This is a genomic window from Larkinella punicea (assembly GCF_003334855.1).
Taxonomy (GTDB): Bacteria; Bacteroidota; Bacteroidia; order Cytophagales; family Spirosomataceae; genus Larkinella; species Larkinella punicea.
This window is the reverse complement of the sequence record NZ_QOWE01000011.1, coordinates 115,344-230,686: the sequence shown is the minus strand read 5'-3', so window position 1 is coordinate 230,686 and position 115,343 is coordinate 115,344. Positions and strand designations below refer to the sequence as shown.

93 protein-coding genes (2 of these 93 cut by a window edge) are annotated in these 115,343 nt (G+C 50.1%); 40 read left to right on the top strand and 53 right to left on the bottom strand.

Annotated elements, in window-relative coordinates; genetic code table 11:
- Positions 1–1,050, bottom strand: partial view of a putative sensor domain DACNV-containing protein gene (locus DUE52_RS15360; protein WP_114406906.1) — the 5' portion only. The gene continues 93 nt to the left of window position 1, outside the view; only the first 1,050 of its 1,143 coding nucleotides appear in the window; its start codon is at positions 1,048–1,050; the stop codon falls past the left edge of the window.
- A 216-nt stretch (positions 1,051–1,266) separates the two neighbouring features.
- Between DUE52_RS15360 and DUE52_RS15355 the strand changes: the two genes are divergently transcribed.
- The 3 genes from DUE52_RS15355 (at position 1,267) to DUE52_RS15345 (ending at position 7,122) form a co-directional block, all read left to right on the top strand.
- Positions 1,267–3,261 carry a PAS domain-containing sensor histidine kinase gene (locus tag DUE52_RS15355; protein WP_114406905.1) on the top strand — a complete coding sequence of 665 codons (1,995 nt, stop codon included), beginning with the start codon at positions 1,267–1,269 and terminating at the stop codon, positions 3,259–3,261.
- 559 nt (positions 3,262–3,820) lie between these two features.
- The gene (locus DUE52_RS15350; protein ID WP_114406904.1) at positions 3,821–5,542 is read left to right on the top strand and encodes a hypothetical protein; all 1,722 of its coding nucleotides are present in this window, start codon (positions 3,821–3,823) and stop codon (positions 5,540–5,542) included.
- Between the two features lie 245 nt (positions 5,543–5,787).
- Positions 5,788–7,122 (top strand): DUF2254 domain-containing protein, encoded by a 1,335-nt coding sequence (locus DUE52_RS15345; RefSeq protein WP_114406903.1) that lies wholly within the window; start codon positions 5,788–5,790, stop codon positions 7,120–7,122.
- A gap of 185 nt (positions 7,123–7,307) precedes the next feature.
- Here DUE52_RS15345 and DUE52_RS15340 read toward each other — a convergent pair whose 3' ends face one another.
- The 3 genes from DUE52_RS15340 to DUE52_RS15330 form a co-directional block, all read right to left on the bottom strand.
- Positions 7,308–7,709, bottom strand: a complete 402-nt coding sequence (locus tag DUE52_RS15340) for a response regulator (RefSeq protein WP_114406902.1) — start codon at positions 7,707–7,709, stop codon at positions 7,308–7,310.
- Positions 7,710–7,895: 186 nt separating this feature from the next.
- On the bottom strand, positions 7,896–8,774 hold the full coding sequence (locus DUE52_RS15335; RefSeq protein ID WP_114406901.1) for an alpha/beta hydrolase: 879 nt from the start codon (positions 8,772–8,774) through the stop codon (positions 7,896–7,898).
- Positions 8,775–8,813: 39 nt separating this feature from the next.
- Positions 8,814–9,968, bottom strand: a complete 1,155-nt coding sequence (locus DUE52_RS15330; protein WP_114406900.1) for an esterase — start codon at positions 9,966–9,968, stop codon at positions 8,814–8,816.
- A gap of 277 nt (positions 9,969–10,245) precedes the next feature.
- Between DUE52_RS15330 and DUE52_RS15325 the strand changes: the two genes are divergently transcribed.
- Positions 10,246–10,800, top strand: a complete 555-nt coding sequence (locus tag DUE52_RS15325) for a DUF4468 domain-containing protein (RefSeq protein ID WP_114406930.1) — start codon at positions 10,246–10,248, stop codon at positions 10,798–10,800.
- Positions 10,801–10,803: 3 nt separating this feature from the next.
- The gene (locus DUE52_RS15320; protein WP_114406899.1) at positions 10,804–11,304 is read left to right on the top strand and encodes a hypothetical protein; all 501 of its coding nucleotides are present in this window, start codon (positions 10,804–10,806) and stop codon (positions 11,302–11,304) included.
- 133 nt (positions 11,305–11,437) lie between these two features.
- Here the strand turns inward: DUE52_RS15320 and panD are convergent, their stop codons facing one another.
- From panD to DUE52_RS15215, 21 genes are all read right to left on the bottom strand, one after another.
- On the bottom strand, positions 11,438–11,791 hold the full coding sequence (gene panD, locus DUE52_RS15315) for an aspartate 1-decarboxylase (RefSeq protein ID WP_114406898.1): 354 nt from the start codon (positions 11,789–11,791) through the stop codon (positions 11,438–11,440).
- A 99-nt stretch (positions 11,792–11,890) separates the two neighbouring features.
- Positions 11,891–17,137 (bottom strand): non-ribosomal peptide synthetase, encoded by a 5,247-nt coding sequence (locus DUE52_RS15310; protein ID WP_114406897.1) that lies wholly within the window; start codon positions 17,135–17,137, stop codon positions 11,891–11,893.
- Between the two features lie 23 nt (positions 17,138–17,160).
- A complete protein-coding gene (locus DUE52_RS15305) occupies positions 17,161–23,820 on the bottom strand; it encodes a polyketide synthase (protein WP_222930284.1) in 6,660 nt (2,219 codons plus the stop codon).
- Between the two features lie 80 nt (positions 23,821–23,900).
- Positions 23,901–25,241 (bottom strand): WcaI family glycosyltransferase, encoded by a 1,341-nt coding sequence (locus tag DUE52_RS15300; protein WP_114406896.1) that lies wholly within the window; start codon positions 25,239–25,241, stop codon positions 23,901–23,903.
- 33 nt (positions 25,242–25,274) lie between these two features.
- Entirely contained in the window at positions 25,275–26,096 is an 822-nt protein-coding gene (locus tag DUE52_RS15295; protein ID WP_114406895.1) for a glycosyltransferase family 2 protein, read from the bottom strand.
- Positions 26,097–26,124: 28 nt separating this feature from the next.
- On the bottom strand, positions 26,125–26,697 hold the full coding sequence (locus DUE52_RS15290; protein ID WP_114406894.1) for a DapH/DapD/GlmU-related protein: 573 nt from the start codon (positions 26,695–26,697) through the stop codon (positions 26,125–26,127).
- Positions 26,663–27,817 carry a glycosyltransferase family 4 protein gene (locus DUE52_RS15285; protein ID WP_114406893.1) on the bottom strand — a complete coding sequence of 385 codons (1,155 nt, stop codon included), beginning with the start codon at positions 27,815–27,817 and terminating at the stop codon, positions 26,663–26,665. The genes DUE52_RS15290 and DUE52_RS15285 overlap by 35 nt, the downstream gene beginning before the upstream one ends.
- A gap of 7 nt (positions 27,818–27,824) precedes the next feature.
- Positions 27,825–28,985 (bottom strand): glycosyltransferase, encoded by a 1,161-nt coding sequence (locus tag DUE52_RS15280; protein WP_114406892.1) that lies wholly within the window; start codon positions 28,983–28,985, stop codon positions 27,825–27,827.
- Positions 28,986–28,999: 14 nt separating this feature from the next.
- Positions 29,000–30,196 (bottom strand): glycosyltransferase family 4 protein, encoded by a 1,197-nt coding sequence (locus DUE52_RS15275; RefSeq protein ID WP_114406891.1) that lies wholly within the window; start codon positions 30,194–30,196, stop codon positions 29,000–29,002.
- Position 30,197: 1 nt separating this feature from the next.
- Positions 30,198–31,247: a CgeB family protein gene (locus DUE52_RS15270; protein WP_114406890.1), complete on the bottom strand. Its 1,050-nt coding sequence runs from the start codon at positions 31,245–31,247 to the stop codon at positions 30,198–30,200.
- A gap of 6 nt (positions 31,248–31,253) precedes the next feature.
- A complete protein-coding gene (locus DUE52_RS15265; protein WP_114406889.1) occupies positions 31,254–32,900 on the bottom strand; it encodes a hypothetical protein in 1,647 nt (548 codons plus the stop codon).
- Positions 32,897–33,988 (bottom strand): glycosyltransferase family 4 protein, encoded by a 1,092-nt coding sequence (locus DUE52_RS15260; RefSeq protein ID WP_114406888.1) that lies wholly within the window; start codon positions 33,986–33,988, stop codon positions 32,897–32,899. The genes DUE52_RS15265 and DUE52_RS15260 overlap by 4 nt, the downstream gene beginning before the upstream one ends.
- A gap of 79 nt (positions 33,989–34,067) precedes the next feature.
- Complete coding sequence (locus DUE52_RS33170; protein ID WP_114406887.1) at positions 34,068–35,612, bottom strand: lipopolysaccharide biosynthesis protein; 1,545 nt, start codon at positions 35,610–35,612, stop codon at positions 34,068–34,070.
- 55 nt (positions 35,613–35,667) lie between these two features.
- Complete coding sequence (locus tag DUE52_RS15250) at positions 35,668–36,573, bottom strand: hypothetical protein (protein WP_114406886.1); 906 nt, start codon at positions 36,571–36,573, stop codon at positions 35,668–35,670.
- 180 nt (positions 36,574–36,753) lie between these two features.
- The gene (locus DUE52_RS15245) at positions 36,754–37,236 is read right to left on the bottom strand and encodes a UpxY family transcription antiterminator (protein WP_114406885.1); all 483 of its coding nucleotides are present in this window, start codon (positions 37,234–37,236) and stop codon (positions 36,754–36,756) included.
- A 22-nt stretch (positions 37,237–37,258) separates the two neighbouring features.
- Positions 37,259–37,927, bottom strand: coding sequence for a sugar transferase (locus DUE52_RS15240; RefSeq protein WP_114406884.1), 669 nt, complete (start codon positions 37,925–37,927; stop codon positions 37,259–37,261).
- Positions 37,928–38,052: 125 nt separating this feature from the next.
- Positions 38,053–40,395 (bottom strand): GumC family protein, encoded by a 2,343-nt coding sequence (locus tag DUE52_RS15235; RefSeq protein WP_114406883.1) that lies wholly within the window; start codon positions 40,393–40,395, stop codon positions 38,053–38,055.
- Between the two features lie 4 nt (positions 40,396–40,399).
- Positions 40,400–41,188, bottom strand: a complete 789-nt coding sequence (locus DUE52_RS15230) for a polysaccharide biosynthesis/export family protein (protein ID WP_114406882.1) — start codon at positions 41,186–41,188, stop codon at positions 40,400–40,402.
- An 871-nt stretch (positions 41,189–42,059) separates the two neighbouring features.
- Positions 42,060–45,320 carry a putative Ig domain-containing protein gene (locus tag DUE52_RS15225; RefSeq protein ID WP_222930283.1) on the bottom strand — a complete coding sequence of 1,087 codons (3,261 nt, stop codon included), beginning with the start codon at positions 45,318–45,320 and terminating at the stop codon, positions 42,060–42,062.
- Between the two features lie 274 nt (positions 45,321–45,594).
- The gene (locus DUE52_RS15220; RefSeq protein WP_114406881.1) at positions 45,595–46,263 is read right to left on the bottom strand and encodes a 4'-phosphopantetheinyl transferase family protein; all 669 of its coding nucleotides are present in this window, start codon (positions 46,261–46,263) and stop codon (positions 45,595–45,597) included.
- Between the two features lie 9 nt (positions 46,264–46,272).
- Positions 46,273–48,834 carry a T9SS type A sorting domain-containing protein gene (locus DUE52_RS15215; RefSeq protein ID WP_165840946.1) on the bottom strand — a complete coding sequence of 854 codons (2,562 nt, stop codon included), beginning with the start codon at positions 48,832–48,834 and terminating at the stop codon, positions 46,273–46,275.
- A 637-nt stretch (positions 48,835–49,471) separates the two neighbouring features.
- On the opposite strand from DUE52_RS15215, the gene DUE52_RS32100 reads away from it, so the two are divergent.
- Together DUE52_RS32100 and DUE52_RS15205 are read left to right on the top strand one after the other, a co-directional pair.
- A complete protein-coding gene (locus DUE52_RS32100) occupies positions 49,472–49,744 on the top strand; it encodes a hypothetical protein (RefSeq protein WP_133299846.1) in 273 nt (90 codons plus the stop codon).
- Positions 49,741–50,082 (top strand): LytTR family DNA-binding domain-containing protein, encoded by a 342-nt coding sequence (locus DUE52_RS15205; protein ID WP_114406878.1) that lies wholly within the window; start codon positions 49,741–49,743, stop codon positions 50,080–50,082. Before DUE52_RS32100 ends, DUE52_RS15205 begins: the two co-directional genes overlap by 4 nt.
- A gap of 64 nt (positions 50,083–50,146) precedes the next feature.
- On the opposite strand, the gene DUE52_RS15200 is transcribed toward DUE52_RS15205, so the two are convergent.
- Complete coding sequence (locus tag DUE52_RS15200; protein WP_114406877.1) at positions 50,147–51,418, bottom strand: N-acetyl sugar amidotransferase; 1,272 nt, start codon at positions 51,416–51,418, stop codon at positions 50,147–50,149.
- Positions 51,419–51,479: 61 nt separating this feature from the next.
- A complete protein-coding gene (locus tag DUE52_RS15195) occupies positions 51,480–53,816 on the bottom strand; it encodes a GumC family protein (protein WP_114406876.1) in 2,337 nt (778 codons plus the stop codon).
- A gap of 899 nt (positions 53,817–54,715) precedes the next feature.
- On the opposite strand from DUE52_RS15195, the gene DUE52_RS15190 reads away from it, so the two are divergent.
- Positions 54,716–55,531 (top strand): TerC family protein, encoded by an 816-nt coding sequence (locus tag DUE52_RS15190; protein ID WP_114406875.1) that lies wholly within the window; start codon positions 54,716–54,718, stop codon positions 55,529–55,531.
- A gap of 94 nt (positions 55,532–55,625) precedes the next feature.
- Here DUE52_RS15190 and DUE52_RS15185 read toward each other — a convergent pair whose 3' ends face one another.
- Positions 55,626–56,285, bottom strand: a complete 660-nt coding sequence (locus tag DUE52_RS15185) for a hypothetical protein (RefSeq protein WP_133299845.1) — start codon at positions 56,283–56,285, stop codon at positions 55,626–55,628.
- Positions 56,286–56,420: 135 nt separating this feature from the next.
- Here DUE52_RS15185 and DUE52_RS15180 point away from each other — a divergent pair, with 135 nt between their 5' ends.
- The gene (locus DUE52_RS15180) at positions 56,421–57,929 is read left to right on the top strand and encodes an NADH-quinone oxidoreductase subunit N (protein WP_114406873.1); all 1,509 of its coding nucleotides are present in this window, start codon (positions 56,421–56,423) and stop codon (positions 57,927–57,929) included.
- A gap of 46 nt (positions 57,930–57,975) precedes the next feature.
- Here the strand turns inward: DUE52_RS15180 and DUE52_RS32430 are convergent, their stop codons facing one another.
- Positions 57,976–58,146, bottom strand: a complete 171-nt coding sequence (locus tag DUE52_RS32430) for a hypothetical protein (RefSeq protein ID WP_165840945.1) — start codon at positions 58,144–58,146, stop codon at positions 57,976–57,978.
- Between the two features lie 100 nt (positions 58,147–58,246).
- Between DUE52_RS32430 and DUE52_RS15175 the strand changes: the two genes are divergently transcribed.
- The 4 genes from DUE52_RS15175 to DUE52_RS15160 all read left to right on the top strand — a co-directional run bounded on the left by DUE52_RS15175 (position 58,247) and on the right by DUE52_RS15160 (position 62,265).
- Positions 58,247–58,447 (top strand): hypothetical protein, encoded by a 201-nt coding sequence (locus DUE52_RS15175; protein ID WP_114406872.1) that lies wholly within the window; start codon positions 58,247–58,249, stop codon positions 58,445–58,447.
- On the top strand, positions 58,437–58,937 hold the full coding sequence (locus tag DUE52_RS15170) for a hypothetical protein (protein WP_114406871.1): 501 nt from the start codon (positions 58,437–58,439) through the stop codon (positions 58,935–58,937). The genes DUE52_RS15175 and DUE52_RS15170 overlap by 11 nt, the downstream gene beginning before the upstream one ends.
- A gap of 52 nt (positions 58,938–58,989) precedes the next feature.
- On the top strand, positions 58,990–60,102 hold the full coding sequence (locus tag DUE52_RS15165; RefSeq protein WP_114406870.1) for a family 20 glycosylhydrolase: 1,113 nt from the start codon (positions 58,990–58,992) through the stop codon (positions 60,100–60,102).
- Positions 60,103–60,372: 270 nt separating this feature from the next.
- Positions 60,373–62,265 carry an amidophosphoribosyltransferase gene (locus DUE52_RS15160; protein ID WP_114406869.1) on the top strand — a complete coding sequence of 631 codons (1,893 nt, stop codon included), beginning with the start codon at positions 60,373–60,375 and terminating at the stop codon, positions 62,263–62,265.
- A 108-nt stretch (positions 62,266–62,373) separates the two neighbouring features.
- Here DUE52_RS15160 and DUE52_RS15155 read toward each other — a convergent pair whose 3' ends face one another.
- Positions 62,374–63,687 (bottom strand): vanadium-dependent haloperoxidase, encoded by a 1,314-nt coding sequence (locus DUE52_RS15155; protein WP_229312175.1) that lies wholly within the window; start codon positions 63,685–63,687, stop codon positions 62,374–62,376.
- A 195-nt stretch (positions 63,688–63,882) separates the two neighbouring features.
- On the opposite strand from DUE52_RS15155, the gene dnaG reads away from it, so the two are divergent.
- Positions 63,883–65,868, top strand: coding sequence for a DNA primase (dnaG, locus tag DUE52_RS15150; RefSeq protein WP_114406867.1), 1,986 nt, complete (start codon positions 63,883–63,885; stop codon positions 65,866–65,868).
- A gap of 68 nt (positions 65,869–65,936) precedes the next feature.
- Here dnaG and DUE52_RS15145 read toward each other — a convergent pair whose 3' ends face one another.
- Positions 65,937–66,590, bottom strand: coding sequence for a helix-turn-helix domain-containing protein (locus DUE52_RS15145; RefSeq protein WP_114406866.1), 654 nt, complete (start codon positions 66,588–66,590; stop codon positions 65,937–65,939).
- A 92-nt stretch (positions 66,591–66,682) separates the two neighbouring features.
- On the opposite strand from DUE52_RS15145, the gene DUE52_RS15140 reads away from it, so the two are divergent.
- Positions 66,683–67,381, top strand: coding sequence for a helix-turn-helix transcriptional regulator (locus DUE52_RS15140; protein WP_114406865.1), 699 nt, complete (start codon positions 66,683–66,685; stop codon positions 67,379–67,381).
- Positions 67,382–67,442: 61 nt separating this feature from the next.
- Here DUE52_RS15140 and DUE52_RS15135 read toward each other — a convergent pair whose 3' ends face one another.
- On the bottom strand, positions 67,443–68,354 hold the full coding sequence (locus DUE52_RS15135) for a LytTR family DNA-binding domain-containing protein (RefSeq protein WP_165840944.1): 912 nt from the start codon (positions 68,352–68,354) through the stop codon (positions 67,443–67,445).
- Between the two features lie 293 nt (positions 68,355–68,647).
- Between DUE52_RS15135 and DUE52_RS15130 the strand changes: the two genes are divergently transcribed.
- Both DUE52_RS15130 and DUE52_RS15125 read left to right on the top strand, forming a co-directional pair.
- Positions 68,648–68,851, top strand: coding sequence for a hypothetical protein (locus tag DUE52_RS15130; protein ID WP_133299844.1), 204 nt, complete (start codon positions 68,648–68,650; stop codon positions 68,849–68,851).
- A 13-nt stretch (positions 68,852–68,864) separates the two neighbouring features.
- The gene (locus DUE52_RS15125) at positions 68,865–69,998 is read left to right on the top strand and encodes a lysophospholipid acyltransferase family protein (RefSeq protein WP_114406862.1); all 1,134 of its coding nucleotides are present in this window, start codon (positions 68,865–68,867) and stop codon (positions 69,996–69,998) included.
- A gap of 585 nt (positions 69,999–70,583) precedes the next feature.
- On the opposite strand, the gene DUE52_RS15120 is transcribed toward DUE52_RS15125, so the two are convergent.
- A complete protein-coding gene (locus DUE52_RS15120; RefSeq protein ID WP_114406861.1) occupies positions 70,584–70,907 on the bottom strand; it encodes a transposase in 324 nt (107 codons plus the stop codon).
- Positions 70,908–71,306: 399 nt separating this feature from the next.
- On the opposite strand from DUE52_RS15120, the gene DUE52_RS15115 reads away from it, so the two are divergent.
- The 14 genes from DUE52_RS15115 to DUE52_RS15050 all read left to right on the top strand — a co-directional run bounded on the left by DUE52_RS15115 (position 71,307) and on the right by DUE52_RS15050 (position 85,873).
- On the top strand, positions 71,307–72,092 hold the full coding sequence (locus tag DUE52_RS15115; protein ID WP_114406860.1) for a polysaccharide biosynthesis/export family protein: 786 nt from the start codon (positions 71,307–71,309) through the stop codon (positions 72,090–72,092).
- 78 nt (positions 72,093–72,170) lie between these two features.
- Positions 72,171–74,528, top strand: a complete 2,358-nt coding sequence (locus tag DUE52_RS15110) for a GumC family protein (protein ID WP_114406859.1) — start codon at positions 72,171–72,173, stop codon at positions 74,526–74,528.
- 101 nt (positions 74,529–74,629) lie between these two features.
- Positions 74,630–75,286 (top strand): sugar transferase, encoded by a 657-nt coding sequence (locus DUE52_RS15105; protein ID WP_114406858.1) that lies wholly within the window; start codon positions 74,630–74,632, stop codon positions 75,284–75,286.
- Between the two features lie 41 nt (positions 75,287–75,327).
- Positions 75,328–76,272, top strand: a complete 945-nt coding sequence (locus tag DUE52_RS15100) for a glycosyltransferase family 2 protein (protein WP_114406857.1) — start codon at positions 75,328–75,330, stop codon at positions 76,270–76,272.
- 35 nt (positions 76,273–76,307) lie between these two features.
- A complete protein-coding gene (locus DUE52_RS15095) occupies positions 76,308–76,991 on the top strand; it encodes an acylneuraminate cytidylyltransferase family protein (RefSeq protein ID WP_114406856.1) in 684 nt (227 codons plus the stop codon).
- Positions 76,992–77,014: 23 nt separating this feature from the next.
- Entirely contained in the window at positions 77,015–77,932 is a 918-nt protein-coding gene (locus DUE52_RS15090; RefSeq protein WP_222930282.1) for a phosphoglycerate dehydrogenase, read from the top strand.
- 4 nt (positions 77,933–77,936) lie between these two features.
- Positions 77,937–78,665, top strand: a complete 729-nt coding sequence (locus DUE52_RS15085; RefSeq protein ID WP_114406854.1) for an SDR family NAD(P)-dependent oxidoreductase — start codon at positions 77,937–77,939, stop codon at positions 78,663–78,665.
- 101 nt (positions 78,666–78,766) lie between these two features.
- Positions 78,767–80,203, top strand: a complete 1,437-nt coding sequence (locus DUE52_RS15080) for a lipopolysaccharide biosynthesis protein (RefSeq protein WP_114406853.1) — start codon at positions 78,767–78,769, stop codon at positions 80,201–80,203.
- 20 nt (positions 80,204–80,223) lie between these two features.
- The gene (locus DUE52_RS15075; RefSeq protein WP_114406852.1) at positions 80,224–81,099 is read left to right on the top strand and encodes a glycosyltransferase; all 876 of its coding nucleotides are present in this window, start codon (positions 80,224–80,226) and stop codon (positions 81,097–81,099) included.
- Complete coding sequence (locus tag DUE52_RS15070) at positions 81,100–81,909, top strand: 6-hydroxymethylpterin diphosphokinase MptE-like protein (protein ID WP_114406851.1); 810 nt, start codon at positions 81,100–81,102, stop codon at positions 81,907–81,909.
- A gap of 17 nt (positions 81,910–81,926) precedes the next feature.
- Positions 81,927–83,315, top strand: a complete 1,389-nt coding sequence (locus tag DUE52_RS15065) for an O-antigen ligase family protein (RefSeq protein WP_114406850.1) — start codon at positions 81,927–81,929, stop codon at positions 83,313–83,315.
- A complete protein-coding gene (locus DUE52_RS15060; RefSeq protein WP_114406849.1) occupies positions 83,200–83,988 on the top strand; it encodes a 6-hydroxymethylpterin diphosphokinase MptE-like protein in 789 nt (262 codons plus the stop codon). The genes DUE52_RS15065 and DUE52_RS15060 overlap by 116 nt, the downstream gene beginning before the upstream one ends.
- Positions 83,989–84,043: 55 nt before the next feature.
- Positions 84,044–84,796, top strand: coding sequence for a WecB/TagA/CpsF family glycosyltransferase (locus tag DUE52_RS15055; RefSeq protein WP_114406848.1), 753 nt, complete (start codon positions 84,044–84,046; stop codon positions 84,794–84,796).
- A 33-nt stretch (positions 84,797–84,829) separates the two neighbouring features.
- Positions 84,830–85,873: an endo-1,4-beta-xylanase gene (locus DUE52_RS15050; RefSeq protein ID WP_114406847.1), complete on the top strand. Its 1,044-nt coding sequence runs from the start codon at positions 84,830–84,832 to the stop codon at positions 85,871–85,873.
- Positions 85,874–85,897: 24 nt separating this feature from the next.
- On the opposite strand, the gene DUE52_RS15045 is transcribed toward DUE52_RS15050, so the two are convergent.
- From DUE52_RS15045 to DUE52_RS15025, 5 genes are all read right to left on the bottom strand, one after another.
- Entirely contained in the window at positions 85,898–87,268 is a 1,371-nt protein-coding gene (locus tag DUE52_RS15045; RefSeq protein WP_165840943.1) for a capsule assembly Wzi family protein, read from the bottom strand.
- Between the two features lie 153 nt (positions 87,269–87,421).
- Positions 87,422–88,195, bottom strand: coding sequence for a (d)CMP kinase (gene cmk, locus DUE52_RS15040; protein WP_229312174.1), 774 nt, complete (start codon positions 88,193–88,195; stop codon positions 87,422–87,424).
- 132 nt (positions 88,196–88,327) lie between these two features.
- Complete coding sequence (locus DUE52_RS15035; protein WP_114406845.1) at positions 88,328–89,659, bottom strand: UDP-glucose dehydrogenase family protein; 1,332 nt, start codon at positions 89,657–89,659, stop codon at positions 88,328–88,330.
- Between the two features lie 441 nt (positions 89,660–90,100).
- Positions 90,101–90,841, bottom strand: a complete 741-nt coding sequence (locus DUE52_RS15030; RefSeq protein ID WP_114406844.1) for a tyrosine-protein phosphatase — start codon at positions 90,839–90,841, stop codon at positions 90,101–90,103.
- Between the two features lie 32 nt (positions 90,842–90,873).
- The gene (locus DUE52_RS15025; protein WP_114406843.1) at positions 90,874–91,299 is read right to left on the bottom strand and encodes a helix-turn-helix transcriptional regulator; all 426 of its coding nucleotides are present in this window, start codon (positions 91,297–91,299) and stop codon (positions 90,874–90,876) included.
- 296 nt (positions 91,300–91,595) lie between these two features.
- Here DUE52_RS15025 and DUE52_RS15020 point away from each other — a divergent pair, with 296 nt between their 5' ends.
- From DUE52_RS15020 to DUE52_RS14995, 6 genes are all read left to right on the top strand, one after another.
- Positions 91,596–92,276 (top strand): hypothetical protein, encoded by a 681-nt coding sequence (locus DUE52_RS15020; protein WP_114406842.1) that lies wholly within the window; start codon positions 91,596–91,598, stop codon positions 92,274–92,276.
- Positions 92,277–92,291: 15 nt separating this feature from the next.
- The gene (locus DUE52_RS15015; protein ID WP_114406841.1) at positions 92,292–93,002 is read left to right on the top strand and encodes a PD-(D/E)XK nuclease-like domain-containing protein; all 711 of its coding nucleotides are present in this window, start codon (positions 92,292–92,294) and stop codon (positions 93,000–93,002) included.
- A gap of 156 nt (positions 93,003–93,158) precedes the next feature.
- A complete protein-coding gene (locus DUE52_RS15010; protein WP_114406840.1) occupies positions 93,159–93,521 on the top strand; it encodes a hypothetical protein in 363 nt (120 codons plus the stop codon).
- 178 nt (positions 93,522–93,699) lie between these two features.
- Positions 93,700–94,473 carry a pentapeptide repeat-containing protein gene (locus DUE52_RS15005; RefSeq protein WP_114406839.1) on the top strand — a complete coding sequence of 258 codons (774 nt, stop codon included), beginning with the start codon at positions 93,700–93,702 and terminating at the stop codon, positions 94,471–94,473.
- Between the two features lie 88 nt (positions 94,474–94,561).
- Positions 94,562–95,761 (top strand): DUF748 domain-containing protein, encoded by a 1,200-nt coding sequence (locus tag DUE52_RS15000; protein WP_114406838.1) that lies wholly within the window; start codon positions 94,562–94,564, stop codon positions 95,759–95,761.
- Positions 95,762–95,827: 66 nt separating this feature from the next.
- Positions 95,828–96,349 (top strand): acyl-CoA thioesterase, encoded by a 522-nt coding sequence (locus tag DUE52_RS14995; protein ID WP_114406837.1) that lies wholly within the window; start codon positions 95,828–95,830, stop codon positions 96,347–96,349.
- A gap of 91 nt (positions 96,350–96,440) precedes the next feature.
- Here DUE52_RS14995 and DUE52_RS14990 read toward each other — a convergent pair whose 3' ends face one another.
- The gene (locus DUE52_RS14990) at positions 96,441–100,016 is read right to left on the bottom strand and encodes a carboxypeptidase-like regulatory domain-containing protein (RefSeq protein WP_114406836.1); all 3,576 of its coding nucleotides are present in this window, start codon (positions 100,014–100,016) and stop codon (positions 96,441–96,443) included.
- Between the two features lie 91 nt (positions 100,017–100,107).
- Positions 100,108–100,407: a putative quinol monooxygenase gene (locus tag DUE52_RS14985; RefSeq protein WP_114406835.1), complete on the bottom strand. Its 300-nt coding sequence runs from the start codon at positions 100,405–100,407 to the stop codon at positions 100,108–100,110.
- Between the two features lie 118 nt (positions 100,408–100,525).
- Between DUE52_RS14985 and DUE52_RS14980 the strand changes: the two genes are divergently transcribed.
- The gene (locus tag DUE52_RS14980; RefSeq protein ID WP_114406834.1) at positions 100,526–101,497 is read left to right on the top strand and encodes an aldo/keto reductase; all 972 of its coding nucleotides are present in this window, start codon (positions 100,526–100,528) and stop codon (positions 101,495–101,497) included.
- A gap of 75 nt (positions 101,498–101,572) precedes the next feature.
- Here the strand turns inward: DUE52_RS14980 and DUE52_RS14975 are convergent, their stop codons facing one another.
- The 10 genes from DUE52_RS14975 to DUE52_RS14930 form a co-directional block, all read right to left on the bottom strand.
- Entirely contained in the window at positions 101,573–104,137 is a 2,565-nt protein-coding gene (locus tag DUE52_RS14975; protein WP_114406833.1) for a TonB-dependent receptor, read from the bottom strand.
- A gap of 371 nt (positions 104,138–104,508) precedes the next feature.
- A complete protein-coding gene (locus DUE52_RS14970) occupies positions 104,509–105,183 on the bottom strand; it encodes a hypothetical protein (protein ID WP_114406832.1) in 675 nt (224 codons plus the stop codon).
- Between the two features lie 137 nt (positions 105,184–105,320).
- The gene (gene gldD / locus DUE52_RS14965) at positions 105,321–105,911 is read right to left on the bottom strand and encodes a gliding motility lipoprotein GldD (protein ID WP_114406831.1); all 591 of its coding nucleotides are present in this window, start codon (positions 105,909–105,911) and stop codon (positions 105,321–105,323) included.
- A gap of 175 nt (positions 105,912–106,086) precedes the next feature.
- Complete coding sequence (locus DUE52_RS14960) at positions 106,087–106,377, bottom strand: hypothetical protein (protein WP_114406830.1); 291 nt, start codon at positions 106,375–106,377, stop codon at positions 106,087–106,089.
- 39 nt (positions 106,378–106,416) lie between these two features.
- Positions 106,417–106,710, bottom strand: a complete 294-nt coding sequence (locus tag DUE52_RS14955) for a hypothetical protein (protein ID WP_114406829.1) — start codon at positions 106,708–106,710, stop codon at positions 106,417–106,419.
- Positions 106,707–106,982, bottom strand: coding sequence for a DUF4160 domain-containing protein (locus tag DUE52_RS14950; protein ID WP_114406828.1), 276 nt, complete (start codon positions 106,980–106,982; stop codon positions 106,707–106,709). The genes DUE52_RS14955 and DUE52_RS14950 overlap by 4 nt, the downstream gene beginning before the upstream one ends.
- 2 nt (positions 106,983–106,984) lie before the next feature.
- Entirely contained in the window at positions 106,985–107,764 is a 780-nt protein-coding gene (locus tag DUE52_RS14945; RefSeq protein WP_114406827.1) for a TIGR00266 family protein, read from the bottom strand.
- A 58-nt stretch (positions 107,765–107,822) separates the two neighbouring features.
- The gene (locus tag DUE52_RS14940) at positions 107,823–108,065 is read right to left on the bottom strand and encodes a hypothetical protein (RefSeq protein ID WP_114406826.1); all 243 of its coding nucleotides are present in this window, start codon (positions 108,063–108,065) and stop codon (positions 107,823–107,825) included.
- Between the two features lie 71 nt (positions 108,066–108,136).
- Positions 108,137–109,663 carry a glutamate--tRNA ligase gene (gltX, locus tag DUE52_RS14935; RefSeq protein WP_114406825.1) on the bottom strand — a complete coding sequence of 509 codons (1,527 nt, stop codon included), beginning with the start codon at positions 109,661–109,663 and terminating at the stop codon, positions 108,137–108,139.
- A 108-nt stretch (positions 109,664–109,771) separates the two neighbouring features.
- Positions 109,772–110,143: a Rid family detoxifying hydrolase gene (locus tag DUE52_RS14930; protein WP_114406824.1), complete on the bottom strand. Its 372-nt coding sequence runs from the start codon at positions 110,141–110,143 to the stop codon at positions 109,772–109,774.
- A 241-nt stretch (positions 110,144–110,384) separates the two neighbouring features.
- Here DUE52_RS14930 and DUE52_RS14925 point away from each other — a divergent pair, with 241 nt between their 5' ends.
- Positions 110,385–110,885 (top strand): hypothetical protein, encoded by a 501-nt coding sequence (locus DUE52_RS14925; protein ID WP_114406823.1) that lies wholly within the window; start codon positions 110,385–110,387, stop codon positions 110,883–110,885.
- The gene (locus DUE52_RS14920; protein WP_114406822.1) at positions 110,857–111,702 is read left to right on the top strand and encodes a tetratricopeptide repeat protein; all 846 of its coding nucleotides are present in this window, start codon (positions 110,857–110,859) and stop codon (positions 111,700–111,702) included. Before DUE52_RS14925 ends, DUE52_RS14920 begins: the two co-directional genes overlap by 29 nt.
- Positions 111,703–111,791: 89 nt before the next feature.
- On the opposite strand, the gene glmS is transcribed toward DUE52_RS14920, so the two are convergent.
- The 3 genes from glmS to DUE52_RS14905 all read right to left on the bottom strand — a co-directional run.
- Complete coding sequence (glmS, locus tag DUE52_RS14915; protein WP_114406821.1) at positions 111,792–113,645, bottom strand: glutamine--fructose-6-phosphate transaminase (isomerizing); 1,854 nt, start codon at positions 113,643–113,645, stop codon at positions 111,792–111,794.
- 208 nt (positions 113,646–113,853) lie between these two features.
- On the bottom strand, positions 113,854–115,278 hold the full coding sequence (locus DUE52_RS14910) for a DUF4270 family protein (RefSeq protein ID WP_165840942.1): 1,425 nt from the start codon (positions 115,276–115,278) through the stop codon (positions 113,854–113,856).
- A protein-coding gene (locus tag DUE52_RS14905; RefSeq protein ID WP_114406819.1) for a glycogen/starch synthase crosses the window boundary here: on the bottom strand, positions 115,235–115,343 show its 3' end. It continues 701 nt past the right edge of the window; only the last 109 of its 810 coding nucleotides appear in the window; its start codon lies beyond the right edge, outside the window — the gene reads right to left on this strand; it ends in the stop codon at positions 115,235–115,237. Before DUE52_RS14905 ends, DUE52_RS14910 begins: the two co-directional genes overlap by 44 nt.

The window sequence follows — 115,343 nt, the reverse complement described above, 5'->3', positions numbered from 1 at the left end:
CAGGGCCACCGCATCCCGTTGGTCGAATACAAACTGAGCCGCCGACAGGTGCCGGGTCCCGCCCGTCTGGGTGGGTTGCACCCTGGCTGGTTTATTGCCAATAACCGGTTCGGTGATGATGATTTGCTCCACCCGGTCGGTGGTTTCAGAACGGCCTATTTTGGCACCAAACCCCAGCACTTCGTAGCGATCGTTGATGATGGTTGCGCCATCGACCGACGTCAGGCCGGCAATGGCCTCGACGGCCAGATTCACCGCTCCCCGCCATACGTTCTGGCTGGCCGCGTCTGATTCCTGCTGCAACAGATCCGCCAGCCGCGAAAACACCGGCACCACGGGGTATAAAATCGGCTGAAGAATGGAATCACGCCAGGACTGACTGACCGACGGAACCACCAGCAGCGAACCACCCCGGCCGTGTGCCCGCATGGACACCGCCAGTTGCACCAGAATGTTCATCGAATCGTTCCAGAACGACGGCAGTTTGAAACCGAGCATGGACGTGACGACATCCGGACAATCGGGCGCCCGGGCGGTGCCTTCGTCCACGATTTTAATCTGATCGCCCTTCAGAATGGCGACGTTGACAAACTTGCCAAAACCGTCCATCCGCCGGTGTTTAATAACGAGCAGACCGGGTTCGATCACTTCCAGCACGAGGCAGTTGCCCGGAATTTCACGGGTGGTTCCCCAGATGTACAATTCCTCGTTTTCGTGCCAGACACCCAGATGAATGCCGGGGCGCTCGACGGCGGGGGCCAGTTTGGTCAGCACGGCGGGAGTAAACCGCAGGCGATACCCAAAAATCAGGGGTTCACCCGCTTGTTCGGGGGGCAAAAAGGCCAGCGTCACTTTGGGCGAAACCCCTTCTTCGTGTCGCAGGCTGGCCCAGAAAGCCGTATCGATCATGGCTTCAATTTCGGGCGCATAAGGCTGATGCCCGGTGTCCTCCCCGCCATTGCGGGTTGCCGTCGCAAAGTGATGGGCAAAATAGGTTTCTATGGTTCCCGAAACCAGCCGGGCTGCCTGATAAGTTGATTCAGCGTACATCGTCTAAAGTAAGCAATATTGCACTGAAAAGATTCGAAAGCCGCTTTTTAGTTCCCGGTTTAAAAACACCCGGGCCGGAATATCATCCGGTTATTCCAAAGCCCTTTTCCAAAAGACTACTGAACGGACGACTGAAATGGTCGCAATCGCTGATAATTCAGCTACATTTGGTTATTTTTAAGGGTATATTACGTAGATGAGCGAAGAAATTTACCTGTGAATACGGATTTAGGAACGGGCGGGGACGCCCACGATAGCACGGCCGAAAGAATGGCACGGGTGGACGAGCATTTTGGAAACCTCATTGCCCAGGCTCCCGTGGCCATCAGCATTCTGAGTGGCCAAAATCTGGTGATTGAAACGGTCAACAACGCCATGCTGGAATTGTGGGGAAAAGATGCGTCCATTCTTAATCGTCCCCTGTCCGACGCCCTGCCCGAACTTAAGGATCAGGGATTCATCGAATTACTGAAAACCGTTTATGAAACGGGCGTTCCCCATTACGGGTTTGAAACGCTGGCGCAACTGCAGCGCAACGGTCAACGGGAAGACGCCTATTTCAATTTTGCCTATGCACCGATGCGGGAAAACGGGAAGCACATCACCAACGTCATGGTGCTGGCAACTGAAGTAACTCCTCAGGTTCAGGCAAAAATAGCGCTGAAAGAAAGCGAGCAGCGGTTTCGCAATCTGATCGAAGAAGCACCGGCGGCCATGAGTCTGTTTGTCGGCCCGGAGATGATCATCGAGTTGCCCAACGAAGCGATGCTGAAGTTTTGGGGGAAAGGAGACACTGTTACGGGGAAACCGCTCCGGGAAGCCCTCCCGGAACTGGTAGGGCAACCGTTTCTGACCATTCTGGATGAGGTTTACAGAACCGGCATTGAATTTTCGTCGCAGGAGTCCGAAGCAGTGCTGGTGGTGGACGGCAAACCCGGTATTTACTATTTCAATTTTACGTATAAACCGTTGCGCAATGCCGACGGCGAGGTGTATGCGATTCTGGACGTGGCCATTGACGTAACCGAACAGGTGCTGGCCCGCCGGAATGTGGAAGCGAGTGAAGTGCGGTTTCGCACGCTTCTGGAGGCCATTTCGCCCATGACCTGGACGAATACGCCCGAGGGAGAAGTCAATTTTTACAACCAGCAATGGTACACCTATACCGGGCTGGATTATGAGCAGACCAAGGCCTGGGGCTGGCAGGCCGTGGTGCATCCCGACGACCTGCCGTATACCCTGGAAACCTATTTGAAATCGCTGAAAACCGGGGAGGTGTTTGTGGTCGAAAACCGCTACCGGCGGGGCTCCGATGGCATGTACCGCTGGCATCTGAACCGGGCGCTGCCCATTCGGGACGAAACCGGGACCATTATGCTCTGGGTGGGAACGGCCACCGACATTCACGAACAGAAACGAATCGAAGCCGAACTGGAAAGTCAGGTTCAGGCGCGGACGCGGGAACTGAAAGAATCGAACCAGGATTTGCTCCGCTCGAACGAAAACCTGACGCGGTTTGCCTACGTGGCTTCCCATGATTTGCAGGAACCGCTGCGCAAAATTCAGTCGTTTGGCAGCCTGCTGCAAAGCCAGTATGCCTCGAACCTGGGCGACAATGGCCTGGATCTGATCAACCGGATGCAGTCGTCGGCGGGGCGTATGTCGGAGTTAATCAAGGACTTGCTGGCCTATTCCCGCATTTCAACCCGCCAACAGACTTTTGATCCGGTTTCCTTGACCCACATTCTGACGAAGGTATTGGAAACGCTGGAATGGCAGATTCAGCAGGCCGGGGCTGCGATCCAAAGCGACGATTTGCCAACGATCAACGGCGATGCGTCTCAGTTGGGGCAGCTCTTTCAGAACCTGTTGTCCAACGCCATCAAGTTCAGACGACCGGATTCCACACCCGCCATTCAGATCAGCTACGCGAAACGGTCCGCTTCCGATTTACCCTCCAGTGTTCGCACAACCCGGCAGACCAGCCACTACCATTTGATCAGCATCACCGACAACGGGATTGGTTTCGACGAAAAATACGCCGACCGGATTTTTGAAGTATTTCAACGCTTACACGGAAAATCGGCCTACAGCGGCACGGGCGTGGGTCTGGCGATCTGCCAGAAAGTAGTTGAGAACCACGGCGGAGCCATCACCGCCCACAGCCAGCCGGGGCAGGGCAGCACGTTCCGGGTTTATCTGCCGGTGTGAAGCTTATGGTTATATAGCTTGGGCTTATTGAGTAAGTGACGTATTCTACCCACCGGTAGTAACAAATCAATACCTAAGTTAAAAATAACTCCAAATCCTGAACCGGATTTGAATTAACTAAATTTATTGTCAAATTGCACTGGAAATCACTCTCCACGTTTCCAGTTACTATTATTTGCTTTTCGTAAAAAAACCCTTACCAAACAGGCTAAACTGAAAGATTTTACGCTGCGCTTAAGACGCAGGAACTATTCTTGTCACAGCACGCATTAAAACACATGCACTTAGAAAATAGTGCAGTGTTGCTGCATTTAGCCACAAAAAAGATAATCCGAGTAGCACAATTTCTGGCTTAAATGGGCTTATAAACTTATTTTCAATGTGGAAAAATTGTAAAAAATTTAATTAACTGAGGCTATACTCCTGCATAATAAACTTATCCTACCCAGGTTTAAGTTCCGGCAACGTATTGGCTATAGGCAGCTATCCTATTTATTATACTAATTTGACACACTTTAATTCCATAAAAGTATTCTCTCAATTCTACTTTTCATTCCCAATGAGAATTATATCCTTTAAGAACACACCTTTATTTCAATGGCTATCTGTACTTATATTATTATTTCCTGTATTATTCTACAGTTCGATCCTTATACCATCATTAGCCAACTTTCCATTCTATGACGATTTTTTCTGGTATAACAAGCTCATCCTTCAAGCCCACAACCAGCCGCTCCTGACCCAACTCGAACTAATCACCCGGCAGCACAGCGACCACCGGCTTATTTTCCTCAAAGGAAGTGCGTTACTGATGGCGTCATTGGGACCATTTGACTTTCGATGGCCCATCCTACTCACGAATGGGATCTTCTTTTTATTCTCAGCACACCTGGTTATTAGTATTTACCGCGTCACCCGGTTTTGGCTATTTGCCGTTCCTTGTGTGTTCATTCTTTACCAGTTTCTTCCCTACACAGTCGTTTTTTCCTACGGACTGCAAACACTCGGCGTTCTTTTATTTCTCTATTTTGCTTTTTTCTATGTCTGGAAAACTGATCGACTTGCTTATATCGTGACGGGCGTATCAGCTATTTTATGCGTCTTAACGAATACCAACGGATTGATTCTACTACCCATACTAGCGGTATTATATAGTCTCACTCACCGTTTCAGGGCCGCTCTTCTTTACGGTTTCTTTACACTGCTGGCCTTTGGTACGTATTTCCTGGGTAACTATAAGTGGAATGCCGGCACCATTAAGGTTGAGAATACAGAAAACGGACTTGCCCAGTATTTTCTTTTTTTGGTGGAATTGCTTGGCTCGGTTTCAAATACAAGCCTGGTTTTTGGCCATACACTGGCCATCGCACTCGGCTCACTGATGCTATTGTTTATTGGCTGGGCTATTGTGAAGCAAATCGATCAGGTTGACTGGAAGCACTGGTACATAAGCCCTGTATCTAAACCTGCCGATGCCCGGAGGCATCTAATCTTAACAGCCGTTTGTATGTTAGGCTTTCTTCTTTTCTCCTGTCTCCTGCTAACCTATAAACGTTTCGGCGGTACCACTTTATCAAATAATATTGTTCCCCATTACCGGCAGTATTCTTCGTTTACGCTCTGTTTTTGCTATTTGGCAGGCCTATTACTCATAGCAAGACCTCGCTTAGAGTGGATCTATGTACTTTCCTGCTCTTTGTTAGCCCTACTGATCAATGTGTTTTCTTATTTATACATTCATCAGGATCTTCGTTTTTACACGCTATCCTTACGTGCAGACACCTATAACTGGCAAGAAAATCGTTCCATCCTTTTTTTCCCTCCTGTTGAAGGCGATAAAGCCTGGCGGACAATTACAAACGAAATGGCGTTGTCCTATCAGAAGCACCTGATTGCAGCTCCTCCTGCGCCTATACGAGCCTCTACCGTTTCTGGAGTGCTGCCTGCCACCGTGAGTCAGGTATACGATGGCCTTGCTGTCACATTAACCGACTCAATGCAAAACATACCGTATTTAAGAAATGCCTTTATTGTTCTTCGCAATAACCAACATGCTTTCTACTTCCCATTCATCAATCAAGTCAATGCACCCGGAGCCATTTTGCGAAAGCAGGCTGTAGTTAATCAATCAGGATATGCCGTCATTAGCCGGTATATACCCAATTTCGTTTTACCACCCGGCACTTATCAGACCTTTTTGTTTGATGAGACGCAACAAACCATGCAGCGACTCGGCGCAAGAGTCGAAATCCCGCATCGGGAAAGCACTACGAATTACTAGTTACGTCAGCCCATTAGAAACAGAATACCGCAACCTTACTTTGATTGGGAAGCAAACAGGGGGCCACAAATCTGCTGTATCAATTCCGGCAAATTTAAGTTTCGGGATAGTTTCTGGTTTTTTCAATTTATGAAGATGGACTAACGCCAGAATCATTATGAAAACGTTCAATTTTTAAAACCAACATTTTCGCCAGTGAGGGAGTTGAAGCTTCAGTACTTATTTTCTTAGAGCACTCCCTTACAATGCAAATCCGACTTTATCAGTATTGGCAATCCCTACAGGAGTCGCTCTGGTTCGTTCCAACACTCATGGTGTTTGCCTCCTTTGGAATGGCCTACGGATTGATCACCTTCGACGCTGAAACGTCCTTTGATGGCGCCAAGCGATTTCCGCTCTTATTCGGTGCAGGGGCTGAAGGCTCCCGGAGCATGTTAACGGCCATTGCCGGATCCATGCTAACGGTCGCTGCCCTGGTTTTTTCGTTGACTCTCTCAACCATTACTCAGGTAAGTAGCCAATATTCGCCCAGAGTGCTGCGCAATTTCATGCGCGACCGCAGCAATCAGGTCGTTATGGGTTATTTTGTTGGCGTATTCGCTTACTGTCTCATCGTACTCGGAACCATTCGCGGCACCGAAGAACAAAAGTTTGTCCCGTCAACGGCGGTTTTGATGGGATTGCTCTTGGCGTTGGGGGGCGTGGCCGCCCTCATTTTTTTTATTCATCACATCGCCGAATCCCTGCAGACAGGTACGATTGTGGAACACATCAGCCGCGAAACGATCAAGGTAATTGATGAGCTATTTCCCCGTGAATCTGAAAAACCGGTTGAAATACCTCCCGGAGATGATGCTCGCTGGCGCCGTGTCGAGACCCGGTCCGGCTGGCAACCGGTTTTATCCACACAATCGGGCTACATTCAACACATCGACCTGGATGAGGTACTTCGCTGGGCGATCGACCACCGGGCCTTACTGCGTGTAGAGCAGACCATTGGCTCTTTTGTTGGCGAAAAAGCACTGCTTTTCAGTGTATGTTCCAACGACGAAAAGCCCGGCAGTTTTGATTCCAACCATCTTCATAAACTATTGGATCAAATAGCGATCGGCCGTCATCGAAACATCGAACAGGATGTCGCTTTCGGAATTCAACAATTGGTGGATATTGCCCTAAAAGCACTTTCTCCCGGCATTAACGATACGACGACCGCAATTATGGCGATAGACTACGCAGGTGCCATTATGGAGCGACTGGCATCCCGAAATTTTCCTGCGCCGTTTCGCACCGATAATGGGCAACTTCGCATCCTGGCCCAGTCTGCGGGCTTTGATCATTACCTCCGGCAAACCTTCGATCTGATCCGGATCAATGCCAAAGGAAATCACGCGGTAATCCGGCGTTTGATGCGTGCGCTGTCTTTAGTCGGTTGCCAGTGCCTGGACGATGATCGGAAGGCCCTCATTCGCGAACAGGCGCACCTTCTGTTGCAATATGCGGAGCAGACGTTAACCACCCCCTATGAAAAGCGGCAAGTGCAGACTTTGTATCATGAAATGGCAAGTTCCTGGTCAAACTGATCCAGCTTGCTCATGACGCAAATCAAAACTTGCCCTCTTTGATTCAGTTATCGATTCGAATTGAATTCGAAGGCTGCCCCAAGCTTTCGTTAAGTCTTTCGAAGTTCTCTCTGGTAACCGACCAAAAGGACTATTTTAAAGACATTGGCTGGCCGGCCAACCTGCTCTACCGCTGGCGCACGGACCTATTCTGATCGCGAAGCAAACAGGGGGCCACAAATCTGCTGGACAAATTCCTGCCAGGCGGTGTAGTCCGTCGGTTTGACCCAACACCAGGCAACATCCAGTTCCCGGCAGCGAACTTCCCAGTTTGGGTCGATTTCGGAGCTCATCCACGCAAATGGAACGGTCTTCAGCGCCGGTCTCGACCGGAGCAATTCCGTCAGTTCAAGCCCATCCATCCGGGGCAGGTGATAGTCGATTAAAATCAGGTTGGGAACCGTCACAGCAGTATCCAGGTAGGTCAACAAGCTGGCAGCATCGCTAAACGGATTGAGCTGGCAGGTGCCACCAATCTCTAACATGGCTTTTTGCATCAGCCACAAATCATCTTCATCGTCGTCAACTACCAATACAAGTGGCTTCATAAAAATCTGTTAACGGGCAGACGCCTGTACAACAGGAGCGTTGTCGCACTTTCCCAGGACCGAGAAAAACTCGTTTTTCTTAAAACTCGTTTCCGGCTGATTTGTTCGACATATTATGAAGACTGGTACTCCAGGCCGTATTTGAAAGGCCGGTTGGTTTCATCCGACCCTTCAAATACCTTCATGTTATTGCGCAACCGTCACGCCATTCGTTTTCAATACCTTGTGAAAAAACAAAAGGTGATAGGGCAGCGAGTTTTCCCAGTAGTCCCAGGTATGACCGCCGGGGTGTTCGGTGTAGTCGTGGGGAGTCTGGTTGTAGACCAGCCGCCGGTGTAACTCCCGGTTGGGCTCGATCAGAAAATCATCCACCCCGCAGTCGATGATCAGTTTCAGTCCGTTGGCTTTCATTTTATCGGCCATAAAAACCACCGAATGATCGGCATACGGATCGGGCGTTTTGCCCAACGGACCGAGAATCCGCTCAAACCGGGGCGAAATCTGTTTGGCAAATTCGGGCGTAATACGCCAGTGCGTCGGGTTCAGATCGAGTGCCCCGCTCATGCTCCCGGCGGCACAGTACAGGTCCGGGTGGCGCGTCGCCAGATACAAAGCCCCGTGTCCGCCCATGCTCAGGCCCGTGATGACACGCCCTTTCCGATCCCGAATCGTGCGGTAGGTTTGGTCGATCTTCGCCAGCACTTCTTTCGTGAGGTAGGTTTCAAACTGGCTGTCTTTCTGAAACGGACTGTCCAGGTATCCGCTCAGGTTTTCGCCCTCCGGGGTTACAATGATCAGGTTGTATTGATCAGCCAGATTGTGCAGCAGCATTTTGTCAGGCGTACTTGATAGCCAGTCGCTGAACCGCCCGCCCCCGCCGTGGAGCAGGTACAAAACCGGGTAAGCGGCTTTGCTTTTGGCATACGAGTTGGGTAGAACCACAGCCGCGCGCAGGTTCTTCTGCATTACGGCACTGGGAATGTCCAGCGAATCGACTTTGGCACCGAACGAAACGGCACCGGCCAGCAACAGGCTGAAAAAGAGAAGGTAACGAAATGGATTCATGGATGGTTTTGGTCAAAAGTTGAGCAAATCAGAAAGCCATCAGCGGAAAAGCAGCGGCACATATTCGTTGAGATACTGCCGCCAGTTGGTCCAGGTATGCCCCCCCGCCGTTTCCTTGTACTGGTACTTGATCTGGTGTTTGTCGAGCAGCGCCATCGTTTTTTTATTGGCATCCATCACAAAATCGTCTTTGCCAATTTCAATCCAGAACAGCTTCTTGTTTTTGTTAAAACCGGGATCATTCAGCGCACTGGCGTATTTGGTTTCGGCTTCGTCGATGGTCGCACCGAAAAAACCGGAGCTGAACACGCCCACGTAATTGAACAGTTCGGGCCGGGACAAGGCCACATCCAGCGTTTGAAAACCGCCCATCGACAGCCCGGCAATGGCCCGGTTTTCGCGATTGGTCTGCGTTCGGTAGGTTTTCTCCACATACGGCATGATTTCTTTCAGCAGTTCATCGGCAAACAACGCCCGCATCTGCTGCATCGCAGCCGGATTGGGCATTCCCGATGAGGGCGGAAGCGGCATGCTGCCGTTGGGCATCACCACAATCATGGGTTTGGCCTGCCCGGCCGCCAGCAGATTGTCGAGAATGAACCCCGCGCGACCGACCGTCGGCCAGCCGGAATCGTCGTCACCCCCGCCGTGGAGCAAATAAAAAACCGGGTATTTCGTCGTTCCTTTTTCGTACCCTGGTGGCGTATAAACGTGCATCCGGCGCGCCATGCCCAGCGTATTGGACTGATACCAGACCTGCCGCAATTCGCCGTGTGGCACCGGGCGGTTGTCCTGAAAAACCGTCTCCGCTCCCGGCAATGCCATCACGTTTTCCAGACTGCTCATCCCCTGCTTGATCACCGGATTTTTGGGGTCCATCGTCCGAACGCCATCGACCGTCAGCGTATAGGTATAATAATCAGGTTTCAGAGGCCCAACCGTCACCGACCAGACGCCATTCGCATCTTTGGTGAGGTTCAGCGGTTTCATTGCCGTCATAAAGTCGCCTACAACCGTCACCTCACTAGCTTTGGGGGCATAAAGCTGAATTGCAACCCGGTTGTCGGTCAGTACTTTGGGCGATTTGAGCGTATCGTTGGGCGTGGGTTGCCGCGGGGGCGTTTGCGCCAGGGTCTGATAACCCAAAAGCAGGGCCGCGATCAGCAACCCGCTGGAGGTAAGCATACGATTCATAAAAATTTCGGCTAAAGGTTGGTGTGCCAGTGGCGGCTTTCACCAAAAATAGGGAAAGGTTTCATATTGTAAAAAATACAGAAAGGTTTTTTTGAAGTATTAGGAGATCAAGTAGTACATTTTTTCCACCTGCGGTTCTTCTCCCTGCCCGCATCGGTCCGTCAATTATCCGCTTTTCGACCCTGCTTATTCACCCAATACCGCCCAGTATCGCTTCCGGCTGGACTTGGCGGTATTCGCAACCGTATTTTTGACCGGAAATAACAAATACACCACTATGAAATTGATCCTCTTTACCCTGTTGCTTGCCGGTATGATGAACGCAGAACCCGCCAAGGCCGATTGTCCACCCGTGGTTGCCGACGGCAAAATCCACGGCATTTTACCCGTTCTCAATCAAAAAGTCGCTTATAATGAGGTAGTCGACTGCGGCAGTGTGTCGCAGATCGACCTGTTCCGACGCGCCCGGTTGTGGGCGGCAAAATCGTTCCGGTCGGCCGGCGAAACCTTCAATGTGAGTGACAAGGAAACCGGTGATCTGGTCGGGAAAGCCGTTCAGGTCGTCACCCTGCCGCGTTCCGAAACCTCCGCCGGCGGTGTTTATTCCTTCCGCTACACCTTCGTCATCGAATGCGCCAACCGCAAATACCGGGCAACGATCACGCATATTGAACTCATCGAAGGTGGTATTGATTCAAAGTCCGTTCCGGTTGAAGTCTATTGCCAGAAGAATGACAAGGATTTACGGGCGATGTATACAGAACTCGACAAACACCTCAAAAATGTGCTGGCGTCGCTTCAGGACGAGGTGAAAAATTACAAAGCGTTTTAATTCATGAACCGCACCGTCTCCTATTTTGCCGGTCCCGAACTGGTCTGGGTTCTGATGCTGGCCGTTACCGCCTTGCTGGCGGCTCGCAACCCGGGTACGGATGCCGGCAATGAGCAGTTGCTGAGTTTTGGCTGGTTTTTGCCGCTCCTTGGCGTGTGGCTGTCGTTTGTTCCCCTGTTCTGGGCTCCCGGCAGCCCGTGGTGGTGGTTGCTCCGGATCGTTGTCGGCGGTTGTGTCGGCATTGTGATTTTGGTTACGATTCTTTGCGAAGCGGTCGATTACCACGACAGTCGCAATTCGGGCGTTGGCAGCGGCTATATCGTCTTCATCAGCCTGGGTTATCTGGCATTGTTCGCCAGTGCCGTTGTAGCCGCTTTGTTCTTTCTCACGAAGTGGAATTTTATGCCGGTGCTGAAATGGGGACTGATTGTCATTGGTGGTTTAACGGCTTTTTTCAGCCTGATTTTCTGGATTGCCTCCTTCGGAAAAAATGCGGCTTCCTGAGCAATCCCTTCCATTTTTCCCATAAAAAACGCCCGGAAGGCGAACCTTACCGGGCGTTTTCAAAAAAGGCAGGCGCGTCTAAAACCGTCAGCGTCCTGTGTTACGGTACGTTTTTCGAGTTGGGTTAATGCAATCAGGCCGTCACCAGACGGTTATTACCATCGGGAAAAACGACCACTGGCTTGTACGATTTCGCTTCATCGGCGGCCAGCATGGTGTAAGACAGAATGATGATGATGTCGCCAATCTGCGCCTTGCGGGCGGCTGCACCATTCAGGCAAATGATGCCCGTACCGCGTTCTCCTTTAATCACATACGTGATCAAACGTTCCCCGTTGTTGTTGTTCACAATGTGAACCTGCTCATGCTCAAGCATGCCTGCCGCATCCATCAGATCTTCGTCGATGGTAATGCTACCAACGTAGTTCAATTCGGCCTGCGTCACCCGGGCTCGGTGAATTTTGGATTTCATTAGAGTTAGAAACATAGCTATATGGTTAGATGGATAAGATGCAATTCAAAGACGCTGTTGGCTGCCGTATTTCCGGTTTGCAGAACTTGAGTCACACGGCAACCGTATGCCGGTTTAGCATTGATCCAGCACATTCTGCAGAATCCGGGCAAATTCCTTGTCGTTGGGTGGTGTAAATAAATTCATGTGATCGCCGGGGACGTCATGAATCCTGATGCCTTTGAGCGCAAACGGTTTCCAGCCCAGAAATTCGAAGTCTTTCTTGTAGGCAATTTGCTTGTTGGCCCGGAAAAGCGTGATCGTAACGTCCTGAGGAGCCAGGCGGTAGTTGCGGGCCGCAATCCGGTTTGTTTCATTGACTTTGTAATAATTGCCATGAAACACTTTCAGGTAATCTTCATTATACCGAATCCGGCGGTACCACTGATTGACTTTGCGTTTCAGCGATTCGGCTTTCTCTTTGATCGTTTCGCGGGGGTATTTTCGCAGCAGCGTAAAAATATACAGCCGCTCTTTCAGCAAGGTGGTCGAATCGGTCCACACCCGCTTTAACCACGGATCGTAGAAGTTCGATTGATCGGCATACGAATCGAACATCGCCAGCAACTTCACCTCTTTGCCCCGTTCTTTCAACTGCCTGCTCATTTCGTAGGCAATGATTCCGCCGAAGGAGTAACCCGCCAACGCATACGGCCCGTCCGGATTTTTGGCCATGATGGCGTCGATGTAATAGGCCGCAATGGCTTCGATGCTGTCCAGCGGCTCGTCGTCGCTGTTGATTCCTTTGGCCTGAAGTCCATAAACCGGCTGATCCGGGTGCATGTTGATGGCCAGGGTATTGAACAGCAAGACGTGCAAACCGGCCCCGTGGACGATGTACAGCGGAATTTTGGTCCCCTGCGGTTTGATGGGCACCAGCGAATCCCAGCTCACCGACCGGCCGTTCATGTGCAGGGTCGAAGCCAGTTTTTCGACGGTCGGGTATTCGAACAACAGCGAAAGCGGCAGTCGCTTGCCGGTTTTTTTCTCCAGCCGGGTCATCACCTGCACCGCAATCAGCGAGTGCCCGCCCAGTTCGAAGAAGTTGTCGAGTACGCTTATTTTCTCCAGCCGTAAACACTCCATCCAGATGTCGGCCACCAGCTTTTCGACGTCGGTTCGAGGGGCCATAAAATTGCTGCGGTTTTCGACCTCATCCAGCATCGGATCGGGTAACGCTTTCCGGTCTATTTTCCCGTTGGGCGTCAGGGGCATCCGGGCCAGCACCACAAAGTTGTTCGGAACCATGTAGTCGGGCAGGTGCTGCCGGATTTGCTCTTTCCACACCTGAAGCTGCTCCTGCGGAACCACCAGGTTGTGTTTGAAGGGGTTGCGGGAGACATCCATCAGCGACACGTTTTCGACCGGAATAGACGCAGGCCGGGCCGGAATCCGGTTCGGCTGGTCGTTCGGAATAAAAACAACGTCCACCAGGTTATCAGAACCGTCGCCCGCCCAGCGGACGTGCGTGGTAAACCGGTGTTTCTCACCCACCGCCCACAAGGTTGCCGGGTCGACGCTGACCGGCACGGGGGATAATTTTTGTTTGGCCTCCACCAGCAGGGTATCATCGCTCAGGGCGTCGATGTCCTGAATCAGCGTATAATCTTCAGCCGTGCGGCTGTTGAAAACATGGCGAAGTTGCAAAACCGCCCCGGAATGGGTCGAAAGACTCTGTTCGAGGTTCGTCAGGGTATAGTCGGGATTCCAGTCGATGACCGCATCGGCTTTGGCCACTTCGGGCGGATTGCCGACGTACAGCCAGATGTCGTAGTGGTGTTTCGTGGTTTCGTTCAGGAATTTCCCTTCGCGAAGCTGAATATCGACCGCCGAGATGGCGGGAATGACTTGCGGCAGAACGTAAAAATAAGCCGGGTCAGCCATGAGTTCATCTTCAATGAACAGCCGCCGGTCAATGATCTTTTTGAAGTCGGCGACGGTATTTTCGGCCGACGAACGGGGAAACTGATCGAAGGTGTGGTGCATCCGCAGGGTTCCTTTCCCCTGCATATCCCCAATAAAAATACAACCGCCCGGTGCCACTTTTTTAACGGCTTCTTCAATCACCCGCTGTAAATAAGTAGTATCCGGAAAATACTGGGCCACACTGTGAATCAACACCAGATCAAGCGAAGCGTCCGGAACGGCACTGAAATCGTCGGCATTGCCAACGGCGGTTTTCACATTCCGCCATTTGCCCGCATCCAGCGCCAGCTTCTCCCGCAGGTTTTCGATGGCCGTCGCCGAATAGTCCGTTCCGATGTAGAGCGTCGACGCGGGTGCCAGTTCAAAAAGCAACTGCCCGGCCCCGCAACCGACTTCCATGATCCGTTTAGGCCCCAACGCCCTGATGCGTCGGATCGATTGCTGCACCCAGTCGTCAATTTCTTCCTTGACGTCTTTTTTACCGCTCAACTGCTCGGCAATGGCCAGTTCAAGAACTTGCTCCGACGACTTCTGCTCCTTTTCGTGTTCGACCCCAACGTTGTAAATCATGTCCCAGCGTTCCTGCCAACTGGGGGCTTTATCGTTCGTGGGAACCGACTCCGGCACAACGTAGGCCACCAGCACCTGATCGCCCGAGCGGGTCTCGTGGGCAATCACCGCCGTTTCCTTCACCTCCGCGATGGTGCCGATGATGTTCTCGATTTCGCCGAGTTCAATCCGGTGTCCCCGGATTTTCACCTGATGGTCGATTCGGCCCAGACACTGGATTTCGCCATTTTCCAGAAATTTCCCCAAATCGCCGGTACGGTATAGGGTGCCGTCGGTCGATTTGTCAAACGGATTCTTCAAAAACCGTTCGGTGGTCAACTCCGGCCGGTTCATATAGCCCCGCCCTACGCCATCACCGCCGATGTAAATTTCACCCACTGTGCCAATCGCTACCGGTTTCAGAAATTCGTCCAGGATGTAGGCCTTCATGTTGCCGATGGGTCGGCCAATGGTGATGGTTTCGCCTTTCACAATCTGCTTGACGGTGGCCCAAACCGTGGTTTCTGTCGGGCCATACACGTTCCACAGTTCTGCACAGAGGGTCGTCAGTTTGTCGGCCAGGTCATTAGAGAGGGCTTCTCCGCCACAAAGTGCTTTCACGGGCAACGGACTGTTCCAACCGGCATCGAGCAGCATCCGGTAAGTCGAGGGCGTGGCCTGCACGATGCTAACCCGCTCGGAGCGAACCACATCCAGCAGCAACCGACCATCGCGGGCAACGGCCAGATCCACCAGCAGCACGGTGGCACCCACCACCAAAGGCAGAAACAATTCCAGTCCGGCAATGTCGAACGAGATGGTCGTAACCGCCAGCAACACATCGTCTTCGCCGATACCGGGGGCCGTCATCATGCCCCACATGAAGTTGACCAGGTTCCGGTGTTCGATCAGAACGCCCTTCGGTTTTCCCGTTGAACCGGAGGTGTAGAGTACATACGCCAGGTCTTGCCCCGCAGCCCGACCCACCGGTTCTACCTTCGACAGCGTTTTAGCATCCGCCAGGGCTTTTTCAATCACCAGTTCGGGCGACTCGCTTTTCAGCCGCCCCTGCTGACTGGCCGACGTCAAGAGGAGTTTGGCCGACGAGTCGGTCAGCATAAACGAAAGCCGTTCGTGCGGGTAAGCCATATCGAGCGGCAGATACGCGGCTCCGGCTTTCAAAACGGCCAGCAACGCGATCACCATTTCCGGCGAACGGTCGACGGCTACGCCGACAATATCTCCGGTCTGAATCCCGGTCTGAATCAGGTAGTGCGCCAACTGGTTGGCGGTTTCGTTTAACGTCCGGTAGCTGATTTCCTGCTGGTTAAACCGAATGGCGGTTTTAGTCGGGTATTTGGCTGCGGTTTGGGCAATGAGATCGTGCAGGGGCGTTTGTTTCGGATAATCCGCTTTCGTATCATTCCACTGATCCAGTTTCTCACTCAACCTGTTTTCCGAAGCAAATTGAATATCCCCGATCACCACGGACGGGTTTGCAACGACCGTTTTCAGGAGATTGGTAAAATCATCCATCAGCCGCCCAATCGTTTCCGCACTAAAAAGCTGCGTGTTGTAAGCACATTCCAGGGTCAGGGCTTTTTCGGAACCGGTGGCATTGAAAAACAGCTCGAAGTTTTCGTACGCTTTGGGATGGCTGATCAATTCGTGCGTCAGACCCTGAAAATGAACGCCATCATTCATTCCCATGTCGATGTTAAAAACGATGGGCACCAGCGGTATCCGCGACGCATCGCGGGGAATATTGAGCTTTCTGACCAGATCGCTGAAGGTGAGCCGCTGGTGTTCGTAGGCGTCAAAAACCGACCGGCGGCACGTCTTCAAAAAGTCGATAAAAGTGCTTTGCGGTTCCAGATGGCTGCGCAGCGGCAGGAGGTTGACACAGTTGCCCACCAGCCGGTTATTTCCGGTCACCGATTGCCCCGCAGCCGGTAGCCCCACGACAATATCTTCATGACCCGACAACCGGTGCAGCAACACTTCAAAAGCGGCCAGCAGGGTCGTCACAAAGCTGCACCCCGCTTTTAAACCCATTTTTTTGATGGCCAGCACCAGTTCACTGTCCATCGGATAATCCAGTCGGCCGCTTTCAAACGTGCGGGTTGCGGGGCGCGGAAAATCGGTGGGAAGGTCGAAAACCGGGACGTTCTCTTTGTATTGGTTAATCCAGAAATTCTCGATGCGCTGGTATTCAGCGCTCTGCGAAAAGTCGGCCTGTTCGATGGCGTATTGTGCAAACGAAGGTGCATCCGGCAGCGTAACAGGCATTCCCAGGACGTAGGCCGAGTAAAGGGCACTCAAGTCCAGCAGCATCGCTCCCATCGACCAGCCATCCCGCGCACTGTGGTGGGCGGTCAAAACCAGGCGGTGTTCGTCATCGGCCAGTTTGAATATCGCCGTTTTAAACAGCGGACCATTGAGCAGATCGAAGACGTGTAAGGTCTCTTTCTGGAGGTAATTGTCCACCAGAATCTGTTTTTTTTCGTCCGTTTTCGTCGAAATATCCAGATAGGGTACTGGTATCGCCAGTTCTTTGTAAATGCACAGATATTCCCCATCCCCGCTAAAAACCATTCGCAGTGCTTCGTGCCGATCGACCAGCATCTGGATCGCCCGCTCCATGGCAACCCGGTCGAAAACGCCTTTAAAGACGACCGACGTCAGCATGTTGTAAGCACGGGTGGCGTTGTCACCACCCAGCAGACAAGCCGTCCAGATTTCTTTCTGCGGTTCCGTACTGGGCGCTACGCGCGCAATTTCCGGTCCGGCAAACGGATTAAAGTCAACGGTTGTTGTCACGGTTGGGGTCGGTATATTTTCCGTCATCACACAAGCTGGTTTAGCGTACCTTATAATTTAATCTGTAAAAACGTTCCGGGTTTGTCGGGATTGGCGATAAACCAGGCGGGGTTTCCGTCCGTATCGCGACCCAAACGGGCTTCCGGAACGGGCGGTTCGTGGTAGTGGCCGGATGCCATCACTTTGTTTTCCTTCGGCTGACGAACCGGCGCAGTGGATTTGAAAATATCCGCATCGATCATTTCCTGAATGCATTCCCGGAACGCGGCCAGCACCTGATCAATTTCGGCATCGGTATGCGCTTCGGTAATGAAACACGGAAAACCGTCCCAGATGTGAATGCCTTTTTCGCGCATCAACACGAACAGCAGCTCGCCATACGGTATTTCTTCTTTAGGCTTGATTTTCCAGAGTGAGCCAAACTGGGCTACATACAGCGGAATCTGATGGCGGTCAAATTCGGCGTTTAACTCCCGCGCAATCCGTTCGGCCTTGTGGGTCAATCCTTTTTGCAAACCCGGCCCAACGTCCCGCAGGTGCAGCAACGAAGCCTTCGCCGTAGCCAGGGCGAGGGGATGCCGGACAAACGTACCGGCAAAATAGGTTACGCCTTTTTCGGGAAATGATGCGTCGCCGTATTGCCAGAAACCACCGTCGAGCACATCCATGTAGTCTTTATGACCCGCAATGATCCCGATCGGAATGCCACCGCCCACCACTTTTCCGTAGGAAGCCAGATCGGCTTTGATGCCAAACATCGCCTGTGTTCCACCGGGATGCATCCGAAAACCGGTGATGACCTCATCGAAAATGAGCGCGGTTCCCGACGATGCGGTGATGTTCCGAACTTCTTTCAGAAAGTCGATCGGCACGAATTCCGGCCGACGGCTCTGCACCGGCTCCACCAGCACAGCCGCCAGTTCGTGCGCCCGTTCCCGGATAATTCTCAGACTTTCGTCCGTGCCGTAGTCCAGTATCAGCATGTTCTGAACGGCCTCGGGCATGATGCCCGGTGCGGCCGGAAACGACTTCAGTTTTTTGGTCCCCCGAACAATCACTTCATCGACAATGCCGTGGTAGGAACCGGTGAAGGCCACCACCAGCGAGCGTCCCGTAACCGTCCGGGCCACGCGCATGGCACCCAGTACGGCTTCGGAACCCGTGCTGCACAGAGCCGCCCGGTCGAAACCGGTGAAGTCGCAAATTAACCGGCACACCTCGCCCGCCAGTTCGTGCTGTGGGCCGATTTCAAAGCCCTTTTCGATCTGCTCGTGCAACGCCTTCTTCACAAATTCGGGCTGGTAGCCGAACATGTTGGAGCCAAACCCGTTGAGCATATCGATGTATTCGTTGCCATCAACATCCCACAACCGACTGCCCTGGGATTTATTGATCACGATGGAATAGACCAGTTCTTTGGTCAGCGGTTTGAATCCCGAAACCACCCGCGGGTCGGCCATGTAGGCCCGGTGCGCCTGGTTGTAGTGTTTACTCCCGCCGGTTTTCTGGTTATACCGACTAATCAGTTGTTGCAGGAAATTCCTTTGTTTCGGGCTTAATTCCGTACTCTGACGCTCAATCCGGGCGCTGGCCCCAAACGGTTTTTTGATTTCAATTTCCTCTTCCGGCGTCAAATCCGGCGTTTTTGCCTCAACCGCTTCACCTTTCAATGTACTCCCGTTCAGGTTGGTTATGGCGGGCACAGCAGCCTGAGATGGCAGCGACGCGGGTTGACTCCCCTGCATTATGGCAATCTGTCTGGCCAGAATCTGCACTTGCTGGGCCATTAAATCCAGAACCGTATCATTCGTGCCGACGGCGACGGCTGCCGGAACGTGATGGGCCGGTGACGGAGCCAACGGCTGCGGAATGGGCTGCGAAACTGGTTTTGGCGCGTAGTGTTCCGCTGGTAACGTCTGATCCAGATACGCAACCAGACTGTCGATCGTGGCGTATTCTTCATTCAGTTGCCGGAACGTGATGGGCAGACCAAATTCTCTCTTTAAGGTGATGGAAACCTGGGTAAGCAGCAACGAATCGAGTCCCATTTCCAGAAAACTCAGGTCAGGCAGCACGCCTTCCATTTCAAGGCCGGAGGCTTCTTCCAGCATTTCTTTGACCTTATTGATCAACACGTCTTTTCTCATCACGATAGGGGGGGATATAGTAGTATTCGTAACCGGGCCGTCCATTGGCAAAATCGCAAAAGCCGACCCGTCCGGGGGATTGACAACTGGCAGCGGGGGTGCAATGGGGTCAACCCAGTAGCGTTTTTTATCAAAAGCGTAAGCCGGCAGACTGACTTTCACGCGGTTTTGGTTCGAATAAAAGGCTTTCCAATTGGGTCCCAGGCCACTGATCCAGAGTTGCCCCAGAGCTTTCAGGAGGGATTCATACTCCGACTGTGCGCCTTTTTTATCCAGACTGGTGATGATGGTGGACGGTCGGGAACCAGCCTGCTGACGGGCAAAGGTCGTCGTGGCATTGCCGGGGCCGACCTCGATCAGCAGCGGTTGATTGAGAATAATAACAGACTCCAGGGCATCCGAAAAGCGCACGGTCAGGCGTAAATGTTTCGCCCAGTAATCTGGGTCAGTCGCCTGCGCATCCGTCAACAATGTGCCGCTCACCGTAGAGACGATGCGCTTTTGGGGCGGGTTCAGCACCACCTCGTCAACGATTTTTCGGAACGAAGCCACCACGGGTTCCATCATCACCGAATGAAAGGCGTGGCTCGTCTGCAACACCCGGTTCGGAATTCCTTTTCCGTCCAGAACGCTGGCAAAAGCCGCAATGTCTTCGTCGTGACCAGCCACCACGCACAGTTTTTGGCTGTTGATGGCGGCAATCGACAACGGCTCAGGCATGAGGGTTCCGATTTGATCGGCTTCCATTCGAACCGATAACATGCTTCCCCGGGGCAGTTCGCTCACCAGCCGACCCCGAACGGCAACGAGTTTCAACGCATCGGCCAGCGAAAAAACGCCCGCCAGATGAGCCGCCACAAACTCGCCAATGCTATGTCCGCACAGCAGCGACGGTTCAATGCCCCAACTCATCCACAGTTTGGCCAACGCATATTCGGTTACAAACAGGGCAGGCTGGGTAAACCGCGTATTTTTTAGTTTCTCTTCGGCTTTGCCATTCACTTCTTCCGGGTAGAGGATCGTCCGAATGTCGACTTCCAAATACGTGTTCAACGCTTCGGCACATACGTCGACGGCCTGCCGGTAGACGGTTTCGTTTTCGTAGAGTTCGCGCCCCATGTTCAGGTATTGCGAACCCTGACCCGGAAACATAAAAACCACCTCACCCGGTATTTCTTTGAGCGATTTTACTTCGTGTGAAGACCCCGAACTGGTCCGCAGTTTTTCGGCCAGTTCGTCGGTGGTGGACGCTACCGCAAACCGCCGGTGCTGGAAAACCGCCCGGGTGGTTTGCAGCGAGAAGGCTACATCCGCCAGATTCAGGTGGCGGTTTTGCTGCAGATGGTTCGCCAGAATCGGCCCGTACAGATCCCGGCTGGCGATTGATTTGGCCGACCAGGTAATCAACTGCACCGGTTTCTTCGTTGCCGGTTCGGCTGCGGTTTCAACCGGTATTTCCGTGGGATATTCTTCCAGAACGACGTGGACATTCGTGCCACCGACGCCAAATGAGCTAACACCGGCCCGGCGGGGATCGGACGTTTGCGCCCATTCTGTCAAGGCCGTATTCACGAAAAACGGACTGTTGCCGAAATCGATCGCCGGGTTGGGGGCGCTATAGTGAATGGATGACGGAATTTGTTTGTGACGCAGCGCCAACACGGTTTTGATAAAACCGGCCACCCCGGCCGCCGTGGTCAAATGGCCCATGTTGCTTTTGATGGACCCGATGGCGCAGAACTGGGTGGCGGTTTGTGCGCCAAAAGCCATTTTCAATCCCTCGATTTCGATGGGATCACCAATTGGCGTGGCGGTTCCGTGGGCTTCGACATACCCGATGGTGGACGGATCGACGCGGGCATCCTGGAGCGCCATCGCAATGGCTCCCGCCTGTCCTTCGGCATTCGGAGCGGTGAAGCTGCCTTTGCCACCCCCGTCATTGTTGATGCCAACGCCTTTGATCACCGCCAGAATGGTGTCGCCATCCCGCCGGGCGTCTTCCAGCCCTTTCAGCAACACAATGCCTGCCCCATCGCTAAAAACCGTACCCCGTGCGTCGGCACTAAACGGGCGGCAGTGGCCGTCGTTGCTCAACATGGCCCCTTCCTGGTACAGATAACCGCTGTTGATCGGCTGGGCGATGGCCGCGCCCCCCGCCAGCGCCATATCGCACTGCCCGTTCCGGATGCTGTCGACAGCCTGGGCAATGGCCAGCAGCGAGGTCGAACAGGCCGACTGCACCGTAACGGCCGGGCCGCGTAGGTTCAGCGCATACGCCGTGCGGGTGGCGATGTAGTCTTTATCGTTGGCCGTCATCACCTGAAAACTGCCAACCCGTTCCACCAGCTCCGTATGCGGCAGCACGTTGGTGTAGTAATAGGTGTTGTTGCGACAGCCGCCGAAAACGCCGATCGAACCGTCATACTGTTGAGGGATATAACCCGCAATTTCCAGGGCTTCCCAGGCAATTTCCAGGAAGATGCGGTGTTGCGGGTCCATCAATTCTGCCAGGCGGGGGTTGATGCCGAAGAAGGCCGGATCGAATTCTTCGGGTTTGTTGATAACGCCCCGGGCTTTGACATAGTCCGCGTCGTTCCGTAATCGGGGGGAAATGGACGAATCCAGTTCTGCTTCGGTGAAGAAGTGAGTCGTTTCTTTTCCTTCTTTTAGAAGCGTCCAGAGGGCTTCGATGGAATCGGCACCGGGGAACCGCCCCGCCATGCCGATCACGGCAATGTCCTGCGTTGCTGCTTTTTCTTTGCGCTTCAGGGTCTTGCTTTGACTCACGTTCCCGGTTCCCAGAAAAACCGCAAGGGCCCTGATGGTCGGCTGCTGATAGAGTTTTGTGATGGGGACGGTGTAGCCAAATCGCCTTTTTAAACCCGCTACGGCCGAAATGGCCAGCAACGAATTACCGCCCAGTTCGAAGAAGTTATCATCCCTGCCCACCTTATCCAGTTGCAGGAGTTCGGCCCATACGGTTTCGATCTGGCGCTCCATTGTTGAAACCGGTGCCGTATAAACGTCGGGAAATGACGCCCGTTCGAATCGCGGTTTTACCAACGCTTTTTTATCCACTTTGCCATTGGCCGTCAATGGCAGGGAGGCCATTTGAACGAACAGGGACGGCAGCATATACTCGGGAAGTTTGCTGGCCAGATACTGGCGGATGGCCCCGTTCGTAATCTGGCCGTTAACCACTACGTAAGCGACTAATCGCCGTTCGGTCGTCCGGTCGTCCTGCACCATGACGGCGCACTGTTCAATCGCTTCATGCGCTCCGAGGACGGTTTCGATTTCACTCAACTCGATGCGATGCCCCCTGATTTTGACCTGATCGTCGATGCGACCGATGAACTCAATGGTTCCATCGGCCCGGTATTTGCCCGTATCGCCGGTTTTATAAATCCGTTCCCCCGGTCTGGTACTGAACGGATTGGCACTAAATTTCTCCGCTGTCAGCGTACGGTTATTGAGATACCCGCGCGCCACGCCCGCACCACCGATGTAGATTTCGCCCGGAATACCAACGGGAACCCGGTTTCCATCGGCTCCAACGATGTAGATTTCCGTATTGGCAATCGGTTTGCCGATGGGCACGACTTCCAATTCGGCCTCCGCCGGATACTGGTATTGAATCGAACTAATCGTTGCTTCAGTCGATCCGTATTTGTTATAGAACCGGACCAGCGAACTCCAGGATTGGGCCAGATCGGGCGGGCAAATTTCACCGGCGGCAACAACTCTTTTCAAACTGCCGTAGGTCGCAGCGGGAATGTATCGCAATAAACTCGGCGTTGAATGTAAGTGCGTGATGCGTTGCTCCCGAATCACGCGCACCACTTCATCGGGATTGAACAGCGATTCTTTGCGGATCAGCACCAGTTTCGCGCCATTGCAGAGCGCCAGAAAAATCTGTTCGACCGACGGATCGAAGGCATAGTTGCTGGTTTGCAGAATGGCGTCATCTTCCTGAATACCAAACTCCTGCGATTGATTCTGGATGAAGTTACTCAGGTTCCGGTGTTCGATCAAAACCCCTTTCGGCTGGCCCGTCGAGCCGGAGGTGTAGATCACATAAGCCAGATGATCGGGCGATGGGGCGGTTTTTATGGGTTCCGTCGGTTCATTCGCGATCGTTCCCCAGTCGGTGGTCAGACAGATCGATTCAACCTCCTGGTTGTGTTTGGGCAGCACCATACCCGAAGCCGAATCCGTCACAACCAGTTGGGCCGCTACATCGGACAACAGATACTGAATGCGTTCCGCCGGGTATTCGGGGTCGATGGGAACGTAGGCCCCACCCGCTTTCAGAATGCCCATGATCCCGATCACCATTTCCAGCGAACGGCTGACACAGATCGGCACCAGGGTTTCTGCTTTTACCCCTTTTTTTTGTAAAAAACCGGCTAACTGATTCGACTTTTCATCCAGTTCCCGGTAACTGAGCTGACGGTTCTCAAACTGCACGGCAACCCGATCAGGCGACTTTCTTACCTGCCCGGCAAACAAGGCGACCACGGTTTTGTGCAAATCGAAACTCATTTTTGAGAACTCGTCCATGTTAATCAAACCGGTTGAAAGTGTATGCTCAGGCTATTATTTGTCAATTACTTACCAGATTTCTGCGTATGGCTTCCGGCTTATCGGGCAATTCCCTCCTTTTCTATATCCGTTTCCTCGCTCGCAAAACGCGCCTTAAAAACGTCTTCCGCAAGTGCCGTTTCCGGGAAAACCGGTGATGCCTTGCAGGACGGATCGCCAATTTTGAGCAACTCCCGCATAAAATCACGCAATGTCTTTTCCTTGTTCAGGTACGTTTCCGCGTAGGTTCTTGCATTGCGCCGAAAAGCCGTCAAATCCGAAAGCAGGGCTTTGTCGATGGCGTCTTTCAGGGCTTCAGCCGATTCCGGTTCAATCAGAACGCCCATGCGGTGGTGCTGTACGACATCATGCAAAGTCGTTCCCGGAACGGCAGAAACCAGGGCGAAACCGCCGGCGGCCAGAATTCCGGTTAATTTTGACGGCAGAACTAAATCGGAAGCCGATTTTTTCTGCAATACGAGGTGAATATCAGCCGTCGCCAAAAGGGCTGACAACTTTTCATACGGCTGCAAGGGGTAAAATTTCACGTTCGTTAAGGCATACTCCCGCACGAGCGTTTCCAGTTTGCCCTGTCCCCCACCGGTTCCGAAAAACAAAAACTTCACATCGGGTTGGCTCACGAAGGCGCGGGCGGCCTGGATGATGATTTCCAGGCCCTGTTTTTCGCCGAGATTTCCGGAATAGAGCACGACTTTGTCCGAAGGCAGCAAGCCCAGTTCGGCCCGCAGCGATTGCGTTGGTGGCAAGGGTTTGATGTACGCCCCATCGACCCAGTTCGGAAACAAAACGCACTCGGATTGAATCCCTTTTTTCAGGGCTACTTTCCGCACCATTCCCTCGCTGATGGTCGACACAACCCGGCTCTGCTTCAGAATATGGGATTCGACCCGAAACATGGTTTGTAGAAAATGGCGGTTTTTGATCATGTCCAGTTCTTTGGCCATATCGATCTGCAAGTCCTGAATATGGCACCAGAGCGGGACGCGCCGGATCTGGCTGTAAATCGTTGGCACCAGGCCCAGATGAAACGGGGGAGCCACGCAGATCACCACATCGTAACGCTTCGTAAAGAAGATCCGCAGCCAGAAAAAAAGGCTGCTGAGTACGAATGAAAACTCGTGCAGAATGCGCTTCAAGGCCGTTACCTCACGCGGAACATACAAGGGGCAACGGTGTACGCGTACGCCCGCAATCCGCTCGGTATGCCATCCCTTGCGCTTGTGCGACGCCTGAACGGCCCATTCGGGATAGTAGGGCATGGCGGTAATGACGTCAACCTCCTGATTCTGCTGAGCCAGCCAGGCGCCCATTTCGCCCGTATATTTCCCAATTCCGATGAGTTCGGGTGAATAATTGATGCCGTAAATGAGTATTCTCATGAAAAGAGCGTATAAGCCGACAAAACCGGATCGTTACGACTGCGACGTTTGCAGTTCTTTGGTCTTTAAAATGATAAAGTATTCGTAGATCGCCTGCAACACGGCGTAGGTGACCCCCGCGTGACCATCCAGAAATCCGCGACGCCAGATCGCCAGATAAAACCATTTGATGAGCGGGCGACCGGGCAGTTTGTAGAAGATGCCTTTCTGGTGATACCGGCGCTCGCTGAAATCCTTGCTAAAAGCCGCCTTCTGAAGCGAAAACGACGTACCGGCGTTCATATCTACCATCCGCATGGCAGCTTCCATATCCGCATACCCCAAATGCCGCTGCCACCAGAACCGGAAGCCTTTGCTGAACGGAAAATGATCCAGAAATCCCCCGATCCGGGCAACTTTTCCGTCCGGAATCGAAACCGGATTCACCAGCCGTTTGTACTGCATTTTGTCGGGCCGAAACAGCCGCAGGTAGAAGGGCGACATTTGCGCGTGTTTCAGCCACCGGCCATTCCAGGCAAAATCGCGCCGTTGAATTTCGTAGGCAACCACCTCGTCGGCGCCGGGTACAAACGTCAAAAGTACCTCTTTCAGTTGTTCGGAAACCCGCTCATCCGCATCGATGTACAACACCCACTGGTGTTTGAAAGGAATATTGGCCAGCCCCCAGTTCTGGTGGGCCGACCAGTTATCGAATTTACGCTGGGTGATGGTGGCACCGGCGGCCTGTGCAATTTCCACCGTTTTATCCTCACTGAAGGAGTCAAAAACGTGGATGTCGTCACACCAGGAAACGGATTTTAAACAGGACGGCAGATCCTGTTCTTCATTTTTGGTAAGTATGAGTACTGAAATCATTTTGTTTGCAGAATACGGCCCTGGGCCATCAACTTACGACCTTACTAACGCCTTTTAATTCTCTTTTCCGAACGATTCGGGCGGGATTTCCAGCCACGATGTCGAACGGACGTACCTCTTTCGTCACCACGCTGCAAGCCCCGACAATGGCCTGAGCACCCACCGTAACACCCGGCATGATAAACGCCCGGGCACCGATAAAAGCGTGGGCACCGATGACAATGGGAGCGGTGATTAAATTCCGGGCCGACTCATCGAATGCGTGCGTTCCGGTGCAGAGATACGCTTCCTGCGCCACCGTGGCGTGTTCGTGAATTTCGATCCGGTCCAGTGAATACGCATTGGCACCATCGCCCAAACAGGCGCGGTCATGAAGCACCAGGTTCCACGGAATCTGAATGCGGGCGTTTTGGTGAACAAACGGTTTTCCGGTTAGCTGCGCCCCGAAAACACGCAGCCAGAACAGGCGCCACGGGTTGGCGGGTTTGGGCGTCCAGGAACAGAATACCGTCCAGACCAGTTGCCAGCTTATCATTTTTATGCGCTGCGCTACCGTCCAGGGACTGTCATACGCTGACGCTTGCTGATGGGTTTTTATCATTTTTTGGGACTGGATAAATCTTCCTGAAATCGTCGATAAAGCGCCGGGCTATCACGGGAATGGCGTATTCGGTATTCACCTTGATGGCTTGTTTCGAGAGCCAGTTTAACCGGGTTTCGTCATTCATCAGTGCGGAAAGTGCCTGCGCAAGCGCCCCGACCTGATCGTCGGCGGTGTGGTCATAATAGGCACCGTTCTCCCCGTTCTGAATGAAATCATGAAAACAGCCGAGACCCGACACCACCGGCACGGCCCCATACGCCATGGCCTCGCGCGGAGCCACCGGAGCCGCATCACCGCTGCCTTCCTGGGCGGGATAACAGAAAATACCGGCTTCGGCGTAGTATTTAATCAGCACATCATCGTTGAAAACCGGCCCGATCCATTCCACGTTCATCCCGGTTGAAAGCTGCTGGAGTTCCTGGTAATAGGCCGCTCCACCGCCCCCCTCTTCGAAAGACGAAGGCCCGATAATTTTCAGTTTCCAACCCGATACCTGCTCTTTGGCGAGCAATCGAAAGGCATTCAACAAGACGTGAACGCCTTTTTCGGGATGCAGCCTTCCCACGAAGAGCAGCGTTTTTTCGCGCCGGATCGGGAGGGTTTTAATTTCAAACGGAACCGGATTGGGAACGTAGGAAATCAGGTGATGACATTCCGGGGCAACCTCCTTGATGATGGCCTCACAGATGGCCGGTGAACAGCCCCTTAAAACCCCGACATGGAGGTAAAATTTCATCTGGCCTTTTGGCACCCGCTGCACATCGACGTAGACTTTTTTTCCGCGTTCACCGCGCAGTAAAAAGGGTGACCAGAAGGTATTGGTAACAATAATATCGACCTTTTCAGGCAGGGCTTTAATGGCCCGAATCGAGTATAGTAAATCCAGAAATTTGAGTTTAAGAAGGGATGATGGCGTTTCGTACCCCGGAATCCGTACGTAGCTTACGCCGTTCACGGTTTCTTTGGCAGGAAAATCGGCATGAGACCGGCTGATGTGAACAACTTCGTGCCCCATCGCAGCAAATTCCTGCCCCATTCGATACCATATCTTTTCGACCGCTCCGCCCCGAACCGGCGGTACCGGCAAAAATGCCCCTTGTATAATGGCAATACGCATAATAAAATTAGTTACGGTTTAATGCACGCAGCATCCGACGGGAAGCCTGTGACATGGTGAAGTGGGTCTCGAAAGCGGTTTTGGCCCGCAACGCCATCTGCTGCTTTTGGTCACCCGTCAGGGCAGTCCAGCGTTGGAGCAGCGTATAGGTGCCGTTTTCCGTATCATTTTCGATCATCCCGGCTTTTTCGAGTTCGATTTCCTTCCATATGTTAATTTGATCCGAAATAAGAACCGGTTTCGCACAGGCCAGTGCTTCTACGACGGCGATGCCAAAATTTTCCTGATGACTGGGCAGAATAAACGCTTCGCAGGTGTGAAAACCGCCCCATTTCGCGTTTCCTTCGAGCATACCGGGAAACAGAATGTCAGTATCTCCGCCGGCCCGCTGCTGCATTTCCTGCCCGTAAGCGGTTTCCAGACCCGGACCGGCAATTACCAGTTGTGGCAATTGGATGCCCTCAGCCTTCAGTCTCCGGTACGCATCGATCAGTAAATCGACCCCTTTTTTAACGTGAATCCGGCTGATAAACAGAATAAACGACCGGCTGAGTCCCGGGCATTTTCCCTGAAAAGCCAGTGCCATCGCCGGTGTAAAAGCGGGAGAAGCTTCTACGCCCAGACTCACAACCTGTTCCGTTTTGGGGGAATAGGGTCGAAAGGGAATTTCGGCCAGCGTCTTCTCCATTTCACAGGTAAACAGCAAACCGTCTGCTTGATTGACGACTTTGTTTTCGATGAGCTGCCAGAAAATCCAGTTGCGAATGGCCTTTAGTTTACGTCCGGCGGCCCGTTGAAACCAGGGGTCCAGCATACCGTGGGGCATGACGTAGAGTTTCGGCTTTTTCGCCTTTAATTGTGCCAGGGCTTTGTGGGTCGCATAGGTATGGTATTGCCAAAGACCGTGAACAATCACCCAATCATACTGCGTTACGTGCTCCTTCATCCAGGGCAAAAAATCAGCACTATACTGCCAGGCGCTTTTGGCGGGACCCGTTGCGAAAACCGGGAACGTTACATGCTGCAAATAAACCGCCTGAGGGTCGTCCAGCGTCACCACGGTATTTTGAACCGAAAGCTGCGATAACCCTTTGATCATCGTCTGCAAGGCCTGGCTTACTCCGCCTGCTTTTGGATCGATTCCCGAAACGACATGAAGAATGTGCATGACTACGACCGGAATTAAACGAGTGTGTGAGTTTGACTGGCAAAATGATACGTCCCAAGGATTTTCTGGTAGGCATCCTCAAGCTGATCGGTCGCGTTTTCGATCGTGAACCGTTTGATATTCGTCAACCCTCCGTCGATCCACTCCCGGCGTTTTTCAGCCGTTTCGTTCAGGATCTGCTGAATACGAACGGCCCCCTCGTCCGCCCAAAGCTGGCTATCGAGTTCATCGAGGGGCCGACGCCGGAGCAAGGTAGCCGCTGTGCCGGCCACTTCCGTCATGGGTGCCTCGCTGGTGGTCATCACCCGACAGCCGCACGCCATGGCTTCGGCGATCGGCCAGCCAAAGCCTTCGGCCAGAGACGGAAACAAGAACACTTGAGCGCCCCGGTACGCATGAACCACGTGCTGATCGTCAACACCCGTCAGAAAATGAATATCTTTTTGAAACGCCGACGTCTGCGCCAGTTCCGACAGCTCCGGTGTGGGCTCTTCGCCGATCATTAACAGCGGTATGGACTGTGAATAGGCTTTTCGCCACGCATCATACATCTCCAGCACGCCTTTGCGGTTTTTATACCACTGATTACCGCCGACGTGTACGAGGTAACCGGACGATAAATCGATGCCAAACCGGGCACTCAACACCGAGCGGGATTCTGCTGCCTGACCCGGCGTATAATTGAGATTGACCCCATTATAAATAACCGCTGAAAACGCCGGAGATGCTTTTAAAAACTGATGAAGATCGCCCTGCGTTTTGTTGGAAACCGAAATAAAATTTCTGCCCTTCCGGTATCCCCGCCGGATATACGCCTGATACAATTTCCCGGTCCAGCCCGTCTGATTTTCCGGAATTTCGCCCAGAGCCGATCGCTGCGCCAGGAAGTCGTGGCAGTGAATGACATGCGGCCGATCCGCGACCAACGGCACCCAAGGTCCGAGGGCTTGATCGGCAAAGACAAACAAGGTCTGCTTCGGTAATCCTTTGATTCGTTGCCGAACCTGAATCGGGAATAAAATATACTGATCGATGTAGCCCAGCCATTTTTTTAAAGCCTCCGGAACGGGCAGCGTATAAAAGAACGGTTTCGGTTGCCACGACTCCACCTCATGTCCGCGTGCCTGCATACCACTAGCCAGCCAGTGGGCATAGCGCGGCATACTTTGCGAACCGGGAAAGGACGGGTGACAAAAAATAACGATCCGCATGTTAAATGGCCTGATTGCGTTTTAGCTCTTCAATGATTCGGGTGCAGATATCTTCGTTTCCCACCTTGTTTTCCCGGACTCTCCGCATACCGGCCCGGCGTATCGATTCTCTTTTGGGTTCATTCCCCAGCAGGTCCCGGCAGGTCAGGATGCATTCGTCTACATCGTTCCAGAAAACCGCTTCTTCATCTTCCTGGTACATTTCCGTGTGTTCGGAAGTGCGTTCAGCGCAGAACAAACCGCCGATAAACGGGATTTCGAGCGAGCGCTGGGTGTGTAAATCCCGGTTTCCTTTCGAGAGCATCCCGATGCAGAGCTTTGCCCCCTGAATGGCGGCCACGTAATCCCGGCCTCCCAGAGCCCCACCCCGGTAATGGGCTTTCAACGCGTTCCAGTGCGGTGATTTCTGCCAGCGGTCGCCCCAAATCGCCACCGGCAAACCGTTCTGGATTAATTTCAACAAAAAATCGTCTCTTTTTTCATACCGCATCCAGGTGCCGATAAAGGCGATTTCCGATTGAAATTGCGTCGGAATTTCTGCCAGCGTATCATACGGTTTATGGGCTTCTTCGTCGTAACTCCGGTAGACCAGCAAGACGTTGGACGCGCCAAGTTCACGGCATTCTTTTTCGGATTCGGTGCGCACCACAACGACTAAATCATAAAAGGGCAGCGCTCTCAGCAGGGATTTAAACCGGCCGCCGTCCCGTTTTCCCGTAGGATCATCGACGTTGTAAAGAACCACCGGAGCACCAGCGATTTTCAAGGTTTCCAGCGCCGATTTACCGATTAACTCCCCACTATCCACCCAGATTAAATCAACGGTTTTCTGCTTTTCGAGTACCGTCGTAAGCCATTTCCGGATCCGGTTTTGCAGAAATTGATAGCCGGTACGAAAATGAATTTTGGAACCTAAAAACCCCTGCAACTGCTCTTTACACGCATCCTGCGGGTTATAAATCGTTACCAGATGCCCCAATCTTTTCAGCGCCAGAAACCGGTGAAATGAGGTAGAGGACGGGTTATCGTCACCAATGTATACAATCGTCATACGACCTTAAAAAAGACGGAGCTTGCGAAGGGCCAACAGGATAAACCAGTAGAGAAGGGCATCCTGTATCCAGCCCCGCATTAAAAAAGCATAAATATTTACGACGCTTTCCGAAAAATTAGAAACCGAAAACAAGGTAAAGAAGAAGTTCATTTGAATGAGCCCGGCCAGACTTAAACAGGTAGTCATCACGGCCCCCTGCTGGTAATACATGACAAATAAGTCAACCAGTAAAAACAGGGGGATGATGCCAATGCCCAACCACAAGAGATACCACCACCCAAAAGTCGCCATACCGGTACCGGCAAAATGGCCCGTTCGAAAACCGCCCAATCCCCCTTTACCGCCCGATCGGTCGTACAAATAATCTCCGTAGGAGGACGCATTGACCGTGAGTTTATCCACTTTGATGTGGAAAAAATTTAGAACCGGCAACGGCAAAATAGCCCAGAATTTATCGATGGAATAACTGAGCATATCGTCGTTCGGCTTGCCCATTTTATACGCCAGTTCCAGGCTGGCATCGTTGTATTTCAGGTTGCAGAATCTCGACAGGAAGATGTTATCAAAATACGTCTCATCCCAATCCCGAACTTCAATCACCGTATTCATGGCTCTGAACTGCTTGATGGCTTTTTTATTCTGCAAAACCTCGAGCGTTTTCAGCACCAGTTCCGTACTGGTCAGATTGCTTCTCTGCGCCCTGACAATCACCATGGACGTGCCTAAATCCGCGAGCGGACCGGTTATAATCCAGAGACCTAAACCGGCCAGGAGGGCATTTTTAAAATTGAAGATATTGTGGTCGAATTTGCCTAATAAGAGCCCAATCAGATAGGCAATTCCCACCGCACTGATACCGGTCATGAAAAGCCCGCGGCTGTTTCCGCCCATCCCGACAAACAACAGCATGGAAGCAAAAATCATGACTTTAAGCGTCGGCGGTTTAACGAAAGGCGGTCTTTTTAACGAAAACAAGGGTCTTAATAACAGGAATAAGGGCGTATACGCATACGGTACCAATCCCTGGAAAAATTTCGCCACCGTTCCTCTTTCTTCGGCGGTTCCATCAAAATGGCTGCCACTGAGGTATGTAACCGCCATACCGGCTAATCCCACAAAGCCAATAATCCAGATTTGCAGATCGGAGGGTGTCGCAAAAAAATAATTCCGCTTTAAAACCAGACTCAGTTTATAATACAGTCTGCCGGCAAGCCCTTCGCGCCATTTTTTATAGAGATGATGGGACGTTATAAAAACCACCAGCGCCAATAAAGAATGGATAAAAACGCTGTACGGAAATTTAAGATTATAGGTGATCGGTTTTCCTTCGAGCAGCGTAAAGATCAGCGGCAAGACATACTGGGTGAGTGAAAACCCCAGGATGATAACGGTTGAAAAGGTATATTTTGATAAGTTAAAAGCCGTCAGAACAAATTTATCGGCCAGTCCCCACGCGAAGAGGACAAACACTACCGCAAACAGATTGGCAGGGCTAAAGAAAAACAGACTTTGCAGCAGCGCGGCCACAAAAACCGCAATCCAGATCCACCGTTTGAACAGCCCCAAAAAAATAAAGCGCGGCTGAACCGGCAGGACAGGCGTCTGCGGTGCGGATGTGAGAGGCCGTTTCTGACTGGCTACCATGCTCATTTTCCTTCGACCAGGGCTAGTAGTGTTTCCCGAAAACCTTCGCCGTAGCGATCCCACCCGCCCATGCTTTTCACGCATTCGATGGCTGCCACCGACATGCGATCCCGCAAGGCCGGGTCATCCGCCAACTGCACTAATTTATCAGTCATGATTGCCGGATTCCGAATGGGTACGATAAAGCCTTCCTGACCGTCTTTAAATAAATCTTCCGATCCCGAATTCACACTGGCAATTACCGGACAACCACACGCCAACGCTTCTCCCTGCACCATGGCCAATCCTTCTTCTAAACTCGGGATGATAAATACGCTGGCGGTACTATACATGCGGGGGAGTTGAGCGTTTGGGATCAGGCCTAAAAAAAACACCTTGTCCAGGTTTTGTCCGATCAGCAATTGTTTTATTTCTGATTCAACCGTTCCGATAACGACAAATTCCTTGTTGGGATGCCGGAGGTTCTGGAAGGCATGTAAGGCATACATGAACCCTTTCCGAAGGCACACATTGCCCACCCAGAGTACTTTAAATTTATCCGTGTCGGGTTCGGCCACTTTATAAAACCGCTCCAGCCGGGCACCATACGGTATTTTAGAAAGTTTGCTTTCGGGAACGCCCTGATCGATAAATGTTTGCTTTACGAATTCAGAAGGAATCGTAATCCGGTCGGCCTGTTCATATTCAATTTCTTCCTTTTCGATCACCCGCGGGTCGACTCCCCGAAACGTAAATCCCCAGCGGGCGTATTCTTCGCGCAGGATTTGATCCTGAAACCGGATGTGGGATGAGCCCCGGTCGCAGATGAAATAACCGTTGTTGTCTTTTGCTTTTTTACCGGCGTGCAACCCGTTCCCCGACAAAGCAATCAGGATGGTCGGATGGTTAATTTTTCCGGCCACATATTTATCAATCACCTGTTTATCGATCCATTCCCATTCTTCCGATAACCACTCCCAGTACTGAATTCCAATCAACCCTCTTTTCATGTAGGGCGTATGAATCCACGGAAACGTTTTTACTTTATCCTTCGGAATACCCTGCTCGTCTTTTAATTTAAATTTAGGAAAGCCCGTGTATATCCTTTCCAGCAATCCTAATCGTTCTAATTGTCTTGCGAGGTGGAAGTGATGAAACCTTCCGATCGCCAACTGGGTAACCTTCATGATTGAATTAGGCTGTTTTGCTGTAACAGTACTTGCCAATAACGGGCAGACGACTTAATAATAACAAGGTTTTCTCCACCCCAATCTTTGAAAACAGCTCCCAATATTTCTTTATATTCCAGCATAACGCCACAAAAGACACGGCCAGATACAACAGGTAATAGTCCGGGAATGCACTCATCATGATCATGCCAAAAGCCGCTATCAGGACGGATCGGATCGCGATACCGTACGATTGGTTCGGCCAGCGCATGTGATGCAACTGGAGCCATTTTCTGGCGTAATACCGGAACCCAATAGCGGCTGCGATTTCGGCGGTTAAAAGCGATATGCCGGCGCCAACGATGCTGATTTGGGGAACGAGGAAAAAGATACCGGCGATAACGATCAGTGACGATACCAGCGAAATACCCATTTGCAATTTGAGCAAATTATTCCCGGTGACGATCGCAGTGGCGGGTTGGGCAATGCCATACACCAGCACACTCAACGATAGCGTGGCGAACAGATAAGGATCGTATACAATCTGGCCTTTCGTCCACATCGTAAACAGGAAAGGAGCGATGGCATGGATCACCAGCACGGCAGGAGCCAGAACAGCCACCACCACCAGCCAGATGCTATCGAAAGCGACCTGCATTCGTTCCTGATCCTTGGTGTGCAGAAACCGCATCAATTCCGGCATCAACGGGTTCGTAATGGTAGAGAGCCCTTGCAAGGCCACATTGGCACCGGTTCGCATCGTTACAAAAGCCGCCAGACTGGCTGCGCCCACCAGGGGAGACAGCAACAGCCGAACGCCCTGCTGTTTGAAATTTTCCAGAAAATACCGGCCCGACAACGTAATGGAGGTAACGTACTTTTCGAAGCCCATCCGCACGGAAGCCGCCGTGATTTGAATGCTTTCCCGCTTTAACAGCGCGTTGGTATCCAGAAATTGAATGAACATGATCGCCATTGACCCTGCGGATGCCGCGATGTTAACCCCCAGTAAATCGGCACCATTGATGATAAAAACCACCGTAATAAGTGAAGTAAGAATGGACGAAATCACGTTCCACCATTCCATCCGGGGGTAGTAGCCGAAGGGGTTTAATGCTCTAAAAAACAGACCGATAATGTTGGAGGCTATCCACGTAACCCATTGCAGCATGAGCGACCAGCCAACCTGATTTCTAAAGTCCGGATTGTTGACGCTTTTTTCGTTGAACAAGAACTCGATATTGCTGTAAAAAGCGATATAATATAAAATGGAGAGTTCCAGAACACTTAGGATCAGAATGACACTGACCCCGGACCAAAGCAAGGAGGCAATTTGGGGTCGGTTGGTGGTACCAAATTTCAAAAATTCAAATTGTAAATAATCGCTGTAGCCTCTCCCAAGGGTATTTAAAACATTGATCAGTGCCTGAATGGCAATGTATACCCCGTAGGTTTGAATGTCCCAATAGCTCAGAAAGATGGGAACAAGAGCCACCTGAGTGAGCATGGTAACCCCAATCCTTGCCCAGGAAGCCGCTGTACCTGAAATCAGTCGTTTAGTGGTTGACATAAATGGGGTTGCTCATCATGGATTAAACTCAAAAACTTCTACTATCACGCCTTCTTTACAGCTTTAATTCCGACTGAATGATGGGCAATAAATCTTTCGCTAATGCTTTTTGTCCCTTGCTGTTCAAATGAATTTCATCATTGAACATGTCGAACGCCATGCGGTTGATGCGCATCGGGATCTGATTTTTTTTGCAAAATTCTTCGATCACTAAGCCGCCCCGGTCGACCGTATTTTTCGTCAGTTCCGACTGGGAGCGGTGTAAATAAAGAAAGAACGGTATTTTTAACTGCCTGGAAATACTGTCTAAATCGGAAAAACCTTTGACCAGATTTTCGGGTTCTTCGGCTATTTTTTCCTCCTTACCAGCGGGTTCTTCGGACCTGAAGTAGCGATCTTCTACGGTTGCCCACGCTTTTACGACCAATTTGGGCCAGGCAAACGCGTCATTCTTATCCGGATGCGTTGACGTTACGCCTACAATGGGCTGAAAAGTCATCGGGTCGAATGCGTCACCACTATTGGCCACCATCAGAATCATATCGGCACCGAACACCCCGAATTTCTTTAAATAAGCCACCACATTATCGGGCGACCAGGTCTTGTCACTGATGTTTAATACGCGTACTTTTTTACCGTATTGACGAAGCAATTCTTTCTCTACAAGGGTGCTGGCCAGGCTATCCTGATCGATGGAATTACCGCCGTTGATGATCGAATCGCCCACCAATAAAACCACGAGTGTATCGGTTTTGGCAACAGGTGCACTGCGCATGGAGAATTCATTGGTGGTAAATCGATTCCGGTAAATCCTGACATCCTGATTGGGTTTTAGCAGGTATTCATACTCGCTACTGGCGTCGTAGAGGGGATAGCTGGTTAATCCGTAATAGCGACCGCCCAGCTCCACCAGCAGCAGAAAGAGACAAAAAATAAAGGTCGCCAGAGCGATTTTTTTCATGAATTGACAGACTAATTTGAGCGTCGTTTCTCGCCCGTTATCCGGTTTTTTTCGCGTAAACGTTCCGGAATTAAGAATTATCGGCTGGTTTTGATACGGCTTCGCCCTTTCAGTCCCAGGTTGGACCTAACTTGCAGTACTTTCGGGTAGTCAGAAATTGCAGGTGCGCAAACGTGGCCTTCAAGCCGCAACCAGCGTCTTCGATAAATCAACTTTTATAACCATTTGCAGCGTATCGATAAACACTTGCAGTGTTTTCCCCTGCTGGTTCATTACGTTGCCTTCCAGATCCTGAAAACAGCCGGATTTTATTTTGATGCGGTCGGATGATGAAAAGGCCTCAACCTGAATGTGGTTGTTATCGGTTTCTTGCAGCATTCGCCGGATGATCTCGATCTCGGAGTCCCGAACCACGGCCGGTTTGTTCATCCAGAACAGGTAGCGAACAATACCGGGCACCCCAAATACCCGGTCGCGTTGCTGTTCTTCCAGATTCACAAAGCAGTAGGACCGGAAAAGTGGTTCTTCAACGGTTTTCATTCGGTCCGACCACTTTCGTTTTGTTTTAACCAGTGGACAATACACTTCGATCCCGCGCTCTTTCAACTTGTCGGCCACCGCCTTTTCGGTTCGGGACTTCGTATACAATACGTACCAGGACATAGGCTTGCAAAAGATTATCCCGTTACCAGGCGTTTTTATTTTCACCAACCATGGCCTTCACCGTCAGCCAGCAAATCCAGAGATCGAATAGAATGGATTTTTTGCGGTTGTAGAAGCGGTCATATCTGACCCGGTGGCGCATTTTCATCACATGGTCGATTTCGCCCCGGTACCCATTGATCTGGGCCAGTCCAGTGATCCCCGGTTTCACGCGGTAGCGTTTCCGGTATTCAGGCATTGTATTCCAGAATTGTGCACTGTGCTGAATGGCGTGGGGCCGGGGGCCAACAATACTCATGTCGCCGATGAGCACATTGAGGAATTGCGGCATTTCGTCCAGATTGGTTTTTCGCAGGAACCGCCCGATCGGCGTGATCCGCTCATCGTTCCGCTTTGCCTGTTTGAAGGAAGCCGCCGGATTGTGCGTCATCGTTCTGAATTTCAAACAATTGAAAGAAGTACCACGATACCCGGTACGCTTTTGAATGAACAGGATGGGGCCGGGTGAGCCCAACTTGATCAACAGGCCTACCAATGGAATCATCCAGATCAGGATACACACGGTAACCAGAAAACTCAGGCAAATATCGAAGGCACGCTTTCCAAAATACCGGTATGTAAAATCACTGCGTCGGTTCCGTTCCTCCGCATAGACATAAAGGGTTTGGTATTGTGAGTTAAGGCTTAGCATATTGCTTTTAACTGTCTAATTCGGGTTCGTTACAGGTGAATGACGGTCAGGAAATCCGTCGAAGCTTGGTATCAGGCGATCAACAGAGCCTGTTGGTGATTTACTTGCTTAAAAAGGCCGTCAGATCAGGTTTTTCGGTGTTTTCCTTTTCCCCCCTGCTGATTGGGATCCGAACCCCCATAATATTCGCCATAGCCATAATTATAATAGTGCGAATCGCCTTCACCAATGGCATTCAGAACAATGCTCAAATTCTGGAATCGCTGTTCTTTGTAGAGAGCGTCCACCATTTTCAGGTGGTTTTTAGGCGTATGGTCGTGCCGGATCATAAACAGGGTAACGTCGGCGAACGGCGCAATCACCTGTGAGTCGGTTACGAGCCCAACGGGTGGTGAGTCCACCAGAATGTAGTCGAACCGTTGCCGCAATTCCCGAAAAAGCTGGCCCAGACGGGGCGAACTCAACAACTCCGCCGGGTTCGACAGGAGTGGCCCCGCCGTAATGATGAAGTAGTTGTTGTATCCCATGATGGGCTGGAGCAGTTCATCGATCGTCGCTTCTCCCAGCAGGTAATTGCTGATGCCGGCGAGGTTTTCCATGTGCAGGCTCTTGTGCAGTTGCGGTTTCCGCAGGTCCATCTCCAGAATAACCGTCGTCCGTTCCACCATGGCCAGACTGGCCCCCAGGTTGAGGGAAATGAACGATTTGCCCTCCCCACTGATGCAGGAAGTGAATAGCAGAACCTGGCTGCGCTGTTCTTCTCCCTTCAGAAAATGCAGATTTGTCCGTAAGGCCCGAATCTGCTCCCCAATCACGGAGCGCATTCTCGGTTTGAAAACCAGGTTGTCGCTGGACATTTTACTGCCCTTCACAATCTCGCCCAAAATGGGAACCTGCGTGAATTCTTCCACGTCGGAACGGCGCATCACCCGGTCATTGAGAGCCGATTTCAGTTCAATAAAACCAATGGGCAACACCAGGCCGATGCAACCGAAGATCAAAAAGATGGACGTTTTCACCGGAGCAATCGGCCCTTCGTCCGTGCGGGCTGCGTCCACAATCCGGCTGTCGGAAACCGTCGAAGCCGCCGACAAGGCGGTTTCTTCCCGTTTTTGAAGCAGGTAGGTATACAGCCCGTTTTTAATGACCTGCTGCCGGGTAATGTTAAGCAGCGTCCGCTCCTTCCCCGGAACGGTCCGGATCATGCCTTCCATCCGCCGGTTATTCGCCAGCAGGTGGTTGCGGCTGCTGGTCAACTGCTGCCGCATTGTCTGAATGTTTTCGTTGATGCTGCCTTTAATGGTTCTGATCTGGCTGTCGATCGACTGGAGCATGGGGCTGTTGCTGGCCATCATGCGCGACATTTCATCGCGTTTCAGTTCGAGTTCCGATACTTTCGTGAGCAAGCCGTTCAGGGTCGGGTCGTTCAGTCCGATGGTGGCGGGAGCAACACTCTTGTCACCAATCTGTTTGGCCACGTAGCGTTCAATGTCTGCCAAACCGCTCAACCGCATATTTACTTCATTCAACTGGGCATCATTTTCCTTGACAGTCATCAGGAAGGTCTGGGCCTGGATGCTCAGATCCGTAATGCCTTCGGTCGATTTGTAGGTTTCGACTTCCTGTTCCACTTTCGATAGCTCACCGGCAATCAGGCTCAGCCGTTCTTCAATGAAGTGGAGCATGTTATTGGCGTCTTTGTTTTTATCAAAAACCGCTTCCTTGCTGTAGGCATTGACCAGTTGGTTCAGGATCGCTTCCGCTTTGTCCGGCACGGTTTCCTCCATGCTAAGCTCCAGCACATTGGACTCCTTGGCTGCCGGTTCAACGCTCAGTTTATTCAGATAGCTGTTGACGGCTCTCGAGTGCGTCGCCACCGACACCAGCACGGGTGGTGTGCTGGCCGAAATAGGCTTGAGGGCAAATACGCGAAGCAACCCGTAAGGCGTTTTGATATTTTGGTTAAACGGGTAGGAGTAGCCATTTAACAGGAATGTTTTTTCATCCACGAATGTAAACGCCAACTCGCTGGAAAACAGGCTTGGATGCTCTTTTTCAACCAGCAACCGGATGGGCGACTCTCCGTAGATTTCCTTGTTGTACGTTTTGGTAGGGTGATAGTACTGAACGTCGAGTCCCAGACTTTTCACCACCCGGTCCATGAGGGTGTAGGACTTAAGAATCTCGATCTGGTCGTCGATGCTGACGTTCTTAGTAAAAAGCGAGAGTTCCTTCATCAGGTTCTCGGCGGCAACGCCCCCTTTCTTTTCGTCTTTGATCAGCAAACTGGCGTGTACCCGGAAAACCGGCGGCTGATACAGCAGGTACGCATAAGCGGCTCCAAGCATGAGCGCGATGGAAAGCATAAACCACGGCCAGAAGCGTAAATACCGCATGAGCGTAGCCCGTAGATTTGGCTGTGGTGCTATTTCATAGGCCTGATAAGGCGTGTATGAGTTATTTACCATAGTATTAACGCGTTACAACAATGGCTATGATCGAAAGCGCACTGAGGATAATGGGTACTAACTGATAATTCCGGTCTGCATTGGCAATTCGGGCCTTACCGGGTTCAACATACACGATATCGTTAGGATGCAGGTAATAGAATGGCGAACGAAACAAATCCCGCCGGGTCAAGTCAACGCGGTTAAACGTCCGTTGCCCATTTTCTTCGCGAATGACCAGAATGTTCGTACGCTGTCCGAAAATGGTAATATCACCCGCCAGCCCCAGGGCTTCGGGCAACGTAACGCGCTCATTGGGAATGGTGAAGAGGGAGGGCCGGGCCACTTCTCCCGTGACTGAAATCTGAAAGCTCTGGTTTCTGACATTCACCGTTGGTTCTTTCAGGTAATCGAGCAGTTTCTGCCGGATCTGTTTGGACGCCTGGCTGCTGGTGAGTCCCTGGACGGTCACTTTGCCGATCAAAGGCAATTCAATCTGCCCTTCTTCGCTAACCAGGTAACCGGTCACATAGGGCATGGGGGTTGTGGCGGAACTCTGCCCGGCCATGGCTGTGATGGAGGTATAGGGATTGAACAGAGCCGTGGCCTCCGGGCTAAAACTGCTCACCTGAACAGACAACACATCACCCACTTTGATGGTCGCAATATACCGTGGAGAAAGCGCAATGGTGTCTTTATCGTTCCCGCTTTTCTGATACAGCACCAATTTCTTGCTTGATATACAACTCGTCAGAAAAGCACACAGGCCCAACACCCAAATCGCCCCCCGAACACCCAGTTTACGTTGATTCATACCGTCACTTTAATAAAATAATGATACTGACTCTGCAAATAACCGGACTGCTACTGCCAGACTAACTCATCCACTTCGCTAACAAGTCATTGCCCTTGTCAAAAAGTTTTGCAAGTTAAGTAAAATTACTCAATTCAAAAAACGAAAACAATTTACACGGCCTGACGTTTCGGGGTACTGATCGGGTTGCATGATCCTTGCGGTAAACTCTCTGGATGCCATTACCGCTCCTGATGGAAGCAACTGTATTACAAAAATAATACTTATAAATTGAATAAAAATAGAATTTAATTTCGCTAATACGTTAAGTAATTCCGCAATCTCTTTTATCAGACACATGACTTACGAATTCCTTACGACTTTGATCGCAGAATCGACTACCATTCCGGAAACGGTAAAAAATCAGACATTACTCAAGTTTTTACGGGAATATAATTTCTACAAATTGTGCTAACCCTGCGTAGGTATGTAGTATTTATAACCATTTTATTTGCTTGTACAATAATAGACCATTACCTTGTATCGTATTGAGTAACCATCCTATTTAACAGACAAAGAAATTCAATGAATTTTATTCATTGAATTTCCCTTACTTTATTATATGGCGGTGATTTTTATGTGCGATAATTCAAACCGGGCGCGAGTAGCAGGTCTTCCGGCGCAAACGCATCCTCCCTGAAGCACGAAGCGGCCGGATCAAATGGAGCGTTTCCAGAATAGGAGAAGGAAGGGGTTTCGGGTCGGCATACCTTCCCGGTTTACGCTTCGCTGGTAAACTGAAAATATTTTTGATGAAGAAAGGAAACGAAAAGACGGCCACGGCCTGATCTGAAAATCGGGCGGTTGCTGCCAATCCAGATACCGGATTGCCTCAGTTGGCCTTCAGCACCCGTACGGTTTTGGCCTGGCTGGCCGTGCTGACCCGGAGCCACAGAAGCCCCGCCGGCTGACCGGCAATCAACACCGTCTGCCGCTCAACGGCACCGGCCCGTTCTACCCGATGCTGGGTGACCAGTCGGCCCTGCACATCCGATAATTGCCAGTGAACCGGCTGGTCTTCGGCGCCCCGAATCTCAATTTCCAGCGCATCCCCCATAATCGGATTTCCCAGCACAGTCAGGCTGAGATCCATTGTTTCTTCGGCTGATAAACGCGCATTCGCACACTGATAGGCTTTAGGCGACCCTTTCAAAAGGTATGTACTGCCCAGCACCCTGGCCCGAACCATCGCGCCGTTTTTTAAACCTGCCGGAGGTGAAAAGTTGTACGCATGAACCCCGTTTCCCTTCCCAGCCGTCTTTAAATCTGTCCGGTAAATGTTGGCCTCCGTGCGCCCTAAAATCGTAGTAACAGCCGGCGAACCGGTTTCAAGGTAGAACTCAACCGTCAAGGGTGTGTTCGGTTTGTTGCGATCCCAGACCCACCCCCGGATGCTTCCGCATTCCAGTTTATCCAGAAAACCCTCAAAATTCCCGGTTACGACGGGAGCGACGGCGGCAGGCTTAACGATCAAATCAAAACTGACCTGACTCGTTGCCCCTTGCTCATCGGTGGCCGAATATGTCAGCTTGTAGGTCCCTTCTTTGACCGGCGTACCGGTAATAATGTGATTGAACGCCGTTGCGCTCAGACTTCGGTTGCCGGTATTCGTACTCAATCCGCCCGGTAATTCGCTTAATCCATACGTCAGGGTTCCGCCTTCGGGATCGGTGAAAGCCACCAGCGTGCCCGAGAAAGGCACCCCCACCTGGGCCGTCAGCGGGGCAATCAATACGGTAGGAGAAGGCGGCTGCGGAGGTTTATTGGCCGCAGGCGTCGGGCTGGGTTTAACGCACAAAACCGTTGCCACCGCAGCGTGGCTAACCCGATCAAACCGGTCGTCCCGAATCGCGTTCGGTGAATTCTCCAGCTTCAGGTTGCAAACCAACGTGTTGTAGGAACCGCTGTTGACATACAGCGCATTGTTGCAATTGATAGCCGTGTTGTTCTCGAAAATGCTCCCCAGAATCGCCGGAACCTGCTCATCCTGATAAAACGCCACGGGATGATATTCCAGGTAATTGAGGTAGCCTTCCGGATATTCCGCATCCACCACCGCCGGGATGTTCGGAACCCCCGCCCGCAGCGTGTTGCCCCGCACCTCCAGCCCCACCACCGACGTACCGAAGGTTTTTTCCTGGGCGTGCTGCACGGGATGGACACCAATAAACACGCCATTGGCCCCATTCGTGTTCGAAACGGTGTTGCCCACAATCTGGGTGTTATACATCGGCATAAACTGCTGACGACCGTCCGACTGCTGCTGAATCGGCGTCAGGTCGATCGAACCGCTGTTGAGCAAGGTGTTGTTGACTATCGCTACCTGCGTTGTCGATGTGTGGTACAGCGTGATGCCGCGGTGATTACCCGACAAGCGGTTGCCCTGAATCAGCCAGTTGCGTGCCCCCCAGTTGAAAACCGCATACCGGCTCCCCGCGCCCGGAATAACGTCCCAGGCGCGGTCCAATTGCAGTGTCGAGCCGCTCCGGCTGGTGATCCGGCGCCATTGTCCCATCCCTTTTCCGCTCACAATGGCCACCACCGGTTGCCGCCGGAAACTACCCCAGGTTTTGCTCTGGTCCTGCAGGGTCGTGGCCGTGGCTCCACTCACCGTTCCGGCATCCTCATCAATGCGGTCGCCCCCTCCCCCCTCACTAATGATCGTTTCGCCGTCTCTGCCGTTCTGGGCCGGGCCGTTGACGACCTTGAATTCGTTCTTGAGCACCGCTACATTCTGCGCAAAATTCATGATCAGAACGTGGTGAATTGTATTGGTTGGATACCGGGCCGAGCCATCGCGGATGACTACATTGTTTTCAAAAACCCCGTCGCGGGTTTTGTCCAGATTGAGCCCATCGACAGCGTAAGTAAAGGTATTTCCCCGGAGTACAAAATGGCTGCATCCGTCCAGTTGCAGCGGCCCCCGGTAGCTAAAACGGCTGTCGACGCCCTGGCTCAGGTCGGTGTTGGCAATCACCAGCTTGTCGCTGTTGGCCAGCCACAGCCAGTCGCTGCGTTTAAGATCGAACCGAACCCGCTGTAGAAAAATCTCCGTGCCCTGACCCCGGCTGCTGTTCAGCCGTTCGCTACCCGTTTCGTCGATGTTTAGCAGTGACAAATCTGCCAGACCCGCCTGCCGGGTGATTTCCGGCCAGAGAACCCCCAGATGGGAAACGCCGGTTTCGTAGCCAAACTGGATGATGGTCTGCCCCTTCCCCGCCCCCTGAATCACCACCCGGTTGCGCATCCGCAGGTATTCGAAATGTTGATAGAGCAATTTGTAGGTTCCGGCGGGCAGGTAGACGATACCGCCCCCGTCGGCGGCTGCCCGGTCGATGGCCTGTTGCAGGGCGGGCTGATCGTTGGCGACCCCATTGCCCACCGCTTTCACAGACAGGCGCGTATCGGTTTTGACGTTGTAGATATTGCGGTAAAAATCCAGTTTGGCCGCCCAGCCAACCCCCAGTTGGAAATAATCCTGACCGGGCGTAACGGCGGTCAACTTGGATTCCATTCGGGTTTCACCGGCGGTGCCACCCAGGCCGTTGGTGACCAAAACCGTGTAGGCGACTCCGGCCTGCAGGCTGGCGGGCAGTTTCAGACTCAACTGATAAGCGTCGCTCTGCTCGGCGTTCACCACCGCTTCGTGAACGGTGTTGGAGCCATCCGCCAGCAGACGAACGCGGGGATTTGCCCCGGCCAGTTTCAGATTGCGGCCAAAGATGCGAACCGTGCCGTTGGCATAGACCTCCGGAGAGTCGAAATGATGCCCTAAAGCCTGGTTGACGAACACGCTGGGGCTGCGTTGGCCCTGGTCTTCCACCCAGATTTCGTAGAGATCCAGACCGGTTTGGGCGGGAATCTGAACGGTAAGCTGGTTGGCACTCTGCACCTGGATGGGCAAAGCCGTGGTTGTTGTGGCCGTTCCTTTGCGAAAGTAGGCTTTTGCCGACGCCCCGAAAGATCCCTGCAGGCCGACGGTTTCACCGGGTTGGGCCGAGGGGCTGGCATTGAAAAGGCGGGGTTGGGCAGTAGCGGTTTGTAAACTGCAAAGGCTAATAAAAAGGAAGAATATCAGGTAACGATGGGTCATATCTTTATTTTTTACAGATTACGCATCGTATCCAACCGCACATTCCTCCTTCACCAATGTGTAGTCACAAAACTAACATCGCCTTTATTGGCTCATTATTCTTCCGCTAAATCTGTGCCAATTCGACCCGGTTTACAGGAGTTTACAAAAAAGGAAGTGAACGGACGATTTACCCCAGCGGAACCGCTGGTTGAAAAGAGAGAATGGTAATCTGGAGAGAATTTTGACCAGGATACACATCTGGCCTTCGGCTGTAGAATAGACCGACTGGTTTTTAGCCAAACTGGTACGTTTCAAAAGCAATCAGACCGGGCTCGATAGGCTGGCTACCGGCAACAAAACTGCAATACCCGTTCCACTGCTCCAGTTCAGCCACATGCCAGCGGTTCTCTCCCAGCATGGCAACGGCTGATTCAATCGAAATGGTGGCAAGCGGCAGTCCGATTCCACGGCCATCGGCTTTGGCAATGGCTTCTTTGACAGTCCAGTGACGCCAGAATTCCAGAAGAGGCTCTTCCGATCCCATGATCCGCTGCCATTGTGCCGGCGACATCACGGATTCAAAATCAGAGAAGTCAATGGGTCGGATCAATTCGATGTCTATTCCGACGACAATATCCCGGCTGGCCACGCAAACAATCCGGTCGGCGGAATGGGCAATATTGAAGTGAAAACCGGAGTCGATAAACGGTTTTCCGTACCGGCCGATGGTAAGCCGCTCCAGCGTTTCAGCGGGAAAATCATACTGACGCAGAAGTTTCGCCAGCAACAACCGGCCAATCAGGGAACGCTGCCGGTCCTGCCAGTTCCGGTAGGCATTCAGTTTGGCGTGAAAGGCGGTTGGTACGGATTGCAGGTAATGCCGGTAAAGGGCGTCGGGCCAGCAATTGCCCAGCGGAGCCGAAGCAATGGAGACTTGCGGTTCTTCGTTCCAACTACGCATTGAACCTGTTTAATATTTTATGAAGCATTCACTCACGACGCCCCCCTGGTCGGGTTGAACCTGCAACACATAAGGCCCGACGGGAAGACGCCGAACGTCCAGATTTGCTTCGGAGGTTGCTGTTCGGGTATCCATAAACAAGGCTCCGGCCAGTGAATAGATTTTCAATTGCGCCCCGGCCGCCGACAATTGGACGTGCAGTTCGGTGGTTACCGGATTGGGATAAATCTTCACGACAAGTTGCGACTCCTCATCGCCGGTAATCAGACACAACGAAGTAGACACCGAAGCATGGCTGACCCGGTCCAGCCGGTCGTCCCGGATCGCATTGGGAGAGTTTTCCAGCTTCAGGTTGCAAACCAGCGTGTTGTAGGAACCGCTGTTGACATACAGTGCATTGTTGCAATTGATGGCCGTGTTGTTTTCGAAAATACTGCCCAGAACCGCCGGAATCCGCTCGTCCTGATAAAACGTCACCGGATTGTATTCCAAATAATTGAGGTAGCCTTCCGGGAAATCCGCATCCACCACCGCCGGGATGTTCGGAACGCCCGCCCGCAGCGTGTTGCCCCGTACCTCCAGACCCACCACCGACGTGCCAAAGGTCCGCTCCTGCCGGTGCTGCACGGCATGGACGCCAATAAAGACCCCGTTCGACCCATCCGTGTTCGAAACCGTATTCCCTACAATCTGGGTGTTATAGACCGGGATAAACTGCTGCCGACCGTTATACAATTGCTGAACCGGCGTCAGGTCGATCGAACCGCTGTTGAGCAGAGTGTTGTTGACAATCGCCACCTGCGTTGTGGCCGTGTGATACAGCGTGATGCCCCGGCGGTTCCCTTCCATGCGGTTATTGGACACCAACCAGTTTTCGGCTCCCCAGTTAAAAATCGCATAGTGACTTCCGGCCTCCGGAATAACGTCCCAGGCCCGGTCCAATTGCAGCGTAGAACCGCTCCGGCTGGTGATCCGGCGCCATTGTCCCATCCCTCTGCCGCTTACAATGGCCACCACCGGTTGCCGCCGGAAACTTCCCCAGTTTTTGCTCTGGTCCTGCAAAGTCGTGGCTGTAGCCCCGCTCACCGTTCCGGCTTCCTCATCGATGCGGTCAGCGCCCCCGCCTTCGCTCAGGATTGTTTCGCCATCGTTACCGTTCTGGGCCGGGCCGTTGACGACCTTGAATTCATTGTTGAGCAGGGCCACATTCCGGGCAAAACTCAGGATCAGCACGTGGTGAATGGTGTTGGCTGGATAGCGGGCCGAACCGTCACGGTTTACCACATTGTTCTCAAAAACCCCATCCTGCGTCTCGTTCAGGTTCAGGCCGTCAACGGCATAGTTGAACGTGTTGTCCCGGAGCACAAAATTGCGGCATCCATTCAATTGCAAAGGCCCCCGGTAGTCATACTGGCTATCGACGCCCTGGCTCAAATCGGTGTTGGCAATCACCAGCTTGTCGCTGTTGGCCAGCCACAACCAGTCGCTGCGGTTGAGATCGAACCGAACCCGCTGCAGAAAAATCTCCGTGCCCTGCCCCCGGCTGCTGCTCAGTTGCCCACTGCCCGTTTCGTCGATGTTCAACAGCGACAAATCCGCCAGACCCGCCTGGCGGGTAATTTCGGGCCAACTGACGCCCAGGTGGGAAACGCCCGGTTCGTAGCCAAACTGGATGATGGTCTGCCCCTTCCCCGCCCCCTGAATCACCACCCGGTTGCGCATCCGCAGGTATTCGAAGTTGGGTGTCAGGAGCTTATAGGTTCCGGCGGGCAGGTAGACAATACCACCCCCGTCGGCGGCCACGCGGTTGATGGCCTGTTGCAGGGCGGGCTGATCGTTGGCGACCCCATTCCCCACCGCTTTCAGAGGCAGGCGCGTATCGGTTTTGACGTTGTAGACGTTGCGGTAAAAATCCAGTTTGGCCGCCCAGCCAACCCCCAGTTGGAAATAATCCTGACCGGGGGCAATGCCCATCAGCCGGAGTTCCATCTGGGTTTCACCGGCGGTGCCACCCAGGCCGTTGGTAACCAAAACCGTGTAGGCGACTCCGGCCTGCAGGCTGGCGGGCAGTTTCAGACTCAGTTGGTAGGCGTCGCTCTGCTCGGCGTTCACCACCGCTTCGTGGACGGTATTGGAGCCATCCGCCAGCAGACGAACGCGGGGATTTGCCCCCGCCAGTTTCAGATTGCGGCCAAAGATGCGAACCGTACCGTCGGCGTAGACCTCCGGTGAATCGAAATGGTGCCCCAGCGCCTGGTTGACGAACACGCTGGGACTACGCTGTCCCTGGTCTTCCACCCAGATTTCGTAGAGATCCAGACCGGTTTGGGCGGGAATCTGAACGGTAAGCTGATTGGCACTCTGCACCTGGATGGGCAAAGCCGTGGGCGTCGTGGCGGTTCCTTTGTTGAAATAGGCCCGGGCCGACGCCCCGAAAGATCCCTGCAGGCCGACGGTTTCGCCGGGTTGGGCCGAGGGGCTGGCATTGAATATAACCGGTTGGGCTCTGGCGGTTGGTGAACCAAGAACGTCACCCAGCAGAACAGAAAGCCAAAAAAGAAATCGGTACATCGTTACGTAAAATTTTATACCTGCCATGCCTGCTAACCGGCCCAATGCGGAGATAAAAGTACTTCGAAATCATCAACAAACCACCAAAAAATCCCTGCTAAAACCGGGATTTCGACGCTATGTCCACCGTGCAACCGACTGGCCGAACGGATGAAAACCCAAAAAGCCCTCTGCGTATATGACCCGGAGTCCCCTTTATTTAACCGGCCCCGGTATGACAATTACTGTGCCAAATAAGCGCAAATCGCCTTCATTCCAGCGGAGTGATTTTACGGTATTGGATTCAGATGACAGGACCATAAATAATTTACCTTTTCAACAAATTTTTATGAATTGAACTATAAACCGCACAAAATGGCACTGAAATTGGATGAATGTGCATGAACTTATACTCTCACAAGTTTTTACTCATCTGAGCGATTCTCCGGAATCCACTAGGGTGGCTATACAAGTGAGTTATCAACTACCTGAAATGTCTTTCTGGTTTACTCAACGCCACCGCTTTCAAACTGAAGTTGCAGAGTCGCCGAACCGGGTTGTTCCATCAACCGGGTCGGATGAGACGGAGCTCCCTTTGGAGAGCCTCCTGAATCATTTCCAGGTTTGGGAACAGCAACGGCTTTCGTTATCGCAAATTATGGCAAAGGCACGCTGGTTTGTCCTGTGGCACCAGCCGTCCGGAGATTCAACACCGTATGGCTTTGCCGTATTGGCCGAGTGTCCGAATGCCATCTATGGCTACAGTTTGTGGGCGCGTCAGAGTGGTCGGATTCAACGGATTGCGACGGCGACTGACAAAATGATGCTGGATCATTTCTTACAGGCAGAACGGTGTGAATTAACCACAGAAGCGGTTCGGGTTCGTTTATTTCTGCAAAACGTCACCCACCAATTGACGACTTCTTCATGATGCAGCAGCAAGCGGGCTCTCTACTATTAAGAGGATATAAAGTACCCCTGTCGCTCTCCGATCTCATCTGGTTGGAGGGTAACAGCAATTACAGCCTGTTGCACCGCAGTAATGCCCCCAATCTGATGACGGCCCGAACACTGGTTCGCTGGCAAAAAATGCTTCCCGAATTCATCCGCATCAGCCGGGGCGCCCTCGTCAACCCCACCCACATTGCCCGCCTTCACCGGATTTCCACCTACCAGGTCGAACTCACCCTGACCAACGGCACGGTTTTGCTGGTAGCCCGCCGACGCATCGCCGAAGTCTTCAGAGCCGTCAAATCGGCCAATAACTAAGTCCCATCCCGAATTGCTTCGTTGTTCCGCGCCCGTCTGAAAACCGGCGGGGTTCTACTCATTGCTAACTGGCATACTTCAAATACAGGATATGGGGCAAAATCCGCAGTTTGCAGGCCACCCAGATCGGCAGACGCAGCAGCCGGATCAGCGGCAGATACGTCTTGAAATCCTTGTGTGACCGGGGAGCGCGGTGGTAAACCCTTTCCCATTCTTCGAGCGTCCACCCCAATTTTGCCACGGCGTAGATCACCACCGACCGGTCGTATTGATAAGCACTGGCTTCCAGCTCCGCAATGGCTTCTTCCCGTGTTTTCTGCCCGGACCGAACCAGTGCCGACAACTCCGTTTTGCGCTTATCGATATTGAATTTATTCGGCAACAGAAACGACTGAAAAAACTTGGTATACAGGTTCTTGTGGTGGTACCCGCCGTAATATACCCAGCCCAGGTCGTGGGCCAGAATTTCATCCACTTTTTTCTTGTTGTAATCGATGTATTCCAGCAGCCGCACTTCCCGAATGCGTTTTACGAAACTGTAATAGAGCAGGTAGGGCAACATCATGATCTTGAAACTCCGGATGACCCCGCTGCCAAACCGTCGGTGAACATTTTTGATATACCGCCCGTCCATGTAAGTCCAGCTAATGGGTGAGGTGCCTTCGGTCCGGAACGAGTGCCCGTGCAGAATGTAGCCAATGCCCTGTTTGGCGGCCGTTTCATACAATACGGAATGGATGGCGTAAACGGTCGGGATGTCGGCGTCGGGTACGGATGCTTTGAGAAAAGCCCGCTGCAAATCTTTGAACTCTTCCAGATCGGCCAATACCGTATGCAGATCCACCCGCAACAGGTCGGTTGCTTTCCGGATGTTCGAAACGGCAATTTCGGTGTTCCAGCCGTTGTCGAAATAAACCGCCAAAGGTCGAAGGCCCAGTTTGCGCGCCAGAAAAAGGGTATAGATGCTATCGCGACCGCCACTCACGCCCACAATGCAGTCGTAGGTTTTGTTCCGGCCGGCTTTTTTGATCCGTTTCACAATCCGCTGCAAATCCTCCTCCATGTTTTTCAACGGATGGAGCCGCTCCATTTCGTCGTGGATGTAGCAGTATTTGCAGACGCCCGCAGCATCGAACCAGATATCGGAAACGGTTGTATCCAGCACACACCGGCTACAGCGCCGGAAATTGTCAACTTTCGTGAATTTCAACGAATCGGCCGCTGCGCTCCGGTCCCGCGAGTGCCTGTGTCTGCGCTCCGACCGGGAAAACGCCAGGGGTTTTTCCGACGGTCCGTTTTTCCATTTCGCAAGAAAATCTTTTGGTACGGTAATCATGCCCGGCTTTTCAGATCGTCCATCCACCCGTCCATTGTATCAAAGCGGACGAGCTTCCGTTTCAGTGCAGCAAATATTTTCGCAACAGGTTGGGCTTGTCATTGCCCGACTTCCGGTAGTAGTAATACCGGTAATCGTACGAGTATTTATTTTTGACGGAATTCAGTACAACATTCAGTTTAGGAAACCGCTTCTCCTGATACAGCAAATCCACCAGTTTGAGATAACTCCGGTTGGTAATATTATGGCGTATGGCGTAAAGCGTCACGTCCACAAACGGCCCGATCAACTGGGCATCGGTCACCAGACCGATCGGCGGAGAATCGATAATGATGTTGTCAAACCGCGTACGGGCTTCTTCAATCAGCTCACGCAGGCGCGGGCCGCTGAGCAGTTCCGACGGATTGAGCGGAATGGGGCCGCAGGAAATAATGAACAGATTATCGAATCCGGGCACCTGCTGCAGCACTTCGTCCAGCGTGGCCTCGCCCGTCAGGTAGCTGCTGCTGCCGCGAAAATTGAGCATGTTCAGCGCCTTGTGCAATTTGGGCCGGCGCAAATCCATATCCATAATCAGCGTTGGACGACCCACCAGCGCCATGCTCACGGCCACGTTGAGCGACAGGAACGACTTGCCTTCTCCGCTCAGGCTGGACGTAAACAGCAACACCTGGCTATCGTTCGGGTTTTCGCGCAAAAACTGGAGATTCGTCCGCAGGGCCCGAATCTGTTCGGCTGCCACCGAGCGTTTCCGGCCATTTACCACCACCGGAAATTCGTGTCTGACGTAGGCAATCTCCCCAATCACGGGGGCCTTGGTGGCCTGATTGATTTCGGCTCGCCCGGAAACCCGCTCGTTGAAAAACCGTTTGATTCGGATCACGACGATGGGAATGAGCAGCCCGACGATTCCGAACAGCAACAGGATCAGCCACTTGATGGGTTTTACCGGTTCGAGACTCCCGCTGGCAGCATCGATCACCTGGCTGTTGGATGCGACGGAAGCAAACGAAAGGGCGGTTTCTTCCTGTTTCTGGAGCAGGTAGTTATACAGGTTGTTCTTGATGGCCTGCTGCCGGGTGATGTTCATCAGCGCCCGTTCTTTCCCCGGTATAACGCCAATCCGGGCTTCAAGCCGTTTGTTGGCCGCCAGCAACTGGCTGCGCGTATTGGTCAGGATGCCACGGAGCGTGGCCAGCGTTTCGCCGATGCTGGCCCGGGTGGCAAAAATCTGGTCGTCGAGCGAACGCAATACCGCACTTGGTTCCGGCGAATTCCGAAGCAGCACCGTCCGCTGCGTTTCGAGTTCCGTCAATTTACCAATCAAGGCGGTTAAGGTTGGATCGCTGAATTTCAGTGTTGTCGGCAGCACACCCCGGTTTTCGCCTTTGCTGCGAACGTATTTTTCCACATCGCCCAGCGTACTGAGTTGAATGGCAACCCGGTTGAGTTGCGCGTCGTTGCTCTGCAAACTGCTCAGCAGGGACTGGGCTCCCGAGCCGATGCCCGAAATACCATTCACCGCTTTATAGGTTTCGATCGACTTCTCCAGCGTGGCCAATTCCGCAGAAACGAGCTTCAGACGCGTCTGAATAAAGCTAAGGGTATTGGCTACAGCCCGGTTTTTTTCGGTGGTAGAAGCCGAGCTGTAATTGGCAATCATCTGATTGAGAATAGCCTCCCCTTTGGTCGCAACGGCATCCTCGATGGTCAGCACCAACACCGTCGACTCTTTGCCACTGGGCGCAACGGTGAGTTTACTCTGGTAATAGCGAATGGTCTGCGCCGGCGACATGACCTGCACCACCAGTGGTTCGTTGGTGTAGACCACGGGCTGCTTGATAAAGATTTGTAACCGCCCGAAAGGTGTGTTGATGATCTGGTTGGCCGGATAGACCCAATCGTTGAGCCGCACCGTAGTCGGGCTGATGATACCAATTTCCAGATCGGCCCGGTAGAGGTTGGGCGTTGGATCGGTCAGGACAATCCGGATTGGGGCTTCTTCATAAATTTCCCGTTTGCCGAAGGGCGTGCTGCGAAAATAGCGGATGTTCAACCCCAGTGAGTCGACCACCTTTTTCATCAACGAACTCGACTTCAGGATTTCAATTTCGTTTTCGATGACCTTTCCGGGGCTATAAGTCGTCAGGTCTTTCAGGATGCCGTCGCTTGAGACCCCGCTCTTCGGCGGCTCGTCTTTCACCAGCAAACTCGCCTGAACCCGGTAGATGGGCTCGGTAAACCAGATGTAAACGAAACCGGCCACGATGAGTGTGATCAGCGAAATCAAAAACCACTTCCAGTGTTTCAGATAGTCCTTCAATGTTCCCTGTCCGTCCGAGGAGTTAATCTCGCCCTGAGGATACATAGGATAACTATACATATTCGATGACTTCATGAGCAACCGGCTTAGAAACGAAAAAAGTAAAAATTAGATCCGTCATCCCAAAGGACGGTTTATAACGTGTTTAGTATGAAGTTCGTATTGAGGAGGTTGTATGCATTAAGACGCCATTCATACGGAGGAAGTCTTTGAAATTTCATAACTTCCTTCTTCTTCAGAATTTACCCGAAAAATGGTTTCCGCCATTTTTTTTACAATATTAACTCAAAAAAAGTTTTCCGGCTCATTATAAATACTTAAGTATTTACTCTTACCACCCGACGCGCCTTGAGAACCGATTTTTCCGTCATTAAACAGACAGATCTTTTAACGATAAAAAGACGTTTTCAGCCAAAATCAAGGCAATTTTACTCTATAGTAACCAAAATACACATTTCATTCACTACAAATCTACGTTAATCAAATTTTATCTTACAAAATACAAATTGCAAATTTATTATATGGTGGCAGAAATAATTTACCAATTTATTTTTGCTTGTCTATACATATGAAAATAAATGTCTTGTAACCAGCCGAGTCTATCTTTTATCCCATTTTCGAAAAAATGCACACTAAACAACATTATAACTGTCAGAAAAACAACTAATTAAGTCAAATTCAACAAGAAAATACCGGATATGGAACACCATCATACAACGCAGAATCCCCTCCGGATAACTGTCCGACAATTAAAACCCTACCGCAGCACATTCCGGGCTCTTTCTACCCCAAAACAGATGAGCAGAATTCTTCACGATCCGGTTTCTGTTTTCCCGGCCAAATCACAGCAGTTGGGTGTGCCTGCTGCTTGAAAACCTTTTGCCTTTTTCAGGGTCGATTTTCATGAAAATGTTGTCTAACTGCCGTAAAGCGGGTAATTTGGGGCAATTCTTCAACGATCAAACTACCTACGAATGGATCAATTGTTCTCCGCCCAAAACATTGTTAGTCTGCTGACGCTGACATTTCTGGAAATTGTATTAGGGATCGATAACATCATTTTTATTTCTATTGCCGCCAACAAACTCGCTCCGGCCGATCAGCCCAAAGCCCGCAACATCGGCCTGCTGCTGGCCATGATTTTCCGGGTCGCGCTCCTGTTCGGAATTTCGGTACTGATTTCGCTCAGCAAACCATTTATGCATTACGAAAGCCGTTGGTTAAGTGCTGCTTTTACGGGACAAAGCGTCATTCTGATCATTGGGGGACTTTTTCTATTGTATAAAGCCACTTCGGAGATTCATCATAAACTGGAGGGAAGTTCGAATGAGGAGGAAGAAACCGCAGGTTCCCCGGTTAAGGCCAGCATCTCCGGCGTAGTGGCGCAAATTGCTATCATCAACGTCGTTTTTTCAATCGACTCCATTCTGACGGCGGTGGGACTGACTCAGAATGTGACGGTTATGATTATTGCCGTCGTCCTTTCCGTGCTGATCATGATGTTTTTTGCGGGTCCTGTCGGCAAATTCGTCAATGAACACCCGAGTATTCAAATGCTGGGTCTGGCCTTCCTGATCATGATCGGATTCATGCTCATTGCCGAAGGAGCCCACCTGGCCGAGTTTGTTTTCTTTGATGCCGAAATCGGTGCCGTACCGAAAGGATACCTCTACTTTGCCATTGCGTTTTCGCTGCTGGTCGAATTCCTCAACATGCGCCTGCGCAAGAAACAAAAACCGGTTCAGCTACACGGCTACGAAGAACGCGCCAAACGGGAAGGCGTTATTTGAGAAATAGAAGTGAGAGGTGAGACAAGAGAAGTGAGACGGGTACTGCAAATACCGCTATCCGTCAGTCTCACCTCTCTTGTCTCACCTCTCACCTCTATTTCGCGTTATAACTTTCCAGCAACGTAATCAGGTTGTTTTCTTCGCTCAGGTTCAGGTCCTGCTCTTTGATCAGTTTTTCGACGCGGTCTTTCTGGTCGTTCAGCGCAGCCAGCACCGACTTTTTGTTTTTCTGAATGCGCTGCATCGCACCGTCCGGTTTGGCGATAAAATACAGATCCTGCTTCTGAAACTCCTTCGTTACCGTTGCCGAGTTGAACGGTTTATTTTCAACCACCGTCACTTTCGTGTGCTTCAGCAACTTCGTCGGGCCATCGACCAACACCTGGTAAAACGTAGCCGGGGTGTTGTTGTTTACGGCGGAAAAACCGTTCCGAAAGAGTAGCTCGTCGTTGTCCATAATCCGGAATTCCTTGATTGCTGCCGGACTCAACCGATACGTCTGGTTATTTTGCAGATACTCCAGTTCGCCCGCAAAAACGTCATAACGTACTTTCAGGTTCGGATACGACTTGTTGCCGGCCGTCGTTACCGCCCCTTCTTTCCAGGCTTCGTTCAGATACGGCGACCCCTGCACATCCACGTATTTACTGGCTCTGAGCACCTGCCCGTTCACATCGGTCAAAAAAACACCCTGCGCGCTGGCGAAAGTGGTCAGGCCGACGACAAACAGGCCCAAAATCAGCATTCTTTTCATGGGAAGAGTTCCGTTTAAATGGTTGGTTGAAAGCCGGCATGGCATTCCTTGCGACAAGATAACGAACCAACCCCAAAACCAGTACGCTTTTTTTGTACCTTTACCGCCATCAAAATCTGCCTATTTTTCTGCGCTTTGCAACTCATTGATCAACTGAATGATAGTATACGGAGCTTATCCGGTTTCTGGCCGGAACTGGCACTGGTCTTTGCCATTGCGATTCTCGTCGTAACCGATTTGGTGTTGCTCACCCGTTCAAAGCGCCCGTCATCGGGTCAGGATTCCGTTCAGGTGCAAGCTCTTTCCAAAAACCGTTCTGTTCTTTACGGTCTTGCGCTGCTGGCGGTGACCGTGGCCGGAGCGTTCGTAATCGGGCAGGAATCACAGCAAAAAGGCTTTCTTTTTAATTTCGTTCTCCTGCTCGACAACCAGGCGGTTTTTTATAAGCTGGTGGTGACGCTGGCGGCTTTTTTCGCCATTCTTCACGCCTGGACGGTTGCGAAAACGCCCAATCCCCTGCCCCTCGACTGGCTTCCCATTCTGCTGGCCCTGCTCCTCGGCCTGTATCTGATGACGATGTCGGTCAACCTGCTAACGATTTACCTCAGCATCGAACTCGTTTCCATCAGTTCATACCTGTTGACTGGGCTTTCGGCCAGCCGCAAAGCGTCGGAAGGCGGTTTGAAATACCTGCTTTTCGGAGCCGTCAGTTCGGCCATCATGCTGTATGGCATGTCGTTGCTCTACGGCTTGACCGGAACCCTGGCCTTGTCTGAATCGGTTGAACAACTGACTCAAAACGATTCGTTCGTCATTTACGTAGCCGGTTTTCTGATGCTGGGCGGTATTCTGTTCAAACTGTCGCTTGTGCCTTTCCACGTCTGGACGCCCGATGTCTACGAAGCTGCTCCAACGCCCGTTGTGGCTTTCTTTTCGGTGGCACCCAAGGCGGCTGCGTTGCTGGTATTGATGCGCGTCCTGACAGCCTTACCAGCTAATTTCCAGACACCGATGGCGGCTATCGCGCTGGCCAGCATTACCCTCGGCAACCTCTCGGCCCTCTGGCAAACCGATGCCAAACGGCTGTTGGCGTATTCGTCCATTGCCCACGCCGGTTTTCTGCTGGTGGGCGTCGTGGCTTTCAACGAAACGGGTTTCGAAGCCGCCACCTTTTACGTCGCCACGTATGTGTTCATCAACATGGCGGCTTTTCTGCTGATCGACTTACTGGCTCAGTCCCACCACGGGAGCCTAACTATTCAGGATTTCAGTGGGTTAGGCACCAGTCAGCCGCTCCTCAGCGCGGCCCTCACGGCCGTTATGATTGCCCTGACGGGTTTGCCGCCAACGGTAGGATTCACCGCCAAATTCCTGGCCTTTTCGGCACTCCTGGAAGCCTATCAGACGAACGCGAATCCGTGGGTGCTGGCCTTGTTTGCCATTGGTTTGCTGAACGCCGTCGTTTCTCTCTTTTATTACCTCCGCATTCCGTTTTTACTATACTTCCGTCCTGCTTCCACGGCCAATTTGTCAGACATTTATATCAGTCGACCGCAACTGATTTTAGCCACGGTTCTCACGGTTCCCGTGCTGGCGCTGTTTTTCAAACCCGACTGGATTTTGCGCTGGATCGGCGGTTTGTAACGAAAAAAGCTTGTTCCCGTTTCTACCTTTTATCCCACATGCAATCCTAAACAGCTTCTGCTAATACATCGTTAGCTGATGTCTCTTTTTTCTTAAAATGTTTAGTAGCTTGATCTTCCCCGCCACCCGCGGCATAATGATCACAGCGGCTTCGACGGTTAGCCTGCTCTCCTGCTGCCTGTACAATAGTTGCGTCTAAACCGTCATTTTTCTTCAAAGTTCCTATTGGTCAGCGATTTGAACAATATCTCCGAAACTGTTGTATTATTACTGATCATACTATATTTGCATTACTGCATAGAACAGGGTGCCAGGTCATGAACGAACTTACCAAATACGAAAGCATTCAGGAGTTGAAAGCTCATGCAAAGCCAGCCGATACGACCTCAGCCCGGTCAAAGGAGCGTCATGATAGGTTTGAGCGTTTTATTAATTCCCTGAAAGACAGCCCCGCCAAAGATGTGACGCTCTCACAGAACAATGTGCCGGCAAACGAGGGTAATGCGTATGGCTTATGACGACCCTAATCATAATGTATTCGAGATATTCAAGCGAAACGCTGTAGAATATATGGTTGTCGGTGGTTTTGCCGTGTCTTACTACGGAGACTACCGGAAATCGAAAACAGCCAGCGGACATGAACTGGATAAGCCGGACCTGGATTTCTGGTACAACCCAAGCTACGAAAACTATTACCGGCTGCTGAACGCCCTGCAAGAACTGGGCCGTGACGTGACCAGATACCGGGATGACCCTGCCCCTTCCCCCAAGAAATCCGTTTTCAAGTACGAATTTGACGATTATACTCTTGATGTCTTGCCGATCATCAAGGCATCCCTAAAGTTCTGGGAAGCCTATACAAGGAGAAAAGTTATTGAGCAGAATGGCATCGAAATTCCATTTATCAGCCTTGACGATCTGATTCAGGATAAGCAAGCTATGGGAAGACAAAAGGATCTTGCTGACATTGAGAATTTAAAAAGAAATAATCCTCCCCAAGTTTCATAGTTCATCTCGTTCTGCGAGTACATGATAAAATAGAATTTCTAACAGGTTCGATATGAAAATCTCTTCCCTCAAACACGGTTTACTGGTCGGTTTTCTGCTGTTTTATCAGTGGTCCATGGCCCAGATTCCGGTCGACACCCTGCTGCCCGTTCGTGGTTTTTGCATTGGTTCTCCCCAATCCAGCCGCGTGGATGAATTTGTACAGTTTATCGAAAAAGAACTGGCTCCCCGACAGGTGAACACGCTGATTCTGCGGGTCGATTTTAACTACGAATTCAAAAGCCATCCCGAATTGCGCGATAGCGTGGCGTTGTCGCGACGGGAAGTGAAACGGATGGTGAACGCCTGTCAGAAACACCACATCCGGCTCATTCCGCAAATCAATCTGCTGGGTCATCAGTCGTGGGCGGCCAAAACCACCAATCTGCTGCGGGTTTATCCCCAATTCGACGAAACGCCCCACGTCAAAATGCCGGAGAAATACCAGTGGCCAAACGCCGACGGTCTGTATTGCAAGAGTTACTGCCCACTGCACCCGGACGTTCACAAAGTGGTTTTTGAACTGGTGGATGAGATTTGTGACGTTTTTGAAGCCGATGCTTTTCATGCGGGCATGGATGAGGTGTTTTACATCGGCGACGACAAGTGTCCGCGTTGTTCGGGGCGCGATAAAGCCGAACTGTTTGCCGGGGAGGTGAAAACCATACGGGATCATCTGGCACAAAACGGACGCACGTTGTGGATTTGGGGCGACCGGCTGCTGGACGGAAAAACCACCGGCCTGGGCATGTGGGAAGCCAGCATGAACAGCACCCACCGCGCCATCGACCTGATTCCGAAAGATGTGCTGATCTGCGATTGGCACTACGAGCGCCCGGACCAGACGCCGGTTTATTTTGCCATGAAAGGCCTGAAGGTGATGACCTGTCCGTGGCGAATGCCGAAAAATGCGGTTTTGCAAGTACAGGATATGGTCAAATTCCGGGCAACGGCCACGAAAGCAATGAAAGACCGGTTTCACGGCATGATCCAAACCGTCTGGTCGGATGCCGGTTCGTTTCTGGATGAATATTACGGTAGAAAAAAGACGGATGAGTCCGGCAATACGGCCTCCAACTGCTTCCGGGCCTTGTACGAAGAGATCGGAAAAATCGCTTCCAACTAACCATTGACAAAGCAATCCAGCCGGTATGAAGCAATTTCGTGGGGAAAGTTTCAGGCATACAAATTGTCAATTGGATACCCGGTACGACCAATAGGCTACTTTTTTAACACGCTTATTTTAGAACTTTCGACCAACCCATGAACCTCGCAAGAAAAAAGTCTTGTTAACGGTAGAGAATCCGCTTTGTCCTTTTCGTAACTTTGCCTTAACTTCATCTGAACGAAAAGCAACCTTCGGAAGTTACCTTCATAACAACCTAAAACACCAGGCATGAGCGACGCCATAAAGCACGAGTGCGGTATTGCCCTGATAAGGCTCCGCAAGCCGTACCAATATTATATCGATAAGTACGGCACTCATTTATACGGCATCAATAAACTGTACCTGCTGATGGAAAAACAGGTAAACCGGGGCCAGGACGGCGCCGGGGTTGCCAACATCAAAATTGACGTACCGCCCGGCCACCGCTACATCAGCCGCTACCGCTCGGTAGCCAGCCAGCCGGTCGCCGACATCTTCCAGAAGATCAACAAGAAATTCCGCAAAGCACTGAAGAACAACAAGGAGAAAGCCCGCGATGCCCGCTGGCTTCAGGAAAACCTTGCGTTTACGGGTGAAGTGTGGATGGGTCACCTGCGATACGGGACACACGGAGCAAACGAAATTGAGAACTGTCACCCGATGCTCCGCCAGAATAACTGGCGCAGCCGTAACCTCGTGATGGCCGGCAATTTCAACATGACCAACGTCGAAGAACTCTTCGACAAACTGGTCTCTTTGGGTCAACACCCCAAAGATGAGGTCGATACGGTGACGGTGATGGAAAAAATCGGCCACTTTCTGGACGAAGAAAACCAGCGCGTATTCGATCGGTTCAAAGGCATTTACGAAAATCCCGACCTGTCGGACATCATCGAGGATAACATGGACCTGCAACGCGTGTTGCACCGCTCCTGCCGGGATTTCGACGGCGGTTATTCGATGGTTGGCATGACGGGTTTCGGCGCTGCCTTTGTGGCCCGCGATCCGGCCGGTATTCGTCCGGCGTATTATTATGCCGATGACGAAGTGGTGGTGGTGGCTTCCGAAAAACCGGCCATCAAAACCGCTTTTAACGTCGAGTACAACCAGATTCAGGAGGTGAAGCCCGGACACGCGCTGATCATCGACAAGTATGGCGAATACGACGAGTACGAATTCATCAAGCCGATTGAAAAACGGTCGTGTAGCTTCGAGCGGATTTATTTCTCCCGCGCTTCTGATCCCGATATTTACAACGAGCGTAAAATGCTCGGGAAGCTGCTGATTCCGCAGATTTTGCAGGAAATCGATTACGATCTGGAGAATACGGTTTTCTCGTACATTCCCAACACCGCCGAAACGTCTTTCTTTGGCATGGTCGAAGGTCTGGAGGAATACCTGGCCAAACAGCGCAAGAAAGCCATCATGGACGGTATTCTGTTTGAACAGGATCTCGACCGGCTGCTCTCGTTCCGCCCCCGGATCGAAAAGCTCGTTTCGAAAGATGTCAAACTCCGGACGTTTATCACCGACGACTCCCAGCGGGACGAGATGGTGGCCCACGTCTACGATACGACCTTCGAAGTCATTCGCAAAGGTATTGACAATGTGGTGGTTATCGACGATTCTATCGTTCGGGGGACGACGCTTGAAAAGAGCATTCTGAAAATGCTCGATCGGCTCGGCCCCAAGAAAATCATCATTGTTTCGTCGGCTCCCCAGATTCGATTCCCCGATTGCTATGGCATCGACATGTCGAAAATGAAGGAGTTTGTGGCTTTCCGGGCCACCTTGCAATTGCTGAAAGAAAGCGGTCTGGAAAACCGGGTCGATGAAGTATACGCACAGTGTGTAGCCGCCATCGAATCCGGAAATGCATCCAATGTAAACTACGTAAAAGCCTTGTACGATCCGTTTACGCACGATCAGATTTCTGATAAAGTCGCCGAAATTGTGACCCCGAAAGATCTGAAAGCCGATGTAGCGGTTATTTTCCAAACGGTCGAAAACCTCCGCAAGGCCTGTGCCAACCACTCCGGTGACTGGTATTTCACCGGAAATTATCCGACGCCGGGCGGCAACAAAGTCGTTAACAAAGCCTTCGTCAATTTTATGGAAGGCAAGGGCGTACGGGCTTATTGAAAAGTTCTAAAAGCTTCATAAAGTAAAAATGTAAAATGGCAAACGCCGAATGTAAAAGTAGCTTGACAGCAGTCACTTTTACATTCGGCGTTTGCCATTTTACATTGATCATTTTTTCCAGCTTAGGCTATTTACATTCTTCCCGATTTCCTTACCGGTCGTCAAACCGGTTTCGTTGTCCTGCCGGGTGTGAATACCACCCAGATAACGCGAGTAGGCCGACTCCTCGGCGGCTTGCCAAAACGAAGTAAAACTCCGCGCTTTAAAATCCGTGTTGCGTTTCAAGTCCCGAACACGGCTGACGTGTGAGTCATCCGTAAATGAAAACGAATCCCCGTAGATACCGCCCAGAACCGTGGCCGCAGCCGCCGATTGCGTGGCATGTCCGGACGTGTAGCCCGGAAAAGGCGGAGCAGGCCAAAACGGAATCCAGGCCGGATCGATGGCCCGGCGAACGAACGTGTAGGGCCGCTCATTGTTGAACCGATACTTGCACTTCCAGCAAACCGTAAAGGCATCAGCCACGGCAAGGCCGGTGCGGGCGAGTGTTTCGGAGGCTTTCCCCAGATCGGTTTTGGCAGTCTGAATGGCAATGCGCGCCAGGTTATACGAATGACCGGGGGGCGTAAAGGTTTCGCTTGGATCGTCGGCCCACCAGATTGAAATTTCTTTCTCCGTCTGCGTCAGGGATTTGTTTTTGGTATACACTTCCAGGTACTGCGCAAAATACTGTGATTTGACGTCCGCCGAAATCGGGAGCGGTTTCGGCATGGGCAGGTTCGCATTCGCGGCCACAAACGTCCGGTTGTTGCCCCAGTAGGGTTGCATCGGAATCTTCCGCCCGTTCTCCGTAGTCTGCCACGAACCGTTGAAGAGCGGCACCTTGAAATCGGCGGGGAAATTGCGGTTGTAACCTTCGTGGCCTCCGTCGGTTTTCGACCATTCAAAAATCGCATCGGCGATCTGCCGACCAAAGGCCACCGAACGGTCCACCACTTCACTGCTGCCGGTTTCGGTTTTCAATTCCGTCAACGTCAGGACTTCCAACGAATCAATTTTGGCTTTGTTTCCATCACTGGTATTGGCAAAGAGATTCCGCAGGATCTGAGCCTCCGCAGCGTTGGCCGAAACAGCCCAGTTGTACGTGGCTTTGGCGTCAGGCTGCGGCAAACGGGTCAGGCCGGTGAGTTGTCCCGCCAGTGATCGATGTGTTGGCAAACCGGGCACAACGGCTTCGTAGAGGGCTAATCCAACATAGCCCAAAGCCCGGGAAGCCACCGGCGGAGTGAACCCCGGCGTATTTCGGAGCAGGTACAGGTTTATCGCCGACCATCGCAGGGCCACTTCCGCACTGTACTGGTCAGCGGTTTTGGACTGTGGAGCTACCGGATCATCCTTCGTACTTTTCGTACAATCGGTCACAACAATCAGTAGGAAAACACTAACAAGCACAATACTTGCTTGTCGAATCAAATTTAACAGCGTTAGATTTATCCATTTCAGAGGCATGGCCGTATCCGGTTGAAGGTAAAAAAGGGAGGTTATCGGGGGGCTTTCCGACAACTCATATTAGCAAAAACGTTGCCAAAACCGGGTGGAGTTACGTACCTTTGAGTTATGCGTATTCCAGAGGAAACCATCGACCGAATCCGTCAGACTGCGGATATTATCGACGTAGTCAGTGATTATGTCTCGCTCAAAAAGCGGGGCCAGAACTGGATTGCCTGCTGCCCGTTTCACAACGAAAAGACGCCGTCGTTCAACGTTTCGCCCGTTCGTCAGATCTACAAATGCTTCGGCTGCGGCAAAGCGGGTGATCCGGTGCGGTTTGTGATGGACATTGAAAACATCGGCTATCCGGAAGCCCTGCGGCATTTGGCCAAAAAATACGGCATCGAAGTCGCCGAAGAACAACTGACGCCCGATGAACTGATCCGGCAAAATGAGCGGGAGAGTTTGTTCATCGTCCTGAATTTTGCCAAAGACTTTTACCATTCTCATTTATTGAAGTCGGACGAAGGCCAGAGCATTGGTCTGAGTTATTTCCGTGAGCGGGGATTTCTGGACAATACCGTTCAATCGTTCGAACTGGGCTATAGTTCCGACCAGTGGGACGCGCTGCTTCAGGAAGCCACCCGCCGGGGCTATCGCGCGGAGCTGCTTGAAAAAGCGGGATTGGTGTTATCGAAAGAAGGCGGCAAAACGTATGACCGGTTTCGGGGGCGGGTGATTTTTCCGATTCACAACGTCGCCGGCCGGGTGATTGCATTTGGGGCGCGAATTCTGAAAACGGATAAAAACCAGCCCAAATACATCAACTCTCCAGAGACGGAAGTTTACCACAAAAGCCAGGTTCTGTACGGTATCTTTCAGGCCAAGAATGCCATCCGGCAGGAAGACATTTGTTACCTAACGGAGGGTTATACGGATGTACTGTCATTGCACCAGGCGGGGATCAAAAATGTGGTGGCCTCGTCGGGTACATCACTGACCATCGAGCAGATTCGACTGATCAGCCGGTTTACCCAAAACGTAACCATTTTGTACGACGGCGATGCCGCGGGGATCAAAGCCGCCCTGCGTGGGCTGGATATGGTGCTGGAAGAGGGCCTGAACGTCAGCGTGGCGACGTTTCCTGACGGCGACGACCCGGACAGCTACGTTCGTAAAGTAGGGGCTGAATCCTTTAAAAAATACCTCAGTGAGCATTCCAACGATTTCATTACGTTCAAGACCGACATTCTCCTGAAAGACGCGGGAGATAATCCGTTCAAGCGGGCAGAGATTATTTCGGAAGTGATTCAGAGCATTTCCAAAATACCGGATCCGATCAAGCGGCAGGTGTTTTTCCAGAAAACCGCCCGCCAGCTCCAGGTCGATGAGCAGACGCTGATTTCGGAAAGCAACCGGATGGTGCTCAGCCAGCAGAAACAGCAACTGAAGCAACAACAGGATAAGGCTACCTCGCCCGGAAGAGCAGCCAGCCCGGACCCCATGCCCGGGGAACTGACGGAGATTCTGAATGATTTTTCGGTGGAAGCTCCCCCCGTCGAGCGCCGGGCTGTTGACCCACTGAATCCTAAAACCCGTTCTTCCCTCTCTTATCAGGAAGAAGAATGCGTTCGGCTACTGGTCAATTATGGCGCTCACGAACTGGAACCCGACATATCGGTTTGCCATTACATGCTGAGTGAACTGGGAACGATGGAATTTGTGACGCCCGTTTTCAACGAAATGCTGCGGGAAATTCGGGAGGGATTCGTGGCCAACGAAATACGAACGGCTGACTATTTTCTGAAACATCAGAACCAGGAGTACCAGCACCAGGTTATTGGTCTGGTTACGTTTCGACACCAGCTCAGTGAAAACTGGCTCAAACACGAAATTTACGTTCCGACAGAAGTGGATAAATTAGCCGATGCGGCTTTCTCCAATATTTTACGATTGAAGAAGCTGGTTGCCGAGCAACGAATGCGCGACATCAAACAGCAGATCGTTCAGGCGACCGACCCGGCAGAAAGCGACCGACTGATGGTAGAGTATATGCACTACAAAAAAGTAGACATCGAGATCGGTCGACTATTGGGAACCGTTATATCGTAACATATGTGAACAGTTAGTAACAGACCTGGAGGAGTCATTACGAACTGTTCACTTTATAGTAATGATATTCAGGCAGCCATGCTGTCTATTCTCGATATTTTCTTTACAAAGCGACGCAGAGTATCCTGACTAACAGGCTTCGGCAGTTGATGGTTGATTTGTTGCAGAGCCTGACGGGGTTCTTTCGGAAACGTCATCATAGCCTGAATCACTTTTTCAACGTGCTGCTGATCGTCGGGATTCAGTTTTGGTTTTAAACCGCGGCCGGGTTTATCCATTAAGCCCTGAACACCATCTTCCTGCCAGCGATTCATCCAATTGTAGATACTGCGACGATCTACCGCGAACATATCCATCAATTCGCTAACCGTCAGGCCGTAGTAGCTATAGAGTACACACTGGCAACGTTTCTTCAAAACGTTGTTTTGGCTCTCACGAATCGTCTGACGGAGTTGCTCCACTTGTTGTCCAGTTAAATCCTTAACGTTCCGCATTGTTATCAATATTAGTAGTTCAATCCTTGTTTTCTGTGAATTACAAGTGAAAACTACGGCATCAATTTCGATCAAAAAAGTCATTTCGTACGGAATAACTACTTTTTCGCGTGAAATAACCAAATTTGCCGTATCTAGCGTTTGATTCTCTCTGTCGATTTCCGCGCGTTTACGAATTGCATCAACGACTACGAAGAGGTGGAACGGCCGGTTCTCTATTTTGGTCATTTCACACAAAAAAGTATTGATTTCGATTGACCCAATGAATCAATTCGGCTAATTAAATTGTAGCTTCAAACGCAGGCTACTATCGCTTTACCATGAACAACACCAATTCAAAACCGGAATCGTCTTCTTCTTCGTTTTCATTGAAGCGAAAGGACTTTTCTATCCTAGTAGCCCAGGCTGAACTATTTAATTGTGAGGTACTTTGCCAGGTACTCAAGCAGCAGGGGTACAATGTGGTTGGGAAAGCCATCGAAATGGAGGATACACTTCAGCAGATTCGGGTCAAGCAACCGCAGTGCGTCATTTTGGAATCAGAAATTTCCGGACGACGTAGTGTAGACATCGTTCAGCAGGCCCGGACGAACAACCATAAAACCAAATTCATTCTGTATACCAGCAAACCGGATTTAAAACTGGTCGCCAATGCCATGCAACAGGGGTTCTACGGTTTTTTATACGCGAATGACGGATTGGACGAACTCTACAAGTGTTTTCAGACCATCAGTACGGGCGGGTATTATTACAGCCCCGGTTTTTTACTTTTGCTAAAAAACTACGGGATGAACGTTATGACCGATGAGACGAAAGAGCAATTGGGCCGCCTAACGGGCCGGGAGCTTGAAATTCTTCGGTTGGTAGCGCAGGGGACAACCGGTCATGAAATTGCGGATCAGCTACACATCAGTTACCGAACGCTGGCGAATCATAAAACGAATATCGCGCAGAAGCTGGAATTGGGAAGTTGCCGGAACCTGGCTCGTTACGGAATTTCCGTAAAAGAATACCTTTGAAAATTTGCCGTGGCGAGTAAGAACAATAAAATCCGGGCTTTCCTGTGTGCTGTAAAGTTTACTAGATAATTTCGCTCTTTGGAGGGAGGTATTCGACCTCCTGGGCGGAGAAGCGTACCAGACGGTTTTTAAAATCCTGCAGCCGGGCGCGCGGCATGTCGGTTTCGTCATTATTGGGAGTTTGCATGCGAATGCTGTATTTACCATTCTCCCAATACGCGTAACTGGCAACGAAGCTGAGGTTGATAATGCAATTCCGTTTGGTTCGGAAAAACAGTTCGGGGTTCAGTTCCGCTTCCAGCTCGTTCATGGTCTTGGTAATGGAGAACCGGCCGGTGGGGTGAACGGCGTAATAGTACCGGTCTTCGGTTTCAAACCAGAAGCAATCCTGAACGGCCAAGATGGTTTCGCCAAAATTGTTTTTGCCTTTCAGATGCGTCAGGAAAGCACCGGGCTGGGGAACGAGCGACTGAAAGGGATCGGGCGCTTCGCTGCTGCGTTTCCGTTGCCGGCGTTGTTCGAGAATATCGACCAGCAGCGACCCGTTGACGGCACCGTAGCCCATGATCAAAACCGGAATCAGGTAAAAGGAATAATATTTTAGGCTATACGTACCCTGGATGTAATTACCCAGGTACAATTCAAGGTCATAATTAGGGAAGTTCACCAACAGATAGCGCACGGTTTGCGTTACCGGGTTAAACAGGAAAAAAGCGACCAGCATGACGGGTAAAATTTTTACCTCGTAATTGAGTATGTTTCGGGGGGTCAGTTCGATTTTTTTAATTCGGCAGGCTTCGTGGTAAATATTCAACAGCATCAGCAGGATGACCAGGGTTGAAATTTCCGGCAGGATTCCGCCCCGCAGGAAAATCCAGAGGTAGCCTAGTAAACCGCCGTATTCTTCCACTTTCACTAATTTCTTTTCAAACGCAAAGAGCCAGTTGAAGGCTTCGAACGTAAATACAGCCAATAGCAGAATACTGAGACTCTTGAAGGGTCTTCTTATATACTTCAGATTTAGCGGTACTTCGGTCATTGCTACCCCAATCATGTTCTCACTTCTTGAACTGTGCTAAATTACTAACAATAAATAGTAACTAGTTACTAAAGCTGCATAATATTTTAGCCAAAAGTTGCCATTCTTTTGCCTATGCCGACCCGGTACTTTTGTATCAGTCAATCGGCCAACTAATCCCGGGCAAAACAGACCGATTGATGACTGACAATTTAATCACTCTAACAGCATCTATCGCATCTTTCGCCATGAAAAAGAACTTTGTTATCAACTCAGCTAAGCAATTATTGAATTCTGCTACTACCAACCTGAACGTTATCGCTAAAAATGAAACCAGCGACCGCATCCTTTTAGCCGGTAAGGCCGACAAAGATGGTGAAGTTTGCTGCAACTGGTGGCCTTCATTCCACGGTCTGCAACCAAACGCAACGGATCAACTGGCTCTTTCTTAATCTTACTTTTACCATGAGCAACTTCGTGCATCAATATCAGCGGGAATTGGATCGTTGTCGCCAACAGTTCGAATCCCTGGATCTCCGGAAAGAAAAAGGGTATCTCTTCAAATTTACTACGTTCTCGGCCAGTGTCCAGAACATTCTGCCTGAGATTCCGATAGAAAAGCACGAAGACCTTTTTCAGAAATTGTTACTTCAACAGGTTTACACCACCTTCGATCAGCAATTTTTGACCGCCAATGACCTGGTTCAAACGAAAGGGCCAATTCGGAAACTGGTAAACAGCCAACACCCGAATATTTACTGCACTTTCCACCTGGGTTCTTACCGCCTGCTGACCACGTATTTGTATCGAAACGGCATTGATGTGGCCCTCCTGGTCAGCAGGGGCACTTATCAGGAACAGGGTAAAGACATCTGGGCCACCATCAAAGGTCTTCAGAAAAAGCACAACTTAACCAACTCGTTCCAAATTCTGGACGCTGAGCAGACGTCATCGACGCTGCAGGTCATCCGTGAATTGCGGGCTGGAACCTCCCTGGTCATCTTTATCGACGGCGTAACCAGTACGACTGGGCTGAACCGTCAGGAAGATAAAGAAGTTCAGGTGCGCTTTGGAGCCAAAAATGTGTGGGCCCGCAAAGGGGTTGGATTCCTGTCTTATGTAACCAAGACGCCCATTGTTCCGGTGATCAGTTACCGGGAAAAAAATCTGAACAACGTATTATCATTTCTCGATCCTATTGTTCCGGAAGCTGATTGTGACCGCGAAACGTACTGTCGATTGAGCCTTCAACACCTCTACGATTCTTTCTGGCAGTACTTGACCAGGTATCCGGAACAGTGGGAAGGATGGAATTACATTCATAAATTCCTCGATCAGCACGAATTGGAACAACAGGCCGATTCGTATCAACCACCCAGGCCACGACCCAAAAAGCGGGTTGCCTTCAATCAGGAGCGGTATTCTATCTGCGACTTGGAAGATTCACCCATCCTGTTTGACCGCCGGTTGTACGTCACTTACGAAATTTCAACCGACCTCCGTGACTTTTTGCTTCAGGTTGGCACCATCGAGACCCCTGAAGAAGTGCTGGGCACGGACATGTATCTCGACTTGCTTTCCAAGCAAATTATTGCCTGAGTACCCTACAATACTAGTTTAGTTTTTTCTTGTTTTCAATCGTAAAAGTCGGATCTGCGGACATCTGTTCAGATCCGACTTTTTTATTGAACTATCCTAACAATTCACTAGACGAAAATAATGCTGGCACAAATTTTGTAACCATTTAACTACAAAATTATCGATTTGTTTGTCTGCTAATTAACCGCGTTCCAGACCCGCAATTCTTTAATTATATAGTGGTTAAATAATAAAAATCCTATTTAACATTTATTTTACGTGTAAAACTCTTGCTTTATAACAATTCTCATTATATTTGAATAATTGTTCGTTAAAGACAAGCGTCGAGAATGGCTCAGAATTATGACTGATAATTCTCTTTCGCACAGCGTAGAAATACCGAATAATCCATAAAGAGGTTTTAGTCTGCCTCATGAGTATCCAGTGAATCAATTGCCGACTTCATACCCTGAAGTTACTACTCTCTGTCAATCATACCTCTATTTCAACGGCTGTTGAAATACTCAAAAAATCACTGTTTGTTTCCGTCTTTAGAGAAGTACGGTAACCTTCGACATGATTAGTGAACAGGCACGATGTGCCTGACTAACTAACGGTTGAAAGGTTCTGTTCCGAGGTAATCGGCGTATAACTCTCTGCGGCAGTAATAGCGGGAAAGCTCAATTGCAAAAGAGTCAGAATCTTTGCGAGCGTCCCGTCACGCTGCCAGCGACGAAAGCGATCATAGATGGTTTTCCAGGAGCCGTACCGTTCGGGCAGATCGCGCCAGGGCGCACCGGAATTCAAAATCCAAAGGATCCCATTAATGGATTGGCGATGAGACCGCCACGGACGTCCGGGACGATTGTTGGAGGGCATCATGTCCTTTAATTTCTCCCACTGTGAGTCGGTCAATTCATACTTACGCATGGCAATAGGAACAAGAGATAGAGATTAAAACAGGTTGATTTAACTAAGTAACTGCAAAAATAAATTCATGTTTCAAAAAATATCGGAGCGTAATCGTACGACCAATGACCTGGTAAAAAACCATCAGGAAGTCTGATAACTAATTCGATGTCGAAAAATGAGAAAATATTTTTGCATTTCCTAAATTCATCCGTCAAAAATTTAGGATACGGTAGGTATTTTATGGATAAAGAGGTAAAAAATATGCGAAATTATTTCTGCGGTTCTCCCTGGTTTTCTGCACAAAGCAAGCAGTAGCGGGGTATTTTGAAGCAATTGCGTATCGGTTTGGGGTCTTTTCTGTCGGACAACTCGACAAATACAGTAAGTACTTAATTTATTGATCGAAAATCACAACGTATGAAGAATTGGAATTCTCTGGCACTCTGTTTCATGATCATTGCTTTCTCGTCCTGCATTTCGCAAAAACAGATCACCTATTTTCAAAGCCCGGTAGCTGACAGCACGGCAGTGGCTGAAGAAATCACCAACAAATATATCCCCACCATTCAACCCAATGATTTATTAGGCATCAACGTCAACAGCCTGAACCCCGAAGCCAGCAGTTTTTTCAATCCGTATGCAGGTGTCGAACGGGTGGCTACTTTCCAAACGGTGAACGGGCAGGTTCCGGTCACGGCGGTGGTGGGGTATCTGGTCGACCCCGAGGGCAACATCCAACTGCCCCTGGTGGGAAAAGTGAAAGTGGTGGGGCTAACCTCGGGCGCAGCCCGGGATCTGCTCCAGGATAAATTGAAAAACTATTTGAAAGAACCCACCGTAGCGGTTCGGTTTCTAAACTTTAAAGTGTCGGTGCTGGGTGAGGTAGCCCGTCCGTCGATGTTCAGTATCCCGAATGAGCAAATGACCATTACGGAAGCGCTGAGCCTCGCCGGGGATATTACCATCTATGGCCGCCGGGATAACGTCATGGTGATCCGGGAGACCAACGGAAAGCGGGAGTTTGGCCGGGTCAACATGAACCAGCGTGATCTGTTCAAGTCACCATTTTATTACCTGCATCCCAACGATGTCATTTACGTAGAACCGGGGAAAGCCCGTCTGGCCTATGCAGATCGCTTTTACACCATTCTGCCATCCATCATCGGCGCGCTATCCCTGATCGCAGTGATCATCCGCCGGTAAAAAGTAACGCATACCCAGAGCAGCCGGCCCGATTTGGGTCAACTGCCAAACGATAATACCTAATTACTCAACAACGTTATGATCACAACTCCGTATGTTTACCACCAGCAGGAGGAAAAAGAACCTGACCTTCGGCTGATCATCTTCCGGTATCTGAAAAACTGGAAATGGTTTTTGCTCTCGCTCGTCGTCGCGCTGGCCATCGGGTATGCGTACCTGCAGTATCAGGTTCCGATCTACAAGGTACAAAGCAGCATTTTGATCAAGGACGAGAAGAAAGGGATTTCGGCCGACAACATCATGAAAGAGATGGATCTTTTCACAGATTCAAAAGTGGTGGAGAACGAAATCGAAATTCTGAAGTCTTACACGATCATGGAGAAGGTGAACGACGCGCTGGCGTTGGATGTCTCCTATTTCCACGATACGCCGGTTGGCGAGCGGGAAATTTATAAAGACTCTCCATTCCGCCTGGTGGTCGAGCGGCCAACCCCTCTGATCTATGAAGAAAGCTTCACGGTTGAATTTGTAAATCCTTCTACAGTGAAAATCGGTGAAAAGAAATACCCGGTCAATCAAAGCCTGAACACGGAATTTGGTCGGATTCGGATTTTCCCGAAAACCGCTTCCATATCAGACACAATACCCGTCATCGTTCATGTCGCTCCCAAACAGGAAGTCATTCAGAACTTTGTGGAAGACCTGAAAGTGGAAGCCACCAGCAAGCAATCAACGGTTCTGCTCCTGAGCCTTGAAACAGCCGTTCCGGAAAAAGGGCGTAATATCCTCGACAAAATTGTTGAAGAATACAATGATGCCGCCCTGAAAGATAAAAACCTGGTAGCGGCTAACACGCTGGATTTCATTGAAGAAAGGCTAAAACTCATCTCCGGTGAACTGGCAACAGTGGAACGGGATGTTGAAAGTTATAAATCAGCGGAAGGCATCACCGATATCAGCACCGAGTCGCAGATTTTTCTGCAAAACGTACAACAGAACGATGCCCAGTTGAGTCAGGTCAACATCCAGTTGGGTGCGCTGGAAGATGTGGAACGTTTTGTGCGCAGTAAAACAGGTGAGCGCGGTTCTGCTCCATCGACATTGGGATTGAATGACCCAACCCTGATGGGACTGATTGCCAAGATTTCCGAATTGGAATTAAAACGTGACAATTTGGTGAAGACTACTTCGGAAAACAACCCTCTTTTGAGTTCGCTGGACGAGCAAATCCGGGCAACCAAGTCGAACATCACCGATAACATTCAGACGATGAAGAACATCATGACGGGCACCCGCCAGAAGTTGATGGCTCACAATCGCAAGTTTGAATCCATGATTCGGTCGGTGCCGCGCAAAGAACGGGCACTGCTCGATATCACCCGCCAACAGGCCATCAAAAACAACCTGTATACCTATTTGCTGGCCAAACGCGAAGAAACCGCACTGTCCTATGCATCGGCCATTGCCGATAGCCGGACCATCGACATCGCCCGAAGTGGCAGCAAGCCTATCAAGCCCAAAAAACCGCTTGTCTTTCTGCTATTCGGAGCATTAGGTTTATTAATCCCGGTTGGTGCCTTTGCCACCCGTGACATGCTGAACAACCGAATTGGCAAGCGTACGGACATCGAAGAACTGACGAGTACGCCGATTGTGGGTGAGATCTCCTATGCCAAGCATAAATTCCCGCTGGTGGTTACCAACAATAGCCGGTCGATCGTGGCCGAGCAAATCCGGGCTTTGCGAACCAATCTGCAATTCCTGCGATCCAACAACGAGAGCCTCGCCATCCTGTTTACGTCCAGCATCAGCGGGGAAGGAAAATCATTTATCTCGCTGAACCTCGGGGCCAGTCTGGCCCTCATCGACCGACCGACGGTTATTCTGGAAATGGACTTACGCCGTCCGAAACTGCACTCCATGCTGGACATGCCCAACACCGTCGGGATTAGTAACTTCCTGGTGGGTCAGGTAACCCTGGATGAAATTCTGCAACCCGTTCCGGGCATGGCAAACTACTTCATCCTGACCAGCGGCCCTATTCCGCCCAACCCGGCTGAGTTGCTGGTGAGTGACAAAGTGGATGATTTGTTCCATCAGCTTCGCGAGCGTTTCCAGTATATTATCGTGGATTCGCCCCCGATTGGTCTGGTTACGGATGCGCAGATTCTGGCCGACAAAACCGATGCCACCATGTATGTCGTTCGTCATGATGTAACGCCCAAGCAGCACATGAAAATGGTGGATGTTATGTACAAAGAACAACGCTTCCGCAAGTTGAGCCTGATTCTGAATTCAATCAACGAAGGAACTGGCTACGGCTATGGTTATGGCTACGGCTATGGTTATGGCTACGGAGCAGGTGGTTATTACGAACAGGATACTGATACCAAAAAATCCTTTCTGAAACGTTTGTTGCCGGGCAAATCTGCTTAAGTTCTTCAGCCTACTACGATTTTAATGGTTTACCGGCCGGGATAAAGCCTCGGCTGGTAGGACATTGCCCAGTAATTCGTATTTACTCAACCTGGAACGTTATGATTAACCTGTTACAACCCGACTCCTCGTACTATGTCGTCAGTGAGACGGCTGCGGGAAAGCCACAGCCGGTAGCCAAGCGGGCCTTCGACATCACCGTCTCCCTTCTGGTTGCCGTATTCATTCTATCCTGGTTTATCCCTCTCATTGGGTTGCTGATCAGGCTGGAATCGCGGGGGCCTGTCCTGTTCGTCCAGTTGCGCTCGGGACGAAACGGCCGCCCCTTTCCGTGTCTGAAGTTCCGGACGATGAAGTACCAAAAAAATGCATCGTTCAAGCAGGCTACTCATAATGATATGCGAATTACCCGGATCGGCCGGGTTCTGCGTAAAACCAATCTGGACGAATTGCCCCAGGTTCTCAACGTCCTGGCAGGCCACATGAGTGTGGTTGGTCCCAGACCCCACCCCATCCCTCTGGATGTTCAGTATATGCCTTTAATTCCGGAGTATAAATACCGGTTCGCGGTAAAACCGGGAATAACGGGCCTGGCCCAGTCGAAAGGACTGCGGGGTGAAACCTCGGAGTTAAACCAGATGCGCCACCGGGTTCGCTATGACATCTGGTACACCAAATATACCTCACTCCCCCTAGATGTGAAGATTTGCTGGTGGACGGTGGAAAGAATGGTCAGAGGGGATAAAAATGCATGGTAACGATAGATGCACCCAGTAGAATCTGTAAGAAATAGAATCCTATGACTTGTAGTATCATCATACGCGCCTTCAACGAAGAAGCCCATATTGGTAAGTTGTTGAATGGAATACGACACCAGGAAACCGTTGCTGATCTGGAAGTAATTCTGGTCGATTCGGGCTCCAAAGATCAAACTGTACGGATTGCCGAAAGCTACGGGGCCAAAATTGTACGGATTCGCCCGGAGGAATTTTCATTCGGACGGGCGCTTAACATTGGCTGCCAGCACGCTTCGGGAGATATTTTGTTGTTTGCCAGTGCGCACGTCTACCCGGTTTATACCAACTGGATCGATCAGATGCTCAAGCCGTTTCAGGACCAGAAAGTGGCTCTAACCTACGGGCGGCAGATTGGGAATCAACTCAGCAAATATTCGGAGCAACAATTGTTTGCCAAGTGGTTCCCGGCGGTTTCCAACTACAACCAGCAGATCCCATTCTGCAACAATGCCAATACCGCCATTCGCCGTTCGCTCTGGGAAGAACTACCCTATGACGAAACCCTGACTGGACTGGAAGATTTGCACTGGGCCAGCGAAATTTTACAACGGGGTTACCGGATTGCCTACGATGCCGATGCCACCATTGTCCACGTCCACGAAGAAACACCCCGGAAGATTTTCAACCGGTATTATCGGGAAGCCATTGCGTTCAAACGGCTGAAACCAATGGCACAATTTGGCTTCTGGGATTTTGCCTACCTGTCCGTGTCAAACCTTATCAGCGACTATGTAACTGCTGCGCAGGAACGAGTCTTCTGGCAACACATTACGGAGATTCCGGTTTTCCGCGTCCTGCAATTTTGGGGAACGTATCAGGGATACCGTTTCGTCGGTACGCTCGACCGAACCCTGCGAGAACGGTTCTACTACCCGAATGAAGTCTTCCGGCGTGAAAAAGCCGGGAATCCGGAACCACTGGTCATGAAACAAATTGCTTACGAATAACCAGGTCATCTTACAAAATACTTAACGTTAACTATATGAAATACTCTGTTGCTGCTATCGTTCCGATGCGCCACTCCAGCGAGCGCGTTCCGGGCAAAAACTACCGGGATTTTGCCGGTAAGCCGTTGTTTCACCGCATCGTAGACACGCTGCTGGAATGCCCATCGATTACGCAGGTTGTCATCGACACCGACAGTCCGACGGTTATCGAACAGGTCGAAGAATTCTATCCGACCGTCACCGTTCTGGAGCGCCCCGAACACCTGCGCGACGGAGCCATTCCGATGAACAACGTTCTGCTGAACACCTGCAACCAGATTCCGGCCGATTTTTACCTGCAAACCCACAGCACCAATCCATTGCTGTCGGCCGAAACCGTTGAGAAAGGCATTCAGCAATTTCTGAAAAACTACCCGATTTACGATACATTGTTCGGCGTTACCCGGCTCCAGGTTCGGCTGTGGGATGCCCTGGCAAGAGCTGTTAATCATAATCCGGCCATTCTGCTCCGGACGCAGGACCTTCCGCCAATTTACATGGAAAACTCCTGCATGTACCTCTTCAAAAAAGAAACGCTGATTCAAAAGCATAACCGCATCGGTGACCGCCCCTTCATGTACGAGATTGCTGACATTGAAGCGCAGGACATCGACGTCGAACTGAACTTTAAAGTAGCCGAATTTCTGTTTACCGAACTTTATCCTGAACTGGCCCTATGAAAGTGTTGATTACCTGCCCTCCCATGCTTGGGCAACTTGCCGAATTTCTCCCCATTTTTGAAGAAGCGGGCATTGAAGTCGTTGCTCCGAAAGTCGTTCAGATTTTATCGGAAGAAGAACTACTCGAACTCGTTCCGACAGTCGACGGCTGGATCATCGGCGATGACCAGGCCACCGAACGCATCTTTCGCGCCGGAAAAGCCGGGAAGTTGAAAGCCGCGGTAAAATGGGGAATTGGCGTCGATAACGTCGACTTCAAAGCCTGCAAGGAATTGGGAATTCCCATCGTCAACACCCCGATGATGTTCGGTGCCGAAGTGGCCACCATCGCGGTGTCCTACGTTCTGGGACTTGCCCGGCAAACCTACTACATCGACCGCGAAGTACGGGCGGGAAACTGGGTAAAACCGGCGGGTATGTCACTGGCAGGCCATACTGTGGCCCTGATCGGCTTTGGCGACATCGGGAAAGCAACCGCCCGGTTCCTGAAAGCATTCGATATGCACATCAATGTGTATGACCCCTTTGCCAAACGGACGGAAGAAGACGAAGAAGCCTACCGCTTTCTGAACTTCCCCGAAGAACTGGAAACCGCCGATTTTGTGGTTTCGACCTGCGCCCTAACGCCCGCAACGAAACACCTGATCAATGCCGAATCGATTCAACGGATGAAAGACGGCGTTCGGATTGTGAACGTATCCAGAGGTCCGATCGTCGACGAAGCCGCTTTGCTGGAAGGTCTCAAGAGTGGCAAAGTTCACTCGGCTGGTCTGGATGTGTTTGAAACGGAACCGCTGCCGATGGATTCGGAGCTGCGGAATTTTGACCGTTGCATTTTCGGAACGCACAACGGTTCCAATACCATTCAGGGTGTTCGGCGCGCCAGCCACCAGGCGATTCGTTCGATGTTCGAGTTTCTGGAAATTGGTGTAACCGCGTAAAGCCATGAAGAAAATACTGATTACGGGGGTTTTAGGCGGAATTGGCAGTGCGCTGGCCATCGCCTTTCGCGAAGCCGGTTACTACGTATACGGGCTGGACATTCAGGAATCGGAGCATCACCAGGCCGACCGTCTGATCCAGTTCGATCTCCATGCGTTCAGCACGAATGAAGACTACCGGAACGAGTGGAAACACACGTTCAATGTGTTGATCCCGGAGCTTCACGTCCTGATCAATAATGCCGCCGTGCAAATGCTCGGTAGCCTGGATGAATTAAAGCTGGACGACTGGAATCATACCATGACCGTCAACCTGACGGGGCCACTGCTGCTCAGTCAGCACTTTCTGGAGCAATTGGAAGACGTACACGGCAGCATCATCAACATTGGCAGCATTCACCAGCAACTGACCAAACGCCGGTTTATCAGTTACGCCACCTCGAAAAGTGCCCTCATTGGCCTGACCAGAGCCTTAGCCGTCGATTTGGAAGGCCGGGTTCGGGTAAACGCCATTAGCCCCGCAGCCATCGAGACGGACATGCTGCTGGCTGGATTCGACGGAAATCAGGGTGCCCTGGATGAACTTCGCAAGATTCACCCGGTGCAACGCATCGGCCGCCCGCAGGACGTCGCCACGATGGCGTTGTTCCTGGCATCGGAGAACTCCGGTTTTATTCACGGAGCGAATTTGTCGCTGGATGGGGGAATTAGTTCGGTGTTGAAGGATTTGTAAGAGAAAGGTATATCTATTTCAGCAGATAAATCAAGTTGGGCGGAGGGTATACTTCGCCCCTACTTAACTAACTACTAGAATTTTATTTGGAGAATAAATTCATGGAAACCAGAAAAATAATAGACAAGCTTTGGAATTCGCCCACGATAACCTCTTGGATGAGTTATGCCACGCGCGCCCTTAGTTTGTTTGTTATTCTTCCTTTGATTTTGAAACGTTTTCATGATGGAGAAATCGCCTTATGGTATCTATTTTCTACAATTATATCGTTGCAGGGCTTATTAGATCTTGGCTTTAGAAATACGTTTATTCGGTTAATTTCCTATGCAATGGGGGGAATAGAAGAAATAACCGCAGTAGTATCTACTAAAGTAAATAAAACGTCAGCCGATCCAAACTGGAGTTTAATTGGTAAAATATATGCCAATATGACTTATATTTATGGATGGCTAACTATTTTAGTCATTTTAGCTATGGGCACTTTAGGTAGCTGGTCGATGGTTCGTCCAATATCTTTCGTACAAAACTCACAAGCAGCCTGGATATCATGGGGTATTATAATTATTGCTTCTGCCTATAAATTTTATGGATCTATTTATTCAAACTATCTGGAAGGTTTGAATAAAATTGCGCTTGTAAGGCGCTGGGAAGCAGTAACCTCAACAGCTTCAATTGGATCGAGTATCATTGCACTATTTATAAGTGATAGCTTACTACTATTAGTATTTATTAATCAACTTTGGGTTGTCATATCGGTCATACGCAATTACTATCTGAGTAGATTTGTTGAAAATAACCAATTTAAGAGAATAAATATAGATTACTCATTCGACCGGGAACTTTTCAATAAGATATGGCCTGTCGCCTGGCGGAGTGGCTTATCTGGCTTTATGTCAAATGGCTTAAACAATCTCAGTAGTGTGTTATATGCCCAGATTGGAAGCAGTGCTAGTGTAGCTTCCTATTTACTTGCATTACGTATTATAACACAACTTAGAGAGATCTCCATGGCTCCATTCTATAGTAAAATCCCACTCTATTCTAAGTTGCGCGTTCAGGGAAATATTCAACAACTAGTAAAGACAGCTCAACGAGGAATGCTTTTATCACATTTGGTCTTTATCATTGGTGTTATTACAGTTAGTGTTAGTGCAAAATGGATCATTTCATTACTAAATAGCAATATAGAATTCATACCAAACGATCTCTGGATTCTCTTGTCGGTAGCCTATTTTATTCACAGGTTTGGTGCAATGCATATGCAATTGTATTTAACCACTAATCACGTCATATCGCACATTGCTGATGGAGTTTCTGGAATAATATTTGTCCTCATTAGTTATATATTCATAAACACTATGGGATTATATGCAATACCAATAGGTATGATAGCCGGGTATTTAGGTTTTTACGCATGGTATGCAGCATCTTTTTCATTGAATAGTCTCGCAATTAGTTTCTATAATTTTGAAAAAAGGGTCACTATTATTCCTTTATTATTGTTCATTTTCTACATTGCAATTGACTACATAATTTAAGCAATAAGCAATAGCTTCTCATGAAAGCATCCATTCTAATTAATAATTATAACTATGAAGCTTATATTGAAAAATCAATAGCTTCAGCGTTAAATCAAACTTATAAAAATATCGAAGTAATTGTATATGACGATGGCTCTAAAGATCAATCCTTAGAAAGGATAAAAAAATATTCAAATGACATCAGTATCATTGCAAGACCTAATTATGGTAAGGGACATTGTTGGAATCAAGTTAATGCAGTAAATGAAGCGTTTAAAAAAAGTACGGGAGAAATAATTTTTTTAATGGATAGCGATGATTGGTTTTTCGATAATAAAGTTGAGAAAGTAATAGATATTTTTACCAAAAACCCCAAAGCTATCTATGTTCAACACCGCTTTGAATTGGTTGACGAAGAAGATAATAAGCTTAATTACGAAAAAAGACCTTTTTTTTCAGAGGTCGATATTTTAAATGGAATTTATTTTACAAAAAGGCTAGACTTTTTCTTTACCCAAACAAGTGGTCAATGCTTTAGAAGATCTTTTTTAGAAAATATTTTACCGTTAAAAGAAGACGCATTATCTATGATATGTGTAGATATACGTTTAACTAGATATGCGGCTTTTGAAGGGGATATAATAACATTGCAAGAAAAATTGTCAGCATATAGGGTACATACTAAAAATCATTCATCGGCATTAAAAAATAAAGATTATTATATTGAGTATGAAAAGCAGCATTTAGCTTTTTTTAATATGCTTGCTAATAAATATAATCACCCTCATTTTACAAAAGGAAATAATTTATTGTCTTATTTAAAAGTAATTATATTACTTTTAAACAGTAACATGAAAGCTAAGCAAAAAAGACTTTTCTTACAAGATTGGTACAAATCTTACATTAAAAAATAAATGGAGACACTAGAACAATTCGATCGTTTACCAAGAGCAATAGTAAATCCATATTTCAATGCTCTTTCGATCATAAAAAATAGACTAATTTGGGATTTGAATCCATCCTCCTGGTCTTCCAGAAAGAAGATGGAGAAACTTAAGGATTCTCATGTGGGAAGGAAGGCAATTATAATCTGCAATGGCCCTTCTTTAAGAAAAGTCAATTTTGACTCTCTTATAGGAACAGATATTTATTTCTTCGGTCTAAATAAGATCAATTTAATGTTCGATGAGACCGCCTTTAGACCTAATGCAGTAGTTGCTAGTAATTATTTCGTAATTGAACAAAACAAAGAATTTTATAATTCAACGGATATACAATTATTTCTTAATTCTGATAAGAGCGATATTATCAAGAACAGGAGCAACGTTGTTTTTGTAAATTATTCCGGTATTCCGAGAAAATTTGCCAGAGATTGCAGCATGTCATTATTCCAGGGTCATACAGTTACATATACTGCAATGCAATTGGCATTCCACATGGGTTTTTCTGAAGTAGCCCTAATTGGCTGTGACCATCATTTTGAAACTAAGGGAATTTCTAATAAAACAGTAATTGCCGGAGAAACAGACCCCAATCACTTCCATCCAAAATATTTTGCAGATGGTGTAAAATGGGACTTGCCAGATTTGTTAGGATCAGAATACCATTATGATTTGGCAGATAAAACCTATAAGCAGTTCGGAAGAAAGTTAGTCAATTGTACAGAAGGAGGAAAATTGGAAGTTTTTGAACGAATGAAGCTAGAAATTTTTATCAATAAATAAAATTATTAAATCACGCTATGATTAAGTTAATAATTGGAATCCTACTACTTTTCACGAATTTCTCTGATTTTGCTCATTACACGGCAATTAGAATTTCCCCTATCCTTTTCTTTCTCGCGATAATCTTTCAAGAATTACTTACAAAAAAATCCAAAATACAACTTACAAATAAAAATTTTTATCCCCTTTATCTATTAGCAATAATACTTGTCATAGGCATTATAGTCTCAACAAGATCAGATATTTCAATAGATTTAAGATTATTTAGAATTTTATCATTCCTTTCTTTTATTGTTGCTTTTTTTAGTACAATATTCAATTCATTAAAAAAAAATAACCTAATTAATGTTTTTATTAAATACACCTACATACCATTGTTAATCTTTATTAGTTTAAATTTATTTCTATTTTTTATTGGTTTAAAATCTTCTGACTATGAGATTGGGAAGGCTGTGATCTTATCTTATTTAGGCCTATCAGTAGATAGAGTAGAATTTTTTTTATCGCCAGGAATTAATTCCTATGGTGCAGTATTAGGAATATTACTAAATTTAAGTTTAATAGGTTTTGGAGTAGTAAAGAAGAGTAGAAAATTATTTCTATCTGGAATAATTATTTCTCTAATTTCCTTACTACTTACAGACAGTAGAGGCTCTATAATCTTTTCCCTAATTATTTTTTTCGCAATTAAATTCATTTTCTCTAAATTAGAAAAACCAAGGCTTTTATTTCTTATTCCAATCTTTGGTTTTGTTGGACCATTTTTGCTTCTCGCAACTTTATTATTGTTATCCCAAACAGAGTACGGTTCTGCATTATCACGTTCTTCAGAAGATTTAGCAACTGGAAATGCTCGTTCAATTATTTGGGCACTTGCATTCAACGACTTTTTAACATTCAAGCCAGATCATCATATTTTTGGTTATGGAGAGTTCGGACATTATGCAGCAGGTCTTTCTCAACAATGGGGATATATTTTTGGAGACAATGAAAATGCCGAATTAATGCACCCTCATAATATGTTCTTATCTATTGCACTTGATTATGGCTATTTTGGTCTTATTGTTTTTACTACAATACAATTTTCCATTGTGAATTCCATTAAAAAGAACTGGAATACTGAAAGGGATATTTCATATATTTTACTTGCCAACATACTATATTTCAACTTAGCAGGCATAACAGAAACTATGTTCGGCTTCTACTATCATAACATAGTTTATTTATTTTTTATCATAAATATTTATGCTTTTATTTTAAAGTATTACAAACATCAAAACCTTTCTTCTTATGATAGATATTTCAAGATTCACCCCATCACGAATTCTCCCAGCAGTAGAACGCCGTCTGAAGGAAGTCCCATTCACTCAGGCATGGTACAACTCAACACAAGGGCAGGAGAATAGGAGTTACCTTCAGAATAGTCGAAATAAATATACAGGCGAACGTCTTTTTCTGATTGCGAATGGCCCTAGTATTAAGGACATGGATCTTTCAGTACTGAAAGATAAGTATACCATGTGTATGAACCGGTTTTACATATATTTTGACAAAATCGGATTTACGCCTACTTTTTTAGCTTGTGTAGAAGAACTTGTGCTTGAGCAATTTAAAGATGATTTTAAAAATATGCCTTGCGAAACGTTCTTCAATTGGCGGTTTTACAAGGAATTCCCTAATTCGCATTTTTTAAAAGAGGCTTATTCTTTTAACCCCTTTTTCCAGGACAATCTTCTTGAGCCAACGCATTTCGGTGGCACCGTAACCTATGCCTGCCTTCAATTAGCCTATTTCATGGGTTTTAAAGAAGTAGTTATCATCGGCATGGATCATAGTTTCAAAGAAAAGGGCTTAGCCACCAAAGTAGAAGTTAGAAACTACGAAAAAGACGAGAGTCATTTTGATCCCAATTATTTCCCAAAAGGAATTAAATGGAAATTACCAGATCTTGACAAGTCTGAATATTCTTATGCCTTGGCACGTGACCATTATAAACAGAACGGAAGAAAAATTATTGACGCCACCATAGGCGGTAAATGTACGGTTTTTGAAAAAGGCAACTTTTCTGATTATTTGTAATAATTGCTAACGTTACTCAATAAACTTCGACTCAACGTTAAAGCATAATATTTATATGGAAACTCAGCCTGTTGTAAATGGCGCTTTTACTCAATCTCTTATTGAAAAAGTTACTTTAATTGAGAACTCAGCAGCAGCCAATCGAGTCTTTAAAAGTGCGCTTACTAGTCCAACCTGCGTAGTTATTTCTTACATCAATGCTCATGCATTTAACGTTTGCCATGTAAATAATGATTTTGCCGATGCTCTTATGAACTCGGATTGGGTATTACGGGATGGTAAAGGAATTGAAATGCTCTATAAAGTGATAGATCGCAAACCTGGCATCAATATGTGTGGCACTGATACGATTCCCCAGTTACTATCTTTGGCACTTGGTAAACGTGTGGCATTAATTGGAACCGAAGAACCTTATCTTCAGCAAGCTGCCAATTTTTTGACGCGCAAAGGACACAACATCGTTTTAACGGCTCATGGCTTTCATTCAATAGAAGATTATTTACCTCTGGTTCAACAAACAAAACCCGATGTCATTATTTTAGGAATGGGAATGCCAAAGCAAGAGTTGTTGTCGGTTTTTCTTAAAGAAAGACTAGAAGGTCCTTGCGTAATTGTTAACGGTGGCGCCATCATCGACTATTGGGGAAAAAAAGTGGTCCGGGCTCCGGGTTGGGTACGTCAAATTGGTGTAGAATGGGTGTTTCGTTTCCTATTGGAACCACGCCGGCTTTTTAAACGCTACATCATTGGCAATTTTGTTTTTCTTAAAAGGGTTGTAGGCTTAAAGCTTCAACAGCAATTTATCTAAAAGGCTGTCTGCCTATCACAAGTTCTGCCTTATATGCGTTGGTTTCTCCTACTATCTTTACTGCTTACCATCTGGCAGTTACAACCAGGTTCTGAGAGTCCGGTACAGAGTAAACTAACTCTGAAGCAAGCTGCATCCTTTCCGCTTGGAGCATCAGTGAACGTTATGCTGTTAAAAACCGACTCGTTATATCGTAACACCGTCCTGCGGGAATTTAACAGCATTACTTCGGAAAACGCTTTGAAAATGAATCGTATTTTCAAAGCTCCAGGTGTATTTGATTGGTCAGGTGGCGATTCACTTGTGAATTTTGCGCTCAAAAACCACAAGCGTATGCACGGACATACGCTTGTTTGGCATAGGGCTATTCCTAAATGGATTGAAACGTTCGAGGGTGATTCTCTTGCCTGGGAAAATCTTCTGAAAAACTATATTCAAACAGTAGTTAAGCATTACAAGGGAAGAGTGACATCCTGGGATGTTGCCAATGAGGTTATTGATGACGACGGATCTCTACGTAAATCCATCTGGTTAACACATTTAGGCCCGGATTATGTTGCCCGTTGTTATCAGTATGCTCATGAAGCTGATCCCAACGCTCTACTGTTCTATAATGATTACGGTCAGGAGAATAACCCATTAAAAAGTGCGGCTATCAGAACTCTATTAGTAGACTGCAAAAGACGAGAGATCCCCATTCATGGTATTGGTTTACAGTCACATATATCAATTTACCACTCCGACCGTAGATATAGATCTGGTATTTCAGAAATGAGTTCTCTTGGTTTACTCGTCCATATTTCAGAATTGGATATCCGGCTAAATCGCAACAAAACAAAAGATTTTGTTCCAACCAAAAGCATGTTGGAACAACAGGAAGATAAGTATAAATCAATTGCCCGTATTTATAAAGAGATCGTACCTAAATCTCAACAATATGGCATTACAATCTGGAATGTCGGTGATAAAGACAGCTATCAATCTGATGCTTGTAAATGCCCGGAAGCTCCCTTGCTGTTTGATAAAAACTATAAAAAGAAATTAGCCTATAAAGGTTTTCTCAATGGCTTGAAATAACAAATTATCAATCTATTTCGACCACTACTTTACTGCTTTCCAGACTTTCCGAATACTGATCCAGCCACCAAAGGCATTGCTATATAATTGCCCCTGATCCAGTGCAATAGCGGTTCGCAACTCCGAACCGCCCAACCAGGAAAGCGGCCACGTCAACCACGCTGCACCTGAAAACTGCGAAACAGATTTTGCAAATGGATACCGGTGCGTTCCATAATTCTGGCTAATTGACAAACGCGTTTGCCATTGTATTCCCTGCCCTACCATACCAGCCAAACCCAGATGTCCCATTTGGACACGATTATTAGCAATAGACCAGATGCGTTTATTTGGAAAATCATTTCGTCGTTCCGGTAAAATATCTGCCCGGCGAGACAGAAATGGAGTGCCAATAACGTGTCGATTGTTCACCCAGCCGTCGAGGTACTGGTAATTATTAAAATAATCATCCTGCCCATCGTAACGAGTTCCTGTCTCAACAGTGGCCCCGCTTTGATCCATGGTATTCAAATACTCAAACAAGATATGATGTAGTTGAAAACCGTTTGTTTTGACAGGCTGAGTTATGAATCGGATTCCATACAACCCGTCCGGAACATTAATAAATGCCACTCCTGATTTGTCTTCAAAGGGATGCTGGTGGTAGCCCATTACCTGCCATCGTCCCAGCGATATCTCTATGCCCAGATCAATGGATCCCAAATGGTTACCAAATTGATTGACCAGATCATGATTTGACAGTTCTTCATTCTGCCCAGGCTGTTTCGATAAAATGATATGCAGATAATCCTTAAAAGAAGAGGGCAATTTACCATCAATAGCATGCCAGTCACTCAAATAGTCCGAATGCCCTCCCCATTGTGCATTGTGCAGAATACCACCATAAAACTTTACTTTCCAGTTTGGCTTACCAATACGGCCATAAAGTGCTTTCTGATGTAAAAATGAATTCCGGATCGAATCTGTAGTTGGGAACCATCCATGAGCAAAAAAAGCATTGATAGCAATCACCCCCCTGGTAAATTTTAAAGGAGTAAATCCGTTTGTCCCAATCTGGATTTTAGTAATAGGTAAAGCATTACCAGACCACGAATAAGAGCCTGAAGATAGCGTTGTATCGACCAGCCCCATTTTTTCCTTCCGACGGCCAACAACTAATTCTATAGAACGATAGCTAACTTTAGCATAAGCCTCCGGCAATAAAATTCGGCTATTAGGCCCAGCGAAGGCCACTGCCTCCACCCCGTATCCTGCGCCCCACCCTTTCCCGACACTATCACGCCGGAATGTGCCCGTGCTACCTAATCGAGCCAGTGTTGCCGGAGCGACAAATGGAACGCTACCAAATTGATTCGCTCTTAACCAAAACGGTGTCTGACGGGCAGACGATACCATTCCACCAACTTCAGTAAAAACCTGAACCGATGACGCAGGTCGTTGTGCATACAGCGTGCAACTGAGAAGAAATATAACCGCACTACAGAGGCAAAATCGCATAAAAGATTCGATCAAATAGACGTGTTATAAAACCATCATTTGCCGGAGATATTAGACCTCTATCGGCGTCAAGATTGCCCGCTGTGACAAGCTAACCATTATTTGATAACTCTGCTGAACTACCCATTCTACCTGACCTTCAATAGTCATGCGTGAAGTATCAAGGAATCGGGCATCCGGCGCCGGATGCAGTGGGCTTTCCGGACGAGTTGTATCCATGTGATCACGTTTTTCAAGATTCATCGCGATTTCTCTTAAATCAACCTGCTCACCTTTAGCCAGCAATTCCGTTTGTCGACGTTCTGCTCGAATCACAGGATCGGCCGTCATAAATATTTTCAGTTCTGCCTGTGGAAAAACATGCGTTCCGATATCGCGACCATCCATAACCACTCCCCGGTCCTGACCAAGTTTCTGTTGTTGAGTAACCATTGCCTTACGAACCTGCGGAATAGCACTAACTTCAGGTACAGCATTTGCAACCTCAAGCTTTCTGATTTCGTCTTCTACATTAACGCCATTCAGGTATGTCTCATTACAGCCTTTTTCAGGGTTAAACTGAAACATAATGGATAGAGACGCTAATGCTTCCTGGATAGCCTTTTCATCGATAAGATCGATACAGTTCCGCAGAAAATACAGTGTCACCGCTCGGTACATCGCTCCTGTATCGATATAAGTATATCCTAATTGGGTAGCTACCAGTTTGGCAGTTGTGCTTTTACCACAACCGGAATAACCATCAATTGCAACTATGATTTTTGATAGTGAAAGCTGTTTTTTCAAGTCGTCCGTCTCTTGCATTTTAAAACCTTCGATAACCATCTGCTTAGCTTATTAAGATTAGTTGATGAATTTTCAGTCGTTAATGCGCTTTATATAAACCGCTTAAATAGTTTCATAACGTTGAGTAAAGTCGCCCGCTGGATGTTGTTTCCGGCGGGCGGTACTAATTCATCAAACCGCTTGTTCCACCGCCTGCGAGATGGTCTCCCGACCAACGCTGTAGTAGGTATAGCCCAATTCGTTCATCTGGTCCAGTTCGTAGAGATTCCGTCCGTCGAAGATGACTTTGTTTTTCAGCAGCAGATTCATTTTGTTGAATTCCGGCGTCCGGAACATCGGCCACTCGGTCATGATCACCAGGGCATCGGCATCGTCCAGCGCGGCATACGAGGTGTGGGCGTACGTAATTTTGTTACCAAATACGTTTTTCACATTGTCCATTGCTTCCGGATCGTAGGCCGTCACTTTCGCGCCGGCATCCAGTAGAGCCTGGATGTTTTCCAGCGCCGGTGCTTCCCGGATGTCGTCGGTATACGGTTTGAACGCCAGCCCCCATACGGCAATGGTTTTTCCTTTCAGATCGCCGTTGAAGTGCTGGTTGATGATCGGAAGGAGTTTGGTTTTTTGCTTCGCATTGACGTCCATCACTGATTTCAGAATCTGGAAATCATACGCATACTCCTGGGCGGTTTTCGCCAGTGCCTGCACGTCTTTCGGGAAACAGCTTCCGCCGTAGCCAATCCCGGCAAATAAAAACCTTTTGCCGATGCGGCTGTCGGTTCCAATTCCTTTCCGGATGTCGTCGACGTTAGCACCTGCTTTTTCGCAGAGGTTGGCAATCTCGTTCATAAACGAGATTTTAACGGCCAGGAACGCGTTGGCGGCATATTTGGTCATTTCGGCCGAACGTTCGTCCATGAAAATCACCGGATTGCCCTGACGAACCAGGGGCGCATACAGTTTACTCATCACGGCTTTTGCGCGTTCTGATTTGGTGCCGATCACCACCCGGTCGGGTTTCATGAAGTCTTCGATGGCAACGCCTTCGCGGAGAAATTCGGGGTTGGATACCACGTCGAATTCCACCTGGGCACCCAGCGAGATGTAATCGTGTACTTTTTCGGCGGTTCCCACCGGCACCGTGCTTTTGTCCACGATAACGGCATACTCCTTCAGCAATTGTCCCAGATCACCGGCTACTTTCAAAATGTATTTCAGATCGGCAGAACCGTCTTCGCCCGGAGGGGTGGGCAAAGCCAGAAAAATAACCTCGGCACCTTCGATGCCTTCGGCCAGGCTGGTCGTGAATTTCAGACGGCCTTCGGCAGTATTGCGGTTAAACAACACGTCCAGACCCGGTTCGTAGATGGGGATGATGCCGTTGATGAGCTTTTGAACTTTGCGCTCATCAATGTCGACACAGGTGACCTGGTTGCCGGTTTCGGCAAAGCAGGTTCCGGTTACGAGTCCAACGTAACCGGTTCCAACAACAGCAATTTTCATAACGTTGAGTAAACAGAAATAATACTTTAAAAAAGTTGGTTCCCGACAGAAAGACGACTGATCCGACCCAAAAGGAAGCCCGTGACAGCTAACGGAGTGGTATTTTTCAAATCAGCCTATTCATAAAATCAGACAAACACCTATTAACTTTCAGCAGGTATTACAGTCTAAATATAGAAAGAGGAAATTAAAATAACTAGGCAATCTTCAATGTTTTTAAGAGGATACGGTATAAATTCTTGAAATAAGTCAATAAATAGTTTTTTCCGGAATACTATTTTTCTGTATTTTAGAAATATCCGCAAAGTTTTTTTCCTATTTATCAGACAAAGAACAAAAAGTATGCCGCAGAATCTTCCTGCCGGAAAAATCGACACAACGGAACCGCGCCTGATTGGATGCAGCTCGGCAGCTTTCCGCAACTAGCCAAAAGAAGGCCTTTTAGAGTAGAGAGGCATTCAGAAAGGTGTGCGAATCGAGGAGCGCCAGTTCTTTGGATTGAAGCAGTTGCCCCAGCTTCTCGGCGTCGCGGGGCCGGTGCAGATCGGAACCCACAAAATCGACCATCGAATCATCGAGCAACTGTTTGGCCTGTTGCTGCACGCGCCCGCCATACTGCCCCACGAGCGAGAGCAGATTCAGTTGAAACAGACAGCCCTGAACCCGCAGTTTATGAAACCGCTCGGTTTGGTCCTTCAGATACAAATACCGTTCGGGATGGGCCAGAATGGGTTGATAGCCTTTCGTCTGAATCTGAAAAATGATTTCGTCCAGGTTCAGGGGCGGATTGGCAAACGACAGTTCCACCAGCAGGTAATTGGGTCCGAACGTCAGGAGATCGTTGGCTTTGAGCAGCGTTACGAAATGGTCGTCGATGAGGTATTCCGCGGCCGCTTCAACCTGAATCGTCAGGTCTGTTTCGGCCATGGCTTCGCGGAGTTCGTCGAGACCGCGCCGGATGGTGTCGCTGCTGTTGGGGTAATAATCGCGCAGCACGTGGGGGGTGGTGACCACTTTCTTATAGCCCAGTTCCTCAAAAGCCCGCAGGCAGGTCAACGCCGTCTCGAGGTCGGGTACGCCATCGTCAATCCCCGGAATCAGGTGTGAATGAATATCGACTCCCAAAAATCCGAAATCCGAAAAAGCGGATTGTTCCTGGCGACGCTTAAAAAATGAGAACATAGTGTAGTATAAAGTCGTAAACCCGGCAATTATCAGCTTTCGGGAGACAAATCGGACCGACGACTAACGTGTGAGAGACTGATGACTCTTTTTTTACCCGCAACCTGTTCAAGTTCCTCCCGAAGTAGGTCGCTGGTTTCCTGTAACAAAGCTACGCGTTCGTTTAACTGAAACAAAAGAAACTCCATATTTCGCAGCCGCTCATCTAACGTGATGGCAGACAGGGGAGTTTGCGGTAAGGTGCGAAACATGAGCCCTTCGCCCCGCAGCAGCCAGTCGGCATTGACCGTGGGATAAGCCAGTAAAATTTTTTGTAACGTTTCGTAGCGCGGTTTCAGACGACCGTGCAAAATATGGTAGACTTTCTCACCCCGCTTCTCCCCCAATTGTCGGGCAAACTCCAGGACACTGATGTCTAACGCATCGATCAGTTGCTGCAAACGGGCTCCAATGGGCATGAGAAGAGGGCTTTTTTACATAGAACCATGTAATTTCTGTTCTTGTGTTCCGTCGTCTAATGTAGAACAAATTCAGATTCTTCGGAATAGCCCAGGCTTACAAAACGTAAAATAAGGACAAAAAGGCGGTTTTTAGGGTGTATGAGCAGCTACTCTATTTTTTTAATAAACTTTTTATGTATCGTTTTGTATTATACATAATAGTATGTATATTTAAACTCAAATACAAACCCCCTGAAAAGGCAAAAGGGATCGCATAGCGGTCCCCCTGTCCGAACAGTAAACAACAAATACTAATGAACACACAAAAAAACAACACCGGCACAACAAATCAAAATGGTTTGGAAGTGAAACTTTATCAGAAGGTTAACGAATCGACGGGTGAAGTCATCCCTAATCCGGATACGAGTCACTTCAAATATCTGGAGGGACATCCCCGCCAATACCGTTTCGACGCCAAGGAGGGCATCTTTAACATCAATGGCACCGAAAAACTGGGCGGGCCGACGAATGGTCGCACGCTGACATTCCAGCCGATTGCCTGGCGCATCTTTACCGATAATATTTTGAACATGGGAACCAAGAACTGGGCCGAAATCTTTTTTATCGATGAAAAGAACTGTGTTTCGGCGGTCCTGTTCCACGGTTATTCGGTTGATAACATCTTCCGGCTCATCGAACCGCTGTTTTACGACGACCTGACGCTGGCCGATGTCGTGATTACCGCCGTAGCGGAGAAGAAGGAAAATACCAAGATCCAACCCAAAGGCGTCTATTACATCGCCACTTTCAGCTATAAACTGGCCGATCCGGAAGAAACGAAGGTGTTGAAGGCCTTTGGTCAGTCGAACAAAATTTTCCGACAGGAAACCCTGACCGACATCGCCAACATCAAAACCGCTTACAATTACTTCAATCCGTTTCTCAACCCGACGGAAGAACTGCTGGTTGAGAATGGCATTCATTTGCTGAATTAAAAAACCAATCCAGTCATGATAACCGAATTGATCGACTACCGTTCTATCCCGCGGGTTTCGAATTCCGACTTGACCCGGTTGAAGGAAGAATGTTTAGGCTATACCTCGCCGGGACGGCTCGTTCCGCAGCGGGCCATGCAGTTCGGGCGGGCTTTTCACTCGCATCTGCTGGAACCGGAGCGCATCGGCGGTATTATCGAGCAGTTGCTGCCCGACATGAAACCGGTCGAGTCGGGGCGGCTGGAACACCTCACCGAGCAGGTCCGGCGCGATTCGTTCTGCAACCGGTATCTTCGGAAATCGGAACGGGAGCGGGTAATTCTCTTCACCGATCCGATCACCGAACTGGGTTGCAAAGCCCGGCTGGATATGGTCTATACCAGTCCCAAACGGCGGAGTGCGCTTATTCTGGATTTTAAAACTACTTCGGCGCGCACCCAAAGCCAGTTTCTGCAAAGCTGCTACGACTATGACTACGACCGGCAGGCGGCTTTCTACATCGACAGCCTCCGCTCCGCCGACAGCCAGGAATGGGCACAAACGCGCCAGATTCGCTTTGTGCTGATAGGCGTTCAGAAACAGAAACCAAACCGGCTTTTCGCCGTCGATGCCACATCGATCCCGGATTTTGTGGAATACGGACGGAAAAAATACCGCTTCTGGCTCCGCAAATGGAAGGAACAACAACAGGAAGACACCGGTTTCTGGCTGCGGCAGGCTTCCTGAGTTTGTAAACAGCGGTTGGCAAACAACCTGTTTTTTTGTACGGTTAACCTTCACTCCTACAAATTGCCCCTAAATCCCCTAAAGGGGACTTTTAGAACCCGGAAGGTTCGCGTCCAAGTCCCCTTTAGGGGATTTAGGGGCAAATTCTTTATCAGCATGACAAACGACCTAGTGATAACCGAACCCATCAGCCGGGCGTCTTCGGCTCCGCTGTTCGATTGGGGCATCGACGGTCTGGTGATCTGGCTGGAAGAACTGGACGGTTTTGGCAGTCTGATGGCCTACATCAACGAAGCCCTGGCGCAAATTGCCTTTGCCATTGAGCTGCAAACCGGCTGGGATCACCGCACCGACGGCCATACGTATCATCCGCTGTATGGCTACCGGCTACTGCTCCGCGATGCGACCGGTTTGTGGTATGCCATCCGAATGGACGAAACGGGCCGATTCGCCGACTTTGTTCCGCTGGAAGAATTCGACTATGATACCGCCTACGACAAAGCCCTCTGGCTACCCTGAAGGGCTGAAAAATCATAAATGTAAAATGCTAAATATCGAATGTAAAAGTGTTGGGCGAGCATTTCACCTCTCACTTTTACTTTCGATATTTAGCATTTTACATTTATGATTCCTTCTTAGGTCCGTGCAACCTTTGCCGACGTATTTTCATCCTTAGGGAAACTCTCATCTTTCCCGTATGAAAACGATCCTCACTACCCTCGTCCTCATGGTCACCACCTTGCCGGCCGTTTGGGCTCAACGCACGGTCGATGCCAAAGAAATTCTGGCTAAAATCAACCGCAAAGAGGTGGTTTCCTACGAAAACGCCACCATTAACGGCGATCTCGACCTGACGGAACTGGCCAATAAAAAACGCGTCACCAAAAACCTCTGGGCCGAAAACGAAGCCTACGAAAGCACCGTCGAAAGACCGGTCACGTTCCGGAACTGTACTTTCAGAGGTAATTTTCTGGCGTACAAAAACGTCAAAACCGAAGGGCGGTTTCTGAACGGCAGTGGAATTACGTTTGCCACCCATTTCACCGAAGCCGTAACGTTTGAAAATTGCACCTTCGAAAAAGCTTCCGAATTCAAGTATTCCGACTTCAACCAGCGGGCGTCCTTTATCGGTACGGGTTTTCGGGAAGAAGCCAATTTCAAATACGCCAAATTCAAGGCATTAGCCGATTTCACGGACGCCCGGTTCACGAAAATCGGCAATTTTAAATACACGAGTTTTAAGGAGGCAATCGCCTTCCGGAAAGCCCGCTTCGATCAGTACGCCGATTTTAAATACACCAAATTTGACGAAGGGGTCAATTTTAACAACACACGTTTCGACGGAACCGCTGATTTTAAATACACCCATTTGCCCCGCAATTCGAGCTTCGACGAGACGGTATTTGACGGCCCCACCGATTTTAAATACGCCACCCTGAACGGCCGGAAATTTTCGCCCAGCCGTCGCTAATCCAACGGCCCGGCGGACGTTTGTTCGTCGGCCGGGATAACTCTTCGGCTGATTTTCAGTTTTATAAGCAACATTAACGCTTGTTGCTTTGAAACGATCCACAAAAATTATCCTGGCGATTGTCGTTGTCCTCATTGTCGCCAGGCTTCTGCTGCCGTATTTTGTACTGCGCTACCTCAATAAACTGATGGCCGACATGGGTTCGTACACCGGACATGTGGAAGACGTCGATATTGCGCTCGTTACCGGTTCGTACCAGATCAAAGACCTGCGCATCCGGAAAATCAACGGTAAAATCAAAGAACCTTTTCTCTACGTTCCTAAAATCGATCTTTCCGTTGAATGGAAATCGCTGTTTAAGGGGGCCCTCGTCGGGGAGGTCGAGTGTTACCGGCCCGAACTCAATTTTGCTTTCAGCAACAATGAACAGGCCAGCCAGACGGGTAAAGAACTCGACTGGACGAAACTGGTGAAAGATTTATTGCCGATTCAAATCAACCGGTTTGCGGCTTATGAAGGAAAAATCGATCTGGTTAATCTATTCGAAGCCACCAAAACTGACCTTTCGCTGGAAAAAGTTGCCCTCGATATTCGGAACATCCGCAACGTGGAAGAAAAAGACACCCGCTTGCCCTCGCCCGTTACGGCAACGGGTGATGTGCCGGGTTGGGGAGGCACGATGAAGTTTGGGGCAGGGATGTACTTGCTAAAACCGCTCCCGGATTTCAATTACAACCTCAGTTTCGATAACCTTCAACTGGCGAAACTCAACGATCTGGCGCGTAAATACGGCAACGTCGATTTTGAGAGCGGAACCATCAGCGTGGTCAGCGAAATGGCCATGTACGACGGTCGGCTCGTGGGCTATTTCAAACCGCTGACCAAAGACATGAAGATTTTCAAGCTCAAGGAACCGGGCGAGGATCGGAAAGTCGGGCGGTTTTTCACGGAACTGCTGGCCGAAGGCGGTGCTGCCATTCTCAAAAATCAGAAGCGCGACCAGGTGGCCACCCGGATTCCGCTGCGGGGCACGGTTGAGGATACGAAAACGGAGGTCTGGCCCATCATCATCGGTGTGCTGCGGAATGCCTACGTCGAAGCCTTCACTACCGAATTTGACAATACCGTCACCTTCAAGGATGCCGTCGAGAACCTGAAAGAGGATTACAAGGAAAAACGCGAGGAGAAAAAAGCCGAACGAAAGGAAGCGCGTCAGGAGCGAAAAGAAGAGCGGAAACAGAAACGTGAGGAACGAAAAGAAGCCCGAAAAAAAGAGAAGGATGGTTGAGGAAGGGAACAAATACCGTAGTTTCGCGACAATCCGAAGCATTTTGCCCGATTTGCACCTTTCGCCATGCCCCAACCCAAATACGCCCGCGAGTCTCTGGTTACCATGACCGAGATGGTACTACCGAACGACACCAACACCCTGAATAACCTGATGGGTGGCCGATTGCTGCACTGGATGGACATCTGTGCCGCCATTTCGGCCCAGAAACACTCTAACCGCATCGTCGTCACGGCTTCGGTCGATAACGTCTCGTTTTCGGAACCCATCAAGCTCGGCAACATCGTGACGATGCAGGCCAAGGTCACGCGGGGCTTCAATTCGTCGATGGAGGTCAACATTGAAGTCTGGGCGGAAGATATTCCGGCCGGAACCCGGGTCAGCACCAACCGTGCCTTTTACACCTTCGTGGCCGTCGACCAGAACGGCCGTCCGATTGAAGTACCGCCCGTAACACCCGAAACGGAAGCGGAACATGAACTGTATGCAAGTGCGCTGCGCCGTCGGCAACTGCGCCTGGTGCTGGCCGGACGCATGAAACCGAACGACGCCAAGGAATTACGGGCGCTGTTTGGTGTTGAAAACTAGTTTACGGTTTACGGTGTTTGGCGCACATAGGAGAACGCGTCAGTCCCGGCGGGGAACCGCACCGTAAACCGTAAACCGTAAACAAACCCCATTACTGCACTTTCAGTTTCGCTAAACCGACAACAGGCCGGCCATCGGTCGTAATGCCCTGCACCAGAATGCGGATCGTGCGAACGACGTCCGACAGCGGAAACGCCAGGTTAGATGTCCCTTTGGAATCGGTTTGAACCACCGGTTTCCAGTATAACACATCCCGGCGGTCGATGGGGGCATTTTGTTCGGCCAGAACCGCTCCCGGCGTGTCTTCATACCGCGGAACGTAGAACTCCCGATGGGCCGAAAAACCGATGAGAGGCAACTGGTTAAGTCCAATACTGGGTTCTATTTTTTTTGATTTGGAAGATCCGCGTTTGGTGTACAAAGCAATCACGCCATTGCCACCGCGCGCGCCGTAAATGGCCGATGTAGCCGCATTTTTCAGCACTTCGATGCGGTCGATGTCATTCGGATTCAGGCTCAGCAAGGCATTTCCTTCGGGCGTTTCGGTCAGGTAAGAACCGTCCAGGAGGTACAGAGGGGCCTGGATTTGCATGGTGTTGCCGACGCCAAACGAAACGGCGTTCCGGATGTTGACCGTATAGCCGTTCATGGTTTGCTTCACCTGCACCCCCGCCACCCGGCCCCGGATCATTTCGTAGACATTTGAAAATTGCGGGGATCGCTCATCAAACAGAATCACCGCGTCGGGTGTGCCGTGCAGACTCATTCGCTCCACCGATTCGGGTCGCTCAGGCTGTCGATAGCCTTTGATGGTTACTTCCTTCAGCATTTTGGCCTGCTTGTCGCGGTACAATCCCGGATCGGATTCCTGACGCAGCCGCGCCACGTCGAGTTGTTGCTGAAACTGCCGCCAGTCCGGCGACGGCTCGGCCACCACTTTTCGTGACGACCAGACACTCCCGGCCGTATCCGTTTCAACAGTTGCTTTGATGGATTTAAACTGCGTATTCATCACCTGAACGAGCAGTTGTAACGTGTCCGTGATGCCCAGACCCGCCATCCGAAACCGGCCGTAGCGGTTGGTGCCGATTGAGTGCGGAATGGCTTGCGATGAACCGGGAGCCGCCACGAGCAACTCTGCAAACGGAATGGGGTTGCGTTTTTCGTCCACCACCCGGCCACTGAACACAATCCCGCCCAGCGTATCCGACGGCGACTCCGGTTTGCGCAATCCGATCCGTCGCCAGCCCTGCGTCAACAGCAGATCATCGAGCGCCCGGCGGGTTGTTGCCGTCGTGTCTTTGAAGAAAAAACCGGGTTGCTCAACGCGTCCGCGTAAATCGCCGGTCAACAACAAATGGGTTCGAATGTCCGCAGCCAGGGAGTCTTCCGGAACCTGATCGGCATCGGTTACGGCTGCGGACAGCGTGGCCACCATCGACATTTCCGGCTGAGCATTCACTTTGAGATTCAGAACGACACGCTCCCGGGGCGTATAGCGGGGTTTATCCGCCGTCACCGAGATCTCAACCGGCGGAATCTGTTCCGAAATAAAGAGCATTCGCTCCGCCCGGGGCTGACCATAGGCATCATACAGCGTCACCTGACAGAGTCCGGGCGGAAAAACGGCCATCGGCAAAGTCAACCGGGCTTTCCCGTCCTGCAACTTCATTTTGGTCCGTTGCACCAACTGCCCGTAGCTTTGGAAGGTCAGGTAAATCACCGGATCGGGTTGCGGCACATTGGCCAGAATGCGAATGCTCAGGTTGGCCGTATCGCTGACCACATCGGCCACCAATACGAACCCTTCCGGTTCCACCTTCGGCAAGGCAACCAGCAGACCTTTGCCATTGTGCTGGATTTCAGCCTGATAAGTCTGGTCGGCTTTTGGGTCGAGCAACACGCTTCCCATCCCAAAGCGGTTGCTGACAAACCGGGACACTTCCCGCCCCTGCTCGTCCAGAATCCGGCCCGACACGGTTTTTCCGCGACCATCCCGCCCAACGGCTTTAAACCCCATCCGCGTCGGCAGATTTGCCACCCAGCGGCCTCCCTCCGGCAAAAACTGAACGTCCAGTTCCTCCGAAACCCCGACGGATCGCTCACCGGGTCCGTTCAGCACGTTATAAACCGTTATGCTTCGTTCAAAAGCCGGGCGGGTGGCGGCATAATCCTCATCCGTATAAGCCCGCAGCCGATACATGCCGGTCGCCAGCGTATCCGAAAGCCGGAAGTCGCCCGTTGCCCGGCCGTCGTTGATGCGAAGCCACTGGTGTTGCACCACCTTCCCACCCGGTGTCAGCAGATCGGCGTGCAGGGCACCCTCGCCGAACATCAGTTGCGTGGTAACCGGCTCCATAACGTACGCGCTGAGCCAGATCCGGTCGCCGGTCAGATAAAATGGTTTGTCGATGTGAACAAAGGCCGACGGTGCCTGATACGGATGGGCCCGTTTCCAATGCCGCAGCATCGAATCGAGTCGATAATCAGCCGCCAGAATCTGGCCTTCAATCGGCGATGCCATCACGGAATCCGGTTGGCTGGAGGTCGCACTTGGTTCCCAGTTGGCGGGCAACAGCAACGAAAACCGGTCGTTGCCCAGATAGCCCATCGCCAGCATGCCTAGCGGGAGCGTCACCCGGCCATCGACGGTAATTTCGCTCATGCCCTGCGGAAACCGAAATTCGGTGTAGGCATACGGCGCATCCCGGTAGGGCGAATACGCCGAGAAAATCCGGTTATAAAAGACTTTGAGCGGAGTCGCCGTAACCAGTTTTCGCTCAAACGACAACCGCCCCGGTTTGATCAGCGAGTCGGTAGCGACCGGCAGCAAATGGCGGTTAATGTCCTGAAACAAACTCATTCCGCCCGTCTGCGCGGGGTAGCCGGGGTTTACCTGGTACACCAGAAAGCCTTCTTTCTCGTAGGTTCCGGCCACCAGACTGGCCATCAGGTGGCGGGTCGAGCCGAGGTAGGCGCGTTGCCGGTTGTTTCGCCAGCGGTCGGCCTGGCGGGTGTCCTTCGGTTTCAGTTCTTCAAAACGGGTGGCTCCGGCAAAATACATCGCCCCGTTCGTCTGCACCTCAAAATACTGCATGTCATACTGAATTCGGTAGCCAAACGCCCGGTTTTCGATCACCAGCGGTTCACGGGCCGTCGCTTTCAGAATGTTATTCTGGTAAGTAAACTGAAGCACATTCGGATTCATGATTTCGCACTGGCTCCGAAAAGGCGTTTTTCCGAGCAATTCCCGTTCAAATTCCCGGTAGTGCCGCTCCCAGGTTTTGTCCCTTTTGGCCTTCACCGTAACATCGGCGAGGGTAAAGCCCGTACTTTTTAACACCAGATTGATGATACGGGGCTGGCTGTTCTCCAGCCGAACCGACTGCCGGGCGGGCTGGTAGCCCAGAAACGAAGCCACGAGTTCGATGGTGCCGAGTGGCACGTTGGTGAGCCGGAACCGGCCTTTTTCGTCGGTTGTGGTGCCTTGCGTGGTGTTGTTGAGGTAGACGTTGGCAAACGGCAGGGGCTGGCCGGTTTGCGATTCGGTCACCCGCCCGGTGATCGTTGTGGTGGTTTCCTGAGCCTGAACGCCGGTATACGCCATGAACACCCCGAGCCAGCCGACCAGCAGTTTACGAAAAGGATCGGCGAGAAAAGGAGTCATGGGGTTTGAAAAATAGCTTTCTTAAAAATACGAATTTCTTAGCAAAATACCATATCAAACCTGAAAAGGCATATTTCGAACCCGCATTCCGTTACTCCGTTACCTCGTCTATTTTCGCCACCGAAAATGCCGTCGCCCGTTCGGCAAACAACCGTTTGGTGGCCGCCCAGGTGGTTTTAAACAGTTCCGAATGGCGATACTTCTCCAGGGCTTCGGGGGTTTCCCAGTGGCTGTAGGTTACGTAAACCGCAGGATTATCGAGGTCACGGAGGAGTTCAAGGTGAAGGCAACCGGAAAAGGTGCGGATTTTCTGTTTCGATGCCTCGAAAATCGCCAGAAAATCAGCGGTATTCGTTTCCTGAAACGTCATGCGAACGATACGAACCAACATTATTTAGTTAAGAATTAAGAGTTAAAAGTTAAAAGTACAGTAATTCGCGTTTACTTTAAATGCGGAGTCACATAGGCTATGCCGTCTTAACTTTTAACTCTTAATTTTTAACTAACCTATGCAATACCGTACTTTTGGCCGAACCGGCTGGCAGGTGAGTGAAATTGGCTATGGCATGTGGGGACTGGCCGGCTGGACGGGCTCCGAACGGCAGGAAGTGGATCAGGCGCTCGACCGTTCCGTTGAATTGGGTTGTAATTTCTTCGATACTGCCTGGGGTTATGGCGAAGGACTGAGCGAGCGAATTCTGGGCGATTTGCTCAAACGATTCAGTGACAAACGGTTGTATGTGGCCACCAAAATTCCACCCAAAAACCGCCAGTGGCCTTCCAAACCGGAGTTTACTCTCAAGGATGTTTTTCCGGCCGATTACATCGTCGAATACACCGAAAAAAGCCTGAAAAATCTGGGCGTCGAAACCATTGATTTGCAGCAGTTCCACGTCTGGGAAGATGGCTGGGCCGAGCAGGATGAGTGGAAAGAAGCCATCACGCAACTGACGCAACAGGGCAAAGTGCAGGCCTGGGGGATTTCGGTAAACCGCTGGGAACCGGACAATTGCCTCAATACTTTACGGACCAACCTCATCGACGCCGTGCAGGTGATCTACAACATTTTCGATCAGGCGCCGGAAGATAATCTGTTTCCGCTTTGCCGCGAACTGAACATCGGCGTCATTGCGCGCGTACCGTTTGATGAAGGAACCCTGACCGGCACCTTGACGAAGGAATCCACCTTCCCGGCCGACGACTGGCGTTCGACGTATTTCGTACCGGAAAACCTGAATTCCAGCGTCGACCATGCCGACGCGCTAAAACCGCTGGTTCCGGCCGGCATGACTCTGCCCGAAATGGCCCTGCGTTTTATTCTGGAAAACCCGGACGTGGCCACCACCATCCCCGGTATGCGCAAACTCCGCAACGTGGAAGCCAACATGGCCACCAGCGACGGCAAAACGCTGAATCCCGAATTGATTAAAGAACTGAAAGGCCACCGCTGGGACCGCACGCCAACGGAGTGGAGCCAGTAGGGAATTAAAAGTTAAGAATGAAGAGTTAAGAGTTATATGCGTCCGCCAACTCTTAACTCTTCATTCTTAACTCTCTCAATACGAGTACCGCAGCGTTACACCGTAGGTGCGCTGGTCGCCCACGATACCGGCATATTGTCCGGCACTTCCGGGCGCTGCCAGGAGTTGCTCGTAATAATCCGTGTTGAAGAGGTTTCTACCCCAGAGGAAGAAGGAAAGCCCGTTGGAGGCCCGGAAACCAACCCGTCCATTGGTCAGTGCATACCCGTCGATGTTCAGATATTGCGAAGGAGACGGACTTGACGAGAACTCGGACCGGTAGAAGACATCGACACCCAGAAAATAGTTGCCCTTGAGTCCGGTGAAGGTTCCTTTGGTGGTTGTTTCACCGCCCACGGAGCCCGACCATTTGGAAATGCCGGGGAGTCTTCCTCCCGAAACATCCTTGAAAGCCTGCGCCCCTCCTACTTCTTCCAGCGGCACCGGGGCATTGACGAAGCTTACATATTTACCGTCGGTGTAGGCTATGGCAGCATTCAGGGTCAGGTTGGTAAAGCGGACATTACCGTCCAGTTCGGCACCCTGCACCCGCACTTTTTCAGCATTGGCCAAGTACCCCCGGTTTACACCCGGTTCCGGCGTTTGCACCTGAGTCTGGTAATCTCTGATGTCTGAACGATAGACGGTCAGGTTCAACACCGAATTGCCCGACGGTTTGGTTTTTACGCCAAACTCCTTGTGATCCACGTATTCGGGTTTCACGTTGGCCAGATCAATCAAAATCTGCCCGTTTGCCGTTGGCAAACCACCCACGTTCACCCCAATGGGCTTATAGCCAACGGAATACGTAGCATAGGCATTTAATTTATTGGTGGCTTTGTATTGCAGGGAAAGTTGCCCGGAGAAATTTCCCTGCGAATAATCTGTATTAAAGGCCTGGTTGGTATAGACGCCATTTTTCAAGGCAACCAGGGCCGCATCGGTGGTTTGCAACCCGCCATAGGTCACCCGGCTATAATCCACCACCTTTTTGTCGTAGTTGTAGCGCACACCTGGCAAAACGTGGATTTTGTCGGTTATGGCCCAGTCAACCTGTCCGAACACCGCCAAACTCGTACTCTTGATTTCGTTGGTGGTGCGAATGCCAAAGTTGTCGAACAAACCGGGCGTTTTCCAGAGCGCGCTGGTTGAGCTTTGTGCAAACCGCCATTGGGCCGAACCGGCTTCTTCCGTCTGCACCGGATCGGATTTCAGGTCTTGCCAAAGGCCGAATACGCCAATTACCCCGCTCAGTTTCGGTGATATTTTTCCGGAATAACGGATTTCCTGCGACCACTGATTGTGTTTCGAATTGCCGGAAGAAATCGTAAAGACGGGCAGCCCAATGTAGTCCCGGTCATTCAGTGGCACCCATTTCCAGTAGCGCCAGGCCGACGTACTGGTTAGCGTTCCATTCCCGATTTTGATATCGGCATTGACCGAAACCCCACCCAATTGGTTATCCGCTTTGGAAGGCGTATCCAAATCGAGTTTGCGTTCAAAAGCGCTCTTATAGGGAAGGGTGTATCCCAAATCAGCGATAATGGCATTGAATTGCCGGTAAGCCGCTCTTTTTGTCGGTACAACCCCGGCTACCGGCCATCCGTAACCCGTCGGTTTTTGGTCCGAAATGTCCCCGATCACGGTAATGTTTACATTTTCGCTCGGTGTATACAGGATCTGCCCGCGTACGCCGATGTTGTTGATATCGTTGATCGGCAGTTGCGTATGAACGTTAAAAAACGTGCCGTTTCGCTGCGTCCCCGTAAAGGAAAGACGGGTAGCCAGTTTCTTGCTCAACGCGCCGGTCAGCGACGCCTTGGCCTGAACAAAACCTAGGTTGCCATAGCTCAGTTCAAGGTTGGCTCCCGGCGTAAAGCTGGCCACCCGCGTGGTGATGTTGAAAGCTCCGGCCGTCGTGTTTTTCCCAAAAAGCGTTCCCTGGGGCCCCCGCAATACCTCAACGCGTTCAATATCAATAAAATCGAGGGCCGTAGCCGCCGGACGTGCGTAGTAAACACCGTCTACATAGAAACCCACGCCCGGGTCAACGCCGTCGTTGGTCAAGCCGAAGGTGGACCCCAACCCGCGAATGTTGAGCGTTGTATTGCGGGCATTGGAAGCATACAATTGCACGGTAGGCACCAGTTCTTTGAGACGGTTCACGTTAAAAGCACCGGCATCTTCGGCCCGGACGCCACCGATCACCGAAATGGGAATCGGCACCTCCTGCGCGGATTCCTGACGACGGCGGGAGGAAATCACAACGTCGTCCAGTTGTGTCGTATTGGCATCAAGCTTGATTTCAACCTTGCTTTCATTGATCAGAATCTCCTTTTTGAGATAGCCCACGTAGGATATGATCAACGTAAAGGGCAGTCGTTGGCCGGTGATCAGGCTGAACTCACCGTTTGCGTCCGTCGCGCTGCCATTGGTCGTTCCTTTGATGGATACTGTTGCACCTATGAGCGGTTCACTGCTGCGGGCATCGATTACTTTACCGGAAATCGTTGAATTGACGATGGGGGTATTTTGTGCGGAGAGAAATAGAGGGGAGAGAATGATCCCAATCAAAAAAAATACGCTTAGAACTCGTTGCATTGTGGTGGCTGGTTGTGTTAATACAGTACTTCTATAGAAATACTAGGAAATATTTCAATCGTTTGGCTTCGATTTCTGAAGGGAATTAAAAGGGCAAAGACTGATTAGGAGCCTGTGCAAGCGGCATCAGCAACATCGCTTTAACAAGCGGGAAGAATGTACTCGTTTTTTCATGCGTTTCAGATTAATGGATATAACTACTCTTTTAGATAGACTATACGGATTATTATCCTTTATAATCTATTGATTTAGTAGTTTTTTGCACAAAAAAAGAGTGCCACGCTGCGAAATGCAACAAATGGCACCGAAAGTTTTCTCAAAAACCGTAAATTCTTTAAAAAATCACATTAAATCGAAGATTCCGGTTAGAACTATGCTACTTTTTTCGCCGTCGTCCGGCGGCTTGGCCGAAGGGCATCGCTTTTGGCACTTTCCAAAACCGTATCGGAAATAATTTCCAGTTGGTGCGCCCGCTTCAAGACAAGCTCAAACGGCAGGTTGAAGTAGTTGGAAACGTCCATGCGGAAGCTGTCCGGGAAGCGTGAAAGCCGCACCCCGAAGAAACTCCGGATTTCGGTTTCGGGCAACAAAGCCGCCAGGGCCACGCGCTCGGCTTCGGCCAGCAGTTCGTTGCGGTTGGTATACAAATGCTCCAGACCGAGGGCCGCCGTCAGAATGTGCAGATAAAGCTGCTTGTAGGCTCCCGACAGTTCGTTCGGCAGAATCACCCAACCCTGCTCACGGAATTTGGCGGCAAAACCGGTCAGGCCGGGAATGCCCCGCAGATCGCCCGCGATGACCTCTTCGGGAAACTGCAAGCGGTCGTCGGATTTCGACAACCGATAAACCACCGCTTCCACCGGGCTTTTCTGAAACAGCAGGTCAGCCGGGAGCTGGCGGTTATTTTCCCACTGGTCGCTCAGTTTGACAAAAATCGTCTCGTTGACGGGAGAGCTTTGTGAATCCCCCAAACTGACGAGCATACGCCGAAACGCAGCCAGAAAGTCGATCTGAAATTGATTCGGATTAAATTTTGTGCGTCTCATAGCGTATTTTCCTCAGGCGACCCATTCGCCGGGATTCGTGAATGTCAAGGGTTTACTACCCGAAAAGGCCTATAAAGATACAAAATACCGGAAGTATTTGCAATACGTTCTCTAACGCCGGATCAGCCCATGTGGTTCTAACTTCCGGACTTCCACCGCAGGGTTTTGAGCAAATGCAACACATCTTTCCGCAGGTAGTCAATCACCGGTGCCAGCGAATCGTTGCGGGTAGCGACGTTGAAATAAACCGCTCCCCGCAGGAAATGGGTGGTCGTATCGGTCGTAAAAAACTGCAATTGGCTGGGCACTTCACCCGTTATGGAAAGCACATCGGCCTTCAAACCGCCCGGAAGCTGAATCAACTCTTCCTTAAAAGCATAGGCTTTTTCGTTGTGCATGGCGGCCAGTTTATAGGAATCGCCAATCATGCCCGCCAGCCGCTTTTCGTTCTGCAACACCGGATGATAGGTCAACTGAACGCTCGCTTTGAAGGCGGGGTAATGGATAAAAATCCAGTGGGGCTGGGCACCCCGAAACGTATCGGGCAAAATCCGGGCCTGTCTGGAATATTCGAATGTGTACGGATGGGCTTCTTTCAGCGCCTGATACTGATGCGATGGCAGGTCGATACGGTTATAGCCTTTGGGTTTTGGAACATAATTGTCGGCATCACGACTGCCGCAAGCCGCCAGCAGAACCGTAAACGAGACGAAAAGGAATTTTGTCACAGGCAATGAGATGTTACACCAGAAAGGAAACGAAAAAGCCCGGCGTTTTCGTGCCGGGCGAACTCACACCTGTTAGGTTTTGAAAACCTAACAGGTGTGAGTTATCTGTATGGTAGTCGGTTCTTACAGTTTTAGACCTATTAGGTTTTGAAAACCTAATAGGTCTGTTGGTCTATCACGAATTAATCATTTCCAGTTCTTCCTGCCGCACCGGCTGGCCGAGCAGCGTCCGGAAACGGTTGATGTTGAAGGTGGGTTCAAACCAGACTTCGCCCAAAACCGGGTGGCGCACCGGCACATCCGGATTCTGGATTTCGCCCAGCAACACGCCGGTTTCGCCGTTGGTATGGCGTTTCACCATCCGAACCGTATACATCTGATCTTCCTTGGGCGTTTTGACCCCGAACTCCGCATAAAAAGCCAGCACCGGAGCCGGAAAATTCTCGTTTACGCAAATGATTTCCATACTCTATATCTCGATATGCTATTTAACTCCTTCTAAAATTTAAGCAGCCAAAACTGCCTTGTAGCTTACTAAATGGTCGGGCTGGGATGTATTGGTTCCTATAAACTCCTGAATAGGATACACATTATCGTCATCCGCAAACATAAGGACAGTTCCATCGGCAATGTGATACTGCTTTCGTTGGTGACCATTCAACCGGGCGATTGACGGGAATCGGCTCAATGGCACATACAAAATCCGCCCGTCCTCCAAAAACAAAGATAAATAACCTTGTTTACGAAACGAGATTCGATCAATGATTGGCTGTTCTGTCTTAAAACCTTCCGTTTTCATGATAGATGCAAAACATTTATCTTCCCTTCCGTTGCAAATTCTGTAATTCTTTTTGCAATCTGAGGGCCGTATTTTTCCAACAACTTTACTTCCGTATTAATTTCCTTAGACGTTAAACTTCCCTGCTCGAACACCTCCAGCGTATCCAGCCAGATCTTGGCGGATTTGCCTTTACGACTTTTTGTATTGGAGACATGAACATGCATTCGCTCCGACAAATCATAGGCATACAGAAAGAATACCAATGTTTTGTAAATCGCCAGTTTCGGCACGATTAATCCTCAAACAATTTCCCTAAACCGCCCAGCACTGAACCCCCTTCTTTGTTAGCCTGTCCGCCCCCGGCCGACAATCGATCCACCAGCTTGGAGATCGGCATCGACTGAATCCAGACTTTTCCGGTTCCGCGCAAAGTGGCCAGAAAAATACCTTCTCCGCCAAAAATCATGGATTTCAACCCGCCGGAACGTTGAATATCGAAGCTGATGGAAGGCTCGAAACCCACCACGCAGCCCGTATCGACCCGCAACGTTTCGTTGTTCAGTTGCCGCTCCATCACCACACCCCCGGCGTGAATGAACGCCATGCCGTCGCCCTGAATCCGTTGGAGAATGAACCCTTCTCCGCCGAACAAACCCGTTCCAATCCGCTGGTTAAAGTGAATCGCAATCTGGGTTCCCATGGCGGCACACAAAAAAGCGTCTTTCTGAACAATGAGTTGATTGCCATAGATTTTGGCCAGATCAATCGGCATCACCGTTCCCGGATACGGAGCCGCAAACGCCACTTTTCGCTTGCCGTAGCCGCGGTTGGTGAAGTGCGTCATAAACAGCGATTCGCCCGTCAGCAACCGCGAACCGGCCTGAAACAGCTTGCCCATGATGCTTTGGGTAGCCTGCGAGCCGTCGCCCATTTTGGTTTCAAACTGAATACCGTCTTCCATGAACAACATGGCACCGGCTTCGGCAATGACGGTTTCGTTCGGGTCCAGTTCAATTTCAACGACCTGAATGTCTTCGCCGATGATCTTGTAGTCGATTTCGTGAGAACGCATGAAAATCTATGAATTACAGATTAAAAATTACGGATTGTACCTGGACTGGCGTACGTACCTATTCCTCCTCTCCATCTTCATACTCCTCCCCGTCGCCCTTCTCGCCGTCTTTCAGGTCTTTCCGGTTCCGGAGTTTTTTATCATCGACGGTTTTGTTCAGAAACGCGTTGATTTTGTCAATATCGTAGCTATTCGTAATCTCGCCGAACGTATTGATTTTGATGTCAAAACCTTCCAGTTCTTTATGAACCCGCGGTTTTTCGTTCGGCTGGTCTTCGGGTTTCGTGACTTTCTTCGCCATGTTTTTAGGAATGATGAGTTATGAATGATGAACGATGAATAGCGTGTGCTAACCCGTTCATCATTCATCATTTATAATTCATTGAGCGCTTTCTGCAACCGGTCAATCGCGTCCTGTTTACCGATAATCTCCAGCGTTATCATCAGGTCCGGCCCGGCCCCGACGCCGGTGATGGCCAGCCGGAGTGCCTGCATGATTTTACCCTGTTTAACACCGGCTGCGGCCGTTGCAGTGGCCAACGTAGTCTTCGCCAGATCAACCGTTAGCGGATCTTCTACCGAAGTTAATGCATCTTTCAATGCGGTCAAAGCCCGCACGGCTTCATCGTTCCATTTGGCCGCGACAATGGCCGGATCGTACTGTTGCGGTTCCCGGAAAAAGATCGCAGATTCGGCATAAATCTCGCTGGCGAAGTTTACCCGCTCTTTGAGCAAACCCGCTATTTTGGCCGCTTTCTCCGGTGTGCAGTCGATTCCGTCGGCGGCTGCCTGGCTCACAATCGCTTCGGCCAGTTGTTCGTTCGGTTGCTGCCGCAAATATTCGTGGTTGAACCACTTTGCTTTCTGAATATCGAACCGCGCACCAGCTTTGTTGATCTGCTCCAGACTAAACGCCTGAATCAGTTCGTCCATCGTGAACATTTCCTGCTCCGTGCCGGGATTCCAGCCCAGGAACGCCAGAAAATTGACCAGGGCTTCGGGCAAATACCCGTCTTCGCGGAAACCACGGGCCACGGTGTCGGAAAACGGATCTTTCCATTCGAGCGGAAAAACCGGAAAACCACCCAGATCGGCGTCCCGCTTGCTGAGTTTGCCGTTGCCGTCGGGCTTCAGTAAAAGCGGCAGGTGGGCAAACTGCGGCATCGTACTTTCCCAGCCTAAAAACCGGTACAGCAAAACGTGCAGCGGAGCCGACGGTAGCCACTCTTCGCCCCGAATGACATGCGTAATGCCCATCAAATGGTCATCGACGATATTGGCGAGATGATACGTCGGCATACCGTCCGATTTCAGCAACACCTTGTCGTCAATCTGCGACGAATGCACCACCACCCAGCCGCGAATCAGGTCGTTCAGCCGGACATCTTCCTTGCGGGGCACTTTCAGCCGGATCACATACGGACTGTCCGATTCCATCAAGGCGGTTACTTCCGCCGGTTTGAGCGTCAGGGAGTTTTTCATCTGAAGCCGTGTGATGGAATTGTACTGAGCCGCCGGGGCGTTGGCTTCCTCCATCCGTTTGCGCATCGCATCCAGTTCTTCGGACGTGTCGAAGGCATAATAGGCTTTGCCTTCCGATACGAGTCGTTCGGCGTATTCGCGGTAAATGGCTTTGCGCTCCGACTGGCGATAGGGCGCATGAGGACCACCAGCGGTCAAGCCTTCGTCAATTTCGATGCCGACCCATTTCAGGGCTTCGACAATGTAGTCTTCGGCACCGGGGACAAAGCGGTTTTGGTCCGTGTCCTCGATGCGGAGCAGCATTTTGCCGCCGTGTTTGCGGGCAAACAGGTAATTATACAGGGCAGTTCGCACACCCCCAATGTGAAGCGGCCCGGTTGGGCTGGGCGCAAAACGAACGCGTATTTCGGTTGACATAAAAAAAGGAGGAGAGGAGGAGAGGAGGAGAGGAGAAGAGGAAGAAAGGAAGAAGGAAGAAAATCGGTCAAACCCTTTCCTCCCTTTATCCTTTCCTCCCCTTCCTCCTTATTGAACAGCAATGACGGATATTTCTACATTGACATCTTTCGGCAAACGCGCCACTTCCACCGTTTCACGGGCGGGTGGATCGGCCGTAAAAAAGCTGCCATATACTTCGTTGATGGCGCCGAAGTTGTTGAGGTCTTTGACAAAGATGGTGGCCTTCACAACGTTCTCGAACGTGAGTTCGGCAACCTTCAAAATGGCGCCGATGTTTTCCATCACTTTGCGGGTTTCGGCCTGAATATCGCCGGACGGAGCAACATCGAGGGCAATTTGGCCGGAGACATACAAGGTTTCATTTACCATAACCGCCTGGTTGTAAGGACCAATTGGCGCGGGGGCGTCGGGGGAGAATATGATTTTTTTCGTTGACATAATACACAGAATAGTTTCGGCACTGCCGCAGGCGGTGTTCACAGGAAAACGTTACGAGGTCGTACCGGATAAAAATTTCGTGGCGCAAAGTTAGCAATCAAAACCGTCGGATGGCAGAAATCTGTCGATCAACTTTCTATCTGGTTTGGTTGTCCGCAATTTAACCATTTTTAACACCCCAATCGGTACGGGTTTGAGTGACATCAAGCCGGGGTCTTCGTCAAATACCAAAAGGCTTCTTATGAAAAAAAGACACTTTGTTTTTCTGCTGCTTTTCCTGTGTGCAACAAAATCGATTTGTCAGGCCCAGCTTTTTGACCGAAGCAGGCAAACGATCGGCTGGTACCCGACGGATACAACCGAACGTTTCCGGCCCTGCAACAAGGATTGGGGGGTCTATCAATACTTTTCCCTGCATAAAAAATACCCGGAAAGCTCCATGATGCTTTTGAAGAAAGTCAGAAGTATCTACCAAAAACCGGAAAACTGTACCCAAAGCGGTTTCATCACCTTCCGCTTCATCGTCAATTGCCGGTCCGAAACGGGTTGGTATCACACCTATGAAATCGACGAACGGTATCAGGCCCGAACTTTTGATCCTAAAATTGCCTCCCAACTGCTCACCTTCGTTCAATCGCTGACCGACTGGCCCGTCGGAATGGTTGAAGGAGAAGCCGTTGATTATTTCACCTATTTTACGTTCAAAATCAAACATGGCGAAATCGACAATTTGGTGCCTTAGGCTATTGCTGCTGGTTTTCAGCTTACAGGCCCATGCGCAAACGGATTCGGAAAGGAAGAAAATGCTGCGCGATAGTGCCGACCGGTATTTTGACAAAAAGACGGAGCATCTAAATTACATGTCATACCGCCTGCAATTGTATGCAGACTCTGCCCTGCGGATTGATTCGACATACGCACACCTCTGGCGAATGAAGGGTTTCCCGTATCTGCAAGTTGGCGATATCGAATACACGCTTCGGTATTACGACAAAGCCGTTGAGTTGGAACCCCAACGCTGGCTGGCCTACCGGGCGTTTTGCAAAACGGTTTTCCTGAAGGATTATGAATCGGGTCTTCAGGATTTTCTGAAAGCCGACAGCGATCCGGCCATTCCCAAGTATGAAATGGACCATAGCTTTGCCTTTTGGAAGGGCATCTGCTACCTGGAATTGGGTGATTATAAGCAGGCAAAAGCCCTTTTTGAAGAATCCATTCAGGAGCAAACCGGTCGTTTAGGTACTACTAAAGTTCACCACTTAGACCTGTTTTATCTAGGGATGGCCCATGCCCATCTCAAGGAATACGACCGGGCGATTGATTGCTTAAAAAACAGTCTGACGAAGTATCCCAAGTTTTCGGATGTGTTCTACCATTTGGCCAATATCCATCATCAACTCAACTTAGATAAACAGGCTCTGGACTATATTTATTGGGCAGAATATTACCAATTGGAAGGTTTAAAACTCAATGAAACCAACGAAATCTATGTCAATTTTCCGGAGCAGATTGCCATCGGTGACATTCGGGAATTAATGCGGAAGTTGACAAAAAAATAGGCCGGGATGTTGAGAAAACAGCAGAAGATACCCGTCAGGTTTACAAAACCTGACGGGTATCTTCTGCTGTTTTCTCAACATCCCGGTTATTACTCCACCGTCACCGACTTCGCCAGATTGCGCGGCTGGTCGACGTTGCGGCCCCGCATCACGGCGATGTAATACGACAGCAGTTGCAGCGGGATCACCGAAACCAGCGGCATCAGAATGTCGTGAACTTTCGGAATTTCAATCACAAAATCGACCATCTCCCGAATCTGGGTATCGCCCTCGGTCACCACGGCAATCACGCGGCCTTTGCGGGCTTTCACTTCCTGAATGTTCGAGACCACTTTTTCGTAGGAACTGTCCTTCGTCGCAATCACCACCACCGGCATGTCCTCGTCGATGAGCGCAATCGGGCCATGTTTCATTTCGGCCGCCGGATAGCCCTCAGCGTGGATGTACGAAATTTCTTTCAGTTTCAGCGCCCCTTCCAGTGCCACGGGGAAGTTGAGTCCCCGACCCAGGTAGATGAAATTCTTGGCGTAGGTAAAGATGTAGGCGATTTCCTTCACCTTCTCGGCGTTTTGCAGCACCTTGTCGACCAACGCCGGAATACGCTCCAGTTCGGCCAGCAACTGGCGGAAAAGCGTTTCCGAAATCGTGCCTTTCTTTTGGGCCGCAGCGATGGCCATGAGCGTCAAAACCGTCACCTGGGCCGTGAACGCCTTCGTACTGGCGACCCCGATTTCCGGCCCGGCGTGGGTGTAGGCTCCCGCGTGCGTGGCCCGCGCAATGGACGAACCCACCACGTTGCAAACGCCAAAAATGGTCGCTCCTTTCGATTTCGCCAGTTCGATGGCCGCCAGCGTATCCGCCGTCTCGCCCGATTGCGAAATTGCAATCACAATATCCCGTTCGGCAATGATCGGATTGCGGTAGCGAAACTCCGACGCGTATTCCACTTCGACCGGAATGCGGGCCAGTTCTTCAAAAATATATTCGGCCACCAGTCCGGCATGCCAGGAGGTTCCGCAGCCGACAATCACAATCCGCTTCGAAGCCGCCAGTTGATCCAGGTAATCGCGCAAACCGCCGAGTTGCAGATGACCGTCGTCGGCCCGTACGCGGCCCCGCATGCTGTCGGCAATGGAACGGGGCTGCTCGAAGATCTCTTTCAGCATGAAATGCTCAAAACCGCCTTTTTCGATGGCTTCCAGTTCCATCTCCACTTTCTGGATATACGGCGTGGTCTGTGTGTTGTCGAGGTTGATCACCTTCAGTTCCCCGGCGCGGACAACGGCAATTTCGAGATCGTTCAGGTAAATGACGTCTTTGGTGTATTCGATGATCGGCGTGGCATCCGACGCAAAAAAATACTCGTTCTCCCCTACCCCAATCACCAGCGGACTGCCTTTCCGGGCGGCAATGAGTTGCGTCGGGTCTTCCTCCGAAATGATGACGATGGCATAGGCCCCAACCACTTCCAGCAAGGCCTGCCGGACGGCTTCTTCCAGCGACGACCCGGTTTCTTTCCGAATGTCTTCAATGAACTGAATCAGCACTTCCGAATCGGTTTCGGAGCGAAAGACGTGGCCTTTCCGAATCAGATTTTGCTTGATCGTCGCATAGTTTTCAATAATCCCGTTGTGGATAATCGCCAGCTTCCGGTCGTGCGACTCGTGCGGGTGGGCATTCACGTCGTTCGGTGCGCCGTGGGTGGCCCAGCGGGTGTGTCCGATCCCAATTTTGGCCTGCAACGCCTTGCCCGCCAGTTCGTTCTCCAGATCAACCACTTTGCCTTTTTTCTTGTAGACCTTCAATCCCGACGATCCGGGTTCTTCAACGTCGAGCAGGGCGATTCCCGCGCTGTCATACCCCCGGTATTCCAACCTTTTCAACCCTTTCAGAACCAACGGAGCCGCATCGCGATGACCGACATAGGCGACAATTCCACACATAAGCTTTTCAATTTAAATGGTGTTGTACAAACTACTTTTTAAAATATTTAAGAAAGTGATCTTTCATTCCTAAATTGTTAACAAAACCGCCCTTCTTTCTGGGAAAGATACCAATAAAACCGCTGATTCACGCGATTTATAACCGGAAAGTACAGAAACAAAAAAGCCAGCCCCTGAAAGAAGCTGGCTCCGTTTTTGTTGTCTAAGTTTACGGCGTGTACGTATAAAACACCACCAGTTTTGCACTGACCGGCCCGTTTAGAATAGCACCGTTCAACTGGTTGTTAAGGTAAGGCTGAGCCAGAAAACTCGGTGCTCCCGTCGTTTGACTGGTCGTAACCAATGAGGTGTTGGTTGCCGGCAACAAAGCTAAACCGTTGTTGGCCTGAAAACCTACCAGAATGGCCTGCAAATACGTCGTAACGTCGAACGTGTAGGTTTTCTGACGGCTGCTGTAGCCGACAATCTGCGGATAATACCATTTATTGGCCGTCTGAAACGTGCCCGACTGGGTCTGGAGCAAATGCAGCAGTCGGGTGCCGGTGCCGGTTTCCGGCGTGTATAGAAGTCGGTTGTTGGCATCGGTCTGGGCCAGCGTCATCACAGAAGGAACGGGGCCACCGGGGCTGCTCCCTTTCACGAACAAGCTCAGTTCAGCCCGGTTGATGGCAATCCGGCCACTTTCTTTTTTCAGGTTCTCGATGGTCGGAAAATTCACTTTCGTCGTCACACCGGCGGCACTCTGAACGAACATCTCGCCACCCGTGTCGGCTCCCGTCAGCGAGTTCGTGAGGCTCAAAGCCGCCAGTTTCGTTCCCGAACGATCGACCTTGACCTGACTGAAGGAAGGCAAACCCGCCGTTGTGAAAAAGTCGATGCTCAACACTTTGGTCGTATCCGCCGATTTGTGGTAATACAACTCGATAAACATGTTGTTGGAAAACCCGAAAACCGTCGTATTCGTCGCACCCGGAACCACGGCAATGCCTTTGAACACTTTCCGAAAGTCCGCCTGAACGATGCCGGAACCTTTGGAAAGCTCCAGCAACTCACGACCCAGCGCGTCGGGCAAACGGGCATAACCGGCCCCTCCGACGGCGGTTGGTGTCAGCTTGATTTTGGCCAGTGGTTCGGCGGCATACGCGACCGACGACGCGTTGGTGTACCGTTTGGTAGAATCCAGATCTTCCGTCAGCCGGTGAACCAGAATCTCCTGCGCCCTGGTGGTATCGCCATACACATAGGAATAACCGACCAGCACGCGCAGGGAATCATAGACAATTTCGCCTTCGGTTTTGAAACTACCACCTTCGACATACAACTGCCCGAACGTTTTGGCAACAACTTTGCCAAAAACCGGGTCGGTATATTGCCCCACGAGCAAGCGGCTATTGCGGTCGGTCACAACCGAGTCGAGCAGAATGGTGGACGTTTCAACGGTCAGCGTATCGGTATACAGCACGCCAATGGCCGTGGGCGGTGCCAGGCCAATGTCTTTCGGCTCTTCGCAGGCCACCAACACCGACACCAGCGCGAACATGACGGCCATCAAACTGAGTTGAATCGTGCTGACGGATTGGCGGCTGCGGTTAGCCCGCCAGTTCCGTATAAAGGTTGTAATATTGATCAGCAACTTCCTGGCCTTCTTCGGCGAGTTCAAATTTCTTGTCGGACAAATCATTCAAAATAGTATTTAAA

Coding starts and splice junctions, on each gene's coding strand:
- DUE52_RS15350 (WP_114406904.1), top strand. CDS start 3,821: ATGAGAATTATATCCTTTAAGAACACACCTTTATTTCAATGGCTATCT.
- DUE52_RS15345 (WP_114406903.1), top strand. CDS start 5,788: ATGCAAATCCGACTTTATCAGTATTGGCAATCCCTACAGGAGTCGCTC.
- DUE52_RS15340 (WP_114406902.1), bottom strand. CDS start 7,709: ATGAAGCCACTTGTATTGGTAGTTGACGACGATGAAGATGATTTGTGG.
- DUE52_RS15335 (WP_114406901.1), bottom strand. CDS start 8,774: ATGAATCCATTTCGTTACCTTCTCTTTTTCAGCCTGTTGCTGGCCGGT.
- DUE52_RS15330 (WP_114406900.1), bottom strand. CDS start 9,968: ATGAATCGTATGCTTACCTCCAGCGGGTTGCTGATCGCGGCCCTGCTT.
- DUE52_RS15325 (WP_114406930.1), top strand. CDS start 10,246: ATGAAATTGATCCTCTTTACCCTGTTGCTTGCCGGTATGATGAACGCA.
- DUE52_RS15320 (WP_114406899.1), top strand. CDS start 10,804: ATGAACCGCACCGTCTCCTATTTTGCCGGTCCCGAACTGGTCTGGGTT.
- panD (WP_114406898.1), bottom strand. CDS start 11,791: ATGTTTCTAACTCTAATGAAATCCAAAATTCACCGAGCCCGGGTGACG.
- DUE52_RS15310 (WP_114406897.1), bottom strand. CDS start 17,137: ATGACGGAAAATATACCGACCCCAACCGTGACAACAACCGTTGACTTT.
- DUE52_RS15305 (WP_222930284.1), bottom strand. CDS start 23,820: ATGGACGAGTTCTCAAAAATGAGTTTCGATTTGCACAAAACCGTGGTC.
- DUE52_RS15300 (WP_114406896.1), bottom strand. CDS start 25,241: ATGAGAATACTCATTTACGGCATCAATTATTCACCCGAACTCATCGGA.
- DUE52_RS15295 (WP_114406895.1), bottom strand. CDS start 26,096: ATGATTTCAGTACTCATACTTACCAAAAATGAAGAACAGGATCTGCCG.
- DUE52_RS15290 (WP_114406894.1), bottom strand. CDS start 26,697: ATGATAAAAACCCATCAGCAAGCGTCAGCGTATGACAGTCCCTGGACG.
- DUE52_RS15285 (WP_114406893.1), bottom strand. CDS start 27,817: ATGCGTATTGCCATTATACAAGGGGCATTTTTGCCGGTACCGCCGGTT.
- DUE52_RS15280 (WP_114406892.1), bottom strand. CDS start 28,985: ATGCACATTCTTCATGTCGTTTCGGGAATCGATCCAAAAGCAGGCGGA.
- DUE52_RS15275 (WP_114406891.1), bottom strand. CDS start 30,196: ATGCGGATCGTTATTTTTTGTCACCCGTCCTTTCCCGGTTCGCAAAGT.
- DUE52_RS15270 (WP_114406890.1), bottom strand. CDS start 31,247: ATGACGATTGTATACATTGGTGACGATAACCCGTCCTCTACCTCATTT.
- DUE52_RS15265 (WP_114406889.1), bottom strand. CDS start 32,900: ATGAGCATGGTAGCCAGTCAGAAACGGCCTCTCACATCCGCACCGCAG.
- DUE52_RS33170 (WP_114406887.1), bottom strand. CDS start 35,612: ATGTCAACCACTAAACGACTGATTTCAGGTACAGCGGCTTCCTGGGCA.
- DUE52_RS15250 (WP_114406886.1), bottom strand. CDS start 36,573: ATGAAAAAAATCGCTCTGGCGACCTTTATTTTTTGTCTCTTTCTGCTG.
- DUE52_RS15245 (WP_114406885.1), bottom strand. CDS start 37,236: ATGTCCTGGTACGTATTGTATACGAAGTCCCGAACCGAAAAGGCGGTG.
- DUE52_RS15240 (WP_114406884.1), bottom strand. CDS start 37,927: ATGCTAAGCCTTAACTCACAATACCAAACCCTTTATGTCTATGCGGAG.
- DUE52_RS15235 (WP_114406883.1), bottom strand. CDS start 40,395: ATGGTAAATAACTCATACACGCCTTATCAGGCCTATGAAATAGCACCA.
- DUE52_RS15230 (WP_114406882.1), bottom strand. CDS start 41,188: ATGAATCAACGTAAACTGGGTGTTCGGGGGGCGATTTGGGTGTTGGGC.
- DUE52_RS15225 (WP_222930283.1), bottom strand. CDS start 45,320: ATGACCCATCGTTACCTGATATTCTTCCTTTTTATTAGCCTTTGCAGT.
- DUE52_RS15220 (WP_114406881.1), bottom strand. CDS start 46,263: ATGCGTAGTTGGAACGAAGAACCGCAAGTCTCCATTGCTTCGGCTCCG.
- DUE52_RS15215 (WP_165840946.1), bottom strand. CDS start 48,834: ATGTACCGATTTCTTTTTTGGCTTTCTGTTCTGCTGGGTGACGTTCTT.
- DUE52_RS32100 (WP_133299846.1), top strand. CDS start 49,472: ATGGCAAAGGCACGCTGGTTTGTCCTGTGGCACCAGCCGTCCGGAGAT.
- DUE52_RS15205 (WP_114406878.1), top strand. CDS start 49,741: ATGATGCAGCAGCAAGCGGGCTCTCTACTATTAAGAGGATATAAAGTA.
- DUE52_RS15200 (WP_114406877.1), bottom strand. CDS start 51,418: ATGATTACCGTACCAAAAGATTTTCTTGCGAAATGGAAAAACGGACCG.
- DUE52_RS15195 (WP_114406876.1), bottom strand. CDS start 53,816: ATGAAGTCATCGAATATGTATAGTTATCCTATGTATCCTCAGGGCGAG.
- DUE52_RS15190 (WP_114406875.1), top strand. CDS start 54,716: ATGGATCAATTGTTCTCCGCCCAAAACATTGTTAGTCTGCTGACGCTG.
- DUE52_RS15185 (WP_133299845.1), bottom strand. CDS start 56,285: ATGAAAAGAATGCTGATTTTGGGCCTGTTTGTCGTCGGCCTGACCACT.
- DUE52_RS15175 (WP_114406872.1), top strand. CDS start 58,247: ATGAACGAACTTACCAAATACGAAAGCATTCAGGAGTTGAAAGCTCAT.
- DUE52_RS15170 (WP_114406871.1), top strand. CDS start 58,437: ATGGCTTATGACGACCCTAATCATAATGTATTCGAGATATTCAAGCGA.
- DUE52_RS15165 (WP_114406870.1), top strand. CDS start 58,990: ATGAAAATCTCTTCCCTCAAACACGGTTTACTGGTCGGTTTTCTGCTG.
- DUE52_RS15160 (WP_114406869.1), top strand. CDS start 60,373: ATGAGCGACGCCATAAAGCACGAGTGCGGTATTGCCCTGATAAGGCTC.
- dnaG (WP_114406867.1), top strand. CDS start 63,883: ATGCGTATTCCAGAGGAAACCATCGACCGAATCCGTCAGACTGCGGAT.
- DUE52_RS15145 (WP_114406866.1), bottom strand. CDS start 66,590: ATGACCAAAATAGAGAACCGGCCGTTCCACCTCTTCGTAGTCGTTGAT.
- DUE52_RS15140 (WP_114406865.1), top strand. CDS start 66,683: ATGAACAACACCAATTCAAAACCGGAATCGTCTTCTTCTTCGTTTTCA.
- DUE52_RS15130 (WP_133299844.1), top strand. CDS start 68,648: ATGAAAAAGAACTTTGTTATCAACTCAGCTAAGCAATTATTGAATTCT.
- DUE52_RS15125 (WP_114406862.1), top strand. CDS start 68,865: ATGAGCAACTTCGTGCATCAATATCAGCGGGAATTGGATCGTTGTCGC.
- DUE52_RS15120 (WP_114406861.1), bottom strand. CDS start 70,907: ATGCGTAAGTATGAATTGACCGACTCACAGTGGGAGAAATTAAAGGAC.
- DUE52_RS15115 (WP_114406860.1), top strand. CDS start 71,307: ATGAAGAATTGGAATTCTCTGGCACTCTGTTTCATGATCATTGCTTTC.
- DUE52_RS15110 (WP_114406859.1), top strand. CDS start 72,171: ATGATCACAACTCCGTATGTTTACCACCAGCAGGAGGAAAAAGAACCT.
- DUE52_RS15105 (WP_114406858.1), top strand. CDS start 74,630: ATGATTAACCTGTTACAACCCGACTCCTCGTACTATGTCGTCAGTGAG.
- DUE52_RS15100 (WP_114406857.1), top strand. CDS start 75,328: ATGACTTGTAGTATCATCATACGCGCCTTCAACGAAGAAGCCCATATT.
- DUE52_RS15095 (WP_114406856.1), top strand. CDS start 76,308: ATGAAATACTCTGTTGCTGCTATCGTTCCGATGCGCCACTCCAGCGAG.
- DUE52_RS15090 (WP_222930282.1), top strand. CDS start 77,015: ATGCTTGGGCAACTTGCCGAATTTCTCCCCATTTTTGAAGAAGCGGGC.
- DUE52_RS15085 (WP_114406854.1), top strand. CDS start 77,937: ATGAAGAAAATACTGATTACGGGGGTTTTAGGCGGAATTGGCAGTGCG.
- DUE52_RS15080 (WP_114406853.1), top strand. CDS start 78,767: ATGGAAACCAGAAAAATAATAGACAAGCTTTGGAATTCGCCCACGATA.
- DUE52_RS15075 (WP_114406852.1), top strand. CDS start 80,224: ATGAAAGCATCCATTCTAATTAATAATTATAACTATGAAGCTTATATT.
- DUE52_RS15070 (WP_114406851.1), top strand. CDS start 81,100: ATGGAGACACTAGAACAATTCGATCGTTTACCAAGAGCAATAGTAAAT.
- DUE52_RS15065 (WP_114406850.1), top strand. CDS start 81,927: ATGATTAAGTTAATAATTGGAATCCTACTACTTTTCACGAATTTCTCT.
- DUE52_RS15060 (WP_114406849.1), top strand. CDS start 83,200: ATGATAGATATTTCAAGATTCACCCCATCACGAATTCTCCCAGCAGTA.
- DUE52_RS15055 (WP_114406848.1), top strand. CDS start 84,044: ATGGAAACTCAGCCTGTTGTAAATGGCGCTTTTACTCAATCTCTTATT.
- DUE52_RS15050 (WP_114406847.1), top strand. CDS start 84,830: ATGCGTTGGTTTCTCCTACTATCTTTACTGCTTACCATCTGGCAGTTA.
- DUE52_RS15045 (WP_165840943.1), bottom strand. CDS start 87,268: ATGGTATCGTCTGCCCGTCAGACACCGTTTTGGTTAAGAGCGAATCAA.
- cmk (WP_229312174.1), bottom strand. CDS start 88,195: ATGGTTATCGAAGGTTTTAAAATGCAAGAGACGGACGACTTGAAAAAA.
- DUE52_RS15035 (WP_114406845.1), bottom strand. CDS start 89,659: ATGAAAATTGCTGTTGTTGGAACCGGTTACGTTGGACTCGTAACCGGA.
- DUE52_RS15030 (WP_114406844.1), bottom strand. CDS start 90,841: ATGTTCTCATTTTTTAAGCGTCGCCAGGAACAATCCGCTTTTTCGGAT.
- DUE52_RS15025 (WP_114406843.1), bottom strand. CDS start 91,299: ATGCCCATTGGAGCCCGTTTGCAGCAACTGATCGATGCGTTAGACATC.
- DUE52_RS15020 (WP_114406842.1), top strand. CDS start 91,596: ATGAACACACAAAAAAACAACACCGGCACAACAAATCAAAATGGTTTG.
- DUE52_RS15015 (WP_114406841.1), top strand. CDS start 92,292: ATGATAACCGAATTGATCGACTACCGTTCTATCCCGCGGGTTTCGAAT.
- DUE52_RS15010 (WP_114406840.1), top strand. CDS start 93,159: ATGACAAACGACCTAGTGATAACCGAACCCATCAGCCGGGCGTCTTCG.
- DUE52_RS15005 (WP_114406839.1), top strand. CDS start 93,700: ATGAAAACGATCCTCACTACCCTCGTCCTCATGGTCACCACCTTGCCG.
- DUE52_RS14995 (WP_114406837.1), top strand. CDS start 95,828: ATGCCCCAACCCAAATACGCCCGCGAGTCTCTGGTTACCATGACCGAG.
- DUE52_RS14990 (WP_114406836.1), bottom strand. CDS start 100,016: ATGACTCCTTTTCTCGCCGATCCTTTTCGTAAACTGCTGGTCGGCTGG.
- DUE52_RS14985 (WP_114406835.1), bottom strand. CDS start 100,407: ATGTTGGTTCGTATCGTTCGCATGACGTTTCAGGAAACGAATACCGCT.
- DUE52_RS14980 (WP_114406834.1), top strand. CDS start 100,526: ATGCAATACCGTACTTTTGGCCGAACCGGCTGGCAGGTGAGTGAAATT.
- DUE52_RS14975 (WP_114406833.1), bottom strand. CDS start 104,137: ATGCAACGAGTTCTAAGCGTATTTTTTTTGATTGGGATCATTCTCTCC.
- DUE52_RS14970 (WP_114406832.1), bottom strand. CDS start 105,183: ATGAGACGCACAAAATTTAATCCGAATCAATTTCAGATCGACTTTCTG.
- DUE52_RS14960 (WP_114406830.1), bottom strand. CDS start 106,377: ATGGAAATCATTTGCGTAAACGAGAATTTTCCGGCTCCGGTGCTGGCT.
- DUE52_RS14955 (WP_114406829.1), bottom strand. CDS start 106,710: ATGAAAACGGAAGGTTTTAAGACAGAACAGCCAATCATTGATCGAATC.
- DUE52_RS14945 (WP_114406827.1), bottom strand. CDS start 107,764: ATGCGTTCTCACGAAATCGACTACAAGATCATCGGCGAAGACATTCAG.
- DUE52_RS14940 (WP_114406826.1), bottom strand. CDS start 108,065: ATGGCGAAGAAAGTCACGAAACCCGAAGACCAGCCGAACGAAAAACCG.
- gltX (WP_114406825.1), bottom strand. CDS start 109,663: ATGTCAACCGAAATACGCGTTCGTTTTGCGCCCAGCCCAACCGGGCCG.
- DUE52_RS14930 (WP_114406824.1), bottom strand. CDS start 110,143: ATGTCAACGAAAAAAATCATATTCTCCCCCGACGCCCCCGCGCCAATT.
- DUE52_RS14925 (WP_114406823.1), top strand. CDS start 110,385: ATGAAAAAAAGACACTTTGTTTTTCTGCTGCTTTTCCTGTGTGCAACA.
- DUE52_RS14920 (WP_114406822.1), top strand. CDS start 110,857: ATGGCGAAATCGACAATTTGGTGCCTTAGGCTATTGCTGCTGGTTTTC.
- glmS (WP_114406821.1), bottom strand. CDS start 113,645: ATGTGTGGAATTGTCGCCTATGTCGGTCATCGCGATGCGGCTCCGTTG.